Annotated in this window: 99 protein-coding genes, 1 other RNA gene and 3 pseudogenes (1 of these 103 running past the window's edge); 40 read left to right on the forward strand and 63 right to left on the reverse strand. The window is 71.6% G+C overall.

All coding sequences use genetic code 11. From position 1 onward, the window contains the following. Window positions 1-456: 456 nt before the first annotated feature. Window positions 457-1719 carry a tyrosine--tRNA ligase gene (tyrS, locus tag ABH931_RS02725; RefSeq protein ID WP_370109482.1) on the reverse strand — a complete coding sequence of 421 codons (1263 nt, stop codon included), beginning with the start codon at window positions 1717-1719 and terminating at the stop codon, window positions 457-459. 124 nt (window positions 1720-1843) lie between these two features. After that, window positions 1844-2524, reverse strand: a complete 681-nt coding sequence (locus tag ABH931_RS02730; protein WP_370109484.1) for a hypothetical protein — start codon at window positions 2522-2524, stop codon at window positions 1844-1846. Between the two features lie 214 nt (window positions 2525-2738). Here ABH931_RS02730 and ABH931_RS02735 point away from each other — a divergent pair, with 214 nt between their 5' ends. Beyond that, the gene (locus ABH931_RS02735; RefSeq protein WP_370109486.1) at window positions 2739-3629 is read left to right on the forward strand and encodes an SHOCT domain-containing protein; all 891 of its coding nucleotides are present in this window, start codon (window positions 2739-2741) and stop codon (window positions 3627-3629) included. A 30-nt stretch (window positions 3630-3659) separates the two neighbouring features. Here the strand turns inward: ABH931_RS02735 and ABH931_RS02740 are convergent, their stop codons facing one another. Further along, complete coding sequence (locus ABH931_RS02740; RefSeq protein WP_370109488.1) at window positions 3660-4280, reverse strand: DNA-3-methyladenine glycosylase; 621 nt, start codon at window positions 4278-4280, stop codon at window positions 3660-3662. A gap of 79 nt (window positions 4281-4359) precedes the next feature. On the opposite strand from ABH931_RS02740, the gene ABH931_RS02745 reads away from it, so the two are divergent. Continuing rightward, window positions 4360-4890 carry a YbhB/YbcL family Raf kinase inhibitor-like protein gene (locus ABH931_RS02745; RefSeq protein ID WP_370109490.1) on the forward strand — a complete coding sequence of 177 codons (531 nt, stop codon included), beginning with the start codon at window positions 4360-4362 and terminating at the stop codon, window positions 4888-4890. A 152-nt stretch (window positions 4891-5042) separates the two neighbouring features. Continuing rightward, complete coding sequence (locus ABH931_RS02750) at window positions 5043-5606, forward strand: HNH endonuclease (RefSeq protein ID WP_370109492.1); 564 nt, start codon at window positions 5043-5045, stop codon at window positions 5604-5606. 23 nt (window positions 5607-5629) lie between these two features. On the opposite strand, the gene ABH931_RS02755 is transcribed toward ABH931_RS02750, so the two are convergent. The 5 genes from ABH931_RS02755 to ABH931_RS02775 all read right to left on the reverse strand — a co-directional run bounded on the left by ABH931_RS02755 (window position 5630) and on the right by ABH931_RS02775 (window position 10507). Beyond that, complete coding sequence (locus tag ABH931_RS02755) at window positions 5630-7702, reverse strand: PQQ-binding-like beta-propeller repeat protein (protein WP_370109494.1); 2073 nt, start codon at window positions 7700-7702, stop codon at window positions 5630-5632. A gap of 44 nt (window positions 7703-7746) precedes the next feature. Further along, window positions 7747-8046 carry a 4a-hydroxytetrahydrobiopterin dehydratase gene (locus ABH931_RS02760; RefSeq protein WP_370109496.1) on the reverse strand — a complete coding sequence of 100 codons (300 nt, stop codon included), beginning with the start codon at window positions 8044-8046 and terminating at the stop codon, window positions 7747-7749. 46 nt (window positions 8047-8092) lie between these two features. Further along, window positions 8093-9070, reverse strand: a complete 978-nt coding sequence (locus ABH931_RS02765; protein WP_370109498.1) for an SPFH domain-containing protein — start codon at window positions 9068-9070, stop codon at window positions 8093-8095. Between the two features lie 85 nt (window positions 9071-9155). Then, window positions 9156-9587: an NfeD family protein gene (locus ABH931_RS02770; RefSeq protein WP_370109500.1), complete on the reverse strand. Its 432-nt coding sequence runs from the start codon at window positions 9585-9587 to the stop codon at window positions 9156-9158. A gap of 125 nt (window positions 9588-9712) precedes the next feature. After that, window positions 9713-10507 (reverse strand): ABC transporter ATP-binding protein, encoded by a 795-nt coding sequence (locus tag ABH931_RS02775; RefSeq protein ID WP_370109502.1) that lies wholly within the window; start codon window positions 10505-10507, stop codon window positions 9713-9715. Window positions 10508-10615: 108 nt separating this feature from the next. On the opposite strand from ABH931_RS02775, the gene ABH931_RS02780 reads away from it, so the two are divergent. Continuing rightward, on the forward strand, window positions 10616-11413 hold the full coding sequence (locus ABH931_RS02780) for a hypothetical protein (RefSeq protein WP_370109504.1): 798 nt from the start codon (window positions 10616-10618) through the stop codon (window positions 11411-11413). Between the two features lie 169 nt (window positions 11414-11582). Here ABH931_RS02780 and ABH931_RS02785 read toward each other — a convergent pair whose 3' ends face one another. After that, a complete protein-coding gene (locus ABH931_RS02785; RefSeq protein WP_370109506.1) occupies window positions 11583-12230 on the reverse strand; it encodes a response regulator in 648 nt (215 codons plus the stop codon). Next, complete coding sequence (locus ABH931_RS02790; protein WP_370109508.1) at window positions 12223-13428, reverse strand: GAF domain-containing sensor histidine kinase; 1206 nt, start codon at window positions 13426-13428, stop codon at window positions 12223-12225. The genes ABH931_RS02785 and ABH931_RS02790 overlap by 8 nt, the downstream gene beginning before the upstream one ends. A gap of 178 nt (window positions 13429-13606) precedes the next feature. On the opposite strand from ABH931_RS02790, the gene ABH931_RS02795 reads away from it, so the two are divergent. Both ABH931_RS02795 and ABH931_RS02800 read left to right on the forward strand, forming a co-directional pair. After that, window positions 13607-14302 carry an SDR family NAD(P)-dependent oxidoreductase gene (locus ABH931_RS02795; protein WP_370109510.1) on the forward strand — a complete coding sequence of 232 codons (696 nt, stop codon included), beginning with the start codon at window positions 13607-13609 and terminating at the stop codon, window positions 14300-14302. 236 nt (window positions 14303-14538) lie between these two features. Beyond that, window positions 14539-15618, forward strand: a complete 1080-nt coding sequence (locus tag ABH931_RS02800) for an S-adenosylmethionine:tRNA ribosyltransferase-isomerase (protein ID WP_370109512.1) — start codon at window positions 14539-14541, stop codon at window positions 15616-15618. 95 nt (window positions 15619-15713) lie between these two features. On the opposite strand, the gene ABH931_RS02805 is transcribed toward ABH931_RS02800, so the two are convergent. Together ABH931_RS02805 and ABH931_RS02810 are read right to left on the reverse strand one after the other, a co-directional pair. Continuing rightward, window positions 15714-16487 (reverse strand): MHYT domain-containing protein, encoded by a 774-nt coding sequence (locus ABH931_RS02805; RefSeq protein ID WP_370109514.1) that lies wholly within the window; start codon window positions 16485-16487, stop codon window positions 15714-15716. A 132-nt stretch (window positions 16488-16619) separates the two neighbouring features. Beyond that, on the reverse strand, window positions 16620-19241 hold the full coding sequence (locus ABH931_RS02810; protein ID WP_370110039.1) for an FHA domain-containing protein: 2622 nt from the start codon (window positions 19239-19241) through the stop codon (window positions 16620-16622). Window positions 19242-19456: 215 nt separating this feature from the next. Here ABH931_RS02810 and ABH931_RS02815 point away from each other — a divergent pair, with 215 nt between their 5' ends. Further along, window positions 19457-21226: a streptophobe family protein gene (locus ABH931_RS02815; protein WP_370109516.1), complete on the forward strand. Its 1770-nt coding sequence runs from the start codon at window positions 19457-19459 to the stop codon at window positions 21224-21226. Between the two features lie 41 nt (window positions 21227-21267). After that, on the forward strand, window positions 21268-22719 hold the full coding sequence (locus tag ABH931_RS02820) for an RNB domain-containing ribonuclease (RefSeq protein WP_370109518.1): 1452 nt from the start codon (window positions 21268-21270) through the stop codon (window positions 22717-22719). A 12-nt stretch (window positions 22720-22731) separates the two neighbouring features. Here the strand turns inward: ABH931_RS02820 and ABH931_RS02825 are convergent, their stop codons facing one another. Next, a complete protein-coding gene (locus ABH931_RS02825; protein WP_370109520.1) occupies window positions 22732-23295 on the reverse strand; it encodes a Uma2 family endonuclease in 564 nt (187 codons plus the stop codon). 142 nt (window positions 23296-23437) lie between these two features. On the opposite strand from ABH931_RS02825, the gene rnpB reads away from it, so the two are divergent. Beyond that, window positions 23438-23841, forward strand: an RNA gene (gene rnpB, locus ABH931_RS02830) — RNase P RNA component class A. Between the two features lie 295 nt (window positions 23842-24136). On the opposite strand, the gene ABH931_RS02835 is transcribed toward rnpB, so the two are convergent. Beyond that, window positions 24137-24649 carry a tyrosine-type recombinase/integrase gene (locus tag ABH931_RS02835; RefSeq protein WP_370109522.1) on the reverse strand — a complete coding sequence of 171 codons (513 nt, stop codon included), beginning with the start codon at window positions 24647-24649 and terminating at the stop codon, window positions 24137-24139. 45 nt (window positions 24650-24694) lie between these two features. Then, window positions 24695-25085 (reverse strand): annotated as a pseudogene (locus ABH931_RS02840) (transposase family protein). Window positions 25086-25239: 154 nt separating this feature from the next. On the opposite strand from ABH931_RS02840, the gene ABH931_RS02845 reads away from it, so the two are divergent. The 9 genes and pseudogenes from ABH931_RS02845 (at window position 25240) to ABH931_RS02885 (ending at window position 38708) form a co-directional block, all read left to right on the forward strand. Beyond that, window positions 25240-25494, forward strand: coding sequence for a hypothetical protein (locus ABH931_RS02845; protein WP_370109524.1), 255 nt, complete (start codon window positions 25240-25242; stop codon window positions 25492-25494). 15 nt (window positions 25495-25509) lie between these two features. Further along, window positions 25510-25782: a hypothetical protein gene (locus tag ABH931_RS02850; RefSeq protein ID WP_370109526.1), complete on the forward strand. Its 273-nt coding sequence runs from the start codon at window positions 25510-25512 to the stop codon at window positions 25780-25782. 70 nt (window positions 25783-25852) lie between these two features. Further along, window positions 25853-27302: pseudogene (locus ABH931_RS02855) on the forward strand (ISKra4 family transposase); the annotation flags it as partial. A gap of 869 nt (window positions 27303-28171) precedes the next feature. Continuing rightward, window positions 28172-28573 (forward strand): hypothetical protein, encoded by a 402-nt coding sequence (locus ABH931_RS02860; RefSeq protein WP_370109528.1) that lies wholly within the window; start codon window positions 28172-28174, stop codon window positions 28571-28573. Window positions 28574-28750: 177 nt separating this feature from the next. Beyond that, window positions 28751-30454 (forward strand): N-6 DNA methylase, encoded by a 1704-nt coding sequence (locus ABH931_RS02865; RefSeq protein ID WP_370109529.1) that lies wholly within the window; start codon window positions 28751-28753, stop codon window positions 30452-30454. Further along, window positions 30451-32523, forward strand: coding sequence for an N-6 DNA methylase (locus ABH931_RS02870; RefSeq protein ID WP_370109531.1), 2073 nt, complete (start codon window positions 30451-30453; stop codon window positions 32521-32523). The genes ABH931_RS02865 and ABH931_RS02870 overlap by 4 nt, the downstream gene beginning before the upstream one ends. Window positions 32524-32606: 83 nt before the next feature. Beyond that, window positions 32607-33803, forward strand: coding sequence for a restriction endonuclease subunit S (locus tag ABH931_RS02875; RefSeq protein WP_370109533.1), 1197 nt, complete (start codon window positions 32607-32609; stop codon window positions 33801-33803). 3 nt (window positions 33804-33806) lie between these two features. Beyond that, entirely contained in the window at window positions 33807-37022 is a 3216-nt protein-coding gene (locus ABH931_RS02880) for a type I restriction endonuclease subunit R (protein WP_370109535.1), read from the forward strand. Between the two features lie 45 nt (window positions 37023-37067). Further along, the gene (locus ABH931_RS02885; protein WP_370109536.1) at window positions 37068-38708 is read left to right on the forward strand and encodes a protein kinase; all 1641 of its coding nucleotides are present in this window, start codon (window positions 37068-37070) and stop codon (window positions 38706-38708) included. Between the two features lie 70 nt (window positions 38709-38778). Here the strand turns inward: ABH931_RS02885 and ABH931_RS02890 are convergent, their stop codons facing one another. The 16 genes from ABH931_RS02890 to ABH931_RS02965 form a co-directional block, all read right to left on the reverse strand. Then, window positions 38779-40734: an AIPR family protein gene (locus ABH931_RS02890; RefSeq protein WP_370109538.1), complete on the reverse strand. Its 1956-nt coding sequence runs from the start codon at window positions 40732-40734 to the stop codon at window positions 38779-38781. An 840-nt stretch (window positions 40735-41574) separates the two neighbouring features. Next, on the reverse strand, window positions 41575-41820 hold the full coding sequence (locus ABH931_RS02895) for a hypothetical protein (RefSeq protein ID WP_370109540.1): 246 nt from the start codon (window positions 41818-41820) through the stop codon (window positions 41575-41577). Next, complete coding sequence (locus tag ABH931_RS02900; RefSeq protein ID WP_370109542.1) at window positions 41817-42347, reverse strand: hypothetical protein; 531 nt, start codon at window positions 42345-42347, stop codon at window positions 41817-41819. The genes ABH931_RS02895 and ABH931_RS02900 overlap by 4 nt, the downstream gene beginning before the upstream one ends. Then, window positions 42344-42487, reverse strand: coding sequence for a hypothetical protein (locus tag ABH931_RS02905; RefSeq protein WP_370109544.1), 144 nt, complete (start codon window positions 42485-42487; stop codon window positions 42344-42346). Before ABH931_RS02905 ends, ABH931_RS02900 begins: the two co-directional genes overlap by 4 nt. 36 nt (window positions 42488-42523) lie before the next feature. Next, window positions 42524-42988: a plasmid partition protein gene (locus tag ABH931_RS02910; RefSeq protein WP_370109546.1), complete on the reverse strand. Its 465-nt coding sequence runs from the start codon at window positions 42986-42988 to the stop codon at window positions 42524-42526. 83 nt (window positions 42989-43071) lie between these two features. Next, complete coding sequence (locus ABH931_RS02915; RefSeq protein ID WP_370109548.1) at window positions 43072-43644, reverse strand: helix-turn-helix domain-containing protein; 573 nt, start codon at window positions 43642-43644, stop codon at window positions 43072-43074. Next, entirely contained in the window at window positions 43641-44273 is a 633-nt protein-coding gene (locus ABH931_RS02920) for a helix-turn-helix domain-containing protein (RefSeq protein ID WP_370109550.1), read from the reverse strand. The genes ABH931_RS02915 and ABH931_RS02920 overlap by 4 nt, the downstream gene beginning before the upstream one ends. 146 nt (window positions 44274-44419) lie before the next feature. Next, complete coding sequence (locus tag ABH931_RS02925) at window positions 44420-45058, reverse strand: hypothetical protein (protein ID WP_370109552.1); 639 nt, start codon at window positions 45056-45058, stop codon at window positions 44420-44422. A 704-nt stretch (window positions 45059-45762) separates the two neighbouring features. Beyond that, complete coding sequence (locus ABH931_RS02930; protein WP_370109554.1) at window positions 45763-47007, reverse strand: IS110 family transposase; 1245 nt, start codon at window positions 47005-47007, stop codon at window positions 45763-45765. 609 nt (window positions 47008-47616) lie between these two features. After that, window positions 47617-48909: an RNA polymerase sigma factor gene (locus ABH931_RS02935; protein WP_370109555.1), complete on the reverse strand. Its 1293-nt coding sequence runs from the start codon at window positions 48907-48909 to the stop codon at window positions 47617-47619. 4 nt (window positions 48910-48913) lie between these two features. Further along, window positions 48914-49300, reverse strand: coding sequence for a YciI family protein (locus ABH931_RS02940; protein ID WP_370109556.1), 387 nt, complete (start codon window positions 49298-49300; stop codon window positions 48914-48916). A 129-nt stretch (window positions 49301-49429) separates the two neighbouring features. After that, the gene (locus ABH931_RS02945; RefSeq protein WP_370110041.1) at window positions 49430-50308 is read right to left on the reverse strand and encodes an aminoglycoside phosphotransferase family protein; all 879 of its coding nucleotides are present in this window, start codon (window positions 50306-50308) and stop codon (window positions 49430-49432) included. A gap of 42 nt (window positions 50309-50350) precedes the next feature. After that, window positions 50351-51316 (reverse strand): hypothetical protein, encoded by a 966-nt coding sequence (locus ABH931_RS02950; RefSeq protein WP_370109558.1) that lies wholly within the window; start codon window positions 51314-51316, stop codon window positions 50351-50353. Beyond that, a complete protein-coding gene (locus ABH931_RS02955) occupies window positions 51313-51747 on the reverse strand; it encodes a hypothetical protein (protein WP_370109561.1) in 435 nt (144 codons plus the stop codon). The genes ABH931_RS02950 and ABH931_RS02955 overlap by 4 nt, the downstream gene beginning before the upstream one ends. Next, complete coding sequence (locus ABH931_RS02960; protein WP_370109563.1) at window positions 51744-52772, reverse strand: hypothetical protein; 1029 nt, start codon at window positions 52770-52772, stop codon at window positions 51744-51746. Before ABH931_RS02960 ends, ABH931_RS02955 begins: the two co-directional genes overlap by 4 nt. Further along, window positions 52772-53485 (reverse strand): hypothetical protein, encoded by a 714-nt coding sequence (locus ABH931_RS02965; RefSeq protein WP_370109565.1) that lies wholly within the window; start codon window positions 53483-53485, stop codon window positions 52772-52774. Before ABH931_RS02965 ends, ABH931_RS02960 begins: the two co-directional genes overlap by 1 nt. A gap of 214 nt (window positions 53486-53699) precedes the next feature. On the opposite strand from ABH931_RS02965, the gene ABH931_RS02970 reads away from it, so the two are divergent. Further along, window positions 53700-54131, forward strand: coding sequence for a hypothetical protein (locus ABH931_RS02970; protein ID WP_370109567.1), 432 nt, complete (start codon window positions 53700-53702; stop codon window positions 54129-54131). 39 nt (window positions 54132-54170) lie between these two features. Here the strand turns inward: ABH931_RS02970 and ABH931_RS02975 are convergent, their stop codons facing one another. After that, a complete protein-coding gene (locus tag ABH931_RS02975; RefSeq protein ID WP_370109569.1) occupies window positions 54171-54734 on the reverse strand; it encodes a GNAT family N-acetyltransferase in 564 nt (187 codons plus the stop codon). 218 nt (window positions 54735-54952) lie between these two features. Here ABH931_RS02975 and ABH931_RS02980 point away from each other — a divergent pair, with 218 nt between their 5' ends. Further along, window positions 54953-55858, forward strand: a complete 906-nt coding sequence (locus ABH931_RS02980; protein ID WP_370109571.1) for a hypothetical protein — start codon at window positions 54953-54955, stop codon at window positions 55856-55858. Window positions 55859-56012: 154 nt separating this feature from the next. Next, on the forward strand, window positions 56013-57659 hold the full coding sequence (locus tag ABH931_RS02985) for a GMC oxidoreductase (protein WP_370109572.1): 1647 nt from the start codon (window positions 56013-56015) through the stop codon (window positions 57657-57659). 38 nt (window positions 57660-57697) lie between these two features. On the opposite strand, the gene ABH931_RS02990 is transcribed toward ABH931_RS02985, so the two are convergent. Together ABH931_RS02990 and serB are read right to left on the reverse strand one after the other, a co-directional pair. Then, entirely contained in the window at window positions 57698-58393 is a 696-nt protein-coding gene (locus tag ABH931_RS02990; protein ID WP_370109573.1) for a hypothetical protein, read from the reverse strand. Window positions 58394-58429: 36 nt separating this feature from the next. Then, the gene (gene serB / locus ABH931_RS02995; RefSeq protein WP_370109574.1) at window positions 58430-59698 is read right to left on the reverse strand and encodes a phosphoserine phosphatase SerB; all 1269 of its coding nucleotides are present in this window, start codon (window positions 59696-59698) and stop codon (window positions 58430-58432) included. A gap of 376 nt (window positions 59699-60074) precedes the next feature. On the opposite strand from serB, the gene yaaA reads away from it, so the two are divergent. Beyond that, a complete protein-coding gene (gene yaaA / locus ABH931_RS03000) occupies window positions 60075-60869 on the forward strand; it encodes a peroxide stress protein YaaA (RefSeq protein ID WP_370109575.1) in 795 nt (264 codons plus the stop codon). 16 nt (window positions 60870-60885) lie between these two features. Here the strand turns inward: yaaA and ABH931_RS03005 are convergent, their stop codons facing one another. The 4 genes from ABH931_RS03005 to ABH931_RS03020 form a co-directional block, all read right to left on the reverse strand. Further along, complete coding sequence (locus ABH931_RS03005; protein ID WP_370109577.1) at window positions 60886-61866, reverse strand: phosphatidylserine/phosphatidylglycerophosphate/cardiolipin synthase family protein; 981 nt, start codon at window positions 61864-61866, stop codon at window positions 60886-60888. A gap of 159 nt (window positions 61867-62025) precedes the next feature. Then, the gene (locus ABH931_RS03010) at window positions 62026-63153 is read right to left on the reverse strand and encodes a bifunctional RNase H/acid phosphatase (RefSeq protein ID WP_370109579.1); all 1128 of its coding nucleotides are present in this window, start codon (window positions 63151-63153) and stop codon (window positions 62026-62028) included. 35 nt (window positions 63154-63188) lie between these two features. After that, window positions 63189-63932, reverse strand: coding sequence for a zinc ribbon domain-containing protein (locus ABH931_RS03015; RefSeq protein ID WP_370110042.1), 744 nt, complete (start codon window positions 63930-63932; stop codon window positions 63189-63191). A gap of 10 nt (window positions 63933-63942) precedes the next feature. After that, entirely contained in the window at window positions 63943-64788 is an 846-nt protein-coding gene (locus tag ABH931_RS03020; protein ID WP_370109582.1) for a Nif3-like dinuclear metal center hexameric protein, read from the reverse strand. Between the two features lie 327 nt (window positions 64789-65115). Between ABH931_RS03020 and ABH931_RS03025 the strand changes: the two genes are divergently transcribed. Both ABH931_RS03025 and ABH931_RS03030 read left to right on the forward strand, forming a co-directional pair. Beyond that, window positions 65116-67131 (forward strand): alpha/beta hydrolase family protein, encoded by a 2016-nt coding sequence (locus tag ABH931_RS03025; RefSeq protein WP_370109584.1) that lies wholly within the window; start codon window positions 65116-65118, stop codon window positions 67129-67131. A gap of 38 nt (window positions 67132-67169) precedes the next feature. Beyond that, complete coding sequence (locus tag ABH931_RS03030; RefSeq protein ID WP_370109586.1) at window positions 67170-67304, forward strand: hypothetical protein; 135 nt, start codon at window positions 67170-67172, stop codon at window positions 67302-67304. A 123-nt stretch (window positions 67305-67427) separates the two neighbouring features. Here ABH931_RS03030 and ABH931_RS03035 read toward each other — a convergent pair whose 3' ends face one another. The 5 genes from ABH931_RS03035 to ABH931_RS03055 all read right to left on the reverse strand — a co-directional run bounded on the left by ABH931_RS03035 (window position 67428) and on the right by ABH931_RS03055 (window position 74035). After that, complete coding sequence (locus tag ABH931_RS03035) at window positions 67428-68375, reverse strand: 3-oxoacyl-ACP reductase (RefSeq protein ID WP_370109588.1); 948 nt, start codon at window positions 68373-68375, stop codon at window positions 67428-67430. After that, the gene (locus tag ABH931_RS03040) at window positions 68372-69460 is read right to left on the reverse strand and encodes a Zn-dependent alcohol dehydrogenase (RefSeq protein ID WP_370109590.1); all 1089 of its coding nucleotides are present in this window, start codon (window positions 69458-69460) and stop codon (window positions 68372-68374) included. Before ABH931_RS03040 ends, ABH931_RS03035 begins: the two co-directional genes overlap by 4 nt. A gap of 85 nt (window positions 69461-69545) precedes the next feature. After that, window positions 69546-70412 (reverse strand): MaoC/PaaZ C-terminal domain-containing protein, encoded by an 867-nt coding sequence (locus ABH931_RS03045; protein ID WP_370109591.1) that lies wholly within the window; start codon window positions 70410-70412, stop codon window positions 69546-69548. 249 nt (window positions 70413-70661) lie between these two features. Further along, on the reverse strand, window positions 70662-71855 hold the full coding sequence (locus tag ABH931_RS03050; RefSeq protein WP_370109593.1) for a lipid-transfer protein: 1194 nt from the start codon (window positions 71853-71855) through the stop codon (window positions 70662-70664). A 20-nt stretch (window positions 71856-71875) separates the two neighbouring features. Then, a complete protein-coding gene (locus ABH931_RS03055) occupies window positions 71876-74035 on the reverse strand; it encodes an acyl-CoA dehydrogenase family protein (RefSeq protein WP_370109594.1) in 2160 nt (719 codons plus the stop codon). 403 nt (window positions 74036-74438) lie between these two features. On the opposite strand from ABH931_RS03055, the gene ABH931_RS03060 reads away from it, so the two are divergent. The 5 genes from ABH931_RS03060 (at window position 74439) to ABH931_RS03080 (ending at window position 79932) form a co-directional block, all read left to right on the forward strand. Continuing rightward, the gene (locus tag ABH931_RS03060) at window positions 74439-75125 is read left to right on the forward strand and encodes a class I SAM-dependent methyltransferase (protein ID WP_370109597.1); all 687 of its coding nucleotides are present in this window, start codon (window positions 74439-74441) and stop codon (window positions 75123-75125) included. Between the two features lie 100 nt (window positions 75126-75225). Continuing rightward, complete coding sequence (locus ABH931_RS03065) at window positions 75226-76722, forward strand: hypothetical protein (RefSeq protein ID WP_370109599.1); 1497 nt, start codon at window positions 75226-75228, stop codon at window positions 76720-76722. Next, window positions 76712-77683, forward strand: coding sequence for an N-acetylmuramoyl-L-alanine amidase (locus ABH931_RS03070; RefSeq protein WP_370109600.1), 972 nt, complete (start codon window positions 76712-76714; stop codon window positions 77681-77683). The genes ABH931_RS03065 and ABH931_RS03070 overlap by 11 nt, the downstream gene beginning before the upstream one ends. Before the next feature lie 50 nt (window positions 77684-77733). Next, window positions 77734-78825 carry a hypothetical protein gene (locus tag ABH931_RS03075; RefSeq protein ID WP_370109602.1) on the forward strand — a complete coding sequence of 364 codons (1092 nt, stop codon included), beginning with the start codon at window positions 77734-77736 and terminating at the stop codon, window positions 78823-78825. A gap of 93 nt (window positions 78826-78918) precedes the next feature. Beyond that, window positions 78919-79932 (forward strand): LLM class F420-dependent oxidoreductase, encoded by a 1014-nt coding sequence (locus ABH931_RS03080; protein WP_370109604.1) that lies wholly within the window; start codon window positions 78919-78921, stop codon window positions 79930-79932. Window positions 79933-80012: 80 nt separating this feature from the next. On the opposite strand, the gene ABH931_RS03085 is transcribed toward ABH931_RS03080, so the two are convergent. Genes ABH931_RS03085 through ABH931_RS03100 form a run of 4 tightly spaced genes read right to left on the reverse strand, consistent with a single transcriptional unit; the run spans window position 80013 to window position 83995 of the window. Further along, window positions 80013-80783, reverse strand: coding sequence for a maleylpyruvate isomerase family mycothiol-dependent enzyme (locus ABH931_RS03085; protein ID WP_370109606.1), 771 nt, complete (start codon window positions 80781-80783; stop codon window positions 80013-80015). A 43-nt stretch (window positions 80784-80826) separates the two neighbouring features. Next, window positions 80827-81855: a prenyltransferase gene (locus ABH931_RS03090; RefSeq protein ID WP_370110043.1), complete on the reverse strand. Its 1029-nt coding sequence runs from the start codon at window positions 81853-81855 to the stop codon at window positions 80827-80829. A gap of 20 nt (window positions 81856-81875) precedes the next feature. Beyond that, on the reverse strand, window positions 81876-82616 hold the full coding sequence (locus ABH931_RS03095) for a class I SAM-dependent methyltransferase (RefSeq protein WP_370109607.1): 741 nt from the start codon (window positions 82614-82616) through the stop codon (window positions 81876-81878). 53 nt (window positions 82617-82669) lie between these two features. Continuing rightward, on the reverse strand, window positions 82670-83995 hold the full coding sequence (locus tag ABH931_RS03100; protein ID WP_370109609.1) for a glycosyltransferase family 4 protein: 1326 nt from the start codon (window positions 83993-83995) through the stop codon (window positions 82670-82672). Between the two features lie 249 nt (window positions 83996-84244). Here ABH931_RS03100 and ABH931_RS03105 point away from each other — a divergent pair, with 249 nt between their 5' ends. Next, entirely contained in the window at window positions 84245-84841 is a 597-nt protein-coding gene (locus ABH931_RS03105; protein WP_370109611.1) for a TetR family transcriptional regulator, read from the forward strand. A gap of 133 nt (window positions 84842-84974) precedes the next feature. Here the strand turns inward: ABH931_RS03105 and ABH931_RS03110 are convergent, their stop codons facing one another. Both ABH931_RS03110 and ABH931_RS03115 read right to left on the reverse strand, forming a co-directional pair. After that, window positions 84975-85202, reverse strand: a complete 228-nt coding sequence (locus ABH931_RS03110) for a ferredoxin (protein ID WP_370109612.1) — start codon at window positions 85200-85202, stop codon at window positions 84975-84977. Window position 85203: 1 nt separating this feature from the next. Next, window positions 85204-86676, reverse strand: coding sequence for an aldehyde dehydrogenase (locus tag ABH931_RS03115; RefSeq protein WP_370109613.1), 1473 nt, complete (start codon window positions 86674-86676; stop codon window positions 85204-85206). Between the two features lie 151 nt (window positions 86677-86827). Between ABH931_RS03115 and ABH931_RS03120 the strand changes: the two genes are divergently transcribed. After that, the gene (locus tag ABH931_RS03120; protein WP_370110045.1) at window positions 86828-87904 is read left to right on the forward strand and encodes an MBL fold metallo-hydrolase; all 1077 of its coding nucleotides are present in this window, start codon (window positions 86828-86830) and stop codon (window positions 87902-87904) included. A 60-nt stretch (window positions 87905-87964) separates the two neighbouring features. After that, complete coding sequence (locus ABH931_RS03125) at window positions 87965-88300, forward strand: hypothetical protein (protein WP_370109615.1); 336 nt, start codon at window positions 87965-87967, stop codon at window positions 88298-88300. Between the two features lie 138 nt (window positions 88301-88438). Here ABH931_RS03125 and ABH931_RS03130 read toward each other — a convergent pair whose 3' ends face one another. From ABH931_RS03130 to ABH931_RS03150, 5 genes are all read right to left on the reverse strand, one after another. Further along, a complete protein-coding gene (locus tag ABH931_RS03130) occupies window positions 88439-89050 on the reverse strand; it encodes a TetR/AcrR family transcriptional regulator (RefSeq protein ID WP_370109617.1) in 612 nt (203 codons plus the stop codon). A gap of 72 nt (window positions 89051-89122) precedes the next feature. Then, entirely contained in the window at window positions 89123-90298 is a 1176-nt protein-coding gene (locus tag ABH931_RS03135; protein ID WP_370109618.1) for an acyl-CoA dehydrogenase family protein, read from the reverse strand. After that, the gene (locus ABH931_RS03140; RefSeq protein WP_370109619.1) at window positions 90295-92292 is read right to left on the reverse strand and encodes a biotin carboxylase N-terminal domain-containing protein; all 1998 of its coding nucleotides are present in this window, start codon (window positions 92290-92292) and stop codon (window positions 90295-90297) included. The genes ABH931_RS03135 and ABH931_RS03140 overlap by 4 nt, the downstream gene beginning before the upstream one ends. A gap of 5 nt (window positions 92293-92297) precedes the next feature. Next, window positions 92298-93899: an acyl-CoA carboxylase subunit beta gene (locus ABH931_RS03145; protein WP_370109620.1), complete on the reverse strand. Its 1602-nt coding sequence runs from the start codon at window positions 93897-93899 to the stop codon at window positions 92298-92300. Continuing rightward, on the reverse strand, window positions 93896-95641 hold the full coding sequence (locus ABH931_RS03150; RefSeq protein ID WP_370109622.1) for an acyclic terpene utilization AtuA family protein: 1746 nt from the start codon (window positions 95639-95641) through the stop codon (window positions 93896-93898). Before ABH931_RS03150 ends, ABH931_RS03145 begins: the two co-directional genes overlap by 4 nt. A 181-nt stretch (window positions 95642-95822) precedes the next feature. Here ABH931_RS03150 and ABH931_RS03155 point away from each other — a divergent pair, with 181 nt between their 5' ends. After that, entirely contained in the window at window positions 95823-96650 is an 828-nt protein-coding gene (locus ABH931_RS03155; RefSeq protein WP_370109623.1) for an isocitrate lyase/phosphoenolpyruvate mutase family protein, read from the forward strand. A gap of 39 nt (window positions 96651-96689) precedes the next feature. On the opposite strand, the gene ABH931_RS03160 is transcribed toward ABH931_RS03155, so the two are convergent. The 3 genes from ABH931_RS03160 to ABH931_RS03170 all read right to left on the reverse strand — a co-directional run bounded on the left by ABH931_RS03160 (window position 96690) and on the right by ABH931_RS03170 (window position 100926). Then, a complete protein-coding gene (locus tag ABH931_RS03160; RefSeq protein ID WP_370109625.1) occupies window positions 96690-99116 on the reverse strand; it encodes a hypothetical protein in 2427 nt (808 codons plus the stop codon). 34 nt (window positions 99117-99150) lie between these two features. After that, window positions 99151-99675, reverse strand: coding sequence for a hypothetical protein (locus tag ABH931_RS03165; RefSeq protein ID WP_370109627.1), 525 nt, complete (start codon window positions 99673-99675; stop codon window positions 99151-99153). An 81-nt stretch (window positions 99676-99756) separates the two neighbouring features. Next, window positions 99757-100926: a steroid 3-ketoacyl-CoA thiolase gene (locus ABH931_RS03170; protein WP_370109629.1), complete on the reverse strand. Its 1170-nt coding sequence runs from the start codon at window positions 100924-100926 to the stop codon at window positions 99757-99759. A gap of 194 nt (window positions 100927-101120) precedes the next feature. On the opposite strand from ABH931_RS03170, the gene ABH931_RS03175 reads away from it, so the two are divergent. From ABH931_RS03175 to ABH931_RS03185, 3 genes are all read left to right on the forward strand, one after another. Further along, window positions 101121-102353 (forward strand): cytochrome P450, encoded by a 1233-nt coding sequence (locus ABH931_RS03175; RefSeq protein WP_370109631.1) that lies wholly within the window; start codon window positions 101121-101123, stop codon window positions 102351-102353. Between the two features lie 286 nt (window positions 102354-102639). Beyond that, window positions 102640-104670: an MFS transporter gene (locus tag ABH931_RS03180; RefSeq protein ID WP_370109633.1), complete on the forward strand. Its 2031-nt coding sequence runs from the start codon at window positions 102640-102642 to the stop codon at window positions 104668-104670. A gap of 126 nt (window positions 104671-104796) precedes the next feature. Further along, the gene (locus tag ABH931_RS03185; protein WP_370109635.1) at window positions 104797-105777 is read left to right on the forward strand and encodes a peptidoglycan-binding protein; all 981 of its coding nucleotides are present in this window, start codon (window positions 104797-104799) and stop codon (window positions 105775-105777) included. 64 nt (window positions 105778-105841) lie between these two features. On the opposite strand, the gene ABH931_RS03190 is transcribed toward ABH931_RS03185, so the two are convergent. Next, on the reverse strand, window positions 105842-106429 hold the full coding sequence (locus tag ABH931_RS03190; RefSeq protein WP_370109637.1) for a TMEM165/GDT1 family protein: 588 nt from the start codon (window positions 106427-106429) through the stop codon (window positions 105842-105844). A 389-nt stretch (window positions 106430-106818) separates the two neighbouring features. On the opposite strand from ABH931_RS03190, the gene ABH931_RS03195 reads away from it, so the two are divergent. From ABH931_RS03195 to ABH931_RS03205, 3 genes are all read left to right on the forward strand, one after another. After that, window positions 106819-107223: a hypothetical protein gene (locus tag ABH931_RS03195; RefSeq protein ID WP_370109639.1), complete on the forward strand. Its 405-nt coding sequence runs from the start codon at window positions 106819-106821 to the stop codon at window positions 107221-107223. A 65-nt stretch (window positions 107224-107288) separates the two neighbouring features. Further along, the gene (locus ABH931_RS03200; RefSeq protein WP_370109641.1) at window positions 107289-108281 is read left to right on the forward strand and encodes an aldo/keto reductase; all 993 of its coding nucleotides are present in this window, start codon (window positions 107289-107291) and stop codon (window positions 108279-108281) included. A 44-nt stretch (window positions 108282-108325) separates the two neighbouring features. Further along, window positions 108326-108880, forward strand: coding sequence for a DUF1697 domain-containing protein (locus ABH931_RS03205; protein ID WP_370109643.1), 555 nt, complete (start codon window positions 108326-108328; stop codon window positions 108878-108880). Here the strand turns inward: ABH931_RS03205 and ABH931_RS03210 are convergent, their stop codons facing one another. Continuing rightward, a complete protein-coding gene (locus ABH931_RS03210) occupies window positions 108881-109357 on the reverse strand; it encodes a MarR family winged helix-turn-helix transcriptional regulator (protein WP_370109645.1) in 477 nt (158 codons plus the stop codon). It abuts the gene before it with no gap. Window positions 109358-109421: 64 nt separating this feature from the next. Between ABH931_RS03210 and ABH931_RS03215 the strand changes: the two genes are divergently transcribed. Then, window positions 109422-110972 (forward strand): DHA2 family efflux MFS transporter permease subunit, encoded by a 1551-nt coding sequence (locus tag ABH931_RS03215; RefSeq protein WP_370109646.1) that lies wholly within the window; start codon window positions 109422-109424, stop codon window positions 110970-110972. Here ABH931_RS03215 and ABH931_RS03220 read toward each other — a convergent pair. The 4 genes and pseudogenes from ABH931_RS03220 to ABH931_RS03235 form a co-directional block, all read right to left on the reverse strand. Next, window positions 110902-111363 (reverse strand): annotated as a pseudogene (locus tag ABH931_RS03220) (methylated-DNA--[protein]-cysteine S-methyltransferase); the annotation flags it as partial. The gene ABH931_RS03215 and the pseudogene ABH931_RS03220 sit on opposite strands and share 71 nt — an antisense overlap. A 206-nt stretch (window positions 111364-111569) precedes the next feature. Continuing rightward, window positions 111570-113240, reverse strand: coding sequence for an aspartate-alanine antiporter (aspT, locus tag ABH931_RS03225; protein ID WP_370109648.1), 1671 nt, complete (start codon window positions 113238-113240; stop codon window positions 111570-111572). A gap of 408 nt (window positions 113241-113648) precedes the next feature. Continuing rightward, complete coding sequence (locus tag ABH931_RS03230; RefSeq protein WP_370110047.1) at window positions 113649-114566, reverse strand: ROK family protein; 918 nt, start codon at window positions 114564-114566, stop codon at window positions 113649-113651. Window positions 114567-114958: 392 nt separating this feature from the next. Next, window positions 114959-115343 carry the 3' portion of a class I SAM-dependent methyltransferase gene (locus tag ABH931_RS03235; RefSeq protein WP_370109650.1) on the reverse strand. It continues 440 nt past the right edge of the window, so the window shows 385 of its 825 coding nt (coding positions 441-825); its start codon lies off the right edge, out of view — the gene reads right to left on this strand; its stop codon occupies window positions 114959-114961.

Genomic DNA, 115343 nt, shown 5'->3' on the forward strand with positions numbered 1-115343 from the left:
TGGCGTTGACTTTTGGCACGCTGTTGAGTTCTCAAGGAACGGTCGCTTCCTTTGCTTCCCTTTCGGGCCGCTCCGGGCGCTTCCTTCGTTTTCTAGCTTAGCAGATCCGCCGGCTGGCTTTTCCGCTTCCCCGCTAGAAGTGGGGGTGTCGCTCGTTCGCGACCTCCGTTACGTTAGCGCATTTTCCGGAGACCCGGAAATCGGCTTCCGTCCGTCAATTCCCACCCCAAATAGAGCCCGCCTGGCCCCGGAATACACCGACGCCTACGAGATCGATCAAATGAGTGAATCAACTACGGGTGGTCACGTGTGGACTGGTGCGGCGGAGCGACGCTCCGTACGACGCATCTGTCCGATTCAGGCGACTCGACCTACATTAGCCCCTGCTTCGGGGATCGTCAAACACGAACGGGGAAGATCCTTGCGGATCTCCCCCGTTCGGGTGAACTGACCAGTTCAGCCTTGCAGTTCGACCGCCGCGAGGTTGCGCTTGCCGCGACGCAGCACGAGCCAGCGGCCGTGGAGCAGGTCGGCCGGCGTGGCGAGGGCCGCCTCGTCGTCGATCTTCACGTTGTTCACGTAGGCACCGCCCTCGTTGACCGTACGGCGGGCGGCCGAACGACTGGCCGAGAGACCGGTGGCGACGAAGAGGTCGACGATCTCGCCGAGTTCACCCACTTGGGCGCTCGGGAGCTCGGCGACGGCAGCGGCGAGCGTGCGCTCGTCCAGCTCGCCGAGGTCGCCCTGGCCGAAGAGCGCCTTTGATGCGGCGACCGCGCGGTCCAGCTGGTCCTGGCCGTGCACCAGGACGGTCAGCTCCTCCGCGAGCGCGCGCTGGGCGGCGCGCTTGAACGGGGCCTCCTCGGTCAGGCGCTCCAGCTCCTCGATCTCCTCGTGGGACTTGAAGCTGAAGATGCGCAGGAACTTGGAGACGTCGCGGTCGTCGGCGTTCAGCCAGAACTGGTAGAACGCGTACGGCGTGGTCAGCTCGGCGTCGAGCCAGACGGTGCCGGACTCGGTCTTGCCGAACTTGGTGCCGTCGGCCTTGGTGATCAGCGGGGTGGCCAGCGCGTGGGCGGCGACGCCCTCGGCCTTGCGGATCAGGTCGGTGCCGGCGGTGAGGTTGCCCCACTGGTCACTGCCGCCGGTCTGCAGCATGCAGCCGTAGCGGCGGTGGAGCTCCAGGAAGTCCATGCCCTGGAGGACCTGGTAGCTGAACTCGGTGTAGCTGATGCCGGCGTCCGAGTTGAGGCGTCGGGCGACGGCCTCCTTGGCGATCATGTTGTTGACCCGGAAGTACTTGCCCACGTCGCGCAACAGGTTGATCGCGGACATGCCCGAGGTCCAGTCGAGATTGTTGACCATCCGGGCGGCGTTCGGGCCCTCGAAGTCGAGGAAGCGCTCGATCTGGCCGCGCAGCCGGCCGACCCAGTCGGCGACGGTCTCCGGGTCGTTGAGTACCCGCTCGGCGGTGGGCTTCGGGTCGCCGATGAGACCGGTGGCGCCACCGACGAGACCGAGGGGCTTGTGGCCGGCGTCCTGGATCCGCTTCATGGTCAGGATCTGCACGAGGTTGCCCAGGTGCAGGCTGATCGCGGTCGGGTCGAAGCCGCAATAGAAGGTGACCGGACCGTCCGCGAAAGCCTTGCGCAGTGCGTCCTCGTCGGTGGACAGGGCCAGCAGGCCGCGCCACTTCAGTTCGTCGACGATGTCGGTCACGGTCTCGTCTCTTCCTTCGGTTGTTTCCGTCGGTCACCCGAGGGGCCGGGTCGGCTACAGCCTCCCCGACCGGGCCCCCTCTTGGCCAATCCGTTTCAGATGGCAGATACCGGGCTCGCGGCTGTCAGAGCCCGCTCGGCCAGCTGTAGCTGCTCGGGATCTGGATGGCGGAGTTCTGCGCGGCGGTGCCGTAGACGACCGCGATCTCGTCGTGGGCGTGGAAGACCAGCTTGGACGGGTCGCCCGAGGCCTCCTTGCCGTTGACGTAGACCTTCAGGGTGTGGGTCGCGTCCGTCTTCTCGGTGCCGAGCTGGGTCGAGCTGATCGGGACGCCCCACTCGGTCAGGAACTGGCCGAGTTCGTAGTCCTTCACCACCGGGGACTCGATGTGCACGACACCGGTGGTGTCGTGGGTGTGCAGCGGGCTGATGGTCCCGGCGCCTTCGTTGATGCCGACGAGCTGGGGCACGGTCACCTTCTGGCCGTTGACCCACACGTCCAGGTGGATGTGGATGTGCTCGGCGGTGCCCTCGGCGCTGAGCATGCTGAGGCCGGCCGCCTTGACGGCGGCGTCGGTGTCGGTGGGGGCGGCCCAGTTCACCGAGGAGGCGGAGGCGGTCGGGCTCTTGGAGCCCGAGTTGTCGACGGCCGCGGCGATGCCGAAGATCGCGGCGCCCGCGACGACGAGGGCCCCGGCGCCGAGGAGGATCTTGTTGCGGCGGTCGCGGGCACGCTCGGCCGCCTGCATCTCGGCGATGCGCGCGCGGCGCTCGGCGGCAACCTGCTTCTTGGACTGTCCGGCCATGGTGCTGGGCTTCCGTCTTCGTCGGTTACGTCGGGACTGCTGCTTCCGACGGTAAGCGAGTCGACGGTTCAAATGCGAACTACTGTGACGGATGCCTCCATCCCGCACCGAAGCTGTCACAATGCCGAACCGCCGCTGGTGAGGCCCCCTGCCGCTCCGGTACACCAGTCTCGCCATGCAGGGCGAAGAGCGGTTTCGAGAGGGGTTTTCACAGGTGACTCTAGGCAAGCTGACCTTGGTGGTCTGGATCTGGTTCGGACTGATGAGTGCGGGATTCCTGCCTCTGTGCCTGCTGGCGAGCCAGGTGCCAGGGCCGTACGCGCTGCACGTCGCGCTCTATGTCTTCGTCATCGGCGTCATGTGGTGGGGCTCCTTCGGGTACGGCATGTACCTGGGCCAGGCGATGCAGAACGGCGACAAGCGGGTCTTCAAGCGGGGCATCCGCGGGACCGCCACCGTCCTGGAGACCAAGGGCACCCACACCTACATCGGCGGGAACGACATGGGCTACGGCGGTTCCCGCCTCTACCGCATCCGCATGCGGGTGGAGCTGCCCGGACGGCAGCCCTACGAGACACGGGTCAGCATGACGAGCCACGGCTGGCGGGAGGGTGACCGGGTCGAGGTCGGCGTCGCCAAGCACAACCGCCACCGGGTCGCCGTCGACCTCAGCCAGGGCGCGCTCCAGCGCCAGGCCGCCCAGCGCGCGGCGGCCGCGCGAGCGGCTGCCCCGGCTCAACGGAACCACTCCGCGGGCGATTCGGAGATCCGGCTCGAGCGCCTGGCCAGGCAGCAGCGAGCCAGGGAGCAGAAGGCCATGCGGCAGCAGCAGGCCAGGCCCCCGTACGTCCCGGAGGACGCCGGGCCGCCGGGGTACGCCGCCGCTCACCCGGGCGGGCAGGGCGACGCCCAGCCGCACGCGGGGGGCAACGCGGGGGGCCACGCGGGAAGCCACGCGGGAAGCCACGCGGGCGATCACGGGGGCAGTCCGGAGGGCGAGCGGATTCGGCAGTTGTCCGAGCTGGGCCGACTGCACAAGGAGGGCGTGCTCAGCGACGAGGAGTTCGCGGCCGAGAAGGCCAGGATCCTCGGCTTCGGCTCCTGACGGTCGGCGCCGTCGGGTCCCGGACGGCCCTCAGTCCTTTTCCTTGCGGCGGCGCGGGACGTGGCGCCGGTAGGGGCTGACGGTCGGCTCGTCGTCGAGCCAGAAGCGGTACGGGGTGTCCGCGCCCTGGGCGACACCCGTGCGCGGCCCCTGCCGGATCCGCTCGGCCACGGCCGGGGTTCCGGGCAGCAGGGCGAAGACCTCCCCGCCGAGCCGTTCGCCGTCCTGTTCGCGGGCGATGCCGAGGGCCTGGGTGAGCCGGGCCGGCCCCTGGGCGAGCTCGGTGTCGCGTCGGGCGGAGGCGCGGCGATGCCGGGCCAGGTCGACGCCCTCCACGATCTCGCCGGCCCGCAGCAGCACGGCTCCGGCGGTGGTGCCGGGGCCGGTCACCACGTTCATGCAGAAGTGCATGCCGTAGGTGAAGTAGACGTAGACGAAGCCCGGCGGCCCGAACATCACGGCGTTGCGCGCGGTGCGGCCGCGGTAGGCGTGCGAGGCGGGGTCGTCCGGGCCGGTGTAGGCCTCCACCTCGGTCAGCCGGACGGCGACGCGGCCCTCGGGCCGGGTGCTGACCAGGACCCGGCCGAGCAGGTCGGGCGCCACCAGGGGCGAAGGACGGTCCAGGAAGCGCGGGTCTGCGGGCTCCAACATCACAGCCCGAGATTAGGCTGATCGCCAGCGATTCCCTACACGGCCTTGAGTTGCCGTAGTGCCCAAGGAGGCTGACGACATGTCGGAGCCCACGCGGCGTCCGCTCCCCCACGACTTCCACCCGCCGGTCGCCGAGTTCACGGTGACCAGCGAGGACCTGACCGACGGAGGTGTGCTGCCGGACGCGCACGTGTACGCGGCCGGGAACACCTCGCCGCACCTGCGCTGGTCCGGCTTTCCCGCCGGCACCAAGAGCTTCGCGGTGACCTGCTACGACCCGGACGCGCCGACCGGCAGTGGTTTCTGGCACTGGTCGGTCTTCGACATCCCCGCCGACGTCACCGAGCTGCCCGCGGGCGCCGGGACGGGCACGTTCGAGGGTCTGCCCGCCGGGGCGGTGCACGTTCGCAACGACTACGGCAGCCGCGACTTCGGCGGGGCGGCCCCGCCGCCCGGGGACGGTCCGCACCGGTACGTGTTCACCGTCTACGCGGTGGACCAGGAGAAGCTCGGACCGGACGCGGACGTCTCGCCCGCGGTGGTCGGCTTCAACCTGCGCTTCCACGCGATCGGCCGCGGTCAGCTGATCGCGAGCTACGAACACCCGTAGCGGCGGCCCCCGCTCGTCCGGCCGGATCCTTCGCACCATGAGGCCTTAACCGCGAGGCCACCGAAATTACGTTGTCCCGGCATCCGGCCCGCCCGCACAGTGGACCCACCGTCCACCGGGGGCGGCCCGGGAGCCGGAGGCAGGTGGCTGGCATGCGCAAGACGCTGGTGCTCAACGCGACGTACGAACCGCTGGCGGCGGTGACGCTTCAGCGCGCGGTCGTGCTCGTACTCCAGGACAAGGCCGTGGTCGAGCGGGCCCATCCCGGGCGCAGGGTGCGCGGCAGCACAGTCGAGATCCCACTGCCACGGGTGGTACGGCTGAAACGGTACGTACGGGTGCCGTTCCGACAACAGGCGACGTGGTCCCGGCGCGGGGTGCTGGCCAGGGACAACTTCCGCTGCGCCTACTGCGGTCGGCGCGCGACCACCGTGGACCACGTGGTGCCGCGCTCGCACGGCGGGCAGGACACCTGGCTGAACACCGTCGCGGCCTGTGCGCCGGACAACCACCGCAAGGCGAACCGGACGCCGGAGCAGGCCGGGATGCGGCTGCTGCGCCGCCCGTTCGAGCCGACGCCGGACGCGGCGCTGGTGGCGGCGCTCGGCCTGACCGCCGCCGACCTGGACGCCGTCGACCTGACCGGGGATCTCAGCGGGAACCTGGCCGGGGACCCGAACGGGGACGGTCTCGTGGAGCTCGCCCCGGCGGTGTGAGCCGAGGGGCGGGCCCCGCGAGGTCAGCCGGACGCGGCGGCCTTCCAGGCAGTCGCCGAGGTGTTGTAGCTGCCGGTGTACTCCGGCAGCGCCACCACCAGGCTGCTGCGCAGCAGCACCCGTCCGGATCCGAGCAGCGAGCCGGTGCCCTGGGGGAAGGTCCCGCCGACGGTCTCGGCGCCGGAGGTCAGGTCGAAGTGGCTGAGCCGGGCCGGCTGGCCGACACGCTCGTCGGTGGCGACCACCGCCGCCGAGCCGTCGATGCCGACCGGCACGGCGACGCCCTTCTCCTGGGCGGTGGTGCGCCACAGCTCCTTGCCAGTGACCAGGCTGTAGGCGGCGATGACCGTCGGCCCGGAGGCCGCCGTGGCGGACTGCGGCGAGGGGGACACCGCGGCGACCATCGTGGTGCCGGAGAAGAAGAGTGCCGGGTCGGGGTCGAAGCTGCCGTGGGTGGCGTCGAGGGTGCCGCCGGTCTGGGTGACCGGGATGGTCCCCTGACTGTCGCCCTTGGCGCTGAAGGACATGATCGTGTCCTGCGTCGGATCGGTCATGTGGACGCTGACCACGGCGGGGTCGGCGGAGAGCACCGTGTAGGAGGCGGCGCTCTGCGGCAGACCGCGCCACCAGCGCAGCTTCCCCGAGTCCGGGTCCAGCGAGACGATCTGCTGCTTGGGGCTGGTGTCGGCGCAGGTGGTCTGCAACAGCAGTGAGGTTCCGTCGCCGTTGCCGGACAGGGCGCAGTACTTGCCGGGGCCGGAGTAGCTCCAGGCCTGCTTGCCCCCGGCCGCGTCGTAGCCGACGGCGGCGGAGTCGGAGACGGCTACGACGTGGCTGTCGTCGACCATGACCGAGGCGCCGTAGTTGGTTCCGCCGCTGGAGGGCAGCTGGGCCTTCCACTTGGTCTGGCCCGACCCGGTGTCGACGGCGACGAGCTGGCCGCAGGCCTGGCCGTTGCCGGGCTTGCTCTGGAACAGGACCGCGCCGATGCCGGAGGTGTCGACGGACGGGGACATGGCGCAGGGCACGCCGCCGGCGCTGGGCGCGGCGACGCTCCACAGCTTGTGGCCGTCGGTGGTGGAGTAGGCGGTGACGGCCTCGCCGTCGCCGCGCACCACGGCGTCGCTCGTCGCCCAGGCTCCGAGCAGTCCGTCGTTGGCCGCGCCGTTGGCGCTGCCGCCGGTGGTGGCTCCGGCCGCTGCGGGGGCAGCCCAGGACTTGGTGTGGTTGACGCCGATGTCCGCCTGGCTCTGGGCTGCCGGGCCGGTCTGCGGGCCGCCGCCTCCGGAGCCGCCGCCCGCGACGAACCAGCCGGCACCGGCAAGGACCACCAGCGCGGTGCCGCCGATGGCGAGGCGGGTGAGGTAGCTCTTGCGGTCGACGTTCGGGCCGCGGCCGAGGGCGGCGTCGCGCACGCGGTCCTTCAGCCCGGCGGCGGGCGGCTCCTCGCCCCGGCCGACGGCCGTGGCGCCGGACCGCCCCGAATCGGCGGCCAGGGACTCCTGCTCGGGCGCGGACGCCTGCGCGGGGACGAACGGCTCGTCGGTGGCTTCCTCGGCGGCCCAGTAGGGCGCGGCCTCGGCGTCAGGGGTCCCGTAGTACGCCGCGTGGTCCTGGTGCTGCTGCTCGGCCGGGTACGGCTGCTGCGCGTACGTGGCGGCGGGGTCGTAGTACTGCTGCTGCCCGGTCACGTACTGCCCGGTCGCCGGGTCGTAGACGTAGGCGGGCTGCTGCTCGTAACCCTGCTGTTCGTAGCCCGGCTGCTCGTAACTCTGCTGTTCGTAGCCCGGCTGCTCGTAACTCTGCTGTTCGTAGCCCGGCTGCTCGTAACTCTGCTGTTCGTAGCCCGGCTGCTCGTAACCCTGCTGCTGGTACGCGGCGGGGTCGTAGCCCTGGCCGTGGGCCTGCTGCTGGTAGGCGGCGGGGTCGTAGCCCTGCTGCTCGTAGCCCTGGTTCTGGTACTCGCCGTAGGCGGAGTAGTCGTACGACTGCTGACCGTGCTGACCGTAGGGCTCGTACTGCTGCTGCGGCTGCTGCGCCTGCTGCTGCCAGTACTGCTGGTCCTGCCCGTTACCGGTCTCGTCTGCTCGTTCCATGGCTGCCGTACCACTCCCGCCTGCCCGATGCGCGAGTCAGCATCTCATGCCTCCGCCGCCACGGCGGCATCGATGAGCGAGGCGAGCCTCAGATCGAGCGCGGTGATGCCGCCCGAGGAATGGGTGGACAGGGTGAAGTGGAGGGTGCGCCAGCGGATGTCGATGTCCGGGTGGTGGTCCATCGCCTCGGCCTGCACCGCGACGGCGTCGACGACGCGGATCGCCGCGGGGAAGTCCTTGGCCTGCACCGTCCGCCGGATCGAGCCCTCCTCGCGCCGCCACTCGGGCAGGGCGAGGAGGCCGGTCGTGATCTGCTCGTCGCTGAGGAGGTCGCGGTTGCCCATGGGCAGCACGCTACCTCCCGGTCGGGCGCGGGGCGCGGTTACGCCGTCACTCGGGGTCGAGTTCGGGGCGCTCGGTGCGGCGCTCCGCGCCGGGGCTGCCGTTGGCTGCCTTGACGGCGGTGTCGGCGGGCGTGGGCGCGCCGGGGATCCTCGGCGCCATGCTCTGGAACGCGCCGCCGACGCCCTTGAGCGCGTCGCTGACCTCGCTCGGGATGATCCAGAGCTTGTTGGCGTCGCCCTGGGCCATCTGCGGCAGGGTCTCCAGGTACTTGTAGGCGAGCACCTTCTGGTCGGCGTCGCCGGAGTGGATGGCCTCGAAGACGGTGCGGATCGCGGCGGCCTCACCGTCGGCGCGCAGCACCGCGGCCTGGGCCTCGCCCTCGGCCTTGAGCACGTCGGCCTGCTTCTGGCCCTCCGCCTTGAGGATCGCGGACTGCCGCTCACCCTCGGCCTGGAGGATCGCGGCGCGCTTGTCGCGGTCGGCGCGCATCTGCTTCTCCATCGAGTCCTGGATGGAGGTCGGCGGCTCGATCGCCTTGAGCTCGACGCGGTTGACGCGGATGCCCCACTTGCCGGTGGCCTCGTCCAGGACGCCGCGCAGGCCGGCGTTGATGGTCTCGCGGGAGGTGAGGGTGGACTCCAGGTCCATGGAGCCGATGATGTTGCGCAGCGTGGTGATGGTGAGCTGCTCGATGGCCTGGAGGTAGCTCTGCACCTCGTAGGTGGCCGCGCGCGGGTCGGTGACCTGGAAGTAGATGACGGTGTCGATGTTGACCACCAGGTTGTCCTGGGTGATCACCGGCTGCGGCGGGAAGGGCTGGACCTGCTCGCGCAGGTCCAGGCGGTTGCGGATGGTGTCGATGAACGGCACCACGATGTTCAGGCCCGCGTTGAGCGTGCGGGTGTAGCGGCCGAAGCGCTCCACGATCGCCGCCTGCGCCTGCGGGATCACCTGGATCGTCCGCAGGAGCATGACGAACACGAACACCGCCACCAGAACCAGGACGATGATCACGGTTTGCACAGGGACTCCCTCGACGGACCCGCACCTTGTAGCTGACCTAGCTGACGCTGTGTTGCCTTGCCTACCCCGGCACGGGGCCGGCGACTCAGAGAACGACCGCGGTCGCGCCGTCGATCTCGGCGACGCTGACCTTCTCCCCCGGTTCGAAGACCTGCCCGGCCGCGAGTGCGCGGGCCGACCAGACCTCTCCCCTGAGCTTGATCCGACCGTCGTGCTCGTCGACGCGTTCCAGGACCACGGCCTCCGCCCCCTTCAGCGCGTCGATCCCGTGCCGGACCGACGCGGCCTGGCGCCGTTGGCGCCTGGTGATCGGCCTGACCAGCAGCAGGAGTGCGAGCGTCGTGGCGAGGAACACGACGAACTGGAGGACGACTCCGCCGCCCAGCCCGGCCGTGAGCGCTGCCGCGCCCGCGCCGATGCCGAACATGACGAACTCGAGCAGTGCCGTGTGCACCACCGGGGCGCACAGCAGCACGGCCACCAGCAGCCACCATGCCCAACTCTCCACGGCCCTCATGGTAGTTGCGCAGGTGGCTCCCCGTCAGGCGACGGGGAGAAAGATCATTACGTATCGGTCACCGGATCGCCGGAGCACCGATCACGGTCGACCGGATCACAGCCGACCGGATCAGAGTCGACCGGTCACTTGGCCAGCGGCAGGCCACGGGCGGCCCAACGGCCGTCCTGGTGCTCGAGGGTGAGCGGCAGGCCGAAGCAGAGCGAGAGGTTGCGCGGGGTGAGCGTCTCGATGATCGGGCCGGCGGCCAGCACCTTGCCCTGACGGATCATCAGCACGTGGGTGAAGCCCGGCGCGATCTCCTCGACGTGGTGCGTCACCATGATCATGGCCGGGGCGACCGGGTCCTGGGCCAGCGCGCCCAGGCGGCGGACCAGGTCCTCGCGACCGCCAAGGTCGAGGCCGGCGGCCGGCTCGTCCAGGAGCAGCAGCTCCGGGTCGGTCATCAGGGCGCGGGCGATGAGGGTGCGCTTGCGCTCGCCCTCGGACAGGGTGCCGAACCGGCGCTCGGTGTACTCGGCCATGCCGAGCAGGTCGAGCAGCAGCCGGGCGCGGGCCTCGTCGGCCTGCTCGTAGGTCTCGCGCCAGTGCGCCGTCATGCCGTAGGCGGCGGTGAGCACGGTCTCCAGCACGGTCTGCCGCTTGGGCAGCTTGTCGGCCATCGCGGCGCCGGCGAGACCGATGCGCGGGCGCAGCTCGAACACGTCGACGCCGCCCAGCTTGTCACCGAGGATCGAGGCGGTTCCCGTGCTGGGGAACAGGTAGCTCGACGCCACCTGCAGCAGCGTGGTCTTGCCGGCGCCGTTCGGTCCGAGCACGATCCAGCGCTCGCCCTCGGCGACGGACCACGACACCTGCTCAACCAGCGGGCGGCCGTCCCGGATCACGGAAACGTCCACCAGCTCCAGCACGTCGCTCATTGCGTACGCCTTCCCCAATGAAAAGAAGAGTTTTCTCACGGCCGCAGCCTCGTGAGCCGGTCCAAACCTACGCCACCGAGGTGGCCGGACGCTCCGTAGGCTTGGCCCATGCCGCAGACGGAAGCCCATGAAGCGTACGAAGAGCCCCGGTCCGCCCGACTTGTCGCCTGGGGCAACGCCTGGTTCGCCGGTCAGGCCTCCCCCGACGACACGGCCGACGCGGTGCGGGGCGACGACGAGTCGCACGTGGTGCGGGGTCTGCCGGGCGCCGACGGGGTCGGTCTGACGCTCGCGCTGGGGCGCCTGCGCGCGCTGGGGGCGAGCGGGCTGCGGCTGGCCCTGCCGGCGCCCGGCCACCCGCTGGGCCTGACCGGTCCGGCGGAGTTCAACGCCCGCGCGCTGGAGACCGGCGAGGCGGTGCTGGCGGTGGGCGCGCCGTGGGGCTTCGTGCCGGAGGCCCTGTGGCACGGCGCGGACCACCAGGACGACGGCGTCCTGGCCGTCACCTGGCACGCGCTCCCGGTCAACCCGGGCTTCCCCGCGGACGTGCCCGCGCTGCGGGACGCGGAGCGCGAGCTGGTGGAGGGCATGCGCGACGCGACGGAGGCGCTGACGCGCCTGGACGTCGCGGGAGCCGGCCCGGAGGTGCAGCGGGCGCTCGGTCGCCTGCGCACGCGCGACGCCGAGGCGGAGGAACTGCTGGCGCCGGGGTATCCGGCGCGGGCGGTCCGGGTGCTGCAGAGTGCGCGCCGGGTGGCCGCGCTGGTCGCCCTGGCGGCGGCCACGGAGGGCGCGGCGGTCAGCGCCGGCGAGATGGCCCAACGCGCGGACGCGCTCCGCCCGCTGGAGCGGGCAGCGCGGCGGGCCCGGGTGGCGGCCTACAACGCGGCGGTCGACGAGGGCTGACGTTCAGTCGCAGCTGCCCCCAGGGGCGCGGGGCTCTGCCCGTGCGGCTCCTCCGCGTGGGTGCGAGGAACCCACCCCAGGCGGATGGCCCTGCTCGCTCGGGATCTCAAGGCCGTGGATGGCTTGTCGCACGGTTCCCCGCGCCCCTGAGGTAGTGCGACTGCACCTTTCAGCTCTTGATCCCGTTGCGGACGGCCCAGAGCGCGGCCTGGGTGCGGTCCTGCAGATCCAGCTTCATCAGGATGTTCGAGACGTGCGTCTTGACCGTCTTCTCCGAGAGGGTGAGCGCCCGAGCGATCTCGCGGTTGGAGCGGCCGTCCGCGATCAGGCCGAGCACCTCCTGCTCGCGCTCGGTCAGCGTGCCCCCACGCCCCTGCGGGGCGCGGGTGGAGCCGTCCTCGGACAGCAGCGCCTCGGCGAGCTCCGGCTGGAGCAGGACGTGGCCCGCGTGCACGCTGCGGATCGCGCCGGCCAGGGCCTCGGGGTCGACGTCCTTGTAGACGTAGCCCGCCGCGCCCGCCTTCAGCGCGGGGACGACCGTGCGGTGCTCGGTGAAGCTGGTGACCACCAGCACCTTGGCCGGGTTTCCACGCTCCTTGAGCATCCGCAGCGCCTCGATGCCGTCCGTGCCGGGCATCTTGACGTCCATCAGGACCACGTCCGGCCGCAGCGACTCGGCCAGCTCGACGCCCTCCGCACCGTCGCCCGCCTCGCCGACCACGGCGATGTCCGGCTGGATCTCCAGAAAGGTGCGCAGTCCGCGCCGGACGACCTGGTGGTCGTCGACGAGCAGCACCTTGATGGTCACGTCACCCACCGGGGACCTCCAGTTCCACCACGGTCCCCGCTCCCGGGGACGATTGGATGTGCAGGGCGCCGCCGACGCTGGTGGCGCGGTCGCGCATGGAGACCAGGCCGAGGTGGCGGCCGGCACGGCGGGTGCTGTCGGGGTCGAAGCCCTTGCCGTCGTCGGTGACGCGCAGCCGCGCGCCGCGGTCGGTGCCGCCGGGGCCGGGGGCGCTGCGCAGTTCGACGGAGACGGCCTGCGCGCCGGAGTGGCGGAGGGCGTTGTGCAGGGCCTCCTGCGCGACGCGCAGGACCGCCTCCTCCTGTGCCGCGGGCAGCGCGGCGACCCGGTCGTGGGCGAAGGCGACGCTCGCGGTGTGGGCGCGGTTGAGCACCTCGACCTGAGAGGCAAGGGTGGGCAGCAGGCCGTCCTCGTCGAGGGCGGCGGGCCGCAGTTCGACGACGACGCCGCGCAGTTCCTCCGCCGCCTCGGCGGCGAGGCGGGAGACCTCGGCGAGTTCGGCGCGGGCGCGGGCCGGGTCGCGGTCGACCAGCGCGGCCGCGGCCTGCGCGGTCAGCCGCAGTGAGAAGAGCTTCTGGGAGACGGCGTCGTGCAGCTCGTGCGCGATCCGGGCCCGTTCGCCGGCCAGGGTCAGCTCGCGGCTGCGCTCGTAGAGGCGGGCGTTGACCAGCGCGAGCGCGGCGTGCGCGGCCAGGATGCGCAGCAGGTCCTCGTCGTGAGCGGTGAACCGCTCGCGGCCGACGGGGTTGGCGAGGCTGTGCTTGTTTGCAAGAAACAGCGCCCCGAGGATCTCGTCGCCGTCCAGGATCGGCACGCCGAGGAAGGCGCGCATGTCCGGGTGGGCGCTGGGCCAGCCGCCGAAGCGCTCGTCGGCGCGGACGTCGTCCAGGCGGGTCGGGTCCTGCTCGTGCAGCATCGCGAAGAGGATGCCGTGCTGGCGGGGCAGCGGGCCGATGGCCCGCCACTGGGCCTCGCTGACGCCGTCGACGACGAACTGGGCGAAGCCGCCGTGGTCGTCGGGGACGCCGAGCGCCGCGTACTCGGCGCCGACGAGGGTGCGCGCGGAGGCGACGATGCGCTGCAGCACCTCGCGGACCTCCAGGTGGCGGCTCATCGCGAGGACGGCGGCGCTGATCGCCTCGATCCCGCCGAGGCAGGGATCGCCGGGCGGCTGCGCCTGTCCGCAGCGGCATGCGTTCGTCGACATGCCGTCACGGTACCGCCCTTGATCGCCAGGGGCATCGGACGCGAGGTGGTGGGGAGCAGGGCTGCGGTCCTAGGACCAACGGACCCGGCGGGCGGCGGCTTGTGGCCGAGGTGGGCGGGACCCGACCGGATCTAGCTTCGGCGGTGTCAACAGGATTCATCGCACGGGAGGCATGGCCATGGCTGTCGCCATTGTGACGGGGGCGTCGCGCGGACTGGGCCGGGTGCTGGCGCTGGCGCTGGCCGAGCGCGGCTGGGAGGTCGTCGTGGACGGGCGCGGCGCGGAGGCGCTCGCCGAGGCCATGGACGGGCGACCGCGGATCCACGCCGTGCCGGGGGACGTGACCGACCCCTGGCACCGCACCGCACTGGTCACCACCGCGTTCGACCTCGGTGGGCTGGACCTGCTGGTCAACAACGCCGGGGTGCTGGGCGGCCGGGGGCTCGCCCAGGTGGCGGAGCAGGGTCTGGACGAGCTGCGCCTCGCGTTCGAGGTCAATGTGCTGGCGCCGCTGGGGCTGGTCCAGGAGGCGCTGCCGCTGTTGCGGGCCTCCGGCGGGGCGGTCCTGAACATCACCTCGGACGCGGCCGTGGAGGCCTACCCGGAGTGGGGTGGGTACGGGGCGACGAAGGCGGCGCTGGAGGCGTGGTCGGGTTCGCTGGCCGCGGAGGAGCCGGGACTGCCGGTGTGGTGGGTGGACCCGGGCGAGATGAACACGGCGATGTACCGGGCGGCCGACCCGGGCGCGGCGGCCCAGTCGCCGCTGCCGGAGGAGAGTGCGGTACCGGGTCTGCTGGCCCTGCTGGACGACCGTCGGCCGAGCGGCCGCTACACGGCGGCCGGGCTGGCCGTCGAGGAGGAGGCGGCGCGGTGACGGGGAGGGCCGAGGTGACGGCGGAAGTGGCTTCCGGATCCCGGGACGGCGGGTTCGTGGACGGCCGGTTCGTGGACGGCGGGTTCGGGGACGGCCGATCCGGGGACAGCGGATCCCGGAACCGCGGGTCCGGGGACGGTGGGTTCGGGGACGGCGGATCCGGGGACCGCGGATCGCGGAACGGCGGCTCGGGGGACGGCAGGTTCGGGGACGGCGGCTCCGGGGACGGCGGGTTCGTGGACGGACTGGGCGACTGGGAGCTGCCGGCCGAACTGGAGGCGGCAGCGCCGCCGGAGGAGCGGGGCCGTGACGGCCGCGGTGACGTGCGGCTGCTGGTCGCCGAAGAGCGCGCGGGCGCCGGCCCGCTGATCACGCACCACGCCTTCGGCGAGCTGCCGGGGCTGCTGCGGCCGGGCGACGTGCTGGTGGTGAACAACTCCGCCACGTTGCCCGCGGCCCTGGACGGGCGGGTCGCCGAGACGGGCGAGCCGGTGGTGGTGCACTTCTCGACCCGCCGCGCCGAGAGCGAGTGGGTGGTGGAGCTGCGCTCCCCCGACGGGCACGGCAGCACGCGGCAGCGAGTGCACGACGGCACGCTGGTGACGGTCCGGTTGACGGGCGGCGCCCGGCTCACGCTGCTGTCCCGGGTGGGCGACCGGGCCGGAGGCAGCAGCCGGCTGTGGCGCGCGTGCTTCGCGGCGGCGGATCCGCTGGCGTACCTGGCCCGCTACGGCCGGCCGATCCGGTACGGGTACACCAGCGCGGACCGGCCCCTGTCCGCCTATCAGACGGTCTTCGCCGAGCCGGTGGCCTCCGCGGGTGCGGGGAGCGCGGAGATGCCGAGCGCCGCCCGGCCCTTCACGGCGGAGCTGGTGACCCGGCTGGTCAGCCGGGGCGTGCTGGTCGTGCCGATCACGCTGCACACCGGCGTGGCGTCGGTGGAGTCCCACGAGCCTCCGTACGCCGAGTGGTTCGAGGTGCCGGAGGTGACGGCGCGGGTCGTCAACGCCGCGCGGGGGGCGGGCTCGAGGGTGATCGCCGTTGGCACGACGGCGGTGCGGGCGCTGGAGTCGGCGACCGATCCGGAGGGAGTGGTGCGAGCCCGGTCCGGCTGGACCGAGCTGGTGATCACCCCGGAGCGCGGGGTGCGCGCCGTGGACGGCCTGCTGACCGGCTTTCACGAGCCTCGGGCCTCGCACCTGATGATGCTGGAGGCGGTCGCCGGACGGCCGCTGCTGGACCGCAGCTACGCGGAGGCGCTGCGCGAGCGCTACCTGTGGCACGAGTTCGGCGACCTGCACCTCATCCTGGCCTGACCGGATCCCGGGCCGGTCGCGGCCCGCGATCCCGGCCCGGCCCGACCCGACCCGACCCGACCCGACCCGACCCGACCCGACCCGACCCGACCCGACTAAGGCTGCATGAGCTCCGGCGCCGTCGCGCTCGGGCGGGTGGCCTCCGTCGGGGACATCATCACGATGATCGCGCCGGCGGTCAGGAACACCGCGACGCCGACGGCGAGCGGCAGGATGAACTGCGAGGCGGGCATGCCGCCCTGGGCTGCCCGCCCGTCCAGGTGGACGGTCACCGCGGCCATCGCCGTGTAGTGCATGGCCACCACCGCGACGCCCGCGACCAGCGCGGAGCCGAGCGCGGCCCCCAGGCCGCGGACGGTGAGCGTCATCCACAGGGCCGCCGTCGAGGCGAGCACCGCGATGACGACGGAGGCCACCACGTACAGGGGGCGGTAGGAGACCTGGCCCTGGACCTCCATCGCGGCCATGCCGAGGTAGTGCATGACCGCGACACCCACGCCCATCAGCGTCCCGCCGACGACCAGGGTCACCAGACCCCGGGGCCGATATCCGACATAGACGACGCCGATGCCGACGACAAGGATCGCGAGCAGAAGGCTGGCGACGGTCGTCGGTACGTCGTAGACGATCGTCGATCCGGTGACGGTGAAACCGAGCATCGCAATGAAATGCATGGTCCAGATTCCGCATCCGATGGCGGAGGCGGCGAACAGCAGCCAGCCCACCCGCTCCCTGGCCGGGAGGTCCAGAGAGCGGACGGTGCAGCGCAGGCCAAGAGTCGCGCCTATGCAGGCGATCACGTACGCGAGGACGGGATTCACCATGCCGTAGTGAAAACCGTCGAGGTGGGCCATGGAGGCGGGGGTCACAACCGGTCCTGACTCGAAAGCGGAATGAAAAGAGCGGGGAGCCGCCGAGACAATACATCCCGGGCGCTCCCCGCTCCATACACGTTCCACTCCGCGTCAGCGGCCATGGCAATGGCAGCGGCACAGCGTGCGTCAGCGGCTGCGCATGACCTCCGGCTCGTGGCGGCGCAGCAGGCGGGCCACCAGCACGCTGCAGACCACTCCGAGCAGCACCAGCACGCCCACGTCCATGCCCCACTGTGCGACGGTGTGCGTCCACAGCGGGTCGTTCGCCGGCTTGCCGTCCGAGCCGAGGCCCTGGATGTGCAGCAGGTTGATCGAGGCCGCCTGGGCGGCGACCGCCCAGCGGGAAGGCACCAGCCAGGCGAGCTGCTCCAGGCCGATCTGGCCGTGGACCGGGATCAGCGAGCCGCAGAAGACGACCTGGATGATGGCGATCAGCACCAGCAGCGGCATGGTCTTCTCGGCCGTCTTCACCAGCGCGGAGACCACCAGACCCAGCGTCATGGAGGTGATGCCGAGCAGCATCACGACCAGGACCAGCTCCGGCAGCGCCGTGCCGGAGACCAGCAGGCCGCCGCTCGGCAGCTTGCGCGGCAGCAGACCGATCATGGCGACCATGACCGACTGGAGCGCGGTGATCGCGCCCAGCACGATGATCTTCGAGGCCACGTAGGCGGAACGGGAGAGGCCCACGGCGCGCTCGCGCTCGTAGATCACCCGTTCCTTGATGAGCTCGCGGACCGCGTTGGCAGCGCCGGTGAGGGAGGCGCTGACGGCCAGCAGCAGCAGGACCGTGGCGGCGTCGTGGTTGCCGGCCTCCGGTGGATCGGAGGGGCCGAGGCCGAACTTGGCCGGGATCGCGGCGCTCATCGCGCCCATGATCAGCGGCAGGGCGAAGAGCAGCACCACGTAGCCGCGGTCGGCCGCGATGACGGAGACGTAGCGGCGGACCAGGGTGGACAGCTGCGAAGCCCAGCTCTGCTGCTTCGGCGGCTGCGTCTGGTGCTGCTGTATCCCCGCGGACTGGGCCTGCACGGCGTCCACGTCGGCCGCGTACATCTGGAAGTGCACCGAACCACGGAACCGGCCGCCCCAGTCGTGCTCGGCGTGGTTCTCGAAGGCCTGGAAGACGTCGGCCCAGGTCTCGCACTGGAAGAAGTGCAGCGCCTCCTTCGGCGGACCGAAGTAGGCGACGGAGCCGCCGGGGGCCATCACCAGCAGCCGGTCGCAGAGCGCGAGCTCGGCGACGGAGTGGGTGACGACCAGGACGGTGCGGCCCTCGTCGGCCAGATCCCGCAGCATCTTCATGACGTCGCGGTCCATGCCCGGGTCCAGGCCCGAGGTCGGCTCGTCCAGGAAGATCAGCGACGGCTTGGTCAGCAGCTCCAGCGCAACGGACACGCGCTTGCGCTGGCCGCCGGAGAGCGCGGTGATGCGGTTGTCGGCCCGCTTCTCCAGGTGCAGCTCGACCAGCACCTCGTCGACGCGGCGCTGGCGCTCGGCCTTCTCGGTGTCACCCGGGAAGCGCAGCTCTGCGGCGTACTCGAGGGCCGTGCGCACGGTCAGCTGCGAGTGCAGGATGTCGTCCTGGGGGACGAGGCCGATGCGCTGGCGCAGCTCGGCGAACTGCTTGTAGAGGTTGCGGCCGTCGTAGAGGACGTCGCCGCGGTCGGCCGGGCGGTAGCCGGTCAGCGCGCGCAGCAGCGTCGACTTGCCCGAGCCCGAGGGGCCGATCACCCCGATGAGCGACTTCTCCGGCACGGCGAAGCTGACGTCGTTGAGCAGGATCTTCTTCTGGCCCTTGTGCTCGACCTCGACGGTGAGGTGGCGGGCGGAGAAGGAGACCTCACCGGTGTCGACGAACTCCTCGAGCCGGTCGCCGACCAGCCGGAAGGTGGAGTGGCCCACGCCCACGATGTCCTGTGCGGACAGGATCTGACGGGAGATGGGCTGACCGTTGAGGTAGGTGCCGTTGTGGCTCTCCAGGTCGACGATCTCGTAGCGGCCGTCGGCCAGCTGACGCAGCTCCGCGTGGTGCCGGGAGACGGACAGGTCGGAGACGACCAGGTCGTTGTCGAGTCCGCGGCCGATGCGGAGGGTCTTCAGACCCGCCGCCAGGTTGCGGATCATGGTGGGGTTGCGCGCGCCGTAGACGGGCTCGGGGTAGGCCTGGGCCGGCTGCGCGGGCTGGGCGGGCTGCTGGTAGCCGCTCTGGACCGGCTGGGAGGGCTGGACCGGCTGCGCGTAGCCGCCGCCCTGCTGCTGCGGGAACGGCTGATGGGCGGGCTGCTGCTGGGCGGGCTGCTGGTAGCCGCCGCTCTGGCTCGGCTGGGCGTAGCCGCCGCCCTGCTGCTGCGGGAACGGCTGCGGCTCCTGGCCGGGCTGGACCCGGGCGGTCTGCTGGTCGTACCAGTCGGAGCCCGTGCCCTGCCCCGGCTGGGACGCCGGCACCGCGCTCGGCAGGCCGGAGAAGGCGAGGCGCGGACCGTTCTCGGCGTTGCCGAGGAGGATCACGCTGCCGTCCCCGAGGTAGGCCTGCGTGGTGCGGCGGCCGTCCTGGAAGGTGCCGTTCGTGCTGCCCAGGTCCTGGAAGAGCCAGGCGTTTCCCGCGAAGGCGATCGTCGCGTGCTGCCACGACACGCGCGCGTCACTGATCGTGAAATCGCACTGCGGGTTGCGACCCACGCTGTATGTGTGCCCCGGTTCCAGCGTCGACCGCTGTCCGTTGAGTTCAAGTACCAACTGCGGCACTGTTGCCTGCCCCACGATGTAGTCCCCCGAGGTTGCCCCGCTTGCCAGGGGGCAGTGTAGGGATGCCGAACGACTGGGGGAATCATTCCAGCTCGGTCACTGTCCACAGAACCGGAACCGTCCTGCTGACGCCGGACCGTGACCGTGTGGCAACCTGACGCCTGGGGGCGGACGTTGCGGTCGTTCGCGGTGGCGTACGGGAATGGTGGACGAATATGACGGTGTACCAGAGCGGCCGCCCGGTACCGGGCGGCCCACAACCGGGCGGCGGCAGGGCCGGCGGAACTCTGCTGCGTGGCCTCGTCTCCGCCGCCATGTCGGCCAGTTGGGCCTTCGTGGCCATGGCGGCCGTCGGTGCGCTGGGGGTGCACCTGCTCGGGCTGGACACCCACGCCAAGCTCGGACCGGTCACAGCAGCCCTGGTCGCGATGGCCGTCGGCGGAAGGATCAGCCCGACCGGTGACGTGTCGGTGTTCGGAATTGACGCCGCGGCGGCGCAGGGATCGATCGACATCATGCCGCTGGGCCTGACACTCGTCGGGGCGGTGGTGCTCGGCTGGCTTTTCACCCGTCCGCTGCGCCGGATCGCGGTGCTGACGGCCGGTGAGCTCCTGGTGCGGGCGGCGGGGGCCGTGATCTCGTTCCTGGTGCTGCTCGCCGTGGTGGCCTGGTCGGGCAACGGCACCGTCTCGGTGGACATCTCGTCGCTGACGGGCGGCTCGGGTGGGTCGGGCGGCTCCGGCTCCGGCGGTGGTGACGACCCGTTCGGCGGATTCGGCGGCCTGATCGGTGGCGTGGTCGGCGGCAACACCAAGCCGACCGTCGGCTTCAAGGTCGACCTGGCCCCGACGCTCGGGATCGGGCTGCTCTGGGTCGTGGTCGTGCTGGCCTTCTCCGTCGTCGCGGCGCGACGCTCGCCGCTGCCGGTCGGCTGGCAGGGCCTGGCCCGCACGGTGCGTCCCGTCGCCTCGGCGATCACGACGGTGTTCGTCGGCGCCTGTGTCGTGGGCGGGCTGGCGGGCCTGGTCGTCGGCCTGACCGGGAACGGCGGCGCGAAGACCGTGGGCGGGGTGCTGCTCGGCACGCCGAACGGCGTATTCCTCGCCGTCCCGCTCGGCATGGGCGTCAGCCTGGCGGGCAAGGCCTCCGGTCCGCTCGCCCACGTCCTGCCCGCGCCGATCAACACCTTCCTGGCGGGCGGACAGGGCAAGACGATCACCGTCTCCTCGCTGGCCGCCCAGGACGGCCGGGTCTGGCTGCTGCCGGTCGCGGTGCTGCTGATGCTGCTCGCCACGGGCGTCTTCGCGGCCGTCCGCACCCCCCGCAGGAGCGCCTCGGCCGACCCGCTCGGCGCGGAGGTGGGCGGCGCGGCGGTCCGGCTCGGGGTCGCCCTGCTCGTCGTCACACCGGTGCTGCTGGCACTCGCGGACGTGACGGTGAACGCGAACCTGTCGGTGTTCGGGTTCGACGCGGTGGGCGCGGGGCTGAGCGTCACCGGGAACGTCGCGCTGGCACTGGGCCTCGGCCTGGTAGAAGGCGCGGCGATGGGCGCGCTGGGAGCGCTGCTGGTGCGGCGCTTCGCGGAGGCGAAGCGGGTCGGCCCGGCGACCGCCCTCCCCGGCGGTGGGTTCGGTGCCGGTGGGCTCGGCGGCGGTGCGTTCGACGGCGGACCGGGAGACGGGTTCGGTGGCGGTGGGTTCGGCGCGGTGCCGCCCGGTCCCGCGCCCGCGCCGCAGCAGCCCGGGGCCTACCCGCCGGGTGGGCCCGGCCCGTACGGCCCGCCCGCGCCGCCGCCTGCGACTCCTGCTCCTCCGGCTCCGGGCGGCTATCCGCCTCCCCCGCAGAACCCCTACGGCGGCCCTTCCGCTCCCCCGCCACCACCCGCCCAGAACCCGTACGGCGGGCTCCCCCAGGCGCCACAGCCCCCGTACCCGCCGCAGACGCCTCCCCGCACGCGCCCGGAGGACGACAACCCGTACCGCTGATCCTTCGGGGTTCGCGGGGCGCGCTGGCTAGGCTGGGGCGCGTGCCACGTCGACTGGTGAGTGTGAAGACGACCGGGACCGCCCGGATCGACGCCGAGCTGGACGCGCTCCGCGCCCGGCTGGGGCTTCCGGACGGGTTCTCGCCTGCCGTCCTGGCCGAGGTCGAGGCGGTCTCGGCCGCCCCGCTCACGTTGCCCGGCGCACGCGTGGACGCCACCGACCTGCCGCTGTTCACCATCGACCCGCCCGACTCGCGCGACCTCGACCAGGCCATGCACCTGGAACGCCTGCCGGGCGGCGGCTACCGCGTCCACTACGCCATCGCCGACGTCGCCGCCTGGGTCCGCCCGGGCGGCGCGATCGACGCCGAGGCGCGGCGGCGCGTCGAGACGCTCTACTTCCCCGACATCCGCGTCCCGCTCCACCCGCAGCGGCTCTCCGAGGGCGCGGCCAGCCTGCTGCCGGGCCAGGACGTGCCGGTCCTGCTGTGGCAGCTGGACCTGGACGCGGACGGCGAGCTGCGCACGACCCGGCTGCGCCGCGCCACCGTCCGCAGCCGCGCCAAGCTCGACTACGCGGACGTGCAGAAGGCCCTGGACACCGGCACCGCCGACGAGGCCCTCGCGCTGCTCGCGGTCGTCGGCCCGCTGCGCGAGGAGCGCGAGCAGACGCGCGGCGGCATCAGCCTGCCGATCCCGGAGCAGGAGGTCGAGGAGGTCCCCGGCAACGGCTACACGCTCGCCTACCGGGCCCCGATGCCGGTGGATGGCTGGAACGCGCAGATCTCGCTGCTGACGGGCATGGCGGCGGCCCAGCTGATGCTGGCGGGCGAGGTGGGCGTGCTGCGCACCCTGCCGGGCGCTCCGCCGTCGGCCGTCGCCAAGCTCCACCGCGTCGCGAAGGCGCTGAGCGTCGACTGGCCCGACGACCTGCCCTACGCCCGCCTGATCCGCTCCCTCGACCCGCACCTGCCGGCGCACGCGGCGTTCCTGAACGAGTGCACCGGCCTGCTGCGCGGCGCGGGCTACACCGCCTTCGAGGGCGCCGTCCCGCCCGACCCCGGCCACGCGGCCGTCGCCGCCCCGTACACCCACTGCACCGCCCCGCTGCGCCGCCTGGTCGACCGCTTCTCCGGCGAGGTCTGCGTGGCCCTGGCGGCCGGGACGGAGGTCCCCTCCTGGGCTCGCGACGCGCTGCCCTCCCTGCCCGCGCTGATGTCGGGCGGGGACCACCGCGCCCACGAGGTCGAGCGCGCCTGCGTCGACCTGGTGGAGGCGGCGCTGCTGACCGGCCGGGAGGGCGAGCTGTTCGAGGGCATCGTCATCGACGTCGACGAACGCCGCCCGGCCCGCGGCACCGTCCAGCTCTGCGACCCGGCCGTCCGCGCCCCGCTCACCAACGGCGACGGCCCGCTCCCGCTGGGCGAGGAGATCCGCGTCCGCCTGACCGAGGTCGACCTCTCCCAGCCCACCGTCCGATTCACGACGGCGTGACAGGAGGGCCCGTCAGGAGAGCCGGGGCCAGTCGGAGGTGTCGAGCACGAACTCGGTGTCGTCGGCGGTGAACCGGACGGTGTCGCCGAAGGCGAAGTCCTCGCACGTCTCGTACGCACCGTCGAGCGGGCGAGTGTGGAGCTTGCAGGTGCCCTGCAACGGGTCGGCGATCAGGTAGGCGTCGATGCCCGCACGCGCGTACTCGGCGACCTTCACGCCGTAGTCGTTCGCGCCACGATCACCGGAGACCACCTCGACCACGGCGGCGATGTCGGCGGCGGGCCGGGGCTTCACGCCGCGCTGTGCGGAGCTGCGCAGCACGGACACGTCGGGGCAGAAGCCGTTGCGGTGTTCGGGGAACGGCGTCAGCACGTCGGACGTCGCCCGCCAGCGCGGCAGCCCGGCGGCAAGCGCCGCCACCTGGGCGGCCAGAATGATCTCGCTGTGCTCTTCGCCCTGCGGTGACAAGATGATCTCCCCGTGCAGCAGCTCCGACTTGAAGCCGGGGGGAGCCTCCAGCCGCTCCAGAACGCCGAGCAGCTCTTCGAAGGTGAACACGTCGTGCTGAAGCGTCATGCGAGTCTGCCCCTCCCCGGTCGAGCCGGATCGGCGTTCTGGGTGGCCATCCGCTCCGACTGTACTGCTCAACGACTCGCCCCGACCCGGGTCACCCGGACGGCCGACTGCGTGGAGCCGCTACCATGGTCACCACGGCGGACGAGCCGGCCGGGCGGTCGCGTCGGGTCCTCACGGGGATCCGCCGAGGAACGTCCGGGCTCCACAGGGCAGGGTGGTGGCTAACGGCCACCCGGGGTAACCCGCGGGACAGTGCCACAGAGAACAGACCGCCGGGCGCTTCGGCGCCCGGTAAGGGTGAAACGGTGGTGTAAGAGACCACCAGCGTCCAGGGTGACCTGGACGGCTAGGTAAACCCCACCTGGAGCAAGGTCAAGATGGGTGTCGGCAACGACACCCTGCGCTGACGCCTGAGGGCTGCTCGCCCGAGTCAGCGGGTAGACCGCTTGAGGCGGCCGGCAACGGCCGCCCTAGATGGATGACCGCCTCCTGCGGCCCGGCAACGGACCGCGGAGACAGAACCCGGCGTACAGGCCGACTCGTCCGCCGCCTGCATTTATGCAGGTCAGAGGCTATTTTCTGCATACGTCTCAACTGTCGGGTCGAATCCGGGGCGAATTCCGTACGGCAGAGGGTCAACGACGGTGGGGCCGGACGCGAAGGCTTCCGATGTCATTCACCGCGGTAGTCAGCAACCCATGGACGGCATACGTGCAGGCCAGCGAGGGTTCGCGGTGCGGCAGGGCCTGGCTTGGACCCGTCCCCCTTGTGTGACAGCTCCAAAGCGGCCCGGAACGGACGGCCTGCGGACCACAAGTTTTGTCTTTTCTGTCCCGGACTCTCAGGTCAGAGCCGGTTCACCGGCTAGGGGGTTTTGTCTCCCCCGTCCGGGGGGGTGGAGCGCGTCGGAGCCCTGAGGGGTGGCCGTGCCGAATGCGCGTGTGAATGTGGTGACCGTGACACCTTCCACTGCCAGGGGCGGGTGGGCGTAGGTCTCCCAGGTCTGGGCGAAGTCGCCGTGCCGAGAGAGTGCTTGGACGGTCTTGGGGTCGTGATCGCCACAGGCGCCGAGGCGGGTGGTGTAGAAGTGCTTCAGGTCGTGGAACCGCGTGCTCGCAGGAAGGCCGGCTCGTTCGGCCGCAAGGTGCCACTTCCTGTTGAGGTCGCTGCGTTGCACTGGGCGACCAAACCTGTTGGTAGTCAGCAACTCCTCGCCTCTGGCGCAGAGTCGGCCTTTCGACGGTTGGCCGGACGCGGCGCGGGAACAGTGCTCGCCTGGGTGCCCAAACCGGGCATGGTGCTCTGCGAGACGCTCGACGAGGAACCGGTCCAGGGACGGGTAACTGACGGCCATTGGGCGCGAGGTCTGCTCACTCCAGTGACGTTTTCTCAACGGTAGTCATTTCCATACCCGGTTGAGGACGAGGGCGGCGGCGGGCGATGGCGCCGATCCGACTGGGGCTGAGGGTGACGCGCTGCAGGGCGCGCCAGCGCTGCTTGAGCTCGGCGGCAACGCGTTCGCCGAGGGCGCGGATCAGGGCGTTGGTGGTGCAGGTATCGATGTCGAGGGCCTGCTCGGAGCGGCCCTTTGGACGCCGGACGGGGACAAAGATGGCGATGCCTGCGCCCACATAGCCTTTGTCCGCGAAGGTGGGCAGGCCGAGGGCGGCCGCCCTGTACAGCGCTGGGAGGACGTGGATACGGGCCGCAGTGATGTCGGGGGTAGGGCCGCCGGGCTCGACCTCGAAGACCCACAGCGGTGCGCCGTTCGGAGCCGACAGGAACTGCACGTTCCCGCCGAACGCCTTGTGCTTCTGGCTGAACCACCGGTCATTGATGTTGGGTGCGGTTCCTCTGAAGGGAACGGCTGAACTCCGAGGCCACTGACTGGGGCTGTGCTCGCGGCCTCTCCTCTCTACCGTGGTGGTGGAGGAGGGGTGTCGGATGGGCTCGCTGTTCGAGGAACTGGAAGCGCGCGAGGCGGCTGCCCGGGTGCGCGTGGAGGAGCTCGAAGCCGAGCTGGCCGAGCTCTCGGGAAGGCTGGATCTGGCGCGGGAGGGCTTGGAGCGGTTGCGGATCGCGCGGGAGACGGTCGCCGAGGTGCTCGCGGAGATGACCCCGGAGATGTCGGCGACGGCTGTCGATGACGACCTGCCGACCGCGGGCGAGTCGGTGGCGTCTGCGTATGCCGGGGTCTAGCGGCGGGTCATCGGGGTGCTGACCGTTCCGAACTGGCAACTCGGGATGGGGGTGGACGTCCTGCCGCAGGTATATCGGGATATTTTGGAGGTGGTGGCGGACGCGCCAGGGCCTGTCCGTGCGAAGCAGATCGTGCCCAGGATCGGCCTGCCGGCCGAGACCGGAAAGATCGAGGGAACCCGGTCGAAGCTCAAGCGGCTGGTGGAACGCGGCTGGCTGGACGAGGACACACCAGGGATGTTCACTCCTGCCCGGAGGCGGACGGCCAAATCGTCCAACTCTCGTTAACAGCAGGGCTCTTCCGCGTCTACATTCGAAGGTGCGACCCAATCGATGCTGGACGGGAAGAGCCCTGGAGATGACACCGTACGACACCCGATGCACCGCTGACCCCCTTGCGCGCTCCCTCAGCGCCTTCGAGACGCTGATGGATACGCTGTCAGGCAGTCCGGCGACCACCTGGACCCACGCCGAGCTGGAAGAACACCTCGACGCGGCCGGGCGAGAACTGCTTCGCCTGCTGCTGCAGGACCACCTGAACCTGCGGGCCAGACAGGAAGAGCACCAGGTCCGCGCCGGTGCCGGCCCGGCGGTGACGGGTCCGGAGGGGCGAGTGCGGCCCTGGCGGGAGACCGGGCACTCGCTGTGGCTGGCCACCGTGTTCGGGACGGTCCGAGTCACTCGGGTCGCCCACCGCGGCCCCGGTGTCTGCAACGTCCATCCCGCCGACACCGCGCTGTCGCTGCCTGCGGGCCGACACTCGACGGGACTACGGCGGCTCGCCGTCACCGAGGCCGTCCGCGGCTCCTTCGACCAGGCCCACGACGCGGTGACACGCCGCTGCGGGAACGTGCTCGGCAAGCGCAGGCTCGAAGAGCTCGTGGTCGCTGCCGCGGTCGATGTCGACGACTTCTATCGGAAGTTGATCCCGGTTCCGTGCAGCCGCGAGATGCCGCTGGTGGTCCAGGTGGACGGCAAGGGCGTGGTCATGCGGCCCGAAGCTCTGCGCGAGCCCACCCGCCGGGCCGCCCAGAAGGCCGCGACCAGCCATCGCGGGCCGGCTCGCGCCAGGCGAGAAGCCGAACCGCAAGCGGATGGCGACCGTGGCCTGCGTCTTCGACACCCGTCCCGCACCCAGGCGCCCGCATGATGTGATCCACCCACCCGGCGGCCGCAGCGGCGAGCTTCCGGCGCGTCCGGGGCCGAGGGCCGAGAACAAGTGGTGCACCGCCTCGCTGGTCCGGTCGCCCGAGCAGGTCATCGCCGACGCCTTCGACCAGGCCCAGGCGCGCGACCCGAAGCACCTGCGTCCGTGGGTCGTCCTGGTCGACGGCGCCCGCCACCAGCTCGACCTGATCGAAGCGGAGGTCCGCCGACGCGGCGTCAAGGTCCACGTGCTGCTGGACTTCGTTCACGTCGCCGAATACGTCTGGGCTGCCGCGCACGCCTTTCACAAACCGGGCACTATCGAGGCCGAGGCATGGGCGGCCGATCGTCTGACCGCGATCCTCTCGGGCGACGCGGCCCGCGCCGCCACCGAGATGACCGCCCAGGTCAAGCGCCAACGCCTGCCCGCCGCCCGGCGCGAGGCCGCCGACGCCTGCCACCGCTACCTGACCGGCCACCTCGACCAACTCCACTACGACACCGCGCTCCGCAACGGGTGGCCGATCGCCACCGGCGCAGTCGAGGGCGCCTGCCGCCACCTGATCGCCGACCGCCTCGACATCACCGGCGCCCGCTGGGGACTTCCCGGAGCAGAAGCCGTCCTGCGACTACGCGCCGTCGTCTCCAACGGCCATCTCGACCGTCACCCGCGATCGGACTTCCCTCGAAACGAACTGCACCCATTGATGTTCGCGCGGACGCCGGCAAGGCGGTCCGATTCGATCAGCGTCCCGTCCAGGATGACGTGCTGGAGCGGTGGGCGCCACGGGCTCATGAGGCACGGACGCGACACTCCGTCCTGAGGTGATTCCGGCATGGGGGCCATGCATGTCGCGATGCGCCACTCCGGCAGGCCTGGAAGCATGGGCACCGTGATCGACCTTAGTGGCGACCTGCAGCAGTCTCAGTGGGCGCCCCTGCCCCTGCCACAAGCCGCCAGGCTGTTCGAGGAGGCGGAGTTCCGCTGGTGGGAAGCAGGCGGCTTTGCCCAAGGCCGTGGCCGTCCACATCGCCGGCCCGCGGGTGACTCACGGCCGCGGTCCCTCAACCCCGCTCGCTGGCGGGCCTTCGGTTGGACCTACCGCGCGCTGGGCCGCCCGTAGCTTGGAAGCTCAGCCCGCGAACCGTCAGGGACTCACCCGTTCCTCCAGCTCCGCCCCGAATGCGAGCAGGAGCTGGGTGACCGGTGGGCTATCCGCTACTCGAGCCCGGACACGGTACAGACCGGGCTCCTGCAGGGTCACGCTGGCGCCCAAACAGTCCTCCATGGTGAACAAGCGCGGCGTTGCCACAACGACACCCGTCTCTGTATTCACGACCTCGCACCTGACCCGAACCGGCCGGTCGCGACCAGTCACTCGCAACTGCCACTCCCGACCGGCGATAACTCCTTCGTCCGGCACGTCCAGTCCGACTTCACCGGGCCCCATCGGCGGGCCCGCGTACACGCTCTCCTCGGTCAGCACACCGTGGACATAGCGGAGTGCAACGTGGTCCTTCGAAGGCCCTCGTGGCGTTCGACGGGCACGAAGGCCAAGTACGAGCCCTGGCCGCGTTCGACGAGCCCTCAGGTCGTCCTCTGCTTACCATCGGCGGGAGCGACGGGGTCGTGACCGTATGGGATCCGCTGACCGGGGAACCGGTGGGAGAGCCACTCCAGGGCCACAGGGGCGCAGTAACTTCCTTGATCGCCTTCGTGGGCCCGCAGGACCAAGTACTGCTGGCCACTGGAGGCAAGGACCGCAACCTGCGGGTTTGGGACGCCCATACCCGTCAGTGCGTGCTCCGCATCGTCACATCCAGTCCCCTTAACGCCCTCTTCGCGGTCAGGGGCGACCGCGCGGGAGCGTCAGGGCTTCTGGTAGGCGCTACGGCCGGATTCGCCTTGATTGATGTCGATGTGCCCGCGTGAGCACCGACAACGCCGCAACCGGCGCTCGGGCTCACGACATCCGGGCCTACGACGTCAGCCCTCTCCGCTGTGACGCCGGCCCACCACAGCAGCCACAGGGAGATTGACAATAGCTCGTTAGCACTGTCAACGCGCTCACGGATTCTGATGCGCGTGCTCTCGTGTACTGTTGCCGCCATGGAGGACGAAGGATCCACACAGCCAGTCGTCACCGCAGCCCAGATCGCCCGGCTCGCCGGTGTGACGCGAGCCGCAGTCGCCAATTGGCGACGTCGACACGACGACTTCCCGGCCCCCAGCGGCGGCACGGCGGCAAGCCCGCTCTTCTCCTTCGCCGAGGTCGAGGCATGGCTAGCGGGACAGCGCAAGGGCCGAGGAGTCTCGGCGGAGGTCGCTCTCTGGCAAGCCCTGCGCGCTGCGTACGGCGACGACATGACGGCGGCGCTCGTGGACACCGGCTCCCATCTGACGGGCGAGACCACCACGGCCCTCCCGGACCCGATCCGTGAAGCCGTGGACCGGCTGGCCTCCAAACGCGCTTCCTCGCAGCTCTTCGAGGACCTGCTCACCCGGCTCCTCACCTCGGCCAGCCGCAGTGGCGTGCAGGCGGTTACGTCTCCTCGCCTCATCCGGGCCTTCGTCTACTTCGCGGGGGCGACCGAGGGACTCGTCTACGACCCGGCCTGCGGGACGGGATCGCTCCTGCTGGCAGTTGGCGGGCGGACGTCTGCCGTTCACGCTGGCCAGGAGATCAGCCGTGGACTAGTGCGGCTGACTGAGCTAAGAGCACAGCTCGGCGGCTCTCGCACCGTCCGGATCGAAGCCGGAGACTCACTCCGGAACGACCAGCACCCCCACCTCCGGGCCCAGCTCGTCGTCTGTGAACCGCCGTTGGGCCAGACCGACTGGGGCCGTGAAGAGCTCCTACTCGACCCACGCTGGGAGCTTGGAGCACCCCCGCGCGCAGAGGGCGATTTGGCCTGGCTCCAGCACTGCTACTTTCACACCGCGCCCGGCGGCCGTGCTCTCATCGCCCTCGCCCCGTCCGCCGCATACCGCAGGAGCGGCCGCCGGATCCGAGCGGAGCTAGTACGCAGGGGGGCCCTCTCCTCGGTCATCTCGCTGCCGTCGGGATTCGCGACCAGTCACAACCTGCCGCTCCACCTGTGGGAACTGTGCCGGCCAGGGACACCGGGCAAAGAGGTCCGATCCGTCCGCATGATCGACCTCACGGCGAACAATCCGGACGGCCCCCTGGAACCGACCCCAGACCAGATCGCACACGTACCGTTGATTGACCTCATCCACGAGGAGGTGGACCTTAGCCCGTCCGCGTACGTGACTGCGACCCAACCCGACTACTCGGCCGAATACACGGCGCTCCGCGACTCAATCGAACAGCAGCTACGACAACTGGCCGAGTTGCTGCCCGCGCTACCACCGGGACCTGGAGCGGGATCCCTGGACGAGATCGCCTCGGTGGGGGTCGGCGACCTGGTTCAGGCGGGCCTGGTCCGCACGGAGGACGGCGAGGCGTCATCCGCCAGCGACCAACTCGACACGGACTACCTGCGAGGGTTCCTTCGCAGCGCAGGCAACACGCGCCGCAGCACGTCGGCCACCGGCACGCACAGGGCAGAACTCCGAAGCGCCCAGCTGCCCCAGATGGACATCCAGCAGCAGCGCCGGTACGGACTGGCCTTCCGCGACTTGGGCGAGTTCGAGCGAAGGCTCAAGGAAATTGCCAGGATGGGCGACCAAGCCGCGCGCCTGGCCCACGACGGACTGACCAACGGAGCCCTGGGGCCGCCCCGGACCGCCGCAACGGAGCAGCCCCACGCCATGCCACCACGTAGAGCGACACGAGAAGGTGCCGAGTGAGCAACACCAACCAGGAACTTGCCGACTTCATCTGGTCGGTGGCCGACTTGTTGCGGGGAGACTACAAACGCTCGGAATACGCCAAGGTCATCCTGCCGCTCACGGTACTTCGCCGCTTCGACTGCGTGATGGAGGCAAAGGGAACCCGCCAGGCGGTGCGGGACCGGGACGCCTCGTACGCCGGCGAGAAGAAGGACGGGCTGCTGCTTGGCATCTCGGGGCTCCCGTTCTACAACATCTCGAAGCAGAACTTCGAGACCATCGGCAGCGACGACAAGAACGTCTACGCCAACCTCAGGGACTACATCCGTGGCTTCTCCAGCGAAGTCACCGAGATCATCGACCGCTACGACTTCCACATTCAGATCGAGCGCCTCAAAGACGCCGATCTTCTGTACCTGGTGGTCCAGGAGTTCGCGGCAATCGACCTCAGTCCCGAGAAGGTCAGCAACCACGACATGGGCTACGTCTTCGAAGAGTTGATCCGCAAGTTCGCGGACGCCTCCAACGAGACGGCCGGTGAGCACTTCACCCCGCGCGAAGTGGTCAAGCTGATGGTCGAGCTGCTGCTCGGTCCCGACGAGGCACGCATCCGCAAGCCCGGGGCAGTCCTCGACATCCTGGACCCGGCCTGCGGCACCGGCGGCATGCTTGCCGCGGCCGAGGAACACATCAGGAAGATCAAGCCAGGCGCACGCATCAACCTGTTCGGCCAGGAAATCAATGCCGAGTCGTACGCGATCTGTCGCTCGGACATGCTGCTTAAGGGGCACAAGGCCGAGAACATCCGGTTCGGCAACACCTTCACCCGCGACTGGCACGAGGACCGCAGCTTCAGCTACATGTTGGCCAACCCGCCGTTCGGCGTCGAATGGAGGAAGTCGGAGAAAGCTGTCCGCGAGGAGCATGAAGACCTCGGCTTTGCCGGCCGCTTCGGGGCGGGCCTCCCGCGCATCAACGACGGTTCGTTCCTCTTCCTCCAGCACATGCTCCACAAGATGCAACCCTTGAAGAAGGACGAGAACGGGGACGAGATCGGCGGCTCCCGCATCGCCATCGTCTTCAACGGCTCGCCGCTCTTCACCGGCAGTGCCGGTTCCGGCGAGTCGGAGATCCGCCGCTGGATCCTGGAGAACGACTACCTAGAGACCATCGTCGGCCTCCCCGACCAGCTCTTCTACAACACCGGCATCTCGACGTACTTCTGGATCCTCAGCAACCGCAAGCCCGCGCACCGCAAGGGCAAGGTCATCATGATCGACGCCCGCGGGGAGTGGGTGAAGCGGCGCAAGTCCCTCGGCGAGAAGCGCAAGGAGATCGCCGACGAGCAGATCGCCGACATCTGCGCGATCTACCGCGACGCGGAACAGATCGGGCAGGACGAGTCACATCCGCAGTACGCGAAAGTCAAGATCCTCCGCAATGAGGCGTACGGCTACCAGCGCATCACGGTCGACCGTCCGCTGAAGCTCCGCTTCGAGGTCACAGAGGACACCCTCACAGCACTGTCCGCGTCGGCGGCACTCCAGAAGGTCCTCGGCGACAAGACGATGGACGAGGCAGAGGTGGCCAAGCGGCAGGCCGAGTTCGTAGCGGCCCTGCAACTGCTGACCGGACAGACCTGGCCGACCAAGGCCGAAGCCTGGGACGCTTTGCACAAGGCCGTCACCTCAGCTGGCCTGATCTGGCCCTCGAGCGCGCTGTTCCAAAAGGCACTCAGGGAGGCAGTTGGCGTACGCGACCCGAAGGGCGAGGTCCAGTTCGCGAACCCGAAGACAAAGCAGATCGAGCACGACCCTGACCTCCGCGACTCGGAGAACGTCCCGATGGACCAGGACATCGACTCGTATCTGGCGGAAGAAGTCACTCCGCACGTCGATGACGCGTGGATCGCAGAGACAAAGAACCAAAAGACCAAACTCTCCGAACGCTCCAAAATCGGATACGAAATCCCGTTCACGCGCCACTTTTACATGTATGAGCCTCCGCGACCGCTGTCGGAGATTGATGCGGATCTCAAATCCCTTGCGGCGGAAATCCAGAAGCTTCTGGGAGAGGTGACGGAATGAACGGGATGAGTGAAATCAGGTTCGCGCAAACTCCCCTCCGGCGATTCATTAGGAATATCACCGACGGGCCATTCGGGAGCTCCTTGACGAGTAGCCACTACTCAGATGAAGGTGCGCGGGTAATTCGGCTTGGCAACATCGGGGCTGCACGATTCAAGGATGCGGATGTCGCCTACATTCCGATGGAGTACTTCAGGGAGCTTCGGCAGCATGAAGTGAATCCTGGAGACTTGATCATTGCTGGTCTCGGTGATGCAAACAATCCTGTCGGTCGTGCATGCGTGGCACCCAATGACCTTGGCCCCGCAATTGTGAAAGCGGACTGCTTTCGCGCCCGACTCGACGAAGACCGCCTCTCGCATCGATTTGCCGCCTGGGCCTTGAGCTCATCCTTCGTGTCAAGTCAGGTGAAGACACTCACTCGTGGGTCAACTCGCGCTCGCATCAATCTTGATGTGGCGCGCGAGATCGAGGTACCCCTCCCTTCACTGTTGGAACAGCGCCGCATCGCCGACTTTCTCGACGCCGAGACTTCTCACATCGATCGGCTTTTGGCACTGCAAACCACAGTTCTGGAACGACTTGACGAACGCGAATCAGCAATCGTGGATCTCGCCATCGATGAGTTGATCGATCGCGTGGGCACCACGCCGTTCCGACGCTTCGTCACTGCAATGGATCAGGGATCAAGTCCGCAATGTGACGCGGTCCCCGCAAGTGATGACGAGTGGGGTATCCTGAAGGTAAGTTGCCTCAGGCCAGGTTCATTCTTCCCCGACCAGAACAAGCGACTTCCTGAGGGCGTCGTACCAGACGTGCGTAACGAGGTTCATGAGGGTGACGTACTCATCACGCGCGCCAACACACCCCAGTTGGTGGGCTCAACAGCAGTTGTACCTGCGGTTCGCCGTAAGCTACTACTCTCTGACAAGATTTTCCGAGTCGGCCTCTCGCCCCTGCTGGACGCTCATTACGTCGCTTGGATCGCACGCGGAACCCGCGTGCGATCCTTTTCCTCTGCCTCATCGAATGGCGCATCTCAGTCGATGGCGAATATCCGCTTCGAAGAAGTGAAGGAGTGGCCGATTCCGCATATTGGCCTGCCCGAGCAGAAGAGGGTCGTAGCCGAGTTGGATCGAAGCCGCATGCAGACGGAGGCTCTGCGCAGCCGTATCACCCGCCAGCTCATCCTCCTCACCGAACGCCGCCAATCCCTCATCACCGCCGCCGTAACCGGCCAGTTCGACGTGCCCAGTGCATCTGGTCAAGGAGAGGACTGACCCATGACTCACGTGATCCGCGTCGATGACGAAAAGGCCTTCGAGGACGCCGTAGAGGCAGGGCTCCGCAAACACGACTGGGAGCGGGGCCTGGCCAACACCTACAACCACGAACTCGGCATCGACACTGCCGAGTTGGCCGCTTTCCTCAGCGCATCGCAGAAAAATGCCTGGCTCCGCCTCCAGGCCGAGTACGGAGAGGATGAGAAAGCCTCCATTCAGCGCTTCGCCAAGCGCGTCGCCCAACAGATCGACGCGCGCGGAGTGCTCGACGTGCTACGGCGCGGGGTGAACGACCGCAATGTGAAGATCCAGCTCGCGTACTTCCGGCCAGCGCACACGCTCGCCGCCGACGCCCTACGTGAGTACGACGCCAATCGACTCACTTACGTACGACAGTTCCACTATTCGGCGAGAACGCCAGCCAAGTCCGTGGACGTGGCCTTGTTCCTCAACGGGCTCCCCCTTGCCTCGGTCGAGCTGAAGAACCACTTCACCGAGCAGAGCGTCGAGGAGGCTCTCCACCAGTACCGCACCGACCGGGATCCGAAGGAACTCTTCTTCGCCAAGCGCACCCTGGTGCACTTCGCCGTCGACCCGACCCTTGCCTTCCTCACCACCCGGCTGGCCGGGAAGAAGACCCGGTTCCTGCCGTTCAACACCGGCTCCCGCGGGCCCGGCGTCGACGGCACCGCGGGCAACCCGCCGCGCGCCACCGAGGGTGAGAACGACAGCACGTACCCGGTGTCCTACCTCTGGGAGCACGTCTGGGCGCGGGATAACTGGCTCGAACTGCTGGAACGGTTTCTGCACGTCGAGGACGAGCAGGCCAAGGCTGGCAAGTCCCCCTCGTACCGCCCCGGCCTCGCGCATACCCAGCCGCTTATCTTCCCCCGCTACCACCAGTGGCACGCCGTCCGGCAGCTCACCGCCCACGCTGGCCGCGTCGGCGCCGGGGAGAACTACCTCATCCAGCACTCGGCGGGATCTGGCAAGTCCAATACCATCGCCTGGCTCGCCCATCGGCTGTCGTCCCTTCACGCTCCGGAAGACGTCGCGCAGCTCAGTGAGGCCATCCGCGAGAAGGGAATGGAGCCCAACCAGCCGGTCTTCGACAAGGTGATTGTCATCACCGACCGGAGAGTCCTAGACAAGCAGCTCCAGGACACCATCTACCAGTTCACCCACACCCCGGGTCTAGTGGTACGGGTCGACGAGGACTCCAACCAACTGGCCGATGCGCTCACCGGTTCCACCGCGCGAATCATCATCACCACCCTGCAGAAGTTTCCGTTCATACTGAAGAAGGTCGGCGGGCTCGGCAGGCTCCGCTACGCGGTGATCATCGACGAGGCGCATTCGTCACAGGGCGGCGACGGCTCGGCCGCGCTGAAGAAAGCCCTGGGCGCCAAGGCCGTCGACGCGGACGGTGACCCGTTGACCGCTGAGGCGCTGGCCCGCGGACAGCAGCCGAACATGTCGTTCTTTGCTTTCACCGCGACCCCGAAAGCGAAGACCCTCGAGCTCTTCGGTACCAAGGCCCCAGACACTGGACGGCCAAGCCCGTTCCACGTGTACTCGATGCGCCAGGCCATCGATGAGGGCTTCATCCTCAACGTGCTCGACACGTTCATCACCCACGCCACCTACTTCAAGCTGCACAATGACGCGGTCGAAGAGGTCGAACGCCAGGTGGACCCGCGCAAGGCCCGCTCCCAGCTCGTGCGTGCGGCGCTGTTGTCCGAGGCATCGATGGACCAGCGGGCGAAGATCATGGTCGATCACTTCCGCGCCCACAGTGCGGGCCGGCTCGGCGGCCGGGCCAAGGCCATGGTGGTCACACCCAGCCGCGAGCACGCGGTCCGGCTCTACCAGGCCATCCGCAAGTACGTGGACGAGCGGGGTGCCACCGACTGTGCCGCGCTCGTCGCGTTCTCCGGCGCGCTGACCGTGAACGACGTCGAGTACACCGAGTCCAAGCTCAACGGCTTTCCGGAGAAGGAGCTCCCGGCCCGCTTCGCCTACGTGCGCGCTGACGACCCGAACCCGCTGTCTGTGCCCAAGCCTGAGTACCGGATCCTCGTCGTCGCCGAGAAGTACCAGACGGGCTTCGACCAGCCGTTGCTGACGACAATGTACGTGGACAAGCCGCTCGCCAACGTCGCCGCCGTACAGACCCTCTCGCGCCTCAACCGAACCCACCCGCTGAAGTCCCAGGAAGACCTGTTCGTTCTGGACTTCGCCAACAAGTGGGAGGTAATCCGGGACGCCTTCCAGGACTACTACGAGACTACGCGCACTGAGCCGACCGACCCCAACCTGCTCTTCGACCGGCAGGACGAGGTCATGGGCTACCGGCTGCTCGTGGAATCCGAAATGGATGCCCTCGTCAAGGCGTACTTTGATGCCCTTGACGAAGGCCGCGCCTCCGAGGATGAGGTCAAGAAGGCACACGCGCGGCTCTACCACTACACAGCGCCCGCAGTGGACCGTTTCACTAGCCTCCTCGCTCAAGAACCGGACAAGGCACAGGAGTTCCGCCGGGCCCTAGAGTCGTACGTCAAGGCGTACGGCTGGCTCTCCCACGTTATCGGGTTCGAGAACTCGGACCTGGAACGACTCTTCCAGTATGGGCGGTTCCTGCTCCGACGACTCCCCCGCCCCGACGGCACCGCCGCCGCCGACATCGGCGAAACGGTGCCCAGCCACATGCTGGTCAAGCGGACTGGGACTCCCGAACTGCAGTTGGAGCCAGTGGGTGGTCAGGTCCTGCCGAGCCTTGTCGCCCAGGCGGCCGGTGCGTCGATCGAGGTCGAGGAGAAGACGCTCGCCGAGGTCATCCAGTCCATCAACGACGAACTCGGTGCCGAGCTCTCCACGGCAGACCAGATCCTCCTCGGCCAGCTCGTCGCAGTCATCTCCGAGGACATCGACATGCAGGAGGTGGCCCTCGCCCAGGACGAGGAGACGTACGGGCGAGAACTCGCCAAGGACATGGATGCGTTCGTCATAAAGCAGGCACAGTCCAACGATGCCCTGATGGTGCGGTACTTCGACGACGAGAAGGTGAACCGCCTGTTCCGGCAGGTCGCCACGGCCCAGTCGTACCAGCTGATCCGCCGCCCCGCGCGCAGGGCAGCGGAGATCCAGGCAACCGCGGAACGCGCGGCCGAGCTGAAGGTCCGCGAATCCCAGCGCCGAAGTCCTGGCGCACCGTAGCCTGCACGGACGATCACGACGATCATCACGAGGGAGAGGGCCGGCATGGGGGACGACATGGCGCCGACCAAGGACGCAGGGCAGCCGGCGAGAGTGCTCGCGGGCCGGTACCGGCTGCACTCGCCCATCGGCCGGGGCGGCATGGGTGAGGTGTGGCGCGCCTACGACGAGCGCCTCGACCGGCGCGTTGCCGTCAAGATGATGCTCGACGAGCAGCCGAACTCCTATGCGATGCAGGACAGCGCCCGCCAGAGCACTCTCGATGTCCGCCGTCAGCGCTTCCTGCGCGAGGTGCGGACGACCGCCTCTCTCCACGAACACCCTGGAATCCCCGCGGTCTACGACACGGGGTTCGATGAGAAGGGTGGGCGGTTGTACGTGGTGATGCAGCTGCTCAAGGGGCGTGAAGTCCAGACTCTCATCGACGAGACGGATTACGATTACGAGCCGCTGCCTGTCGCCTGGGCAGCAGCCATCGGTGCCCAGATCGCCTCCACCCTGGACGAGGTCCACCGCCACGATGTCATCCACCGCGACATCAAGCCGGCCAACCTTATGTTGACCCCCGGCGGAATCGTGAAGGTCCTAGACTTCGGTATCGCGGCCCTCCGCGGATCCGGCTCGAACCCCCATCTGACCCAGCCGGGAATGACCGTCGGCACGCCCGCCTACATGTCTCCGGAACAGAGCCTGGCCAACGCGGTCGGACCGGCCGCCGATATCTACGCCCTCGCCTGCGTGATCTACCAACTCCTCACAGGGACCACCCCCTTCACCGACTCCGGCGACAAGTCCCTCCCCTGGCACCATGTACACACCCCACCCCCCGCGGTCGGCACGCTCCGGTCCGACGCACCCAAAGAGATCGAACAGTTGCTGCTCGGCATGCTTCACAAGGACTCCGAGCACCGGATGTCCGCGGCAAAGGTCTACGAAACACTGCTGCCTCTGGCGGCCCAGGGAGCCCCGCCCGGCACGCCGCCGCTGCTCACCGCCGACGGCCTCGACCTCGACCCGTGTACGCCCTTCACCCTGCCGTTCAGCGGATCGGTGCGGAGAGGAGGCGGGCGGGCAAGCGCGTACACACCGACCGAGGTGAACACCCCGGCCGCGGTGGAACCGGACAAGCCGCCGATCGGCCCCGCCGAGGCCGACAGAATCACCGACCGCGCATCCGACCTCGCCGCCCTCGGCCGGTTCACGCAGGCTATCGACGTCCTGGCAGAGGCGCTTGACAGGGTCGTCGACGACACTCTGGCAGACGAGTTGACACTGTCCCTGGCCCACGTCCAGTTCCTCGCTGGCGCACACAGCGAAGCGCTGGATCTCTTCCAGCGGGCCGCCGATGGATTCGGCAGACGGTTCGGCCCGGATGACGACGATGTACGGCTCTGCCTCTACTACATCGCCGTCTGTCGCATGGAGCTTGGAGAGACCACCGCCGCGGTCGCCGCGTACCAGGCCTACGTCCAGTACGCGCCTGACGAGGAGGATGAAGCCGCCGTGGCCCGCCAACTGGATGCACTCGCGCAGATTATGCGCCTGGAAGCGGCCTCGGAGCGGCACATGCAGGCACAGGCCGCCGCCCTCACCCTCCGCGAGGCGACGCACCGCTACCGCGGGCCGCAAGCCCCAGAACTGGCCGACCTCGAGGGATTCATCCAGCGGCTCCGGCGCTTCGAATAGACACAGTTCGAATAGACACAGGGAGAGGTCCGGTCCTCCCGAAGACCGGGCCCCTTCACCGTGTGCCCTTTCAGTCGTCGTCGTTCTGGTCGTCGAGCCATTCGGTGGCCAGCTCGTACAGATTCCGCTTGCCATCGGCGGTCCAGCGCGCCGGCCCTTGGACCGAGACCGGCGTCTCCTCCCAACCTGCGAGTTCCCACATCTTCAGAACCAGCTTGTTGGCGCTGTACGCTTGCCGGTCGTAGGCCCAGAGCAGCGGCTTGCCGCGATCGTTCTGCCATGTGGCCTGCGCCCTGAGGGAGTCGGCCGCAAGCCAGGCCTGCAGCGCACGCTTCTCCGGGTCGCTGCCCGGCACGTACGTCAGCGGAGTGTTGTCGGCCAGGATCCCGGCGTTGACCAACGTCGGCACTGTGTTGGGGCGCCGCCCCTTCCGGGCTCGCTGAGCAGGTACCTGATAGTTCTCCGGCATATCGGGTACGTCTCCGCCGCTTCGAACATCGGGCAGCACCAGTCGGGCAAGCTCCCGGCAGCGTGTCTCATTGGTGAACGTGCTGGTGAGGAAGGACGTAGAGCCGTACGTCCCGTCGACATGATGGATCAGCCAGGCGAGAACGGATTCGGTGTGGGCTGGCACAGACACCAACACGCGAGAGATGTCGAATGCGGGGTCGTCGATCTCCTCGATGTCGACGAGCTGGAACACCAGATGGGAAATAAGCAGGTCTCCGCGACGTGTGGCCTCTTCTGCTCGGCCGTTCACACGTTTGCGCTGGGCGTCGAGGGCCTCCCCCACCGCACGGTGGATCAGCACGCTGCGCCAGATTCGGAATGCGCTGGGGGCCTCGCCGAAAAGGCGCGGGTAGGCTCCGCTGCGGCCACGCTCCCATAGCAGATCTGTGTCCCGCTTAGCCCGCACGGTGAGTTCGGGCGTCCGGTGAGCGCAGGCCAGCGCGATTGCCGCGTGGACGACGGAGCAGCCGGACTCCGGTGCGGGATCCGCCTCTCCGCGCTTGAACACATACGTTTTCTGCAGGGAGAGGTCGAAGTCCTCACGGATGGCCGCTTGTGTGTCGTCGAGTGCCACAAAGTCGCGCTGGGAAACGTCGTTCTGGGTGTTCGTCGTCTCCGTGATCCGGGCTGCGTACCGCTGCCGCTCGCTGCCCAGCGAGAAGACCCTGACCGTCACGTCCGCGCTTTCGACGGTTCGGGGGGTCAGCATCATCGCTTTGTGAATCTCACTCACGGTCTGCGCACCGTTGACCACGCTGGCGTTCTTGATGCCGAGTTCGACCGGCTCGTCGGGGCGCCGCCGTCCCGGCCAGGTGGGTTCGATCTCGTCACAGAGTATGGTGATGCCGTTGTTGAAGTACCAAAAGTTGTCCGGCTCCTCGGCGAGAGTGGTCTGGATACCGGAGTTGATACGTGTGAGGCCGAGCGACTGGCGAATGTTGTCCTCGAATAGCCTGGCCCCGTGCTCCTCGTACCAGTTCGCGACATCGGAGGCGGCGACCGATCCCTGATAGGCAGGAAACGGCAGATCACGCTTGATCCATTGCGGCATGCGGACCTTGATGCCGACCGGCTCTGGCTCAAGGTCGTTCTTCAGCTGCTGAAGCAGTTCACCCGCGCCCATGAGCCGGTGGTCCAGCATCGGGCCAAGACCGTAGTGATCCTCGGCCGCGCGGTCCAGGATAGCGATGGTGTCCGCGTGCAGAGGGTCGTTTCCGACGACCGCAATTACCAGTGTGATCTTCAATCGGGTGTCGGCGAATGCCGAGTCGAGCTTGGCCGTGAAGGGTTGCAGCTTGCTGTTGAACTGATCGAACTGACGTTGTTCCAGAAGGCGCAGCCCGTCGATGAACGCACGCGCCGCATCGGTTTGGAATCCAGCGGTGCCCGAATCCTTCCACTTCGCCTGAACTAGCCAAATCTGAGCGCCGTCGGTCACGGCGACTGCGTCGATGCCGTTGTCCCGGCTGCCGTCGATCACTGCCTCCGCGCAGACCTTGGCGTCCCAGCCCGTCACCCTGCGGATGGCAGTCGCGGCTACGGCACGCGATAGAAAAGACCGATCACGCTCCGTCTCGGAGTTCCGCTGCAAATCGCTTTCATCGATCAACCCTCGGTACCCGCGTACGAGACCCTCACGAATCTGATGCAGCTCCAACACCGTCGGCCGGACCGGCCCTCGCCCCGCGTTCCCCGCAGCCACGCTCGCCCCACCTCGTCTTCAATTGAGCGATCATCTGAGCGTTGCCAGGCTATCCGCGCAGGTGGCGTGTCATCTACGGTTTCAGTCACCATGGCCGCTCCACCACCCTCGCCATTGACGGCGAGCCGCTGCGAGAGATGAACGCCCTCGGCCAGCTCCGCCTCGCGGTGCGTGAGCCTGGTGGCTCATGTACAGCCACCAGGCCCCGGCAACCTCACGAGCCGTTGCGGCGGTCGGGGTGTTCAGCCGAGGGGCACGGCGGGGCGCCATCGGCTGTGTCGCGGAGCTGCTGCACGATCTCGTCCACGAGTCGGCAGTATCGGTCGGCTTCCGCCGCTGTCGACGGCGCGGCCACCACGGACTCGGAGCTGAGGATCTGTCGGATGTCCTGCACGCGCTGCAGGGCATCCCGCAGGACGTCGACGGCTCGGGGAGGTCCCATTGCGAGGGCTGGCTGTTCCACGGCCGAGACGTCGGGGGCCGCGCCAACCGAAGCCGTTGCCACTCCGTGACTTTCTGCGAAATTTCGCAGGTCCGGCACCGGGGTACCCACGGTTCCGGCCCGCGGCGGGGCGGTCGCCACGGGATGCTCCTCCCCCACGTCTCGGGTGAGCGAGTTTTCCGGCAGGACGGGCTGGGGTGCCGCTGCGGCTGTCACCGCTTCCCCGTTTCCTGCGAATTGCGCAGGTTCGAATCTGGCTGGCCCGGGAGCGGAGCCGTCTCCGCGCCGGAGCGAACGGCGGTCGCCAGGGTCGAGGCCGGTCCCCGCCCGATGGCCGGCGGCAGGGAGTCCGCTGCCATCAGCTGTCGCGCGGCGGCCCGGAACTCGGTGGCCTGGGTATCCCTCGCGGCAACCTTGAGGACGGCCTTGACGATCTGTCCGGTCAGGGCAGCGGTCACGCGCACCCCTCAACCTGCGCACGGTCACGCAGTTCCTCGTACAGGCCAGCGGCCGCGTTCAAGCCGTCCGTGCCGAATCGAGCGACCACCGGCAGCAGGGCGCGGGCGTGGGAGGCGGTCGCCGGCTTGCCCAGCGCGTGGTTCAGGCGCTCGGCAAGCGGCCACTCCTCGATCATCTGGTAGGCGGTGCGCTCGCCGATCTCCCAGCGTTCGGTGACATAGTCCTCGAACGTGCCGTGGGTCTCGCGGTAGAGCTTGCCGTCGCGGATGGCCTGCAGAGCCTTGCCTGCCAGCCAGGTCGCGGTGGCCAGATTCTCCACGGCCCGCTCGCACGTGCCCAGGGAATCAACCTCGTCCGGGGAGAGCTGTCCCGTGGCCTGAACCTCGACGGGTGCGGGGATCATGTCGGAGGTGACCACAAGATCGGCCGGTCGTCCGGTCGGACGCACCATCGGCTGGCGGCCCACCGGCGGGTTCTGCTGCTCCTGGCCGCGGGCACGCAGGGCAGCGGTACGGTCCCCGCTCACCGGGTCACCCCGATCTGGGGCAGCAGGCCGCGGGTGAACATCTCGGTCGTGAGCTCGTCGTAGGCCGATCCGTGCGCGGTGACCGGCAGCAGCATCGACTGGGCATAGAGCTGGGCGTTGGGGATAGTGGTGGTGAACACGTTCCAGCCACGCTCGCGCAGATAGTCCTTGTACTGCTAAGTGGCCTTCGCGCCGTTGGCAGTGCGGTTGAGCAAGACCCAGGTTGGCGGCGGGGCATCGTCGGCGCGCAAGGTGGCGATGTCGTCGATCAGAGCGCGCATTGGCAGGCGCTCGATGCGGTCGATGTCCGCGCTGGTCGGGGCCGCATTGAGGATCGCAAGGTCCGCAACACGCAGGACGGACTGGACGATGCCGCGGTGGTCCTCGGCGTGGCCGCAGTCAACGACGCCGATCTGTCCGGGGGCCATGGTCGACGGGACGTTCATGTGGAACATCGGGCTGGCCTGCTGCTGAACAGGGAAGGGGAACCCGCCGGAGCAGGCGTCCCATTCGGTGAGCTGCCTGCTGTAATCCGCCTCGAACGCCTGGACGTCGTAGCCGCGCTCATGGAGCGCGTGAGCCTGCCATCCGGCGGAGGTGGTCTTGCCTCCGGTACGGGGGCTGATGCGGGCGATGATCACGATTGGGTCCGTTCGCTTCGTTGGGGTGAGACGTGCTGTGGCGCGGTTGACTTGGGGCAGCTGCCAGGCCTCGAAGGGTGGGTTCACGGGGACCGATCCCGTTCGGCTCCTGGTGCCGGTTGGCTTCGGGGGCGGAGCGCGGTTCCTGCCTGGTGCAGCAGCCGGTAGACCGTGCTGGTCGAGTAGCCGCAGCCGGCGGCAAGCAGGGGCACGGACGCTCCCGCCTCGTAGCGGGTCCGCAGCGAGCGCATCAGCTCCCGGCGGCTCTTCTCGTCGGTGCTCAGCGCACGGGTCTGTCCGGGTGAGCGCAGGGTGGTTCCGGCCTGACCAAGGCGACGCCGAACCGTGCGTGAGGAGCACCCGAAGACCGCCGCCAGCGCGGGGACGGAGGCCCCCGCCTCGTACCAGCGCCGCATCTCGGCGGCGAGCTGGACGCGGGCAGCGGTCTGCTCGGGGTCCGCACACAGGAGCCGGGTCTGCTGGGGAGTCCGCATCGGGGTGTCCACCAAGCGCAGCCGGTTGAGGACCGTGCCCTTGGACAGGCCGCTGATGCGGGCGAGCTCGCTAATGCTGGCGCCGTGCAGGTAACGGGCGGACAGGTCCAGCGCCTGCCGCTGGCGGGCTGCGGACCAGGTCGCAGAACGAGTCTTGGTCATGCCGCGGTCTCCCAGGATTCGAGGGCGAGAGTGTTGGCAGCGACCAGTTCGTCGTAGGTGAGCTGGTCGCCGGGGCTGTGCAGGATCAGTCGGCCGTCGGTCGCGACCCGCCAGCCAGGGACGGGCAGGCGGGTGACCGGGTCCAGGACGCTGCCGTCCTCGGCCCACCAGCGGACAGGCACCTCGTCCGCCCGCTGAGCGGGGATCAGGACGGTTTTGCCGTCGCGGACGATCGTCAGCGCGGGGGTGCGATGTTCGGCCAGGGCCGCGAGGGCGGCCCGGTATGCGGCGCGCTCGGCCGCGTGGAAGGCCTTGCGCGCGGCGGCGGTCCCGGTGGTGCCGTAGGCGACGGCGAGGCCAGCCCAGCCCGGACCCGGCTCGGTAACAGCCTCCGGAGCAGCCGTACCGATGCCCTCCAGGGCGCGGGGCGTCAGCGTCCACACGAAGTCGTTCTGCTGGACCAGGCCATGGCCCTCCAGCCGCTGCAGCGTCCGATACACCGTGGCGCGGGACACCGAGGAGGAGACGACGAGCTCCGCGGCGCCCTGTCCGGGGTTGGCGTGCAGGGCACCGATGACCATCAGGGCGGAGCTGCCAAGAGCGGCATGGGCGAAGGCGTCATTGGCCATGAGGCGTCCGATGACCCTGGAGTCGACGTCCGGGGAAATCGGTGTCTCAGGGTTGGACCACAGCCCCTGCACAGCCGAGACGGGCCCTGGGCCGGTGGCTTCTTCAGGGGTGCCCTCGACCCCCGACTCACTTTCGGTCTCGCGAGTCACTGCCGTCTCAGGGGTGGACCACTCCCCAAGGGCCTCGTCGGGGGGCACTGACTGGTACGGACACGAGACGACAAAGCGACGGAGGGGCCGTTGCCCAGGTACCAGGTGGAGCCCTCGGCGCCGTGGCCGACTCGCAGTCGGCGCAGCCATCCGCCGGGCTTGAGGACGGCCTCGTACGCGTTGCGCAGGGTCTGCCGGGAGATCCCGGCTTCCTCGGCGGTCTGCCGCTCGCTGGCGGCGTGCAGGCGGCCGCCGGCGGTCTCGGCGAAGTTCAGGTGGGCCCGCAGCACCCGCAGGGCGGTACGTCCGCGCTCCCCGTGCCACGGGGTCGTCTCGATCCGCTCGCGCAGGGCCACCAGGTCCTCGTGCGCGCCATGCCGCGACCCGATCGTGACGGTGGCGGCGACCTCCGCGCTCGCGTTGGACCAGACGCGCTCGATGTAGGCGCGGGCGCGGGCTTGGCCGGAGCGCAGCTCGATGATCTGGGCGTGTCTGCCGCCCTCGTGGTCCGGGTGTAGGAGCAGTCGGGTCAGCTGCTCGGCGGTGCCGCCGGCGCGGGCCACGTGGCAGGCGATGGCCGCGGTGATCCGGTGGCCGTGGTCCGCCACGCCCTGGCGGTCCACACGCCGGACCACGGCCCCGCCCGAGCTGCGTCGGGTGTAGCTTCCGGTCGCGTAGCGGCCGGTCAGGACACCCAGCAGAATCAGGTCGACCGCAGCCGGGGGAAGCCGGTCGAAACCGAGAAGTGCGTGGTGACTGCCTCTGATTGCCTCTGACTGCCTCGAAGTTGGCAGAGCCATCTCGGGCGAGTCGAGGGACTGGGCGGTGCGGTCTGGCATTCTGGTGACGTCTCGCAAGGACGTGAACACCACCGCAGACCGCCAAGATCACGGGTGGTGTTCGGTACCGACCTCCGATCGGTGCCAGCGAAGCCTCCAGGACGGTCATCCTGGGGGCGTTCGTATTGCCCTGGCACTACTCGAAGGCAGACGTCACTCTCGCGGCGGGGCAGGAGGCCGCCAGCGGCGAGCCAGAGTGACTGCCTCTGACTGGCTCCGACTGCCTCCAAATCGACCGGGTCGAATCGGGGTCGAATCAGAGTGATTGGCTCTGACTGCCTCTGGTTGCCTTCGACTGCCTCTGACTGCCTCCTGCAGCAGGTCAGAGCGGGTCCGATCCACGTAAGCCCAGGTCAGAGCGGTGGGGCAGAAAAACCCGGCGTACAGGCCGACTCGTCCGCCGCTCAGGCCGCTGACGCGTAAATAGCCCCAGGTCGGGGTGGCGTGGACAGGCTTGTGGTCCCGGCGGCGCGGTGCGCTGTCGGGGCGGGGGTGACTGTTCAGGCTGCGGGGTCGAGCGGGTTGAGGGTGACGCTGTAGCCGAGCTGGTTGAGCTGGGTGATGGCGCGTTGGGCGGTGCGTTCGGGGTTGAGCTGGGCGAAGTACTGGCCGCCGAGGTCGTGGTAGGGCGTGCGGGTGGTGAGCATGTGCCAGATCGCGGTGATGATCGAGTGCTCGACGGCGACGAGGGCCTTCATCATGCCGCGGCGGCCGACCAGGCGTCGGTAGCGGGCCTGCAGGAAGGTGTCCTTGGTATGGCTGGCCCCGAGGGCGGCGAGGCCGAGAGCGCCTTTGAGGTAGGGGTTGCCGGGGCGGACCTTGGTGCTCTTGGCGCGGCCGGCGGATTCGTGGTGGCCGGGGCAGACCCCGGCCCAGGAAGCGAGGTGCTTCGCGGTCGGGAACCGGCTCATGTCCCCTCCGGTCTCGGCGACGACAACCTCGGCGACCGCCCGGTTGATGCCGGGGATGGTGTCGAGGAGTTCCAGGACGGGACGAAAGGGGGCCATCGCCTCCTCGATCCGGGCGGTGAGTTGGTCGATCGCCGTGGTGATCTGGTCGTAGTGGTCCAGGTGCAGCCGGGCCAGGAAGGCATGGTGTTCGCGGAAGCGCCCGTCCAGTGCCTGGGCCAGTTCCGGGATCTTGTGCCGCATCCTGCGCTTGGCCAGGTCGGCGAGGGTCTGCGGGTCGCGCTCGCCTGCGATCAGGGATTCCAGCATCGCGCGCCCGGATACTCCGGTGATGTCGGAGGCGACTGAGGAGAGCTTGATCCCGGAGTCTTCCAGCAGCTTCTCCAGGCGCTGGACGATCTGGCCGCGCTGGCGGGTCAGGTGGGTGCGGGTGCGGGTCAGGTCGCGCAGTTCCCGTACCGGCTCGTCGGGGACGAACGATGCCCGGAGCAGGCCGTGCGCGCCGAGTTGGGCCAACCAGGCAGCATCGGAGACGTCTGTCTTGCGGCCCGGGAGGTTCTTGGCCTGGCGGGCGTTGACCAAAATGACGTTCAGGCCCTCGGACAGCAGGTAGTAGAAGCCCTTCCAGTAGTCGGAGGTGGCTTCGATGGCAACCAGGGTCACGCCGGCGGCGAGTAGGTGTTCGCGCAGATCCAGGACCGCACCGGTGGTCGCGCCCCAGGTGGTGGTCGTTGCGGTGAAGCTGCCCTTGCGGCGCGGGTTCGGCACGCGGACGCACACTTTGGCGTCACGCTTGCTGATGTCCATGCCCGCGCAGCGCTCGTGGAGGATCTCCATGGCCCGCTCCCCTCGGGTCGGCGGTGGTCGTGACGGGTGCCGCCCCGGGAGGGCACTGGTGGATCAGGAATCTGACGCTCGTGCTCAGGCAACAGTCCACGGTTCCCGTGGCGGCCCTCACCACCATGCTGACCTACGAACTGCGAGGTATCACAGGGGCACCGGTGTTGGCCGGGACGGCACCACCATGCTCCCGGCCACCGTGCCCACCCGCCCACGGCGCACAGACGCGCCCACGGCACGCGCCCGGGATTTACCCGCCCCCGGCGCACGCCGAAGGCGCGCTGCATTGCTGACCTGCGCGTTTGCTGCGCGTGCCCATCGGACTTTGCCCACTGATTCTCTCCGACTGGCTTGTTCAGGCGGCTGACCTGCGGTTTTCCCCGAGCGAGTTCCCTGGACTCCCCTCGCGATCGGTCCGACTTCCTCGCCCGGAGTGGCGGTGGCGGTCGGCGGTGGGACTGCCTCTTCTCGAGAGCGCCACGGCTTCACCCAGGTTGAGGTGGCGACCTTCCCCGGCCGGGAACCCGGCTGGCTCGGGACCTCGATGGGCCCGGCCCACGCACCGCAGTGACGGTCGGGCGGCAGCGCCCCTCCGGGAGCGCCGGGTCAGCCCTCCCCGCCGAGGCTGGCCAAGCGCCGTTCCAGAAAGGCCCGTTCCGTCGCGTTCGCGGTCAACTCCAGGGCGGTGCGGTACTCGGCGGCCGCCTCCGAGGCGCGGGATGCGCGGCGCAGGAGGTCGGCGCGGGCGGCGTGGAGGGGCTGGTAGCCGGACAGGGGTGTGCGGAGGGGCTCGACGGCCGCGAGGCCGGAGGCCGGGCCGGAGACCTCGGCGAGGGCCACCGCGCGGTTGAGGGCGACCACGGGTGTCGGGGCCAGGCGCAGTTGCAGGTCGTAGAGGGCCAGGACCTGGACCCAGCGGTCCTGGCGGGAGAGCGACTCGTCGCCGTGCGCGGCGTTGACCGCGGCCTGGATCTGGAACGCGCCCGGCGCCCCGCGCCGCAGGCAGGCGCGGACCAGGGTGCGACCCTCGGTGATCTCGTCGTGGTCCCAGCGTGCGTGGTCCTGGTCCTCCAGCGGGACGAACGAGCCGTCCGGGCCGGTCCGCGCGGCACGGCGGGCGTGGGTGAGCAGGAGCAGGGCGAGCAGGCCGACTGCCTCCGGCTCGTCCGGCATCAGCTCGACCAGCACGCGGGCGAGCCGAAGCGCCTCGGCGCACAGGTCCTCGCGGACCAGCTCCTGGCCCGTCGACGCGGTCCAACCCTCGTTGAAGACCAGGTAGATGGTGTCCAGCATGCCGCGCACGCGGTCCGGCAGCTCAGCCTCGCGCGGGACGCGGTACGGGATGCCCGCGTCCCTGATCTTGCGCTTGGCGCGGACCAGGCGCTGCGCCATGGTCGCCTCCGGCACCAGGAAGGCGCGGGCGATCTCGGCGGTCTGGAGGCCGCCGAGCAGGCGCAGCGTGAGCGCGACCTGGGCGGCCGGTGCGAGGGCGGGGTGGCAGCAGGTGAACAGCAGTCGCAGTCGGTCGTCGGACACGGGTCCCTCCTGCGCCGCGCGTTCCTCCGGGGTGGTCGCCGTCGCGTCGAGCAGGCGCTGCGCCTGACGGTGGCGGTCGGGCCGGGACACCTCGCGGCGCAGCCGGTCGACCGCGCGGTTGCGGGCGGTGGTGGTGATCCAGGCGCCGGGGTTCGGCGGCAGGCCGCGTCGCGGCCACTGTTCGAGGGCGACGGCGAAGGCGTCCTGCACCGCCTCCTCGGCGAGGTCGATGTCGCCGAGGAAGCGGATCAGGGCGGCCACACACCGGCCGTACTCCGCGCGGAAGACCTGCTCGGTCTCGCCGCGGGCGGCGCTGTGGTCGCACGGAGCGGCGCGGCGGTCGCGCGGGGCGTCGTCGGACACCGGCTCAGCCCTGCAGTTCCGCCGTGTCGTCCTGGAACGGGCGCACCTCGACGGGGGCCTGGCAGGCCCTGCTGCCCTCCGCGGCGAGCGCGAGCGCGGCGTCCAGGTCGGCCGCCGTGACCACCCAGAAGCCGCCCAGGTGCTCCTTGGTCTCGGCGAACGGACCGTCGGTGGTGAGCACCGTTCCGTCGGGCCGCGCGCTGACGACGGTGGCGATGTCCGCCGGCAGCAGGCCGCCCGCGAACACCCAGGCACCGGCCGCCTGGAGCTTCTCGTTGAAGATGTCCACGTCCGCGTACATGGTCTGCAGGGCCTCCTCGGACGGGGGCTCCTGGCCGTCGACCATGTGGACCGAGAGCAGGTACATCTTCGTCGTGGTCGTGGTGCTCATGACGCGCTCCTCGTGGCGTTGCGGGTCGATCCGGCGTGCTGCCGGGCTGATACCACCACTACGAACGGGCTCGGCCCGGATCGACACTCCGCGCGGTCCTCCTCGGGGAATCCTCACGGCCGTGCCGTCTCAGCCGGCCAGGACCTCGCGGATGACGTGGCGGGCGTTGGCGGAGATGACCGTATTGGTCGTGCGGTAGTACGGCAGCTGGATGACGGCCATGGACAGCGCCCAGCCGCGGCTCCGGGCCCAGGTCGCCTCGTCCACGTCCACCCCGTCGCGGAAGACGCCGCGCGCCGAGGCCGGCAGCAGGTTCCAGGCGGGGATGAGGTCGGTGGCCGGTTCGCCCATGCCGACGGTGCCGAAGTCGATGACCGCGGAGAGGCGGTCGCCGGTGAGCAGCAGGTTGGTGGGCATCAGGTCGGAGTGGGTCCAGCACGGCGGGCCGGGCCAGGTGGGCGCGGCGAGGGCCTCGTCCCAGGCGGCGGTGATCGCGTCGCAGTCGAAGGGTTCGTCGGTGCGGCGGAGCGCCTCGATGGCCGCCCGCATCTCCCGGTCCTCGGCGATCAGCGGCGCGCCTCGGTGGGCGGGCGGGCCGTCGGGGAGGTCGATGGCCCGGATCGCGACGGCGAACCGGGCGAGGTCGCGCGCCACGCCCTCGGGGTCGTCCAGCCGGCCCTCGACCGGGTTGCGGCCCTCGATCCAGCGGTGCACCGCCCACGCGTGCGGGTAGCCCTCGCCGGGAACGCCGGTGGCGACCACCTCCGGGACGGGCAGCGGCAGCAGCGGTGCCAGCTGGGGCAGCACGCGCTCCTCCATCAGGACCGTCTCGGCGCCGCCTGGACGGAGCGGCAGACGGACCGAGAGGTCCGCGCCGAGACGGTAGATCGCGTTGACCGTGCCGCCGGAGGCGATGCGGGTGACGGGCAGGTCCGCCCACCGGGGGAACTGGGCGCCCAGCAGCCGCCGGACGAGGCCGGCGTCGGTCTCCGCTTCGTCCGCGTGCATCCTGGCCATGGCTCCTCCTGCTCCTCCCCCGGCACAACCCGCTCAGGCGGACAGGTCCTGGACGTCGATCCGGCGGGTCTTCTCGGTGAGTTCACCCAGCTCCGCCCGCGGCACCTGCGCACGCCAGGCGTGGCGTCCGGCCGGGGTGAGGGCGAGGGCGGCGGCGTGCTCGGTGTTGGCGGTGGCCAGCGCGAGGGTCGCCGTGTCCGGGCCGGCGGCGAGGACCTCGAAGTCGACGCCGCGCCAGGTGGTCAGCAGGCGGCGGAGGAAGACGTCGTCGCACTGCGCCCCGTCCAGCTGACGGGACATCATGGTGCCGTCCGGCGCGGCACGGTAGGCAGTCAGCTCGCCGTCGTTCGGTCCGAAGTCGGCCGGGTACGCGTCGCCCTGGACCACCGCGCCGAGGCCGCGCGCGATCGCGCCGTCCGGCGCGGGAGCTGGGCCGGGAGCGGGGGTGAGGCCGCGCTGCGCGGCGGTGGGGAAGGCGTGCCAGCCGGTGTGACGGCCCGCGTAGCGGGCGAGGCCCTGCTCGTAGCCGTCGCCGCCCTGCTCGGTCATGTGCCAGATCTCGGCGCCGATCGGGACCTCCGCGAGCTCCATCCAGTACTCGGGGACGGCGGCCGGGGCGTACTTGGTGTAGCCGGTGCCGAGGAACGGGTCGGGCAGGACGAGCTCCGAACCGAGGCGCGCGGCGCCGACGGTGGTCGCGCCACCGAAGGAGGCGCGGAACAGTCCCGGCCAGCTCGCGAGGAAACGGATGACGAAGAGGCCGTCCCCCTCGGGGAATTCAGTGCCTGCCTCGGCGAGGCCGTGGACTGCGCGCGCCTGGGCCCCGGAGTCGACGCGGGCGACGTCCACCATGCGCGAGCACAGGCCCCACATCCGGTACGGCTCGAAGAGGCCCGGGACGACGGCGTTGGCGACGTACTGCTGCGCGAGGGCGCGCGTGATCGGCAGCTGGATCACGGTGCGCGGGGAGAGGCCCGCCGTGGAGGTGGTGTCGGTCATCGGTGGTGCTCATCCTTCCAGGCCGCCATCAGGTCCTCCCGGTGCTCGGTGAGGTCGGTGACCTCCGCGAGCGGAAACGTGCCGGTCCAGGCACTCGCCTCCATCCGCTCCAGATGGTCCTCGATCAACCACCGTTCGCGTCCGGCGTACCAGCCGGTGATCCGCCCTTCCCCTGAGCCGATCGCCTCGAAGGGCTGGTCGCGCCACCGGAAGGTCCACCGGGTGCGGTACCAGTCGTCGAGCTGCGACGGATCGGCCCAGAAGACCCGGTGCGGGGCGCTCGGATCGGGATCGAGACCAGCGGGGATCGGATCGTCCGGCTCCTCCAGCGCGAGCGAGACCACGGACGAGCTGCTGTCGCCGAAGACGAGGTAGACGTTGCCCTGGTACACCGCGTACTCCCCGGCGCGGTGGAGCATTCTCTCGGTCATGAGCCCACCTCGGTCCAGGCGCCACGGTCGTAGTAACCGATCATGGTCTCGCGACCGTCGGCGGTCATCTTCCACATCTCCGCTCGGCCGGGGAACCGCGTCCCCAGTGGAGCCAGCCACTCGGGTACACCACCGGCGGTGTAGCCGGTGCCCGTGAACGGATCGGCCATCACTGATCCTCCGGCGTCGTGCCCCGAAGCGATCGTGGCAACGGAGTCGGCCTGCCCCTGGAGCGAGGGGTCGACCTTCGTGTCACCGACCGCCCCGTAGCTCGGCACCGCGCGGTCCCCCAAACCCTTCGGGGCCTCGAACCGCAACTGGTAGGCCTCCGATGCCCCGTCGGCGATCGGTGTCCAGCCCTGGCCCTTGTCGTCCAGCGCGAGACCGTCGCGAAGTTGCGCCGGTGTCCTCAGGTCTGCGGTGTCCGTACCACGGGCGATGGAGTTGCTGAACGCGCCGGGGTCGAACTTGCCACCGTAGAACCCCTTGTCGTTCCTCAGGAAGGCGTCCTTCACGTCCGCCCTGACGACCTTGGTCATGATCTGCCCGTCGCTGATCCGGATCTTGTTGCGGACCGCGGCGACCTGGCGGATCTCCTCGGGGGTCAGGTCGTTGGTGGGGCTGAGGCGGAGGCGGTCGTACTCGGCGCGGCTCATGCCGGTGCCCTCGAGGGCCTTGTCGATCTCCTGGTCGGCGTTCGGGCCGTCGCGCAGGGCGTCGTTGCCGAAGCGTGGGGTGGCGACGTCCGCCGGGGCGTGGACGTCGCCGCCGGTGAGGGCGTGGTCGATCTTGGAGGCGTCGCCGGCGCGTGGGGCCGGGACGGGCTTGTCCTTGGGGAGCTTGGCGCGGAGGTCGGCCGCCGTGCGGGCCTCGTTCTCGGCGTGGGCGGCGAGGTTGCGGGTGCCCTTGTCCACCGCGTCGTCGACGACGTGCGCGGTGCGGTGGGCGATGTTCGGCACGATCTGCTCGACGTCGCCCTTGAGGCCCTGGAACAGGGCCCGCTCCTCGCCCCCGGCGGCCCCCATCAGAAGGCCAGCCCTTCGAGGCCGCTGTTCAGGGTCTGGGCGTGGCCCCGGAAGGTCTCCGCGTGGCCGCGGAGGATCTCCAGGTGGGCACCGGCCGTCGCGTGGTCGAGGGAGAAGCCCTCGACCGTGCCGGTGCCGCCGGAGCCGGAGGTCTGGGACCAGTCGAGACCGGACATCGCCGCCTCGATCTTCGCGAACAGCGGCTTGGCCGCCGCCTCGATGATCTGGCCGGTGATGTACTGGATGATCTGCTGCTTGAGCGTCTCCAGCAGCGCCTTGCCCGTCTCGATGATCACCGGGACCGCCGCCTCCGCGAGGCCCGCCGTCGCGATCGCCGCCGCCTGGTCGGCGACGAAGGTGGCGGCCATGGCGACGAGTTCCGCGAGGGCCTCGACCTTCTGGGCGACGATGACGTCCGCGCCCATGTCGAGGGCGTCAGCGAGGATCCGGCAGCCCTCGACCAGTTCCTGGACGTGCCGCGCGGACAGCTCCGCCCAGCCTGCCTGCATCCGCTGGGTCGCCGCGCCCTGGTAGGCCTGGGCGAAGCCGGCGAGGGCCGCCGTCGTGTCCTGGTGGGTCTGCTCCACGGCCTGGCCGAACGCGCGGACCATGGTCGCGAAATGGCGGACGTCGTCCTCGTTGAGATAGGGCCAGGGAACGCCGATCACGTTGAGGAAGGTCACCACCGGGCCCGGCAGGTCGTCCACCGCCATGGTCGTTCCCCCCTCCGTGATCGCGTCTCCGCGGCTGTCCGTGAGCAGACGGCATCCTAGCGAGCTGCCTCCACAGCCACGGCACCCCCGTCGGACGGCGGGTGTTGGACCGCCGGTCGGGGGGCTCGTGATCGTTGATGTTTCGTGCGCGGTGCGAGTGGTCTGTACTGGCCGCGCAAGATCCGGAGCTTCACTCGAACGAGGGGGAAACAGGATGCGCTTCAAGCGCACGCTCACCGCGGTCGCACTGGCCGCCGGGCTCGTCGGCGCCGCGGCGATGCCCGCGTCGGCGGCCACGCACCAGGGCGGGTACGGCGGTGCGCTCGGATTCGGCTACGCCGGGTCGATCCACGCCGGCAAGGCCTTCACCTTCCAGCTGGACGGGGAGGTCGACGGCTACAAGGGCCTGATCGTGGCCTGCCTGACGGCCACCGACAACCTGAACAAGTCGTTCAAGCGTCTGGTGTGCACCAAGCCGGGCCACCACAAGGTCCAACTGCTCAAGGGCCACGCCGTGCTGAACCACGCCGGCAACTGGCTGCTCGCGCCCGAGGTCGACAAGGTCCTCACCGTGCACGGCAAGCAGGTGCTGGTGCCGGTCTTCAGCATGCAGAACAACCCGCAGTTGGTGCACGTCTTCAAGTAGCGGCCCGCCCGGTCTCCGGGGCGCGGCGCCGACGCGGCGTCAGCGCGCCGGGGGCCGGAAGGCCGGGTAGCCGAGGATGACGAGGCGCTCGGCCGGGTTGAGCGCGTACGGGACGCGCAGGCCGGTCGGTTCGAAACCGAGACGGGCGTAGAAGGAGCGGGCGCGGACATTCGACTCGTGAACGCCCAGGGTCAGGTGCCCGACCTCGATGTGGGACTCGGCGAAGGCGACGGCCGCCCTCACCAACGCGGCGGCCGGTCCGTTCGGGCCGCGGCGGGCCGGGGTCACGTACACGGAGTAGACGTGGGCGTGGTCGGGGACGTCGGGGATCGGGGCCGCACCGGCCATGCCGATCCAGGAACCAGCCGGGCCGACGGCCACGAAGAGCGCGGTCGACGCCGAGGTGGCAGCCTCGGTGGCCTGGGCCTGCCAGGCCGTGTCCGCGAGGAGCTCCGTCTCGCCGTAGCTCCTGCTGAAGGCGGTCGGCGCGTCCTTGAGGGCCTCCAGGCGCAGCGCGCGGAACTCACGCCACTCTCCGGCGGTGATCCGGCGAACGGTGAACGCCTCGGGCATGGCGGATACGGCGGATACGGCATCGGTCATGGGTCGATCTTCTCTCAGGCGCGCCTGCGGCCGCAGGCTGCGGCTGCGGGCTGCGGCTGCGAGCCGCGGGCTGCGAGCCGCGGGCTGCGAGCCGCGGGCTGCGGGCTGCGGCTGCGGCTGCGGCTGCGGCTGCGACAGACCGCTGCGAGCCGCGGGCGGGCCCGCGCGAGCCGCGGTCCGGACGGCGGCGTCCGCGGCGGTCCCGGTAGCGTCGGGGTATGACGCCTGCCGCACCCTCCTCCCCCGCCGAGGCCGCCCGCACGCTGTGGCTGCGGACCGAACCCCTGCACGCCGTCGTCTACTTCGACCCCGAGTGCCGGTCGCTGGGCCGGTCCCTGGGCCTCAAGGGCTTCTGGCACAGCTACTTCCCGCTGCGGGTGGGCCCGTTGGGTGCCGTGGGGGCCGCACTGGCCGGGTCCGTGCTGGGTGCCTTCGCGCCGGGCACGGTGGCGAGGGCGCTGCCGGCGGCGTGGGAGGTGGTCCCGCCCGAGCGGGCCGTCGCGGAACGGGGACGCGCGAGCGCGGCGGCGTTGCGGCGCGCCGTGCCGGGGATCGAGGAGCTGGCGGAGGAGTTGGCGACACCCTCGGCGGCGCTGACCGCGATGGTCGAGGACGCGCCCACCCTCGCCCGGCCGTTGTTCGCCGCGAACCAGCCGCTGCACGCGTCGATCGGTGATCCGGTCGAGCGCCTGTGGCAACTGGCCACCAGTCTGCGGGAGTTCCGTGGCGACGCACATCTCGCGGTGCTCGCCGACCACGGCCTGGACGGCATCGAGTCGCTGGTGCTGGCTGCGGCGACGGGCCGGGTGCCCGCCGAGACGATGCGTGTGGACCGCGGCTGGACCGAGGACGAGTGGGCGGTGGCGAGCGAACGGCTGGCCGTTCGTGGCCTCGTGGACGCGGGTGGTCGGGCGACGCCGCAGGGCGCGGCTCAGCGGCAGGAGATCGAGGACGCGACGGACCGCCTGGCGGCCAGGCTGCTGCGACCGGTCAGCGGCGCCGGCGCCGACCCGGTCGCGCTCGCGCGGCTGCTGGAGCGGCTGGCTGAGCCGGCCCGGCTGCTGCACACGGCCGGTATCCCGCCCCGGGGGAACCCGATCGGCCTGCCGGGAGCGCAGACCTGACCTCCGTTCTCTCTTGACTTCTTCACCCCGCCGGGCGAAATTCCAGGTCGCCGCGCCGCGATCGTGAACTCGCCAACCAGGCTGATCCGGGCGGCATTTCCGCGCCGTTGGTCAGATCAGCCGGGTTCTGTCGATGATCGGTGGTGGTTGGGTTATGCCCGAAAGGGTTCGAAACAGCGCAGGGAAACCGGGCCTGTCGCGGCGTCAGTTCATCTCCCGGGCCGCGGTGACCGCCGGGACGCTGGCCGCGCCGACGCTGCTGACGGCCGCCGCCGCCACGCCCGCGCGGGCGTTGAGCAGCGGGGACCACGTGCCGGTGCTGGTGGTGGGCACCGGCTACGGCGGTGCCGTCACCGCGCTGCGGCTCACCCAGGCCGGAATCCCGGTGGCCATGGTCGAGATGGGCCAGAGCTGGACCACGCCCGGCAGTGACGGCAAGATCTTCTGCAACATGCTCAACCCGGACGGCCGCGCCTACTGGCTGCGCACCCAGACGGACCAGCCGGTGAGCTACTTCCTCGGGGCGCCGTACAACAAGAGCATCTCCTCCTACACCGGCGTGCTGGACTCCGAGCACTTCGCCAACACCCGGGTGTACCAGGGACGCGGCGTGGGTGGCGGGTCTCTCGTCAACGGCGGCATGGCGGTGGTGCCCAAGCGCTGGTACTTCGAGGAGATCCTGCCGCGGGTCGACGCGGACGCGATGTACGACGTCTACTACCCGCGTGCCAACGCGGGACTGGGCGCCAACAGCGTCGACCCGAGCTGGTACAACTCGGCGAGCTGCTACCAGTACGCGCGGGTCGGCTCCAGTCAGGCGGGCGACGCAGGATTCAGCACCGTCTTCGTGCCCAACGTCTACAGCTTCCCGTACATGCAACGGGAGCTGGCCGGGAGCGCGCCGCGCTCGGCGCTGGCCAGCGAGGTCATCTACGGCAACAACCACGGCAAGCAGTCGCTCGACAAGACCTACCTCGCCGCGGCCGCCGCGACCGGACGGCTGTCGATCAGCCCGCTGCACAAGGTCACCTCCGTCGCGCCCGCCGCGGTCGGCTCCGGATACAGCGTGCAGATGGAGCAGTTGGACACGGGCGGCAACGTGGTGGCGGTCAAGACGGTCACCGCGGACAAGGTGTTCTTCGGCGCGGGCAGCGTGGGCACCAGCAAGCTGCTGGTCACCATGCGCGACACCGGACGGCTGCCGGACCTGCCCGCGGCCGTCGGCCAGGGGTGGGGCAACAACGGCAACGTCATGGTCGCGCGCGCCAACTACCTGTGGGCGCCGACCGGTTCGCTGCAAGCCTGCATGCCGGTGCGCGGCATCGACAACTGGAACGACCCGACCTACCCGTGCTTCGCGGAGATCTCCCCCTTTCCGGCCGGGACCGAGCTGTGGATCAGCCTCTACCTGGCGATCACCAAGAACCCGAACCGGGCCACCTTCACCTACAACCCCGGCAGCGGTGGCGTGGACCTGAGCTGGCAGGCCTCGTGGACGCAGCCCTCGATCACGGCGGCGGCCAACGTCTTCGACCGGATCAACAAGGCGGAGGGGACGATCTACCGCACCGACCTCTTCGGGGTCTACAAGACCTGGGGCGACGACTTCGTCTACCACCCCCTCGGCGGCTGCGTGCTGGGCCAGGCCACCGACCTGTACGGGCGGCTGCCGGGCTACCCCGGCCTCTACGTCACCGACGGCTCACTGATCCCCGGCAGCACCGGGGTCAATCCGTTCGTGACGATCACCGCGCTGGCGGAGCGGAACATCGAGAACGTGATCGCGAACGACTTCGGGTGAGCACCCCTTGAAGCACCACCTGAAGCACCCCCGAAGGCTCAGCGGCGCTCGGGGAGGCCGCTGACCGCCGCCTTCAGCCGGTCCGAGAGCCGCCGCCTGGAGCCGCGGCGCTCGGCCCTGGCCCGCTTGGAGCTGCCCTCGGCGTAGAAGCGGCGGAACCACGGCGAGCCGGGGTAGCCGAGCCGCAGCGCGCCCCACAGCGCCAGGAAGGGCAGCAGGACACCAGCCACGCCCAGGAAGTACCGGCCCTTGAGGGCGGAGACGATCGACAGGGCGCAGTTGAGCAGGATGAAGGAGAAGAAGAACCAGGCGCCCTCGCCCGGCTGGCGGGCGAACGGGTTGGAGACCAGCAGCCCGATCGCGCCGAGCGCCGCGACGCCCACGACCGTGTCGACGGAGGTGCGGCCCTCCTCCGCCCAGTAGACGTCGGACAGGTGCAGCCACAGCGCGAACTCGTCCAGGGTGAGCGCGGCACCGACCCCGAAGGCGGCGGCGACGCAGTCGCGGAAGAGCCCGTGCGGGGCGGCCACGAACTCCACCACGCCGGAGATCAGCAGCAGGAAGATGCCCGGCACCAGGTGGTGGACGTGCAGCTCGCCGACCGCGACGTTGCCGAACGGCCCCCGCCCCGACCGGATCATGCGGACGATCAGCCTCGTGATCGTGAAGGTGAGCACGAAGGCCACCAGCATGAAGAGCAGGGCGGTGCGTCCGGGAACGAGATGCAGGTGCATCCCACGATGGTGACCGGACGCGTCCCGCCCGCGGCGCTACGGCGCGCCGAGCTCCCCTGCCGCGTCCGCCTCCTGTTCCGCCTCCTCGGCCTCCTCGCGGGAGATGCCGAGCAGGTAGAGCACCGTGTCAAGGAACGGCACGTTGACGGCGGTGTGCGCGGCCTCGCGGACGACCGGCTTGGCGTTGAACGCGACGCCGAGCCCGGCGGTGTTCAGCATGTCGAGGTCGTTGGCGCCGTCGCCGATGGCCACCGTCTGCTCCAGCGGCACACCCGCCTCGGCGGCGAAGCGGCGCAGCATGGTGGCCTTGCCGGCCCGGTCCACGATGTCGCCGACGACCCGCCCGGTGAAGCGGCCGTCGGCCACCTCCAGGGTGTTGGCGGCGGCGAAGTCCAGGCCGAGCCGCTCGGCGAGATCGTCGGTGACCTGGGTGAACCCGCCGGAGACGATCCCGACCTGGTAACCCAGGCGCTTCAGCGTGCGGATCAGCGTGCGGGCGCCCGGGGTCAGCCGGACCTCCGCGCGGACCTTGTCGACCACGCCCGCGTCCAGGCCCTCCAGCAGGGCGACGCGGGCGCGCAGCGACTCCGCGAAGTCCAGCTCGCCGCGCATCGCGGCGGCGGTGACCTCGGCCACCCTCTCCTCGCAGCCCGCGTGCGCGGCGAAGAGCTCGATCACCTCGTCCTGGATCAGCGTCGAGTCGACGTCCATGACCACCAGGCGCTTGGCCTTGCGCTGCAACCCCGCGGCGACGACGGCCACGTCCACCTGCTGTGCGGCCGCCTCGGGCGCGAGCGCGGCCCGCAGCTCCGCGGTCTCCGCGCCGGAGACCGCGAGCTCCACGGCGGTGACCGGGTACTTCGCCAGCCGGAAGACGCGGTCGATGTTGGCGCCGGTCTCGGTGATCCGCCCGGTCAGCGCGGCGAGGGCACCGGCGGGGAGGGGGTTTCCGAGGATCGTCACATGGGACCGGCCCTCACCACGGGGACGGTTGTCGCCGAGGCCGGAGATGACCTCCGCCTGCAGCTTGCGGCTGTCGGCCCACTGGTGGACGTTCGCCCGCAGCTCCCCGTCCCGGGCGGGGGCGGTCACCAGGGCGCACAGGACGATCCGTCCGCGGATCACGACCTGCTCGAAGTCGACGACGTCCACGCCGTAGTCGGCGAGGGCGGTGAACAGCTCGGTGGTCAGACCGGGACGGTCCTTGCCGAAGACCTTGACCAGAAGGGTCGGCGTCTCGGGCTCGAGGGTCGCGGCGACGGGCGGGACGGCGGTGGCTGCGGTGGCGGCAGTCTTTGCGTTCATGGTGATCCCCACGCTACCCGGTGCCCGAACCGAACCGTGATCGCGTCCCGCCACACGGACACCCTGTGCACTCTCCGCTGGTCGCACCTCCAGGGGCGCGAGGCTCTGCCGATGTACGGCTCCTCCCCCAGCTTTCGGCCGGGTTGTGCGCCCTGCGTGGACGCGAGCCACCCACCTGAGGCGAACGGCCCTGCTCGCTCGGGATCTCAGGGCGGTGGGAGGGTCCCCCGGCCGGAGGCTGGGGGATTGTCGCGCCCACGCGGCGAAGCCGTACATCGGCAGAGCCTCCCGCCCCTCAGCTGGTGCAGCTACCTGAGCGACCTCGGCAACCGCATAAGGTTGTGCGCGGGAAGACCGTGTTCGGAGGAGTCGCTCAGTGCTGGTGCTGTTGCCGCCGTCGGAGGGGAAGGCTGCGAGTGGGGAGGGGCCCGGGCTCGACCTCGGGTCGCTGGTGCTGCCCGGGTTGACCGAGACGCGGGAGGCCGTGCTGGACGCGCTGGTCGCGCTCTCCCGGGGGGACGAGACCGTCGCGCTCGACGTGCTGGGGCTGAGCGAGGGCCTGCGGGGCGAGCTCGCGCGGAACGCGGAGCTGCGGACCGCTCCCGCGCTCCCCGCCGCCGAGCTGTACACCGGGGTGCTCTACGACAACCTCGGCCTGGCCGACCTCGCGCCGGACGCGCGGGCCCGCGCGGAGGAGAGCCTCGTCGTCTTCTCCGGCCTGTGGGGCGTCGTGCGGATCACCGACCGCATCCCCCCGTACCGCTGCTCCGGCGGAGTCAAGCTGCCGCCGCTCGGCGGGCTCGGCGCGCACTGGCGGGGGCCCATGGCCGCCGCGATGCCGGAGCTGGCCGGGGACGGGCTGGTGCTGGACCTGCGCTCCTCCGCGTACGGCGCGCTGTGGAAGCCGACGGGGGAGATCGCCTCGCGCACGGCCACCGTACGCGTGCTGCACGAGCGGGTGGTGAACGGCGTGGCCAAGCGGTCCGTGGTGAGCCACTTCAACAAGGCCACCAAGGGCCGCCTGCTGCGGGGGCTGCTGGAGTCCGGGGCGCAGCCGGGCTCGCCGGCCGAGCTGGTGGAGGCGCTGCGCGACGCCAAGTTCACCGTGGAGGCGGCTGCGCCCACGGCCGGGAAGCCGTGGGCGCTGGACGTGGTCGTCGCCGAGCTGTGAGGCCGGGCCTGCACGACTACGCGGGCGTGCCGCCCGCGTAGTCGCTCGCGAAGGCGGTCTCGACGGTGGACGCCACCCCGCTGTCGGTCAGGATGATGCCGAGCTCGCGGTTGTTGTCGAGCGAGTTGGTGGTGATGTTCATCGACCCGGCCTCGACCTTCGCGGTGGCCAGGCCGTAGTCGGCGACGATCGCCTTGGCGTGGATGTAGAAGCCGGTGCTGGAGGAGTAACCGACCACCGTGCCACCGGCGTTGTCGATCTGGGCGACCTCGCTGGAGTAGCTGCCGGGCGTCTCCAGCACGACCCGCACGCGGACTCCGGCCGAGGCGCGGGCGGCGATGGCGTTGACGATCGTCGGGTCGCTGAACTCCTCCTCCTCGACGTCGAGCGTCTTGGTCGCGCCGTTGATGACGCTGAGCAGGCGGCTGCGCGAGTCGGTGGGCGACCAGAGCAGGTTGTCGCCGTCGCCCGGGGTGACCGAGGTGTGGGCGTAGTCGGCGTTGAAGACCTTCTCGATCGCGGCGACGTCGTTGGCGTCGTGGTCGAAGACGCCGTAGTCGCGGCTGGTCGGGTAGTACTTCGCGGTGAGGTTTCCGGTGAGGACCAGCGAGGTGGCGCCGTCGACCGTGATCGTCTTCTGGTGGGTGTAGACGTAGGACGTCGAGGAGTACACCACGCCCACGCCAGCGTTCTTGAGCGCGGTGTAGGCGGAGCTGTTGGTGGAGGTCTCCTTGTGGTCCAGGATGACCCGGACCGTGACGCCGGCCTTCTTGCGGGCGATCAGGTCGTTGACGGCGGTGGTGTCGCTGAGCTCGTACATCGTCATGTCGAGCGTCTTGGTCGCCGAGTTGATGAAGCTGTAGATGGTCGGCTCGGTGGTGCCGAGGTTGAACGCGAAGGCCGAGTAGCTCGCGGCGTGGGCGGGGAGTGCCCCGGCGAACACCGCGGCGCCCGCGGCGAGAGCGACGGTCGTCCGGCGAATGCCCTTGCGAGACATGCGTTTCTCCTAGGGGAGTTGACGGAGAGCCAGCTCCCACGAGGACACCACGCGCGTAGACTGCGCCAGAAGATGACGTCGGTTAAATGTGCATGACCAGTCAGCCACACCTTTGCGGAGCCTGTGCAGGGCAGGTGTGGGCCTCCCCACCATCCTCGCTCAGCGCAGATGTGACGTGTCGTTGAACAGCCGCAGCGAGGCGTTCCCGTCCGCGTAGAACTGGACGGAACAGACGGCCGCCGCGCTCAGCTCCATCCGGTAGAGGGACTCCGTCGGCGCGCCCAGGGCAAGGCGGACGAGCGTCTTGATCGGCGTCACGTGCGAGACGACCAGCACCGTGCGGCCGGCGTAGCGGGCCAGCAGGCGGTCGCGGGCCGCGGCGACCCTGCGGCTCACCGCGACGAAGCTCTCGCCGTCCGGCGGGGCGGTCTTCGGTGAGGCCAACCAGGCGTCCAGCGCCTCCGGCTGACGCTCCTTCACCTCGGCGAAGGTGAGGCCCTCGAAGGAACCGAAGTCGGTCTCCCGCAGCGCCTCCTCGATCCTGACCTCCAGGCCCAGCGCCTCGGCGGACGCCTGCGCGGTCTCCCGGCAGCGGCGCAGCGGCGAGCTGACGATCGCCTCGATCGTGCCGCGCGCGGCGAAGGCCGCGGCGGCGCGCTCCGCCTGCCAGCGGCCGTGCTCGGACAGGGCCGGGTCGTCCCCGCCACTGCCGGAGAAGCGCTTCTGCGGCGTCAGCGCCGTCTCACCGTGGCGCAGCAGCACGAAGGTCGTGGGCTTGCCCATGTCCGCGGGCGCGGCCCAGCCCACGGGGACGGCGGGCTTCGGCTCGGCGAGGGGCTCCTCCACCGCTGCCGGGCGCATCGGGGCGGCCTTCGGCTCCCAGGCGCGGCCCGCCTGACCCGCGTCCATCGCCTCGTTGGCAAGGCGGTCCGCGTGCTTGTTCTCCTTGCGCGGTATCCAGCGGTACTGCACCCGCCCGGCCGGGAAGGCCGTCCGGGCCTCGGCCGCGAGCGGCTTCATGTCCGGGTGCTTGACCTGCCAGCGGCCGGACATCTGCTCGACGACCAGCTTGGAGTCCATCCGGACCTCGACCGTGCCGGTCGGGTCGATCGCGGCGGCGGCCCGCAGCCCGGCGATCAGGCCGCGGTACTCCGCCACGTTGTTGGTGACGCGGCCGAGGAACTCGGCCGCCTCCGCCAGTAGCTCACCGGTGTCGCCGTCGCGGACGACGGCGCCGTAACCGGCGGGCCCGGGGTTGCCCCGCGACCCGCCGTCGGCCTCGACCACGAACCGGCGACCCCCCGAAGCGTTCCCGCCGGTCGTCACAGACCGGACTCCGAGGTGCGGATCAGGATGCGCCCGCAGTTCTCGCAGCGGACGACCTCGTCCGGGGCCGCGGCACGCACGGCGCCGAGGTCGGTGATGGAGAGCTCGACCCGGCAGCCCTCGCAGCGGCGCTGGAACAGGCGGGCCGCGCCGATGCCGCCCTGCTGGGTGCGCAGGCGGGTGTAGACCTTCATCAGGTCGGCCGGGATGGCGGCGGCCAGGATCTCGCGGTCGCGGGTGACCTTCTCCACCTCGGCGTCGATCGAGCCGTAGGAGACGTCGCGCTTGTCCTCGGCCTCCTTGACGGAGCTCTCGGCGTGGTCGCGGCGGCCGGTCATCTCGCTGACGCGGGTCTGCGCGGACTCCAGGCGCTCCATGATCTCCAGGACGATGTCCTCGAGGTCGCTCTGGCGGCGGGCCAGTGAACCGACCTCGTGCTGGAGGTTGGTGAGGTCCTTGGCGGAGCCGACCGAGCCGGAGTCGAGCAGCTTCTGGTTGCGGGCGGCGCGCTGACGCACCTGGTCGACGTCCTGCTCGGCCTTGGTGAGCTCGCGCTGGGTGTCGCTGAGCTGGGTCTCGGCGGCCACGGTCAGCGAGCGCAGCTGGGCGAGGTCGGTGGAACGCTGCTCGATCTCGGCGTGCTCGGGCAGCGTCCGCCGGCGGTGGGCGAGCTGGTCGAGACGGGAGTCGAGTGCCTGCAGGTCCAGCAGGCGGATCTGGTCGGCGGGCGCGGCGTTCAGGGGGAGCTCCTCAGGCGGTGGTCGGTGCGAAAGACATGGGGGCGTGCGCGGTCCAGGGGTCGGTGACGTGGGTGGACACCCGCGTCACAAGGCCCCAGCCGTGCTTGTCGGAGACGGCCAGCAGCGCGCTCTCGGCGCTGCGCAGCCAGGGCCACTCGGTGGCCCAGTGGGCGGCGTCGACCAGGGCGACGTCCGCGTGCTCGCGGGCCTCGGAGGCCGGGTGGTGCCGCAGGTCGGCGGTGACGTAGGCGTCGACCCCGGCCGCGCGGACCTCGGCGAAGAAGCTGTCGCCGGAGCCGCCGCAGACGGCGACGCGGCGGATCGGCTTGTCCAGGTCTCCGGCCGCGCGCACGCCCTGGGCGGTCGCCGGGAGGCCGGCCGCGACGCGGGCCGCGAAGGCGGACAGCGGCTCGGCCTCCGGCAGCTCGCCGATCCGGCCGGTGCCGCGGCGCCCCGCCGGGTCGCTCGGGTCCGGGATGAGCGGGCCGGTGATCCGCAGGCCGACGGCCTCGGCGAGGGCGTCGGAGACGCCCGGGTCGGCGTGGTCGGCGTTGGTGTGCGCGACGAGCAGGCCGATCCCCTGGCGGATCAGCGTGTGCACGACCTTGCCCTTGAAGGTGTCGGCCGCGACGGTGGTGGTGCCGCGCAGGTAGAGCGGGTGGTGCGTGACCACGAGCTGCGCGCCGAAGGCGATCGCCTCGTCGACGACGTCCTGCACCGGGTCCACGGCGAGGAGCACCCGGCTGACCTCGTCCTCCGGGTCGCCGCAGACCAGACCGACGGCGTCCCAGGACTCCGCCCAGGCGGGCGGGTAGAGCTCGTCCAGGGCGCGGCGGACGTCGGAGAGTGTGGGCACGTGTCCGAGGGTATCGCGGCGCGGTGGCCCCGTCGGACATCGCGCGAGGTTACGGGACGAACCGGAGCTCCACCCGTACGAGTGATGTAACCGCGATCCCGTGCGAGCGACGCACGCCCGTCAGTAGCTTCGGTGGTGCGGCCGGGCCCCACCGCGGAGGGCCCGACCAGGTTTCGATCTCGAACGTCGTGACTCGAACGACGCGAGCGGCTCTCGTGAGCTCTACCGAACGCTGCGCACGCACTCCCCGTACGTCCTCCTTGTACGGCCTCCTTACTTCCGTTCCGGCGACGCGTGCCGTCCCGGCCGAGCTGCGGTGGTGCATCCATGACCGCGATCCCCCTGACCGTCCCCCGACTCACCGCCGCCGCCACCGGCCCGGCGGCTCCCTCCGCCGCACTGCGCCGGGTCAGCTTCACCTTCGCGGCCGACGGCTCACACGCCGCCTGCCTGGCGGCGGAGGCCGACGGCCGGTGGTTCGTGGAGAGCTGGCGGCTGGGTGGGCAGCCCGGCGAGGTCTGCGCGCCACAGCCGCTGCGCCCCGGCGCGGGCGGACGCCGCTCGGAGGACGTGCACTCGCAGCTGGTCTCGCTGACCGACGGGCGGGTGCTGATCTGCCGTCACGACAGCTCGGGGCCGTACGCGCAGCAGCAGCTGATCGTGCGCGGCCTCGACGGCCAGGCGGATCTCTCGGCGGGCCGGATCCAGCGGGCCGGGCTGCGCCTGCTGCCGCTGCCCGCTCCGGCGCCCGGCGCGCCAGTGGCGGTGGCGCTGGGCACCGACGGCGAGGCGTCCACCTCGGTCTGGCTGATCAGCGCGAACGGCGTCTCCGCACCACAGCAGGTGGCCGAGCTGCCGGGCCTGTACGGCGGTGGCGTCTGGCTGGACCAGGGCGGGCGGCTGCTGGGCCTGGACCAGTTGCAGCGGCACGGCGACGGCTCGGGCCGGGTCAAGACGGTCGTGCTGGACCTCGCCACCGGGGGGCTCTCCCCGCTGCTGGAACTGACCGCCGACAGCAACGACCGGCTCGCGGCCTGCGATCCGGCCACCGGCCTGGTGCTGGTCCGCAGCGACGCGCCGGGCGAGGACCGGCTCGGCTGGGGCCGGCTCGGCACCCAGGAGCCACCGCACTTCCCGGAGTGCCTGCGCGGCGGACTGCACTTCCTGCGCCCCGTCGCCATCGAGCCCGGCCGCAACCGGGTCGCCGTCCAGGCCGACTGGGGCGCTGGGTCCACGCTGGCCCTCTGGGAGCCCGGCACGATGCGGCTGGAGCCGCTGCCGGTGCCGCCCGGGCGCTTCGGCGGGGTCGCCCACTGGTCGGCGGCGGGCCTGCGCATGCCCTACTCGGCCCCCGACCAGCCCGCCGCGATGGCCTCGATCGACGTCGACCTGCTGCTGAGCGGCGAGACCCGGCCGGTGCCACAGCCCGAGTCCCCGCGCCTGGCGCCCGTCCAGGGCGGCCGGGCGGGGCTGGCGAGCGTGGTGCAGGTGATACCGCAGCCCGTCGAGACCGGCTGGCGGGTGGACGGCAGCACCCGGCGCGGCGACGGCCGCCCGTGGGAGGCCGCGGAGGCGGTCACCCTGCCGGGCGCGGCCGGCCCGCTGGAGGGCGTCGTCTACGGCGGCAAGGAGTGGCTCACCGCCGAGCACCTGGTGATGGCCCTGCACGGCGGCCCGGCCGACGCCTGGCGGCTGGAGTTCGAGCCCACGTTGCAGCGGCTCGCCGCCGAGGGCATGGCGGTCGTCGCCCCCAACCAGCGTGGCAGCACGGGCTACGGCGTCGACCACGCCCAGGCCGTCCAACACGCCTGGGGCGGGCCCGATCTGGAGGACGTGCTGACGATGCTGCAGAGCATCGGCGGGCAGCGGGAGTCCCTGGGCCTGGAGCGGGTGGCCCTGTTCGGCGTCAGCTACGGCGCGTTCCTCGCGCTGCTGGCAGCGGGCACGGCGCCGGATCTGGTGGCACGGGTCGCGGCCGTCTCCCCCTTCCTCTCCGGCGCGCGCCTCGCCGCGGAGGCGGGCCCCGCGGTGCGCGGCCTCACCGAGCGCATGGGCGCGACCACGGATCTGCCGGACGGCCCACGGGACGTGCTGCTGCTGTGCCACCGCCTGATGGCGGAGCTGCTGGTCGTGCACGGCACACAGGACGAGGTGGTCCCCGTCACCCAGTCCCGGGCGCTGCGGCAGGAGTTGCTGCGCATCGGCCGGATCGAGGGCGTCGACTTCCAGTACGTGGAGGCGGCGGGTGCGGGCCACGAGGTCCTGGCGGAGGAGGGCGCGCCACTGCTGCAGGAGCTGCTGGCGAGCTTCCTGCGGGCCACTAGGGTGGGCCCTCGGCAGTAACGACAGAACACATGACAAACACGGAGAAGACGACTCTCATGTCTGATGCCCTCACCGACATCACCCCTGAGACCGCCCTGGAGGAGGACCCGCACGGTCGCCACCGCGGGCACCTCACCGAGGACGAGACCCCGGACCTCGACCCGCACGGCCGTCACCGTCGGGCGGAGTAGTAGCCGCACCCGCCAGGGGCGCGGGGAACTGCGCGACAAGCCACCCCGTGAGGTGAGTCCCCGAACTGACAGGGCCGTCCGCACGCCGTTGGTTGCTCGCGCAGTTCCCCGCGCGCCTGATGGTTACCGCCCGTGCTTCAGCCCCAGCACCGCCGTGTTGGCGAAGCCGTCGCCCGGCTTCCGCTCCGCGTAGAACGGCGACATCAGCTCGTCCAGCTCGCCCGGTGTGAAGACCTCCTTCGCCGTGTCGAACTTGGCCAGCACCGGCGGAGCCCCCAGCACCGCAACCATGCCGCCGTGGACGACGAAGCACTGTCCGTTCACCGCCGCAGCCGCCGGGGACGACAGATAGGCGACCAGCGGAGCGACGTGCTCGGGGGCCAGCGGGTCGATCCCGCTCTCGGGCGCGCCCATCGAGCCGACGAAGACATCCTCCGTCATCCGCGTCCGTGCGCGCGGGCAGATGACGTTGGAGGTGACGCCGTACCGGGCCAGCGCACTCGCACAGCTCGTGGTGAGGCCGACGATGCCGCCCTTCGCGGCGGCGTAGTTCGGCTGGCCCGCCGAGCCCGCCACGAACGCCTCGGACGAGGTGTTGACGATCCGCCCGTAGACCGGCGCCCCGGCCGCCTTGCTGCGGTCGCGCCAGTGCGCGGACGCCGCGCGCGTCGTGGCGAAGTGGCCGCGCAGGTGGACGCGGATGACGGAGTCCCACTCCTCCTCGGTCATGGAGAAGACCATGCGGTCGCGCAGGATGCCGGCGTTGTTGACCACGATGTCGAGCTGCCCGTAGGTGGAGACCGCCAGCTCGACCAGCTCTGCCGCGACGCCGATCTCGGCCACGTCGCCGTAGTGGGCGACGGCCTGGCCGCCGAGGGCCAGGATCTCCGCGACGGTCTCGTCCGCGGGCGCGGCGGACGCGCCGCCACTGCCGTCGCGGCCGGGCGCGCCGAAGTCGTTGACGACGACGTTCGCGCCCGCGCGGGCGAGTTCGAGGGCCTCGGCGCGGCCGAGGCCGCGCCCCGCGCCGGTGACGATCGCGGTCAGGCCGGACAGCGAGGTGGTGGTCACGCGTCCGCCCCCATGGTGATGACGGTGCGCAGCGCCTCACCCGTCCGCATCTGCTCGATCGCGTCGTTGACGTGCTCCAGCTCGACGTGGTGGGTGACCATGCCCTCCAGGTCGAGGCGGCCGGCCCGCCACAGCTCGATGACCTTGCGGTAGGTGGCGGGCACGTCCGCGCCCCCGTACAGGGACGGCAGGATGCGCTTCTCGTTGAAGAACATCTCGAACATGTTGAACTGCGCGTGGTCGTCCATGGCGCCCGCGCCGACGACGACGAGCGCGCCGCCGCGCCGGACGGCGTCGTAGGCGGTGCGGACGGTGGCGGAGCGGCCGACGACCTCGAAGGCGTAGTCGAAGCCCTCGCCGGCGGTGATCCGGGCCTTGGCGTCGTTCAGGTCGTCGGGGTGGACGGCCTCGGTCGCGCCGAAGCGAAGCGCCCACTCACGGCGGGAGGCGACGGGGTCGACGGCGAGGATCTGGGCGGCGCCGCAGATCTTGGCGCCCTGGATCGCGGCTATGCCGACGCCGCCGCAGCCGATCACGACGACGCTCGAACCGGGCTTGACCCTGGCGGTGTTGATCGCGGCGCCGACGCCGGTGGTGACGCCGCAGCCGATGAGGGCGGCGACCTCGTAGGGGACGTCGTCGGGGATCTTCACCGCGCAGCCCGCGGCGACGACGCTCTCCTCGGCGAAGGTGCCGGTGGCGGAGAAGCCGAAGATGTCCTTGCCGTCGTGCTTGTAGTTCGGCGTGCCCATGTTGGCGAAGGCGGCCAGGCACAGGTTGCCCTCGCCGCGCAGGCAGGAGGGGCAGGCGCCGCAGGGCGGCATCCAGCAGACGATGACGCGGTCGCCGACGGCGAGGCCCGTCACGCCCGCGCCGACCTCGGTGATCTCGCCGGCGCCCTCGTGGCCGGGCACGAACGGCGCGGGCTGCGGCAGCACGCCGCTCATCGCGGACAGGTCGGAGTGGCACAGGCTGGCGGCCTTCAGGGCGACCCGGACCTGGCCGGGACCGGTGGCGGGGGTCTCGACGCCGTCGTGGACCTCCAGCTTCTCCTGGCCGGTCTCGTGCAGAACCGCTGCGCGCATGGTCTTCGCTCCTCGGTCAATTCGGTGCGGAAACTGGGTCGGTGCGGAGGGAGAGAGAGAAAGGCAGAAAGGGAGAACGGAAGCGTCAGGGCTGGTAGGTGACGACGGTGTCGGCGAGGACGGGCGCGTCGTCGCGCTCCACGCTGGTCGCGCTGACGAGCAGCTTGTCGGCGCCGTCGCGCCAGATCCGCACGCGGAGCGTCTCGCCGGGGAAGAAGATCCCGGCGAAGCGGGTGCGGTACTCGCGCACGCGGGAGGCGTCGCCGCCGAGCACGGCGTCCACGACGGCCTTGAGGGTGACGCCGTAGGAGCACAGCCCGTGCAGGATCGGGCGGTCGAACCCGGCGAGCTTGGCGAAGTCGGGGTCGGCGTGGAGGGGGTTCCAGTCGCCGGAGAGGCGGTAGAGCAGCGCCTGGTCGTGGCGGACGGGGATCTCGCGGACCGCGTCGGGCTCGCGCGCGGGCAGCTCCAGGCGGACGCTCTCGCCGCGCTCGCCGCCGAAGCCGCCCTCGCCGCGGACGAAGATCTCGGTGTCGCAGGTGTAGAGAGGACCGTCGGCGTCGGCGGCCTCGCTGCGCATGACCAGGACCGCCGCCTTGCCCTTGTCGTAGATCGCGGCGAGCGAACTGGTCAGCGTGCCCTGGCCGGTGGCCGGGATCGGCCGGTGCAGCTCGATGCGCTGGCCGCCATGGAGCACCTGGGCGAGGTTGATCTGGAGCCCCGGCAGGTTGAACGCGCCCGCCTTGGCCAGCCCGCCGCCGGCGACGGTGACGAAGCTGGGCAGGACCTGGAGGTCCTTCTCGTAGGTCCAGCGCAGTTCGTCGGGGTCGGTGGCCGGCCGCTGCGCGCCCGCACCGATGCCCAGGTGGTAGAGGATCACGTCCTTGTGGTCCCAGGCGAGTTCGGTGTGGCGGGCCGGGGCGGCGAGGGCTTCGGCGGGGTTGATGGGCATGGAGAGCCTCTTTCGAGAACCTTAAGGGCATTGGTGGACCCCGACGCGGCCGTCCGCACCGTCGGCCGCGCCGGGGTCGCTTCGACGCGGGTTCCGGCTGCTTCGGTGGTCCGGCCGGTCCCGCGGGCTGTGGGGTGGAGCGGGTGGAACGAGGAGGAGCGAGCTAGAACAAGTTCTAGCGCAAAGCTCGTGACTTGAGAACGCATCGACACGGGTCAGTCACATCCCGCAGCCGAGTGGCCGATCGCCTCACCGCCGCAGCATCGTGACCACGGCCGCGCCGCCGAGGCCGATGTTGTGGGCCAGGCCCACGCGCGCGCCCGCGACCTGACGGCCGTCCGCCTCACCACGCAACTGCCAGACCAGCTCGGCGCACTGGGCCAGCCCGGTGGCACCGAGCGGGTGTCCCTTGGAGATCAGTCCGCCGGACGGGTTGACCACCCACCGGCCGCCGTAGGTCGTGGCGCCCTCGGCGACGAGTTTGCCGCCCGCGCCGTCCGGGCACATGCCGAGCGCCTCGTAGGTGAGGATCTCGTTGACGGAGAAGCAGTCGTGCAGTTCGACGACGTCCACGTCCTCGATGCCGAGCCCGGACTGCCCGAAGACGGCCCGCCCGGCCTCGCGCGACATCGGCTTGCCGACGACGTCGACGCAGGAGCCGGAGGCGAAGCTCTCCTCGGTGTCCGTGGTCATCGCCTGGCCGACGATCTCCACGGCGCGGTCCTGCAGGCCGTGCGCACGCACGAAGCGCTCGCTCGCCACCACGGCGGCCGCGCCGCCGTCGGAGGTGGGCGAGCACTGGAGCTTGGTGAGCGGCGCGTGGATCGTCCGCGCGCCCAGCACCTCCTCCAGGCTGTACTCGTCGCGGAACTGGGCGCGCGGGTTGGCCGTGGAGTGCCGGTGGTTCTTCACGCCGACCAGCGCGAGCTGCTCGGCGGTGGTGCCGTACCGCTCCATGTGCTCACGGGCGGCGTTGCCGAAGATCTGCGCGGTGGGCGGGCTCGCCTCGAAGCCGTGCCGGGCGGCCATGACGCCGTAGTGGCGGGCGACGGGACTGGCCGCGAAGCCGCCCGCACCGGCGCCGCCGCCGAGCGCGCCCTTGCTCATCTGCTCGAAGCCGAGCGCCAGGACGCAGTCGTTCAGCCCGCCCGCCACGAACTGCCGGGCCGTCATCAGCGCGGTGGCGCCGGTGGCGCAGTTGTTGTTGACGTTGTAGACGGGCACGCCGGAAAGGCCGATCGTGTAGACCGCGCGCTGACCAGCCGTGGAGGCCTGGTGGCAGTAGCCGACGGCGGCCTGCTCCACGAGGTCGTAGCCGATGCCCGCGTCGGCCAGGGCGGCCTCGCCGGCCTCCTTGGCCATGTCCCAGTAGTGCCACTCCCTGGTCTCCGGCTTCTCGAACTTCGTCATGCCGACGCCGACGAGGAACACCTTCTCGGTCATCTCTTCTCCGGTCCTTCTCGTTACGCCTGCGGGTCGCGCGGGAGGCCGAGGATGCGCTCGGCGACGACGTTCAGCTGGACCTGGGTGGTGCCGCCGGCGATGGTCAGGCAGCGCGACATCAGCAGCGCGTGCCCCACCTCGCGGCCCAGGCCCTCGTAGACCGCGCCCGCCTCCCCGCACAGCTCCAGCGCGTAGGAGGCGACGCGCTGCGCGTGGGGCGCGGAGACGAGCTTGCGCACACTGCCGCCCGCGCCGGGATCGAGTCCGTCGAGCGCGCTGAGCGTGGTGCGCAGGTCGATGCAGGTCAGCACCTGTTCGTCGGCGACGAGCCGGCCGAGGACGACCGGGTCGGCGCCGGGCGCGCGCAGCAGCCGCTGGACGGCCGGGCCGGTGGGGCTGGAGTCGGCCATGTGGACCCGCTCGTTGCCGAGCGTGTGCCGGGCCACGCGCCAGCCGTCGTCGACGGCGCCGACGACCGCGTCCGCGGGCAGCCGCACGTCGTCGAGGAAGACCTCGTTGAAGACGGCGTCGCCGGTGAGCTCACGCAGCGGGCGGATCTCGACGCCGGGCGTGGCGCGCATGTCGACGACGAAGTAGGTGAGGCCCTTGTGCTTGGGCTTCTCGGGGGAGGTGCGGGCCAGCAGGATGCCGTAGTCGGCGGTGCGGGCGCTGGAGGTCCACACCTTCTGCCCGTCGACGCGCCAGCTGCCGTCCTCCTGACGGACGGCGCGGGTGCGCAGCGCGGCCAGGTCGGAGCCGGCCTCGGGTTCGGAGAACAGCTGGCACCAGGTCAGTTCGCCGCGCAGCGTGGGCATCAGCAGGCGCTCGCGCTGCGCGTCGGTGCCGTGGGCGGCCAGGGAGGGAACCACCCAGTTGCCGATGGTCAGGTCCGGCAGCCGGACGCCACCGGCGCGCAGCTCCTGTTCGACCACCAGTTGGCGCAGCGGCCCGGCCCCCAGCCCGTAGGGCGGCGGGAGGTGCGGCGCGGCCCAGCCCCCGGGGGCGAGGCGGCGGCGCTGTTCGGCCGGGTCGAGTCCACAGACGGAGTCGGCGGCCGCGCGTGCCTCGGCGCGGAACTCCTCGGCCTCGGGCGGCAGTTCCAGTTGCGGACGCCACTGGTCGCTCCGGGCGGCGGCGGTGGCCACGGTGCGCCACAGCGCGCCGTCACCACCGAGGAGTTGGCGCAGTGCGAGGGCGCGGCGCAGGCGCAGGTGGGCGTCGTGCTCCCAGGTGAAGCCGATGCCGCCGAGGATCTGGATGCAGTCCTCGGCATTGGCGCAGGCCGCGTCGGCGGCGAGGGCCGCGGCGACGGCGGCGGTCAGCGGCGTGGTCTCGCGCGCGGCCGCCCAGGTCGCGGCGGCGGCCTTCTCCGCGCGCACCAGCAGCGTGGCGCACAGGTGTTTGACGGCCTGGAACTGGCCGATGGGCCGCCCGAACTGTTCGCGGACGCGCGCGTGGGCGACGGCCGTCTCCAGGGCCCAGCGGGCGATCCCGCAGGCCTCGGCGGCCAGCACGGTCCGTGCCAGGGCCTGCGCCAGGGCGTCGGCGTCCGGACCAGCGAGGCCGGGCAGACGTTCGGCGGGCTCGCCGGCGGCCTCGTCGCCGAACTCGACGCGGGCCAGGCCGCGGGAGAGGTCCAGTCCGGCGAGGGGCACGATCCGCGCGGCGGAGGCAGGCACGGCGTACCAGGCCGGCCCCTGCTCGGCGACGGCCCGGACCAGCAGGAGCTCGGCCTCGGCCGCGCCGAGGACGACCTCGGCCCGCCCGGCCAGCCGCCCGCCCGGGGTGGCGCTCACCGTTCCCTTCCAGGCCACGGCGGCGGTGAGCCCGCCCTCGGCGAGCGCGGCGAGCCGGCTGTCCGCCGGATCGGCGTGGGCCAGCAGCGTGGCGGCGAGGACCGTCGGCAGATAGCCACCGGGCAGCAGCCCGCGGCCGGTCTCCTCGACGACGACGGCCAGGTCCAGCAGCCCGCCGCCGCCCCCGCCCGACTCCTCGGGAAGGTGCGGGCCGAGCAGCCCCTGCTCGGCCAGCCCCTTCCACCACAGGGGCCGGGCGGTCCCCACCGCACCCGGCCCCTCCGCCAGCGCCGCCCTGACCACCGGCCCGGACACCTCCCGCTCCAGCAGGCGGCGCACCGAGCCCCGCAGCTCCCGGTGCTCCTCGCTGATGCCGACAGCCATGACGCCCCCTTCTGCTGCTGACGTGGCGTCAGATTAGAACGTGTTGCAGTAATTGGGAAGTCCGGCGATGGACCCGACTTTCGTCACAGCCGCCGCATCCGGCCTGATCTCCGGCCAGCCATGACCCCGCCCAGGACGAGCGAAAACACCGTTTGCCCAGAATGCTCGGGTTCGCGCGTGCTGGTCTCCGAGCCGACCCACGACGACTTCGACGGCACGTTTCCGCCCACCCACCTGCGGCTCGCCTTCGCTCGCAGCCGCGAGACGGCGGAGCCCGCGATCATGCGGGCACGGCGGACTCCACCGCGATCGACGCCGAGGCTCTGCTCGTCCGTTGACACAGGTCCCCGAGGTGCCTACCGGCCGGGTGCACAGAAGTGACCGGCCGGTAGGGTGGCGCGCTATGGACGCGACGCGACAGACGCCACAGGCACGGGAGACCACGCCGGAGACCGGCCCCGCCGCCCTCCCGCAGGCGCGGGTGCTGGCCGCCTTCGAGGCGGCGACGGGCTTCATGCCCGTGGACGAGGGCCTGGCCCTGTACGCGGCGGCCGTCGAGGCGGCCACCCGCACGGGCCTGCCGCTGCTGGAGATCGGCACGTACTGCGGCCGCTCCACGATCCTGCTCGCCGAGGCCGCGCGCCTGGCCGGGACCGTCACGGTCACCGTGGACCACCACCGGGGCTCGGAGGAGCAGCAGCCCGGCTGGGAGTACCACGACACCAGCCTGGTCGATCCCGAGGTCGGCGTGATGGACACCCTCCCCCGCTTCCGCCGCACCCTGCACGCGGCCGGCCTGGAGCCGTACGTCGTCGCGCTGGTCGGCCGCTCGCCGCAGCTGGCGCGCCTGTGGGGCACGCAGGTCGGCCTGGTCTTCGTCGACGGCGGCCACACCGACGAGCACGCCACCGGCGACTACGAGGGCTGGGTCCCGCACCTCGCCCCCGAGGGCCTGCTCGTCGTCCACGACGTCTTCCCCGACCCGGCGGACGGGGGCCAGGCCCCCTACCGGGTCTACCTGCGGGCGCTCGCGGAGGGCTTCCGCGAGGTCTCCGTCACCGGCTCACTGCGGGTGCTGAGCCGCGGGTAGGAGGATCTTGCTCGCGCAAAGCCGCCTACGGGCGACAGGCTTTCGATACGGTGGCGCCGATCGGTTTCGGGGAACCTGCGGTACGCGGCGAGGTGCGGACATGAGCGATCGGGACGGCACGACCCCTGCGGTCTGGGATCCGACCGCCAACGGCGGTGCGGGCGGCTGGGTCCGCCGCGCCGAACCACGCACGACCCCGCTGCGCCGTGCGGAGGCCTCCGGGGGTGCCCCGGCACCGAGCGACGCCGAGGAGACGGCGGTCCTCCCGCCGGTCCCGTCGGCCCCGCCGACGGGGGTCCCGGACGCACCGCCGATCCCGTCGGCCCCGCCGACGGGGGCGCCGGACGCACCGCCGCCGACTCAGCTGAACCAGCCGATCGCCCGCCCGTACTTCCCGGGCAACGCCCCGCACCAGCCCCCGGCTCCGCAAACCACGGGACCGGGCGTGCCCCAGGCTCCGACCGGCACCCCCGGCCCCGGCCCGGCACCCCAGGACGCGGGCCCCGCAGGCCCCGCGCGGCCCGCCCAGCCGCCGGCCCCGACGGGCTACGTGCCCACCGTCACCGCACCGCAGGCCGGCGGCTTCGGCCCGGCCGCGCCCACCCAGGGCGCCGGTCAGGCGCCGCCCCCACCCACCTCCGGCTTCGCGCCCCGCACCCCGGGCGCAGCCCCCACCGCACCGGGCTACCTGCCCACCGGCCCGGCAGCCGCGCCGCCCGGCTCCACCCCCGCCCCGGGTACAGCCCCGGACGCCCACACCGCCTACATCCCCACCGTCACCGCGCCCCAGGCCGGCGGCTTCGGCGCGGCCGCGCCGTACGTGCCGCCAGGGGTGCAGGGCGGCGGTGGGCAGGTGCCGCCGCAGGGTGGACCGCGGCCGTACCAGCGGCCGGACTTCGGCGGGGCGCAGCAGGACGGAGGAGCCGCCGGGGGGCGGACGGGCCTGTCGACGGGCGTACTCGTCGTGATCGTCGTCGTGATCGCCGCCCTGCTGGGCGTCGGCGCGGTGTGGGGGCTGCACCTCGGGCAGGGGTCGAAGCCGTCCCCCGGACCGAGCACCTCGCCCGCGCCGAGCACCTCGCCCGCCCCGAGCGACTCCGGTAGCCCCAGCGACTCGGCGTCCCCCTCCGCCTCCCCCTCCGCCTCCGCGAGCGGAAGCGCCCAGACGCAGGCGCAGGCCGTGGACTCCCTGCTGTCGCAGAGCAAGACCGTGCGGCTCTCCGTCGCGACCGCCGCGACGGACATCAGCAGCTGCACGAACCTCGCCGCCGCGCAGGGCGCGTTCCAGAGCGCGGGGGCCAGCCGCCAGACGCTCGCGACCCAGGCCGGCGCGCTGGACCTCTCCCAGCTGCCGAACGGCGCCGCGCTGGCGCAGAAGCTCGCCCAGGCGGAGCGGGACTCGGCCGCCGCCGACGACGCGTACGCGTCCTACGCGGGCTCGCTGGCCTCCGGCAACTGCTCCCCGGGAGCCCAGCTGCCGGGCTCCATCACCAGCGCGAACACCACGGCCACGGCGGACAAGAACGGGTTCGTGGTGCAATGGACGCCGATCGCCACACAGTACGGACTGCCTTCGTGGACGGGAAATGACTTCTGACGACCTCGGGCCGCACCACTCGCCGCGCACCAGGGCCACCACGTTCGTGCTGGTCCTGGCGGCCCTGGTGCCGCTCTGTTTCGCGGGCTGGCTCGGCTGGAACGCGATAGCGGGCGAACCCGGCAAGAGCGCGGACGCCCACCCCGCCGCCAGCGGGACGAGCCAGGACGCGGGCGGCTGGGGCTCCCCGAGCGCGGGCGCGAAGGCGAACTCCGCCGGGCACCCCTCCGGCACCCCGACGACCGGGGTCTCGCCCTCCCCCTCCGCGTCGAAGGGCAAGCCGCTCGCGGGCAAGGTCGTGCTGCTGGACCCGGGGCACAACCCGGGCAACGTCGACCACCCGAGCGAGATCAACAAGCTGGTCTTCGTCGGCAACAGCAGCAAGGCGTGCGACACCACCGGCGCCTCCACCAACGCGGGCTACCCGGAGGCGCAGTTCACGCTCGACGTGGCGCGCCGGGTGCGGACGCTGCTCCAGGCCGAGGGGGCGACGGTCGTCATGACGCAGGACGGCAACACCCCCTGGGGGCCCTGCGTCACCGAGCGCGCGGCCATCGGCAACCGGGCCCACGCGGACGCGGCGATCTCCATCCACGCCGACGGCGCGGGGTCGAGCGACCACGGCTTCCATGTGATCATGCCGCAGGCGGTGGACGCGGGCGGGGTGGACAACACCGCGATCGTCGGGCCGTCGCACACTCTCGGCATGGACGTGCGCGCCGCGTTCAACGCCGCCACCGGCGAGCCGTTCGCCAACTACATCAACGGCGGGGTCGGCTACGACATCCGCAGCGACCTGGGCGGCCTGAACATGTCCACGGTGCCGAAGGTGTTCATCGAGTGCGCCAACATGCGCAACTCGGGCGACGCGGACCGGCTGACGTCGGCCTCGTGGCGCCAGGAGGCGGCGCAGGGCATCGCGAACGGGCTCAGCCAGTTCATCCTCCAAGAGGCGCACTGATCGGACTGATACGGTCGCAAGCGGACCACGACTCACGAGAGGCTCACGCGGTGAATCTGCGATCCGTCACCCGAGGGGACGCCGCGCTGGCGGCGTCGGCGCTGCTGCTGCTCGTCTCCTCCTTCTTCACCTTCTTCCAGGCGAGCGCAGGGTCCTGCAACGGAGATCCGTCCGCTTCCTGCTCGACGAACGCGTGGAGCACGGCGCTGTTCCCGCTGCTGCCCGCCGTGGTGCTGCTGGGCGTGATCGGGCCGGTGCTGGTGCTGCTCGGGCGGCTGCTGCCGAACGAGCCGTCCGCGCTCGGCATCGGACTGCGGCCCTGGGGCGTGGTGCTGACGGTGGCTTCGGCCTGGTCCGCGCTGTGGACGCTGTTCGGCGGCCCGACCGGTGCGGTCTTCGGGCACGCCGAGGTCTCCGCCGGTCCGCAGCTGGGCGCCTTCCTCGCCTTCCTGTTCTGCGCGGCGAGCGTGGTGCTCGCCGTGGCCGGTCCGGTGCTTCCGGTGCTCGCCGCGCCGCTGCTGCCGGCGGCGGCTCCGCTCGCACCGCCGACGCCCTACGCGCCGCAGGGCGCACCGGGCCAGCCGGGCTTCCAGGGCTTCGGCGCGCCCGCCGCCCCGGGTGAGGCCGTGCCGGGCGCCCAGCAGTCGCACGTGGGCCACTTCAACCCGCAGCCGGTGCAGCAGGCGCACCCGGGCCAGGCGTTCCACGGTCCGGAGCAGGCCGCGGCGACCCTGCCGCTGCCCAACCCCGGCGAGCAGTCGGCCGCGGTGCCGGCCCCGGCGCCGAGGGCCGAGACCGCGACCGCGCGCCTGTCGCGGCCCGAGCCGCAGGACACCCCGCCGCCCGGCGCGGCCTCCACGGTCCGGCTCGGCCCCGGCGGTCAGCCGCTCGCAGCGGCTCCAGCCCCGGCTCCGGTCGGCGAGCCCGCTGCCCCCGCAGCCGCCTTCGCGCCGTTCTGGTTCGCGGTTCCGGCCGCCCGTCCACTGGCTCCGGAGAGCGACCCGAACGGCGCCCCGGTCGGCGAGCTCGTCCCCGGCACCTGGTACCTGGCCATCGCCCAGCGCGGCGAGGCACTGCTCGCGCGGACCCAGGAGGGCAAGAGCGGCCTGCTGGTGGACACCTCGGGGATCCAGCGCGGCTGACCGCCCTGCTGGTCCTGCCTGGCGTTCCGTCTTGTTCCTTGCGGACCCCCTCGCTAACCTGACACACCGTCAGATAAGCGAGGGGGTCCTGTCATGCGGCTCGGTCTGGTGCTCGGCTACTGGGGCGCGGCACCGACCCCGGGCTTCGTCGAGCTCGCCCAGGAGGTGGAGCGTCTCGGCTTCGACTCGGTGTGGACGGCCGAGTCCTGGGGTTCGGACGTGTTCACCCCACTGACCTGGATCGCCGCCCACACCAGCCGGATCCGCCTCGGCACCGGCATCGCCCAGATGGCCGCCCGCACCCCGACCGCCACCGCCATGCACGCGCTGACGCTCGACCACCTCAGCGGCGGCAGGCTCCTGCTGGGCCTCGGGCTCTCCGGCCCGCAGGTGGTGGAGGGCTGGTACGGGCGCCCGTTCCCGCGCTCGCCGCTCACCGCCGTGCGCGAGTACGTCGACGTCATCCGGCAGACCCTGCGCCGCGAGAAGCCGGTCTCCCTGGACGGCCGCTACCACCCGCTCCCCTATCCCGGCCCGGACGGCACCGGCCTCGGCAAACCGCTCAAGCCGATCACGCACCCGCTCCGCGCCGACCTGCCGATCCTGCTCGGCGCGGAGGGGCCGAAGAACATCGCCCAGACCGTCCGCATCGCCGACGGCTGGCTCCCGCTCTACTTCTCCCCCGAGCGCTGGCACGAGGTCTACGCCGAACCGCTGGCGGGCGCCCGCCCCGGCTTCGTGGTCGCGCCCCTCGTCCACGCCCGCGTCTGCGCGAACGTGGACGAGGGACTGGCACCGATCCGCGCCATGCTCGGCTTCTACATCGGCGGCATGGGCGCGCAGCACCGCAACTTCCACGCCGATCTGATGGCCAGGATGGGCTACGAGGCCGAGGCGCGCCGCATCCAGGAGCTGTTCCTGGCCGGGCGCCGCGAGGAGGCCGTGGCGACGGTCCCGGCCGCCTTCGCCGACGAGATCAGCCTGGTGGGGCCGCGCGAGCGGATCGCGGAGCGGCTGGCGGCGTGGCGGGGCACCCCCGTCACGGACCTGCTGGTCACCTCGCGCGATCCGGAGACGCTGCGGACGCTGGCGGAACTGGTGCTCTGAGGCCGCGCGACCGGCGGGGGTCGGCGGCCGGCGGTGGCCGGCGGTGGCCCGCGGCCGGTGGCCGATGGCCGGCGATGGCTTCAGCCGAGGCTGAGGCTGCCGCGCCACAGCTCCAGCACGCGCTCCTCGCCGAACCGCTCGGGGCCCGCGTCCCCCTGCGGCAGGCGGCCGTTGAGCCAGAGCATCACCTCGCGGGCGGTGCCGCGCACCGCGGCGTCCGCCTTGGCATGGCCGTAGTCGAGGCTGAAGCCCTCTTCGGCGCGCAGGAGTTGCCACTCGCCCGGGGTGTCGGTGGCGTGCAGGTGCAGGCTGTCTCCGGCGCCGGAGAGCGCGGCGCGCTTGTCGAAGGCACGGGCGGTGAAGTCCAGCGCGTTGGTCAGCAGCTCGTCGACGTTGTCGGCGGCCAGCGCGGGCTCGGCCTCCGGCCGCGCGCCGAGCGTCAGTTCGGCGTCGATCCGGTGCACCAGCGTCTCGTGCGCGATCCGGCGGCCCCACCAGCGGGTGCCACCGCCCTGGGCCCAGCCCCAGACCGCGACGTCCGGCCCGGCCTCCCTGAGCGTGGCCACGGTGCGGTCCGCGCCGGTGAGCAGCCAGGCGACCTCCCCTCCGGCCGGCATCGCCGCGTCCGGCACCTCCCGGAACGGCAGCCGCTCGGTCGCCTTGCGGGCGACGATCTCGCCGATCCAGCGGAACACCATGCCCTGGTGGAAGAGGAGGTCGCGCAGCGCCCACTCGGGACAACTGGGGACGGGGGCGCCGAGGTCCGCGCCCTCGGCAAGCTCCGCGATGCGCCGCGCGTCCGCGGCGGCGGAGTCGAGGTAACGGTCGTGTGTGAGCCAGTCCATAGCCATGACGCGGACGCTAGCAGCCCGTTGCCCTACCCAGCGGTCCCGTTCAGCGAACCGCGGCGCAGCACTCCTCCGTGAGCCCCGCCGGGAGCTTCTCGCCGCCGAAGACCGAGACCGTCGCCTCGTCCCCGCCCAGCGCCGCGACCGCGAGCAGCAGGGCACCGGCCGTCCAGGTCGTGCGCTCCTCGGGCCAGATCGCGTCGTCCTCGAAGACGTAGCCCGTCCAGTAGCCGCCGTCCTCGTGGCGCAGGTGCTGGATGGACTTCAGGATCTCCACGGCGCGCTCGGACTCGCCGATCGCCCACAGGGCCAGCGCCAGCTCCGCGCTCTCGCCGCCGGTGACCCACGGGCGGTCCGAGACGCAGCGCACGCCCAGGCCCGGGACGACGAAGCGGTCCCACTCACGCTCGATGCGCTCGCGCGCGGCCGCGCCGCGCAGCGCGGTGCCGAGGACCGGGTAGTACCAGTCCATCGAGTAGCGGTCCTTGTCCAGGAAGCGCTCGGGGTGGTGGGCCACCGCGTGGCCGAGTCGACCGGCCGCCAACTCCCAGTCGGGCTGCGGCTCTTCGAGGTAGTCGGCGATGGCGAGGGCACAGCGCAGCGCGTGGTGGACGCTGGAGCAGCCGGTCAGCAGCGCCTCGTCGGGGGTGGTGCCGTTCTCCTCGCGGCGCCAGGAGACGGTGCCGTCCGCGCGGCCGAGCTCCAGCACGAAGGCCATGGCCCGGCTGACGGTCGGCCAGATCTCCTCCAGGAAGGCGTCGTCGCCCGTGGAGAGGTGGTGGTGCCAGACCCCGACGGCCACGTAGGCGCAGAAGTTGGACTCGCGGTTGAGGTCGCTCGCGGCGCCCTCACGGTAGGCGGCATACCAGGAGCCGTCCGCGTTCTGACTGCCCATCAACCAACGGTAGGCGGCCTCGGCCGCGGCGTGCTCGCCGGCCACGTCCAGGGCCATGGCGGCCTCGACGTGGTCCCAGGGGTCGAGGTGGCCGCCGGCGAACCACGGGATGGCGCCGTCGGCGCGCTGCTCGGCCAGGATGCTGCGTACCGTCGCCGCGGCCTGCTCGGCGGTCAGCACGCCGTCCAGGGTCAGCGTCCTCACGCCTCGTCCTGACCGGTGCGGGGCTTGGTCGCGTAGGCGACGAAGCTCTTGCCGATGACGGGGTTGAGCGCCTTCTCCGTCAGCCGGGTGAGCTTGCCGACGACCGGGGCGCCGACGATGTCCCAGACCAGCAGCTGGTGGTAGGCGCGGACGGGCAGCGCCTTGTCGTTGTCGACGCCGACGGCGCACTTGATCCACCAGTACGGCGAGTGCAGCGCGTGGGCGTGGTGGGTGCCGTGCGGGAGCAGGCCCGCGCCGCGCATCTTCTCCAGCAGCTCGTCGCCGCGGTAGATGCGGATGTGGCCGCCCTCGACCTCGTGGTAGGCGTCGGAGAGCGCCCAGCAGATCTGCTCGGGCAGCCAGCGCGGCACGGTGATGGCGATGGAACCGCCCGGCTTGAGGACGCGGACCATCTCCGCGAGCACGCCCTTGTCGTCCGGGATGTGCTCCATCACCTCGGAGATGATGATCTTGTCAAAGCTGTCGTCCGGGAACGGCAGGTTCAGCGCGTCGCCCTCGACGGCGATCGCGGAGGCACCGGCCGGGGCCTCGCCCTCCAGCTCCATCGCGGCGAACCACTTGCGCACCTCGCGGATCTCGTCCGCGTTCTGGTCCAGGGCGACGACGCGCCCACCGCGCCGGTACACCTCGAAGGCGTGGCGTCCGCCGCCGCAGCCGAGGTCGAGCACCTGGTCGCCCGGGGCGATCGGAAAGCGGGAGAAGTCGACGGTCAGCACGGCCGGGGCTCCTAACGGTGACGGGCAGTAGAGAAAAGGAGAGCGAGGGAAGGTCAGACGTAGCGCCAGCCGCGGCCGGCGCGGGCGGACTGCCCGGTGCCGGTGGCGATCGCCTCGCGGTAGCGCTCGACGGTCAGCTCGGCCGCGCGGCGCCAGGTGAAGCGCTCCAGCACGCGGGCACGGCCCGCGGCACCGATCCGGGCGCGCAGCTCCGGCTCGTCCAGGAGCCTGCCGAGAGCGGCGGCCAGCGCGCCGGGGTCGCCCGGCGGGACGGCCAGGCAGGTCTCGCCGTCGGGGCCGGCGACCTCGGGGATCGCGCCGCCGGTCGTGGCGACCAGCGGCGTGCCGGTGGCCATCGCCTCGGCGGCGGGCAGCGAGAAGCCCTCGTAGAGGGAGGGCACGCAGGCCACCTGGGCACCGCGGACCAGGTCGACGAAGGCCGCGTCGTCGATGCCGCCGCGGAACTCGACGGCGTCCTCCAGGCCGAGCCGCTTGATCGCGTCGGCGACCGGCCCGTCCTCGGGCCGCTTGCCGACGACGACCAGGTGCGCCTCGCGCTCGGTGCGGACCTTGGCGAGCGCCTCGACCAGGTGCACCAGACCCTTGAGCGGCACGTTGGCGCTGGCGGTGGTGACGATCCGGCCCGGCACCTCGGCGACGGACGCGTCCGGCGACCACAGCTCCACGTCCGCGCCGATCGGCACGACGTGCACACGGCCGGGCGCGACGTCGAGGTGGTCGACGATCTCGCGGGCGGAGCTCTCGGAGACCGTCAGGACCGAGTCCAGACGGGCGGCGACGCGGCGCTGCATCCGCGTGAACCCGTACCAGCGGCGCACGGAGAGCTTCTTGAGGGTGCCCTCGGCGGCGTCGAGGTCGAGCTGCCGGTCGACGGTGATGGGGTGGTGGATCGTGGTGACCAGCGGGAAGCCGATCCGGTCCAGACCGAGCAGGCCGTAGCCGAGGGTCTGGTTGTCGTGCACGACGTCGTAGCGGCCGCGGTGCAGGGAGAGGTGGCGCCGGGCCCGCAGGCTGAAGGTCAGCGGCTCGGGGAAGCCGCCGGTACGCATGATCGCCGTCTCCAGCACGTCGACCGGCCCGCGGTACTCCGCGAGCCCGGGCGTCCGGAACGGGTCCGGGTCGCGATAGAGGTCCAGACTGGCGATCTCGGTGAAGCCGAGCTGGCCCGGCCCGGCCGGGTCGACGGCGTGGTGGTCCAGGACGGGGTACGGCTGGCCGCCGAGCACGCGCACGTCGTGCCCGAGCCGGGCGAGCTCGCGCGACAGGTGTCTGACGTAGACGCCCTGGCCGCCGCAGAACGGGTTGCCCTTGTACGAGAGCAGCGCGATACGCAGCGGCGCGTCGTGGCTCGCGGTCAACTGGACCCCTCTCCTGGGTCTCTTGCTGGTCTCTCGTCGCGCTCCCAGTCGTCCCGGGCGCGTCCCGGGCCTCCCGGGGCGATCCCGGCCAGGGTAATCTAGAACACGTTCCAGCGTGGCGGCAGCGAGAGAGCTTGAAGATTACCGGTCCGTAGCTTTACGAAATCGGGCGGGGCGGGTGATTCGCGCCACGCCCGCGCGGTAGGCCATGATGCGTGGGGTCCAGCGGTAGGCACGTAGGAGCGCCCGATGACGACCAGCCCGCGGCCGGCGGCGCCGCCACTCACCGAGCGGCAGGAGGCGCGTCGCCGCCGCATCCTGCACACCGCCGCGCAACTGGCGTCGCGCGGCGGCTTCGAGGCGGTCCAGATGCGCGAGGTCGCGGAGCTGGCGGGCGTCGCCCTGGGCACGCTGTACCGGTACTTCCCGTCCAAGGTGCATCTGCTGGTCGCGACGATGCAGGACCAGTTGCAGATCTTCCAGGAGCAGACCCGCAAGCACCCCGTCGAGGGCGAGGACCCCGGGGCACGCGTGGCCGACACCCTGATGCGCACCTTCCGCGGCCTGCAGCGCGAGCCAAAGCTCGCGGAGGCGATGGTCCGCGCCCTGACCTTCGCCGACCGCTCGGTGAGTGCGGAGGTGGACCAGGTCAGCCGGATCACCGGACAGCTCATCCTCGACGCCATGGGCCTGACGGAACCCCCCACGCGGGAGCAGTTGGCCGCGGTGCGGGTCATCGAGCACACCTGGCACTCGGCGCTGGTGACGTGGCTGAGCGGCCGCGCCTCGATCGCCCAGGTCCGCATCGACCTCGAGACGGCCTGCAAGCTTCTGACGATGAGCTAGTTGCACTCCCCCGGGGGCGCGAGGAACTGCGCGACAAGCCACCCTGGGCCTTGAGATCCCGCGCGAACAGGGCCGTCCGCCTGGAGTGGGTTGCTCGCGCAGTTCCCCGCGCCCCTGAGGAAGTGCAACGTCCCTAGTCCGGGAAAACCGGATCCCCGGTCTCCGCCATCTGGATCAGGATCGCCTCCACCGGGCAGGTCTCCGCCGCGGCGAGGACGACCTCGGACGCGTCGATCTCGTCGTCGACGGGGTGCGACTGCCGGGCGGCGTCCAGCCTGAACGCGTCCGGCGCGCTGTTCGCGCAGAACCCACTGCTGATGCAGACGCGCCGGTCGACCTCCAGCCGCCAGCGGTCACCCATCTCAGTTGCCCTCCGGGACGGGGTACCCCTGCGGGAGGTTGATGGTCTTGTCCTCCAGGAAGCCCGACATGCCCTCCGGGCCGAACTCCCGGCCCAGGCCGGAGTTCTTGAAGCCGCCGAACGGCCCGTTGAAGTCGAGACTGAAGCTGTTGACCGAGAAGGTGCCCGTCCGCACCTGCCGGGCGACGTCCACGCCGTGGACAGGATCGCCCGCCCAGACGCTGCCGGAAAGGCCGTACTCGGAGTCGTTGGCGATGCGGATCGCGTCCGCCTCGTCGTCGTAGGGCAGCAGGCAGACGACGGGGCCGAAGATCTCCTCGCGCGCCACCCGCATCCGGTTGTCCACGGACCCCAGCAGCGTCGGCTCGACGTACCAGCCGCGCGGCTGCGCCGCGGGGACGCCACCGCCGGTGAGGACCTTGGCGCCCTCGTCCTGGCCGATGCGGATGTAGTCGAGGTTGCGCTGTTGCTGGCGCTTGGCGACCAGCGGGCCGACCTGCGTGGCGCCGTCCAGCGGATCGCCGACGACCAGGCCGCTGACGGCGGCGGCCATCTTGTCCGCGATCTCGTCGTAGCGGGAGCGCGGCGCGAGCACGCGCGTGAGGGCGACGCAGGCCTGGCCGTTGTTCATGTAGGAGGCGCCCATCAGGTTCGCCACGGCGGCGTCGATGTCGGCGTCGGCGAGCAGGATCGCCGCGGACTTGCCGCCGAGCTCCAGGGTGACCCGGGTGAGGTTGCGCGAGGCGACCTCCATGATCCGCTTGCCCGCCCCGACCGAGCCGGTGAAGGAGATCTTGTCGATGCCGGGGTGGCCGACGAGGTACTCGCTGACCTCGCGGTCGGCCGGGAGGATGCTCAGTACGCCCTCGGGCAGGCCGGCCTCGGTGGCGATCTCGGCGAGGATGTAGGAGTCGAGCGGCGTCTCCGGCGAGGGCTTGAGCACCACGGTGCAGCCGGCCAGCAGCGCGGGCGCGAGCTTGGCCGCCGCGACGAACTGCGGGACGTTCCACGGGACCACGGCCGCGACGACGCCGGCCGGCTCGCGGCGGACCAGGATCGGGCTGAGCACGCCGCTGCGGTACTGCTCGAAGCGGAAGTCACGGGCGATCGCGATCGCCGAGTCCCAGATCATCACCGGCCCGAAGGCCTGGGCCAGGATGCTCCAGGAGTACGGCGAGCCGTTCTCCGAGCTGATCACCCGGGCGATCTCGTCCGCGCGGGCGGCGATGCCGTCCTTGATCCGGGTGCAGACCTCGATCCGCTCCTCGATGCTCATCCGCGGCCACGGGCCCTCGTCGAAGGCCCTGCGCGCGGCGGCGACGGCGCGGTCCACGTCCGCGCGGGCCGCGTGCGGCACGCGCCCGATGACCTCCTCGGTGTGCGGGGAGATCACCTCGATCACCTCGGCGCCGGAGGGCGCCACCAGCGTTCCGCCGATGTAGAGCTCGCCGTACTCGGTCACGCCGTCGACCATCGGTCTCTCCTCCCGAACCAGGCTCCCCGTCCCACTCCATGAGAACTGATACCAGTTCTAGTTATAGGCGGCAATGGTCATGCAGTACGCTGCCGCGACAGGTGCATTGCCCACAGAACGCGTTTCACTTTCGAGGAGGCTGCCGGTGTCGGTGCCACAGGCGCTGGAGGACGACCAGCCCGATCGGGCGGCGTGGCGGGCGCGGGTGCTGCCGTCGGTGCAGGACCTCGGCGGCGGGGTGTGGAGCATCCCCGTGCCGATCCCCGACAACCCCCTGCGGTACACGCTCGTGTACCTGCTGGAGAGCGCGCGCGGCCCCGTCCTGGTGGACACCGGCTGGGACGATCCGTCCGGCCGCGAGATCCTGCGGGCGGGCGTCGCCGAGGCCGGCTTCGCGCTGGAGGACGTGCACGGCGTCCTGATCACCCATCACCACCCGGACCACCACGGCCTCTCCGCGCACGTCCAGGCGGCCTCGGGCGCCTGGGTGGCCATGCACGCGGCGGAGGCCGACGTGGTACGGGCGGTCCGGGAGATCCCGGCCGACCAGTGGATCGAGCGCATGGCCCGCTCCATGCGGGCGGCGGGACTGCCGGAGGAGCATCTGGCCGCGCTGCGGGAGTGGGGCGGCGACGCCGAGTCCGGCCCGGCCACACTCGGCGCGGTTGTCCCGGACCGCGAGCTCGTCCACGGCGAGAGCGCGGGCGTGCCGGGGCGCGACCTGCGGGTGATGTGGACGCCCGGCCACACGCCGGGCCACGTCTGCCTCTTCCTCGACGAGAAGCCGCGCACGCGCCTGCTGAGCGGTGACCACCTGCTGCCGACGATCAGCCCGGTGGTCTCGCTCTACCCGGAGAACCCGCAGGACGAGCCGACGGACCCCCTGGGCGACTTCATCGACTCCCTGGAGCGGATCGCCGCGCTCGGCCCGCAGGAGATCCTGCCCGCGCACCAGTACCGCTTCACCGACGCGCCGGGCCGGGTCCGCGAGCTGCTGGACCACCACGCGGCCCGCCTCGCCGACCTGCACGCGCAGCTGCTCGGCGCGCCGATGACGCTGTGGGAGGCGGCGCAGGGCATGCACTGGAACCGGCCCTGGTCGGAGCTGAACTTCCTGGCCCGGCACCTGGCCGTCTCGGAGGCCGCGGCACATCTGCGCAGGCTGGTGAAGACGGGCCTGGCAGAGGCCGTCACGGACGAGGACCCGGTCCGGTACCACGCACGGTGAGGTGCGACGGCGGGGCGCGTTAGGGTGAGGTCCGCCGCTGAACGAAAGGCCCGCCGCACCATGCTCTCCGCCGTCCGCCGCCCCGCCGCGCTGGCCGCCGCTGCCGCCGCCCTGTCCGTCTCCGCGCTGCTGGGCGCCACCGCGCCCGCGTCCGCCGCGCCGCACCCGGCCTACGCCACCGTCCAGCTCGCGGCGGCCCCCAGCCAGAGCGACGCCAGCCCGAGCGACGCCAGCCCGAGCGACGCCAGCCCGAGCAGCACCGCCTCGGCGCCCGCCTCCCACGCGCCCAAGCCGAACAAGACCGCCAAGGTGGTCGTCTTCGTCGCGCTCGTCGTCGCCGGCATGGGCGGCGGCCTCTTCATCAGCTGGGCCCGCGGCCGGCGCCGCCACGACTGATCGGAGCGAGTCGGCGCTCTCCAGGGTGAAGCCGAACGGCCCGGGGAGCACGAGCGGCTCCCCGAGGGCGACCGACCCGGCGCGGGCGTGGCAGTGGCGTTCGACCTCGCGGTCGATCGAGGGACGCAGACGAGTCCGCTAGAGCTGCGCGTCGAGGATGCGGGCCCACTGCCGGACGATGCGTTCGCGGCGGTCGCTGTCGTCGCTGAGGACATCGGCGAGGCCGAGGCCGCGGGCCATGTCCAGGGTGGCCTGGACGGTCTCGCGGACGCCCGGGCGGGTCTCGTCGGCGCCGAGGAGAGCCACGGCCGTCTTGTGGGTCTCCCGGCCGATGCGGGACTCCAGTTCGAGGACCCGTGGGCGCAGCTGGTCGTCGGTGCTGACCGCCACCCACAGTTGCAGCGCCGCCCGGAACAGCGGGGTGGTGTAGAGGCCGACGAGCATCCGCACGACGGCCTCGTGGCGGCGCGGGCCGGAGGCCGGGAGCGCGGCCGCGCGGGCGTCGAGTTCGGCGCGGCGCTGGACGGCGACGTGCTCCACGGCCGCCGTGAAGAGGTCCTCGCGGGTGGGGAAGTGGTGCTGGGCGGCGCCCCGGGAGACGCCGGCCCGCTCCGCGACGACCGCGACGGTGCTGCCGGACCAGCCCACCTCGGCCAGGCAGTCCACTGCGGCCTCCAGCAGCCGCCGGCGGGTGGCTCGGCTCCGGTCCTGCTTGGGGGCGCGCGCGGAGGCGGTGGTTGCTGTCGGCACGGGTGTTTCCTTTCCGTGGGGAACTCTACGGCGCCCCCGCGCCGACCTGCCGGTTCGTCCGGCCGGTGGAGATCAGTACGACTTCGGCAGGCCCAGGGTGTGCTGCGCGACGAAGTTCAGGATCATCTCCCGGCTGACCGGCGCGATGCGGCCGACCCGGACGCCCGCGATCAGCGAGGCGAGGCCGTACTCGGACGCCAGGCCGTTGCCGCCGAGCGTCTGCACGGCCTGGTCGACGGCCCGGACGGCCGCCTCGGCCGCCGCGTACTTGGCCATGTTCGCGGCCTCGCCCGCGCCGAAGTCGTCGCCCGCGTCGTAGAGGAACGCCGCCTTCTGTGTCATCAGCCGCGCCAGCTCCACCTCGATGCGGACCTGGGCGAGCGGGTGCGCGATGCCCTGGTGCGCGCCGATCGGGTCCTTCCAGACCGTGCGTTGCTTCGCGTAGTCGACGGCCCGGTCCAGCGCGAGGCGGGCCATGCCGGTCGAGTAGGAGGCGGCCATGATGCGCTCGGGGTTGAGGCCGGCGAAGAGCTGGAGCAGACCCGCGTCCTCGTCGCCGACCAACGCGTCGGCGGGCAGCCGCACGTCGTCGAAGAAGAGCTGGAACTGCCGCTCGGGCAGGTGCAGTTCCATCTCGATCGGCGTGTAGGTGAAGCCCGGCGTCTCCCGCGGGACGATGAACAGGGCCGGCTTGAGCTTGCCCGTCCTCGCGTCCTCGGTGCGTCCCACGACGAGCGTGGCGTCGGCGGCGTCGACACCGGAGATGAAGACCTTCTGGCCGCTGAGGATCCAGTCGGAGCCGTCCCGGCGCGCGGTGGTGGTGATCTTGTGGGAATTGGAGCCCGCGTCGGGTTCGGTGATGCCGAAGGCCATCCGGCGGGTGCCGTCGGCGAAGCCCGGCAGCCACTCCTGCTTCTGGGCGCCGGTCCCGAAGCGCGCCAGGATGCTGCCGCAGATGGCCGGGGTGACCACGAGCATGAGCATCGGGCAGCCGGCCGTGCCGAGCTCCTCCAGGACGATGGACAGCTCCTGGATGCCTGCCCCGCCACCCCCGTACTCGGTGGGCAGATTGACGCCGAGGAAGCCCAGCTTGCCTGCCTCGCGCCACAGTTCGTCGGGGTGGCGGCGCTCCTTACCGCAGGCGGTCAGGTACTCCAGGCCGTAGCGGCTACCCAACGCCCGCACGGCGGCGCGCAGGTCGCGGCGTTCCTCGGATTCGACGAAGGTGCTCTCGTACGTCGCGGTCATGGCTGCGAGGTCCCCTCCAGATCAGTGTGCGTGGTCTCGCCGATGACGGCGAGGAGCGCGCCGGTGTCGACCTGGTGGCCGACGGCTGCGCGAAGCTCGGTGACCACGCCGTCGGCCGGCGCGGTGATGCGGTGCTGCATCTTCATCGCCTCCAGCCACAGCAGCGGCTGACCGGCCGTCACCGCCTCGCCGACGGCCGTCTCGACGCGGACGACCGTGCCGGGCATCGGCGCGAGCAGCGATCCGGCCGCGGTCTCGCGTTCGGGCTCGGGGAAGCGCGGCAGCACGGCCAGCGCGACGGCGCCGAGCGGCGAGTCGACGTGGACCAGCTCCGCGCCGTAGCGGGCGAGGTCGAACGCACGCCGCACGCCGCCCACGGCCAGGACGACCCGCTCGGGCGAGGCGGTGACGAGGGCGACGTCGGGGTGCGCCTCGGCGCGCAGGCCGTCGCGGGTCAGCCGGTAGCGGACCTCGTGCTCCACGCCCTCGTGGGCGTAACGCTTGACCTGCGGATGGGCCGGAACGTTGCGCCAACCACCGGCAATCGGGCTCCGGTTGGCGGCGGCGTCGCCGAGGGCGGCGGCCAGGGCCGCGAGAGCCACGGCGTCCTTGTCGGCCGCACCCTGGTCGGGGTGACGGGTCAGGAACGCGGTGTCGACGTGCCCGGCCAGGAACTCCGGGTGGCGCAGCACCCGCACCAGCAGGTCGCGGTTGGTCGTCAGGCCGTGAACCCGGGCCCTGGCCAGCGCGCCCGCGAGGCGGCGGGCCGCCTCGGCGCGCGTCGGCGCCCAGGCGATCACCTTGGCCAGCATCGCGTCGTAGTGGACGCCCACCTCGCTGCCGCCCGCGACGCCCGCGTCCAGGCGCACCCCGGACGCCTCCCCAGCCCCCGGCGGGGCGAACTCGACGGTGACTCCGGGGATGTCGAGCCGCTCGACGGTTCCGGTCTGCGGCTGCCAGTCCTTGGCCGGGTCCTCGGCGTAGAGGCGGACCTCGATCGCGTGGCCGCGTGGCGCCGGCGGCTCCGCGCCGGGCAGCGATCCGCCCTCGGCGACGGCGAGTTGCAGCGCCACCAGATCCAGCCCGGTCACGCACTCGGTGACGGGGTGCTCGACCTGGAGTCGGGTGTTCATCTCCAGGAAGAAGAAGCGTCCGTCCGGCGCGAGCAGGAACTCGGCCGTCCCGGCGCCGACGTAGCCGATGGCACGGGCGGCGGCCCGGGCGGCCTCGTGCAGGCGGGCCCGGGTGTCCTCGGCGAGCAACGGCGCCGGGGCCTCCTCGACGACCTTCTGGTGCCGCCGCTGGATCGAGCAGTCGCGCTCCCCCACGGCCCAGACGGTGCCGTGGGCGTCGGCGAGCAGCTGCACCTCGACGTGCCGGCCGGTCTCGACGTAGGGCTCGACGAAGACCTCGTCGCTGCCGAACGCCGCCAGCGCCTCGCGCCGGGCGGCAGCCAACTCCGCTTCGAGCTGCGCGAGTTCACGGACCACGCGCATGCCGCGTCCGCCCCCGCCCGCCGCGGCCTTGACCAGCAGCGGCAGGTCCTCACCGGTGGGGGCGCCCGCGACGGTCAGCACCGGCACACCGGCGGCGGCCATCAGCTCCTTGGCCCGGGTCTTGACGCCCATCGCGGCGATCGCGGACGGCGGCGGGCCGATCCAGGCCAGGCCCGCGTCCAGGACCGCCTGCGCGAACTCCGCGTTCTCGGAGAGGAATCCGTAGCCGGGGTGCACGGCGTCGGCGCCCGCCGCGCGAGCGGCGGCGATGACGAGGTCGGCGCGCAGGTAGGTGTCGGCGGGCGCGGCACCGGGCAGGCGGACGGCGGCGTCGGCCTCGCGCACGAAGGGCGCGTCCGCGTCCGGGTCCGCGAACACGGCGACGGTGGCGACGCCGAGTTCGCGGCAGGTGCGGAAGATCCGCCGGGCGATCTCGCCGCGGTTGGCCACGAGGACGGAGGTGATCACAGCGCATCCCTGGGTGAGGTCGTCGGTCATCGCCGTCACATCCTGAAGATTCCGTAGCCGCGCGCGCCCTCGACCGGCGCGCTGTGGATCGCCGAGAGACACAGGCCCAGCACGGTGCGGGTGTCACGCGGGTCGATCACGCCGTCGTCGTAGAGGCGGCCGGAGAGGAACATCGGCAGCGACTCCGCCTCGATCTGCTGCTCGACCATCGCGCGCAGACCGGCGTCGGCCTCCTCGTCGTAGGCCTGGCCGCGCGCCTGCGCGGAGGCGCGGGCGACGATGGAGAGCACGCCCGCGAGCTGCTGCGGGCCCATGACGGCCGACTTGGCGCTGGGCCAGGCGAAGAGGAAGCGCGGGTCGTAGGCGCGCCCGCACATCCCGTAGTGCCCGGCGCCGTACGAGGCGCCGACGAGCAACGACAGGTGCGGCACCTTGGAGTTGGCGACCGCGTTGATCATCATCGCGCCGTGCTTGATGATGCCGCCCTGCTCGTACTCCTTGCCGACCATGTAGCCGGTGGTGTTGTGCAGGAACAGCAGCGGGATGTCGCGCTGGTTGGCCCACTGGATGAACTGGGCCGCCTTCTGGGCCTCCTGGCTGAACAGCACGCCCTGCGCGTTGGCCAGGACGCCGACCGGGTAGCCGTGGATCCGGGCCCAGCCGGTCACCAGGCTCGGCCCGTAGAGCGGCTTGACCTCGTCGAACTCCGAGCCGTCGACGACGCGGGCGATCACCTCGCGCGGGTCGAAGGGCTGCCGCAGGTCGCCGGGGACGATGCCGAGCAGTTCCTCCTCGTCGTACTTCGGCGCTGCGACCAGACCGGCGGCCGGGCCCGGGCCCTGCTTGCGCCACTCCAGACGCGCGACGATCCGGCGGGCACGGTGGATCGCGTCGACCTCGTCGGCGGCGAAGTGGTCGGCCAGCCCGGAAATCCGGGCGTGCATCCGGGCACCGCCGAGCGACTCGTCGTCGCTCTCCTCGCCGGTCGCCATCTTCACCAGCGGCGGACCGCCGAGGAAGACCTTGGAGCGCTCGTCGATCATCACGACGTGGTCGGACATGCCGGGCACGTACGCGCCGCCGGCGGTGGAGTTGCCGAAGACGACAGCGACGGTCGGAATGCCGGCGGCGGAGAGCCGGGTCAGGTCGCGGAAGATCGCGCCGCCCGGGATGAAGATCTCCTTCTGGCTGGGCAGGTCCGCCCCGCCCGACTCGACGAGGCTGACCAGCGGCAGCCGGTTCTCCAGCGCGATCTGGTGGCAGCGCAGAGCCTTCTTCAACGTCCACGGGTTGCTGGCGCCGCCGCGCACGGTCGGGTCGTTCGCGGTGATCAGGCACTCGGTGCCGGAGATCCGCCCGATGCCGGTCACCATGCCCGCGCCGACGGGGTACTCGCTGCCGTAGGCGGCGAGCGTGGAGAGCTCCAGGAAGGGGGAGTCCGGGTCGACCAGCAGCTCGATCCGCTCGCGGGCCAGCAGCTTGCCGCGCTTGCGGTGGCGGTCCACGTACTTGGGGCCGCCACCGGCGACGGCCTTGGCGTGCTCGGCGTCCAGCTCGGCGAGCTTGGCCAGCATCGCCTCGCGCCGCTCGGCGAACTCGGCGCCGCGCGGATCGACGTCGGTGGTCAGGACGGTCACTGGCCCTCCTCCTCGCTGGTCCACTCGCTTGTCAACAGAGCCTCCGGGATGTCGAGACGGCGCGAGCGCAGCCACTCCCCGAGCGCCTTGGCCTGGGGGTCGAACCGGGCCCGGGAGGCGACACCGTCGCCGAGAATGCCCTCGACGGTGAAGTTCAGTGCGCGCAGGTGCGGCAGCACCGTGCGGCTGACGGCCAACCCGGCCGTCTCGGGCAGGAGTTCCCCCAGGCGGGCGGTGGTCAGGGTGTGCGCGAGCCAGCGCCAGCCCTCGTCGGTGCGGGCCCAGACGCCGATGTTGGCGCTGCCTCCCTTGTCCCCGCTGCGGGCCCCGGCGACGGCGCCGAGCGGCGCGCGACGGGTGGGCCCGGCGGCGGCGGTCAGCGGCGCCGGCAGGTCCGGCTCCGCCACCGGCGCCAACGCCCGTGCCTCGGGGGCGGGTTCGATCTCGACGCAGCGCCCGTCCGGCAGCAGGGCGGTGTGCCGCACCTCGGCCGGGTCGGCGGTCAGCGCCTCGAACACGCCGTAGGGGCCCGGCTTCTGCGGCAGACCGGCGACGTGGAAGCCGGGGTACCCGGCCAGCGCCAGCTCGACGGGGACGGTCGCCGTGGCGCGGCGGACCAGCTTCGGGTCCTGGTCGCGGACGACGAGGCGCAGCAGCGCGCTGGCCTCCTCCTCGGTGGCGGCGTCGGGGTGGTCAGTGCGGGCCAGAGTCCAGTGCAGCTCGGCGGGCTGCTGCTTGCCGAGTTCGGCGCCGAGCTGGTCCCGCATCAACTCGGCCTTGGCCTCGATGTCGAGGCCGGTCAGCACGAAGACGGTCTCGGCGAGCCAGCCGCCGAGGCGGTTCACGCCCACCTTCAGTGTCGGCGGGGGCGCTTCGCCGCGCACCCCGCTGATCCGGACCCGGTCCGGGCCCTCGGACGTCAGGCGGACGGTGTCGAGGCGGGTGGTCACGTCCGGGCCGGGGTAGCGGGCGGGGCCGGTCTCGTAGAGGAGCTGGGCGGTGACGGTCTCCACGGTGACCGCACCTCCGGTGCCCTCGTGCTTGGTGACAACGGCGCTGCCGTCCGCGTGGATCTCGGCGAGCGGGAAGCCGGGGCGCAGCCGTCCGGCGGGCGGAAGCTCGCGGAAGAAGGAGAAGTTGCCACCGGTCGCCTGCGTCCCGCACTCCAGCACGTGTCCTGCGGCCACGGCCCCGGCCAGCCGGTCCCAGTCGTCCCGCGCCCACCCGAAGTGGGCCGCGGCGGCACCGCTGACCAGCGCGGCGTCGGTCACCCTGCCGGTCACGACGACGTCCGCGCCGGCCTCCAGGCAGGCGGTGATCCCCCACCCGCCGAGGTACGCGTTCGCCGCGAGAACGCCCGCGCGCTTCGCCCGCACGGCGGCGAGCACGTCATCCCCCTCGACGTGCGCGATCTGGGCCTGCGCGAGGCCGAGCGCCCCGGCGAGCTCCCGCAGCCTCTCGGCGAGCCCGCCGGGGTTGAGCCCGCCCGCGTTGACGACGATCCGCACCCCGCGGTCGAGCGCGAGGCCCAGGCACTCCTCCATCTGCCGCAGGAAGGTCTTGGCGTACCCGAGGGCGGGGTCCGCCATCCGCTCCCGGCCGAGGATCAGCATGGTGAGCTCGGCGAGGTAGTCCCCGGTCAGCACGTCCAGCGGCCCGCCGGTCAGCATCTCCCGCACGGCGTCGAACCGGTCCCCGTAGAACCCGGACGCGTTCCCGACCCGCAGGATCGTTTCGGACACCTCTGCCCCTTCCGGCAACCCAGCCCACCCGACGCGATGCGACGCGCTGTGACGAGCCCAGCGTGGCAGCAGCAACAGAAACAATCAAGCGTGCTTGCTTTGTTTTATCGGCCCGGCCAGGCCGACGGTGATGTCCGTATTCCGCGAGCACCCCGGCGGCTGTGCGGCTGTACTGGATGGCATGACTTCACAGCAGGACCACGCACAGCTGTTCCGCTCCCTGCACACCCCCGGCTCACCGCTGCTGCTGGCCAACGCCTGGGATCTGGGCAGCGCCCGGATCATCGCCGACGCCGGAGCCCGTGCCGTCGCCACGACGAGCGCCGGGGTCGCCTGGGGGCAGGGGACGGCCGACGGGAACAACCTGAGCGCCGACGACATGGTGGCCCTGGTCGCCCGGATCGCCGCCGTGGTGGACATGCCCCTCAGCGCCGACCTCGAAAGCGGCTACGGCAAGGACCCCGCCGGGGTCGCCGAGACCGTGACGCGGATCGTCGCGGCGGGGGCCGTCGGGGTCAACATCGAGGACACCCACAGCGAGACCGTCTCGCCACTGCGCCCCACGGACGAACAGGCCGAGCGGATCGCCGCCGCCCGGGTGGCCGCGGACGCGGCGGGCGTGGCGCTCTTCGTCAACGCGCGGGTCGACACCTACTTCCACGGCGTCGGCGGCGAGGCCGACCTCCTCGGTGAGACCCTCGCACGGGCGCGCGCCTACGTCGACGCGGGCGCCGACGGCGTCTTCGTCCCCTGGGTCACCGACCTCGCGGTCGTCGCGGCGCTGGCCGAGGGGATCGACGTCCCGCTCAACATCCTGGCCGGGCCGGGCGCACCGTCCGTGGCGGAGTTCGCGAAGGCGGGCGCGGCCAGGATCAGCCTCGGCTCGTCGATGGCCTCCGCCGCGTACGGCGTGGCCCACCGGGCCTCCCGGGAGCTGTTCACCTCGGGCACCTACGCCGCGCTCGCCGGCGGCGTCGGCTACGCGGAGCTCAACGCGCTCATGAGGTAGGCGGGCGGTGGGCCGGGCACAGCGGACACGCGAGCACCGTCAGCGGTGCCTGGCCAGGTCCGCGACGTAGGCGCGGGAGATCGAGGGGCCGGCGCCGGTCACCCGGCGCAGCTCCGCGACCGCCCGCGCCCGTGCGTCCTCGGTGCCCTCGGCGAGGATGTCCAGCAGTGTCCGCTCCAGCTCGGGAGCGACCGGAGGCAGCGCGAAGTCGTTGATCGGCGGTGTCCTGGGGCTCAGGTCCAAGGCCCAGTGGCCGTCCGCCTCCACGAGCAGGAGCCCCGAACCGTAGACCCACTTCTCCTCCCGGTGCTCCGAGTTCGTCGTGGTGAAGAGAAGGTCCCCCACCAGCAGGTCCAGCCCCCAGCCCGTCCGCCGCAGGATCCGATCCTCGACGAACTGCACCGAACCGTGGCCGCTGCGCAGCAGTTGGACGGTGAGCAGGCCATGGCCGGTCTGCTCGCAGCGCAGCACCTCGGGGCCCCGGCCACGAGCCGTGGTGGTCAACGGCCGCGCCTGCGTGAGCGGCAGGACCCGCACCGACCACTCGTCCTCCCCTGCGCAGTCGACGGCGAGGTGCGTCACGTCGGGACCGACCAACTGGGTGCCCTGGTAGGCGCCGCGCCAGATGTCCACGCGGGCCCGGCGGGCGCTCCCCGCCGCCGTCCGCCTGACGTGTTCCAGCTTGAACGGCCCCTCTCCCCGGAAGGTGACGTCGAGGAGCGCCGGCGCGCCCGCCTCCGGGGGGTCGAGCAGGAACTCACCACGGCCGCGGCCTCGGTAGAGGAAGCGCTCGTCGGTGATGTTCCGGAAGCGCTCCGTGCGCGTTCCGCGCAGCTCGTCGCGGGAGACCAGTTCCAAGGGCACCGGACGCCCGGACCGCACGGCCTCGAATCGGATGAGGGCGGCCCGGCCGCGCCCCACCGCCTCCCGCACCAGGCCCGCCCGCTGCTCCGTCGCACCGGCCAGCTCCGTGGCCGCGACCGCGAGAGCGTCCTGTGCCTCGCGGTACTCACCGACCGCCGGACCGGCGGGCTCCGCCCGCTCCGTCTGCTCCGTCTGCTCCGGCGCCGACGCGACACCCTCCAGTTGCTCCCGGAACTGCCGGACGAGCCGGTGCAGTCCCGGTCCCTCCTCCTGCCGGCGGCTCAGGAGCCGCAGCTGGGCGCGCCCCTGGGCGAGCGCCTCCCCCACCCGGTCGGCGCGGTCCCCGCCGGAGCTCGCGGCGGCACCGGTCGCCCGCTCCAGCGCGGACAGCACGGCGGCGTGGTGGTCCCGCTCGGCGTCGTCCGCGTCGGCGGCGGGGGCGGCGGCACGCGCCGTCTCGGCCGTGTACGCGGCGATCAGCGCCGCGAGCGCGGCGGTCTCGGTGCGCCGCCGCTCGACGTCCGCCAGCGCGGTGCGGATCACCTGGACGGAGTCGTCCACCTTCTGCCGACGCTCCGGCTGCGCGCTGCCCAGCAGTTCGACGCAGCGACCCAGCGCGGCCCGGCCGGTGGCGAGGTGCGCCGCCTCCGTCGCGTCGGCGCCCGCAGCCGCCGACAGGGCCTCCAGCTCCGCCCGCAGAGCCGCGACGCGGGCGGCGAGTCGTTCGGTCTCCGCCCGTCGCCGGCTCCACGCGTCCAGCGCCTCCCCACCACGCCGCAGAGCCGCCCCGACCCGGCTGCCACGGTCCGAGGCGGTGCTCCGCACGATCGCACGCGCCTGCTCCGCGACCCCGGTGACCACGGCACGGTGGGCCGACTCCACGGCGTCGAGGTCGGCACCCTCGGACACCTCGGCCAGCTCCGTCTCGAACCCCTCCACAGCCGCGAGGAGTTCGACCGTCTCCCGCCGACGCCCCGCGAGCGCCGCCAACGCCGCACGCCCCCGCGCCAGCGCGGCCTCGACCTGCCCGCCCCGGTCCGAAGCCGAACTCCGCACGACCTCACGGACCTGCTCCGCGACCTGGGCGGCGACCGCACGATGCGCCAACTCGACCGCATCGGCGTCGACGTCGGCGCCCTCGGACACCTCGGCCAGCTCCGTCTCGAACCGCTCCACAGCCGCGAGGAGTTCGACCGCCTCCCGCCGACGCCCCGCGAGCGCCGCCAACGCCGCACGTCCCCGCGCCAGCTCGGCGAGGGCGAACTCCCGCCCGGCCGACGTGGTCAGGTCGACCACCGCCGAGGCCTCCGAAGCCCGGGAGTAGCAGTCGAGTGCCCGGCGGAAGTGGCCGATGGCCACCTCGTCGGTCTCCGGCGAGGAGGGGGCGAGGTCGATCGTGCCCAGCTGCTCGCCGTAGGCGGTGATCGCGTCGCGCACCGACGCGTCGGCCGAGCGCCGGTCGGCCGTCACCGGCGGCGCCACCCCGTCGGGCTCCGTCGCCGTCTCCACCGGCCGCTTGCGGCGGCCGAACGCGCCCCCGGCGAGAGTGCCCCCGCCGAACGCCACGACGGCCAGCGCGCCCGCTATCGAGTCCGCAATCACGACGCCCCCCGCGTCCGTTCCCCATCGAGCAAGATCACTCTAGGGGAACGGGCGCCGTCGGCGGGGTCGGCTCCAGGAACCGGCGGGCCTCCCGCACGATGTCCGCTTCGATCAGTTCCCTCGGTCGCGGTTCGCCGTTCGCCCCGTACCACTCGAGGAGTGACCGGACGAACCCCCGCAGCTCCGCCGGGTAGTCGAACCGCATCGCCGCCTCGCGCCAGATGAGGTCGGCGCCCTCGACAGGCGTCACCTCTCCCTGGACGATCTCCCGTGCCCGCCACCGGACCAGCGCCCCCAGGGCCTCGTCCGGGTCGGCCGGCCACGGGAAGACCAGGTCGAGCTCCTCCAGGACCTGGCCGAAGAGCTCGTCGGCCTGTGCCAGTTCGTTGTGTCCCAGGCCGGCGAGCAGGGCGAGCGACGGGGAGTCGACGCCGGCCAGCAGCGCCGCCAGCGCCACCTCGACGAACTCCGCCGGATCGACCCAACGGTCGCACCAGGCGCGGTCTTTCGCCGACTGCCGAAACCGCGCCGCCCACTCCTCCGGCACCTCGTCCGTCATGGGACTCCCCCTCCGCCAGGCCGACGTAGGCAGAGTCCCACCCGGGCAAAGGACCCGCGAACGGTTCCCGGGCCCGGGACGTCAGATCCGCTGGATGATCGTCCCGGTCGCCAGCGCGCCGCCCGCGCACATCGTGATGAGGGCGAACTCCTTGCCGCTGCGCTCCAGTTCGTGCAGGGCCGTGGTGATCAGGCGGGCACCGGTCGAGCCGACCGGGTGGCCCAGCGCGATCGCACCGCCGTTGACGTTGACCTTCTCCATGTCGGCCTTCATCACCTGCGCCCAGGACAGCACCACCGAGGCGAAGGCCTCGTTGATCTCGACGATGTCGATGTCCTTCAGCGACACCCCCGCCTTGCCCAGCACCGCGCGCGTCGCGTCGATCGGGCCGTCGAGGTGGTAGTGCGGGTCGGAGCCGACCAGCGCCTGGGCGACGATACGGGCGCGCGGAGTCAGCCCCAACGCCCGTGCCGCGCGCTTGGACGCCCACATCACCGCGGCCGCGCCGTCGGAGATCTGCGAGGAGTTGCCCGCGGTGTGGATCGCCGTCGGCATCACCGGCTTGAGCCCGGCCAGCGCCTCGGCGGAGGTGTCGCGCAGGCCCTCGTCGCGGTCGAAGAGCCGCCACATGCCCTGCCCCGCCTGCTGCTCGGCCTCGGTCGTGGGCACCTGCACGGCGTACGTCTCGCGCTTGAACCGCTCCTCCGCCCACGCCTGCTGGGCGCGCTGCTGGGAGGCGAGGCCCAGCTGGTCGACGTCCGCGCGGGTCAACCCGCGGTGGCGGGCGATGCGTTCGGCCGCCTCGAACTGGTTGGGCAGGTCGACGTTCCACTCCTCGGGGAACGGCCGTCCGACCCCTCCCGCGGAGCCGGACCCCAGTGGGACGCGGGACATGGACTCGACGCCGCAGGCGACGCCCACGTCGATCGCGCCCGCCGCGACCATGTTGTGCACCATGTGGTTGGCCTGCTGCGACGAACCGCACTGACAGTCCACGGTGGTGGCCGGGACCTCGTACGGCAGGCCCATCGCGAGCCAGGCGTTGCGTGCCGGGTTCATCGACTGCTCGCCGGCGTGCGTCACGGTCCCGCTGACGATCTGCTCGACCACGTCCGGCTGGACGCCGGTGCGGGCCAGCAGCTCGCGGAAGGTCTCGCCGAGCAGATAGGCGGGGTGCAGATTGGCGAGGGCGCCGCCCCGTCGTCCGATGGGGGTGCGCACTGCCTCGACGATCACGGGCTCAGCGGCCATGAGCGGTCCCTCCCGAGTGGGCCCAGAACTGATACTCGTTCTAGTTCTGCGGACCTTTGTATGCGTCCGCAGACCCCCCGCGCAAGGCCCTTGCATCCACTAGAACGTGTTACTACCGTCGAGTGGATATCTGACACTCCGTCAGAGTTACTCAGCGTCCACCAACGTCCCAGGAGCCCCTCAGGAGGCCCGAGATGTCCTGCCCGGTGCTGCCCGACGGATTCGACCCGACCGACCCGGAACTGAACGTACGCGGGGTGCCGCTGCCCGAGTACGCCGTGCTGCGCCGTACCGCTCCGGTCTGCTGGATCCCGCAGGCCGACGGGACGAGCGGCTTCGACGACGGCGGCTACTGGGCGGTGACCCGCCACGCCGACGTCCGCGAGGTCTCGACCCACCCCGAGACCTTCTCCTCCCAGGAGAAGACCGCGATCATCCGATTCCACCCGTCGATCGAACCGTCCGCGATCGACGGCCAGAAGCTGATCATGCTGAACATGGACCCACCGGAGCACACCAGACTCCGCTCCATCGTCCAGCGCGGGTTCACCCCGCGTGCCATCAACGCGCTCCAGGACGCCCTGCGCGACCGCGCCGAACGGATCGTCCACACGGCGGTCAAGGAGGGCACCGGCGACTTCGTCACCGACGTCGCCTGCGAACTGCCGCTCCAGGCGATCGCCGAACTGATCGGCATCCCGCAGAGCGACCGCAGCAAGATCTTCCACTGGACCAACACCATGGTCGGCTACGACGACCCCGAGCTCGCCGTCACCCAGGAGATGGGGATGCAGTCGGCGATCGAGCTGATGAGCTACGCCATGGGCATGGCCGAGGAGCGCAAGGCCTGCCCGGCGGAGGACATCGTCACCAAGCTCGTCAACGCCTCCGGCCAGGGCAACCTCAGCAGCGACGAGTTCGGCTTCTTCGTGCTGGTGCTGGCCGTGGCCGGCAACGAGACGACCCGCAACGCGACCAGCCACGGCATGCACGCGATGCTGACGCATCCCGAGCAGTGGGAGCTCTACAAGGAGCGGCGCCCGCAGACGGCGGCGGACGAGATCGTGCGGTGGGCGACGCCGGTCATCTCCTTCCAGCGCACGGCCACGCAGGACGTGGAGCTGGGCGGAGCGGAGATCAGAGCCGGGCAGCGAGTGGGCATCTTCTACGCCTCCGCCAACAACGACGAGGAGGTCTTCGACCACCCCGAGCGCTTCGACGTCCTGCGCGACCCCAACCCCCACCTCGGGTTCGGCGGCGGCGGTCCGCACTTCTGTCTCGGCGCGAACCTCGCCAGGCTCGAGATCGACCTGATCTTCAACGCGATAGCCGACGCGATGCCCGGCATCCGCCTCAGCGGCGAGCCCTCGCGACTGCGCTCGCCGTGGCTGAACGGGATCAAGAAGATGAGCGTCCAGTACGCATAGCCAGTTGCACCAGCCAGGGGCGCGAGGCTCTGCCGACATGCGGCCGTGCCGCGTGGGCGCGACAAGCCACCCACGACGGTCGGATCCCCGAGCGGACAGGGCCATCCGCCTCGGGAGGGTTGCTCGCGCCCACGCAGGGCGCACCTCGGGGGCACCTCCCGGCCGAAGGCTGGGGGAGGAGCCGCATATCGGCGGGGCCTCGCGCCCCTGAGGCAGGTGCGACCGGGCCTCACCCTTTCAGCCTCACCAGAGCGCCGGGTCGGCCCCCGCGGGGTTTGCTGTGGGCATGGCCCAGCAGCAGGCGGTTGACGTGCGTCCGGAGGACCAGCCACCCGTGCCGGAGAGTGCCCGGAGGGTACGGCTGGTGTTCCTCGGGGTCATGCTCGGCATGTTCCTGGCCGCGCTGGACCAGACGATCGTCTCCACCGCGCTGCCGACCATCGTCGGCGACCTCGGCGGGGCCAACCACCTCTCCTGGGTGGTCACCGCCTACATGCTGGCCGCCACCGCGACCACCCCGCTGTGGGGCAAGCTCGGCGACCTCTTCGGGCGCAAGCACGTCTTCATCATCTGCATCGTCATCTTCCTGATCGGCTCCGCGCTGTGCGGCCAGTCCCGCAACATGACCGAACTGATCGCCTTCCGCGCGCTCCAGGGGCTCGGCGGCGGCGGGCTGATGGTGTTGGCGATGGCCGTCATCGCCGACGTCGTGCCGCCACGGGAGCGTGGGCGGTACCAGGGCGTGATCGGCGCCGTCTTCGGGGTCTCCTCGGTGGTCGGCCCGCTGCTGGGCGGCTTCCTGGTCGACAACCTCAACTGGCGCTGGGTCTTCTACGTCAACCTGCCGGTCGGCGCGGTCGCGCTGTTCGTCATCGCCACCGCCCTGCACGCCAAGCGGCCGAACACCCGGCCGAAGATCGACTACCTCGGCACCCTGCTGCTGGCCGCGGCCTCCACCTGCCTGGTGCTGATCACCAGCCTCGGCGGGACCACGTGGAAGTGGAACTCGGTCGAGGTGTGGGGCTGCGCGATCGGCGCCGTGGTGCTGATCGTCGCGTTCGTCTTCTGGGAGCAGCGCGCGCCCGAGCCGGTGCTGCCGCTGCGGCTGTTCCGGAACCGGATCTTCACGGTCTGCTCGGGCATCGGCTTCGTCATCGGGCTGTGCATGTTCGGCGCGCTCTCCTACATCCCGCTCTACATGCAGGTGGTCAACGGCAACTCGCCCACCGAGTCCGGGCTGCGGCTGCTGCCGATGATGGCGGGTGTGCTGATCACCTCGATCGGGACCGGCCAGCTGATCTCCCGCACCGGCCGCTACAAGATCTACCCGATCGTGGGCACCGCGCTGACCTGCGTCGCCCTCGTGCTGCTGGCGCAGGTGGACGAGAAGACCAGCGCAACGGTGATGGGCGCCTACATGCTGATCCTCGGCCTGGGGCTGGGTCTGGTGATGCAGGTGCTGATCATCGCGGTGCAGAACTCCACCGACTTCGCCGACCTCGGCACGGCCACCTCCGGCGTCACCTACTTCCGCTCCATCGGCGGTTCCTTCGGCGCGTCGATCTTCGGCACGGTGCTGAACAACCAGCTGTCCTCGAAGATCACCACCGCGCAGCAGAACGGGACCCTGTCGCCTCAGTTCCCGGTGAAGCAGGTGCTGGCCAACCCGACCAGCGTGCAGAAGGCGCCGCCCTCGCTGAAGCCGCTGCTGGACCCGTTCCTGCACATCTTCGCGGTCTCGCTGCAGACGGTGTACCTGGTGGCGGCCGGCATCACCGTCCTGGCCTTCGTGCTGTCGCTGTTCCTGCGGGAGGTGCCGCTGCGCACCGCGACCCGGACCGGCGGGCAGGGCGAGGCCGCCGGTCCGCCCACCTTCCGCAGTTCGGCGGAGGAGATCGAGGGCATGATCACGCGGCTGTCCAGCCGCGAGAACATCTGGGAGCGCTACGGCCGGGCCATCGACCAGTCCGGCATCGACATCTCCGTGCCGCAGGCCTACGGCTTGTTCCGGCTCCACCACGCCGGGCCGATCACGGAGGAGGAGATCTGCCGCCGCCTGAAGGTCAGCTCCGTCGAGATCCGCCCAAAGCTCGACGCGATGGTCACCAGCGGGCGCGTCCAACGCGACCCGGCGGGCGTGCTGACGCTCACTCCCGCCGGACAGGACGTCATCCAGCGGCTCTCCTCGGCCCGTCTGGAACTGCTGCGCGCCAAGCTCGACGGCTACTCCCCCGAGCAGCACGCCGAACTCCTGGACATGCTGCGCGCATTGGCCGACGACTCGCTGGAGGCCCCGGGCCGGGTGCTGTCGGACTGACGCAGCCCACCCGTACCCGGCTCGGTCAGTAGGCGATCGACTGTTCGCCCGTTCGCATGGATGCTGCATAATCGCCCCCGATCGGCGTACCGCAAAGTGCGCGCTGACCTGCCCGGATCTGGGGGAATGATGGCTTTTGGGCCGGTGGACGGGGACGGCGACGGCAGAACCGTCGGACACCGCGCGGGCAGCGACGACGAGACGACGGTGCTGCCGCCGGTCGACGGTGACCCCGCCCTGGTCCGCCCGTACGTGCGCGGCCCCGAGCCCGAGGCCCCGGACTCGACCCCGCGGACCCCGGCCGCGGAGCTCGGGCAGGCGGCCTGGGCGCAGGGGCTGCCTGAGGTGACGGAGACTCCGGACCCCACCGCCACGACGGTGCTGCCCCCCGTGCCGGCCGGCCCGCCCGCTCACGTGTCCGCGCAGGCTCCCCTGGTCCCGCCGCTGCCCCTGCCGGTGTCCGCGCCGCTGCCCGCGGCGGGCGGGCGCGCCCAGGCGCGCCGGGCGGCGTCACCGCACCCGGCCAAGCGCGGCCGGGTGCTCGCGCTGACCGGCGGAGCGGTCGCGCTCGTCCTCATCGGGACGGGCGCCGCCTACCTGACCCGCCCGTCGTCCACCGCGCCGTCCGCGCAGGCGGTGGCGCCGTCCACGGAGGTGGCGAGCTCCACCCCGAGCGGGCCGGCGAGCCCGAGCGCGCCCGCCTCGCACAGCGCGAAGCCGAGCCACAGCGCGAAGGCGAGCCCGAAGCCGAGCCCGAAGCCGTCGTCGAGCCACAAGGTGACCGCCAGCGCGAGCGCGAGCCCCAGCGCCACTCCCTCCAGCGCCACCACGACGCCGAGCGGCAACGGGGGTAACGGGGGCGACAACGGCGGCGGCAGCCTCGGCCCGGGGTCGACGGGCGCCGCGGTGGTCCAGCTCCAGCAGGACCTGCGGGAGGTGCACATCGACCGGCACCTGTATCCGTCGGGCGTCTACGACCAGCAGACGGCCGAGGACGTGGTCATGTTCCAGGCGTGCGAGAACGTCACCGACGACCCGGCCGGGGTCTACGGCCCGGCGACCCAGGCGGCGATGCAGGACGCCTTGCAGAACGGCCTGAACTGCTGAGTCACCCGTAGGGCCGGGGCGCGGCGCGATCAGCGGCCCGATCAGCCGCGGGTCAGCGGCGGGATCAGCCGGTGATCGCTCCGGTGATGCTGATCCCGGCCAGCACCAGCATGATCACCGCCGCGACGCGCTGGATGACGCGCAGCGGCACGTACTCCATCAGCTTCTGTCCGCCGAGGATCGCCAGCCCACCGACGGCGCACAGGGCCAGCCAGGAGCCGAGGCCGACGGCGAGCCAGTCGCCGTACTTCGCGGCGAGGTTCGCCGTCGCGATCTGGGTCAGGTCGCCGAACTCCGCGATCGCGATCACCGCGAAACTCGCGCCCGCCACGCGCCAGAAGCTGCCGGACTTCGGGTCGCGGCCCTCCGCCTCCTCCTCGCCCTCGTCCTTGTGGAGCAGCAGCATCGCCGCGCCAAGGACGAAGAGGCCGCCGACCACCGCCTCCAGGGCGCGGTGCGGAAGCAGGGCCAGCAGCCGGCCGGCCGCCAGGGCGAGGCCGACCTGGAGCGCCATGGCGGCGGCGACGCCCGCGAAGACGTAGGAGGACCGGTAGCGGGTGCCGAGCACCAGGCTGGCCAGCGCGGTCTTGTCGGGGAGTTCGGCCAGGAAGATGACGCCGAACGTGATGCCGAAGATGGCGAAGCTGCTCACGGAAGGGTGGTCCTCAGGATCGGGGTGGTGCCGGCCTCGGAGCCCACGACCTCGGGGACGCTTCGGCGCGGCAGCATACGGAAAGCTGCGGCCGAAGGTCTCGCCGACGCGGTCCGCTGCTGCGGCTCGCGCCCCGGGCGCCGGGCGGGCCGCGAAGCCCGCCAGTATGTCGACGGTCCGGTGGGGGCTACTCCCCTTCGATCACCGCGAGTCTACCCGAGGACACCCCCGCATCGGACCGACGATCCGATCAGCCGACCACCGTCCCGCTCGTTCTCACCCGTTCGATGGACACCTTTGCGTCCATGGGAACGGGTGTGCGCCCCGCTGCGTCCACCCATGCGTAAGCTCTGCATAAATTCCAGCAGTCCACGGGGGAAATGGCCGCCATGCCGAACAGAACCGCTCACCGGGCGCGCACCGTCGTGCTCACCGCGCTCACCGCCGCCGTGCTCGGGGCCACGGTGCTCACCGGCACCGCCTACGCGAAGTCCAGCGCCTACGTCGTGGTCGGGGCGCGCGCGCTGCGGATAGGGCAGAACGTGCAGGTGACCGCCTACGGCGGGGACGACTCGGCGCGCTACACCTACACGTGCCTGGACGAGCGGGTCGGCAACGGCGGCTGGTTCGCGCTGGGCTGCTCGGTGCGACCGTGGGCACCGTACGGCCGCACCGTGCGGGCGAGCTCGTTCGGCCGGATCCAGTTCCGGGCGCGGCTGCTGGCCAAGAGCAGCCCGAACGGCTCCGCCCGGCTGGACCGGGTCTCCGACCCGGTCGGCGTCTTCGTCCACTGAGGCGTCGCCCCACCCACCCGCGAGGCACTCTCGACAACACCACGCGGCCGGGTGAGGGTAGCCGCATGGACTACACCTCACTCGGCCGCACCGGCCTGTCCGTCTCCCGGCTGTGCCTGGGCACCATGAACTTCGGCCCGCACACCGAAGAGGCCCCGGCGCACGCGATCATGGATGCCGCCCTCGACCGCGGCGTCAACTTCTTCGACACGGCGAACGTCTACGGGTGGGGCGAGAACCGGGGCCGCACCGAGGAGATCGTCGGCAGCTGGTTCGCCCAGGGCGGCGGCCGCCGGGAGCGAACCGTACTGGCCACCAAGCTCTACGGCGACATGCCGACCCCGGGTGCGCCGGGCCCCTGGCCCAACAGCGGCAAGCTGTCCGCCCTCAACATCCGCCGGGCCTGCGACGCGAGCCTGAAGCGCCTCGGCACCGACTACATCGACCTCTACCAGATGCACCACGTCGACCGGGCCACGCCCTGGGACGAGATCTGGCAGGCGATGGAGGTCCTGGTCCAGCAGGGCAAGATCCTCTACGTCGGCAGCAGCAACTTCGCGGGCTGGCACATCGCCACCGCGCAGGGCGCGGCGGCGCGGCGCGACAACGTCGGGCTGGTGGCCGAGCAGTCGCTCTACAACCTGATGGCGCGGACCGTCGAGCTGGAGGTGCTGCCGGCGGCGCAGTACCACGGCCTCGGCGTGATCCCGTGGTCCCCGCTCCAGGGCGGACTGCTGGGCGGCGCGCTGCGCAAGGCGGCGAACGAGGGTGGCGTGCGCGGCGCGGAGCGGCTGAAGAACCTGGACGAGACGAAGCTCGCGCAGCTGCGCGAGTGGGAGGACCTGTGCGACAAGCTCGGCACCGAGCCGGGCACCGTCGCTCTGGCCTGGCTGCTGCACCAGCCCGCCGTGACAGCACCGATCGTCGGTCCGCGGACGGCGGGGCAGCTGGACACCGCCCTCGCCGCACTGGAGCTGAAGCTGGACGAGGACACGCTGGCCGAGCTCGACCGGATCTTCCCCGGACACCGGCCGGCCCCCGAGGACTACGCCTGGTGATCCTCTTGGCTGCCCAGAACCCCACCGACGCCTAGGATCGGCACATGAGTGCCGTTCAGATCCCCTACGTCGCCTTCCTGCGGGCCGTGAACGTCGGCAAGCGGAAGGTCGAGATGGCCCGGCTCCGGACCGAGCTCGACGAGCTCGGCCTGGGGCCGGTGCGCACGTACATCGCCAGCGGCAACGTCTTCTTCACCACGGCCCGCCAGGACCGGGCCACGCTGCGCACGGAGATCGAGCAGCGGCTGGAACAGGCCTTCGGCTTCGAGGTCCCGACCGCGCTCTACACGCTGGCCGAGGTCGAGGAGGCCCACGCCGCCGCGCCGTTCGGCGGGATGGAGCGCGCCGAGCACGAGCGGTTCAGCCTGCTGTTCACCACCGGCGAGCTGGACCAGGCGGTGCTGCCGCAGGTCTCGCCGAAGGGCGAGTGGGAGGTGGTGGGGCTGCACGGCGCCACCGCGTACGTGCTCTACCGGCTGCTCGGCGACCGCGGCCCGGCCAACCCCGTCCCGCTGCTGGAGAAGGCCTTCGGGGTGCGGGCCACGGGCCGGTTCCACCACACCGTCGAGAAGATCGTCGCGGCGGCACGGAAGGGCTGATCAGCCCTCCGCCGCGGGATCGACCTCCGCGCCCGAGGGGCTGACCGCCTCGCGGATACGGGCGAGCAGGGCGCGCAGTTGCTCGCGTTCGGCCGGGCTCAGCGAGCCCGTCGCGGCGGCGAGCGCACGGGCGTCCTCGGCCTCCGCCGCGGCGTGGTGGCTGCGCCCGGTGTCGGTCAGGCTCAGCAGGAAGGCCCGCCGGTCGTCGGGATGGCGGACCCGCTCCACCAGGCCGTCGCGTTCCAGGCCGTCCACGAGCGTGGTCGTGGTCCGCGCCGCCACGCCGAGCATGTCGCTCAGGTCGCGCATGCGCAGCGGCACGCCCTCGCGCGCGAGCATCCGCAGCGCGCGCAGCCGTGCCACCGAGGCGCCGAGCGGCCGCAGCCGGCCCTCCACGTAGGAGCGCAGGTCCGTTGTGGTGTCGAAGAGTTCGTCCACCAGGACGTCACTGCTGCCGTGCCGTCGCTGCTTGCCCATCACGCGCCCGTCCTCGTTCGGAAATTATTGGTGAGTACTCACATAGTGAGTATGCTCAGTATCTGTGACCGCCGCACTTCGCAGCCAACACGTGGCCGTTCCCGTCATGTACCTCGCGTCGGTGTTCCTCGTCATTGTCGACGGTGTGATCACGACCGTGGCCCTCCCCTCCCTCGGCCGGCACTTCCACATCTCCCCCGCCGCCCTCGACAGCGTCGTCGTGGTCTATCCCGTCTGCCTGGCCCTCATGGTGCCCGCCTCCGCCTGGCTGCTGGAACGGTTCGGGGGCCGACGGATGCTGCTGCTCGGGCTGGCCCTGTTCACCCTCGCCTCCGCGCTCTGCGGCCTGGCGGGCGACCTGCCGCAGCTCGTCCTGTTCCGCGCCGTGCAGGGCGCGGCCGCGGGCCTGCTCACGCCCGTCAGCCAGGGCCTGCTCTTCCGCACCTTCAGCGCGCGGGAACAGGTGCGGCTCAGCCGCATCCTGATCATCCCTCAGCAGCTCGCCCCCGCGCTGGCGCCGGTGCTCGGCGGCGTGCTGGTGGACACCCTCGGCTGGCGCTGGGTCTTCCTGGTCAACCTGCCGCTCGGGCTCGCCGCGCTCGCCTTCGGCGTCGCCTTCCTGCGGGAGCCGACGGCGGACGACGCCCGCTCGCGGCGCCTGGACGTACCCGGCCTGCTGCTCAGCGCGGTCGGGCTGGCCGCGCTGATGTACGGCGTCTGCACCGGACCCGACCTCGGCTGGAACGCGCCGCCCGTGCTCGCCACGCTGCTCGCCGGTACGGCGCTGCTGGGCGCGGCGGGCCGGCACCAGTGGCGGACGGCGCAGCCGGCCCTGCGGGTCCGGCTCTTCCAGGACAGGCTGTTCCGCCGCGCCGGCGTGCTGAACGCACTCGGGCTGGTGCCGTTCCTCGGGGCGATGTTCCTCGTGCCCCTGGTCGTCCAGCAGTTGCAGGGCCGCAGCGCGCTCGACTCCGGCACCGCGACCTGCACCGAGGCGGTCGGCATCCTGCTGACCGTGCAGGTGGTCGGGCGGGTCTACCACCGCGTCGGCCCCGGCCCGCTGGTCGGCGCGGGCCTGCTCGGCGTCGCCTGCGTCGAACTGTGGGCGGCGGGCACGACCGGCGTGGGCACCGGCCTGTGGACCTTCCGTCTCGTCATGTTCCTGCTGGGCCTGGCCATGGGCGCGGTCTACCTGCCGCTCACCGCGGCCTCCCTCACCAGCCTCGGCCGCGCGGACGCGGCGCAGGCCGCGACGCTGAGCACCGTCATGCGGCAGACCGCGTCCGCACTGGCCCCCGCCACCGTCACCGCGGTGCTCGTGCTCGACTCGTCCTCCACCTCGTCCTCCGCCGCCCACGCGAGCGCGCCGCCGGCCGGCGCGTACCGGCTGGCCTTCGTCGCCCTCGGCGTCCTCGCCCTGGCCTGCGCGGCCTACGGCGTCAGGCTGGGACGTCCGGACCGTCCCAGTCCAGCGTCGGCGGCAGAACGCCCTCCAGCGTCAGCAGCCATCGCTTCACCGCCATCCCGGCCTCCCCGCCACCGAAGCCGCCCAGCCCGTCCGCGGCGACCACGCGGTGACAGGGAACCAGCAGGAAGAGCGGGTTCGACCCCATGATCTGGCCGACCGCACGGGCGGCGAGATGCTGCTCCACCTCCTGCTCGAACGCCCCGCTGCGGGCGGCCAACTGCCCGTAGGTGACCGTGTGGCCGTAGGCCACGTTCCGCTCCAGCGTCTGCAGGACCTGACGCTGCACCCCGTCCGTCCACCGCCAGTCGAGCGGCAGCTCGAAGGCGCGCCGCCGCCCGGCGAAGTACTCGCCCACCCGGGCGGCGACCCGCGCCGCCCGCTCGTCCCCCTCGGGTGCGGCGTCCCCGCCACGCGACTGCTGCAGCATGTCGCCGTCGGCGAAGGAGGCCCCGAGGACGCCCTGGTCCGTGAGGGCGAGCCGCACCGGGCCGGTGGGCAGCGGAGTGGGTATCTCGACCCAGTGGACCTTGATCTCCATGCCGTGAACTCTAACGGCCACCACTGACGACCTCAGGGGCGCGAGGCTCCGCCGATATGCGGCTCCTCCCCCAGCCTTCGGCCGGGAGGTGCCCCCTGCGTGGGCGCGACAAGCCACCGGCGTGCGGTCGGTCCCCGTCGAACAGGGCCATCCGCACGCCGGTGGTTGCTCGCGCACGCAGTTGATCGAGCAGGGCCTCGCGCCCCTTACGTCCGTAGACCCAGAACTCCGACCAGAAGGGGCCCCGTCAGGGGCAGGAGGAAGTTCGAGAGCGTGTAGGTGATCGTGTAGCCGAGCATCGGCACGCTGCTCTGGGCCACGTTCGTGACCGCCGTGATCGCCGGCGTACTGCACTGCTGGCCCGCGATCGCGCCGATCAGGATCGGCTTCTCGATCTTCAGGAACCTGCGGCCGATGAAGAGCCCGAGGAACGCCGGGACCACCACCATGACGATGCCCGCCGCGGGCAGCAGCACGGGGTACTGCTTCAGCAGCGGACCGGCGTCCGGGCCCGCGGCCATGCCGGTGACCGCGATGAAGACCGACAGGCCCAGGTCCTTCGCGGTCTGCGCCGCGACCGGCGGGTACGCGCCGAACGTCGGGCGCTGGGCGCGCAGCCAGCCGAAGAGGAGCCCGGAGATGAGGCAGCCGCCGCCCGTGCCGAGGGTGAGGTTCGCCGAGCCCAGCCTGACGTTGACCATGCCCAGCAGCACGCCCAGGCAGATGCCGAGCGAGATGTAGATGTAGTCCGCCGCGTCCTGGCGGACGATCGCGCCGACCTTCCCGGCGAACCGCTCGACACGGGAATGCGAGCCGACGACGGTGACGCTGTCACCGATGTGCAGCTCGGTCTCGCCGACGGCCGGCACGTGGTGGTCCACGCGCTCGATGTCGGTGAAGAAGACGCCGTCGGCGATGTCCTGCTTGAGCGCGCTCAGCGTCTTGCCGGCGATCTCCTTCTTGGTGATGACGATCTGCCTGACCGCGAGCGGCGCGTCCAGGCCGGGGACACCGGGAGTCTCCGGGCCCAGCTCGTGGCCCGTGTCCATGACCTCGGCCCGGCGACCGACCACCAGCACCCGGTCTCCGCGCCGCAGACGCAGGTCGGGGGCGAGGTCGATGAGCTTGCCGCCGCGCATGACGCCCTCGATGGTCACCAGGCCGTCGCCACCGCGCTCCAGCTGGGTGATCGTGGAACCCTCCCCCTGGGAGGCGAGGTAGGTGCGGCCGACCAGGGCCGGCAGCGCCGCCGTCTCGTCCGCCCCCAGGGAGGGGTCGTCGCCGCGCATCTTCTCCCAGACCTCGCGGCTGGCCTCCGGCAGCTTGATCCGCAGGATGAGCGGGAAGATCTGGCTGGTCAGCATGACGATGCTGATCAGACCGAAGAGGTAGCAGACCGAGTACGCAGTGGCCACGTGACCCTGGAGCGTCGTCACCTGGTCGTGGGTGATGCCCGGGAGCTTGGCGATCGCGTCCTGCGCGGTGCCGACGACGGCCGACTCGGTCGCGGAGCCGGCCAGGATGCCGGCGGCGGTGCCGGTGTCCAGGTTGAAGCCGGTCGCGAACATGATCGCCAGGGCGATGACCAGGACCGCCTCCATGATGCAGAGCACCCCGAAGCGCAGGCCCTTGGCGTTGAGGTTGGCGAAGAACTGAGGCCCGGCCATGTACCCGAGGGAGAAAATGAAGAGCGCGAACGCGACGTTCTTGACGTCGGAGTTGACGCTGACGTGCTGGGCGCCGATCAGCATCGACACGATGAGCGTGCCGCAGATGCCGCCCAGGGTGATCGGCCCGACGCGGAGCTTGCCCACGAGATAGCCGAGGGCCAGACACGCGAACAGGGCGAGGACCGCATTCTCTCGCAGCAGACTCATGCGCCCATTACAAGGCATTTGCCCGAATTAAGCGTGATATGACATGCCGAAGGTTGATCTTCGGACGGTCTGACCACGCCCGCCAGGGCGGTACGCGGCAACGGCCCTGGCGGGGCCTTGGGCCAGCGGTTGCCAGAGGGGCGGGCCTCAGGGGTGACCGGGGTTCTCGGGCAAGCGGGGCGCCGGGGTGGGCGGCGCTCTGAGGGTGAGCGGAGCGCCAGAGCGGGCGGGGCTCTGGAGGTAAGCGGAGCGCCAGAGCGGGCGGGGCCCTGGAGGTAAGCGGAGCGCCAGAGCGGGCGGGGCCCTGGAGGTAAGCGGAGCGCCAGAGCGGGCGGGGCCCTGGAGGTAAGCGGAGCCCCAGAGCGAGCCGGGCCCTGAGGGTGAGCGGAGCCCCAGAGCAGGTGGGGCTCAGTGCAGGGCGAGGGCGGCCGCGCCGATGAGGCCGGCGTCGGTGCCCAGCTCGGCTGCCCGCACCGCGAGGTGGCGGGTGAACGGCAGCGTCGCGTAGGAGCGCAGGTGCCGGCGCAGGGGCTCCAGCAGGAGCTCGCCGGCGCGCAGTACGCCGCCGCCGAGGACCGCGACGTCCAGCTCGACCAGCGTCGCCGTCGCGGCGATCCCCGCCGCGAGCGCGCGGGCGGCGCGGTCGAACGCGGCGAGGGCGACAGCGTCCCCGGCCCGCGCCGAGTCGGCCACGGCGGCAGCCGTCGCACCGTCGGCGGGCGGACGCCAGCCCTGGGCGACCGCCCACCCGGCGATCGCGGTGCCACTGGCCATCCGCTCCAGGCAGCCGCGCGACCCGCACGGGCAGGGCTCGCCGTCCAGGTCGACGGTGATGTGGCCGAGGTGCCCGGCGTTCCCGGTCGGTCCGGCGTAGACCCGGCCGTCCAGGACCAGCCCCGCGCCGACGCCCGTGGAGACCACCAGGCACAGCGCGTTGGCGAAGCCGCGCGCCGCGCCGCGCCAGTGCTCGGCTGCGGTCATCGCGACCGCGTCGCCGCCCAGCGCCACCGGCGCGCCCGCCACCTGCGGCAGCGCCCTCACCTCGGCGACGAGCGGGAAGTCGCGCCAGGCGGCGATGTTGACGGGGCTGACGGTGCCCTTGCCGATGTCGACCGGCCCGGCGCTGCCGACGCCGACCCGCTCGACCCGCGTCCAGCGCGGGTCCGCGGCGAGGTCGGCGACCACCTCGGCGACGGTGGCGAAGACCTCCCCCGCCCCGGCGGCCTGCCTGCGGGTGGGACGCTCGACGCGGTGGTGCAGCGTCCCGTCGGCGTCGACCAGCCCACCTGCGATCTTGGTGCCGCCGATGTCGATCGCCGCGATCATCGCGGACTCCGCGGACTCCGCGGACCGCGAGGCGGATGCGGCGGACACGGACGCGGACGCGGTGACGGGTGCGCTCATGACCAGCGAGTCTGCTGCCCGCCCCACACCCCTGTCCAACCGGCACGCCCTGCCCCGGGCGCGGGCCCGCGCCGACGCATCACGGCGGGGACGCGAGCTCGAGGCGAGCCCCGAGGCCCGGCCCCGCGCCCGGACTGACACACGCCCGGACTGACACACGGCCGGGGCACCCGCACGGCGCGAGCCGACGCGAGGACGGGACGCGGACCCACGCACGACCGGGGCGTCGCACCGGGGCGGGGCTGCCGCGCCGTCCCGGCCCGCCGCCGAGGCGGGCGGGCGGGCGGGCGGAGCCGGCGGGCGGGGCGTGGGCCTCAGGGCTTTCGCCGGCCCACGTAGCGCAGGCCGTTGGCGCGGATGGTGCCCGCGGCGATCGCCGCGCGTTCCTCGGCCTCGGGGACGTCCGCCAGGGCGGTGTGGAAGTAGGGGTCGCGCTCCAGCCGCACCGTCTCGAAGGGGGAGGCCTCCAGCGCGCGCAGCATCGTCGCTCCCGGGATCAGGCCGTGCTCCCCCGCCCAGCCCTGGAAGTACGCCTCCCAGCCGCCGCCCGCCTCGCGCCAGCCCTCCCGGTGGCCGGCCAGCCACCAGCCGGGGCTCTCCTCCGGCGCCTGCTCCGGCAGGCGGTCGAAGCACCAGCGCGCCGTCGCCTCGTCGAACTCCTCCCGCGCCCACTCGCGCAGGATCAGCCGCCCACCCGGC

The sequence above is a fragment of the Streptacidiphilus sp. MAP12-33 genome (genome assembly GCF_041261265.1).
In the GTDB taxonomy this organism is placed as follows: Bacteria; Actinomycetota; Actinomycetes; order Streptomycetales; family Streptomycetaceae; genus Streptacidiphilus.

Excerpts from the sequence above, each read along its gene's own strand:
- ABH931_RS03115 (WP_370109613.1), bottom strand. The coding sequence starts at position 86,676 with ATGGTCGACGGCGTGACCGAGTACGGCGAGCTCTACATCGGCGGAACG.
- ABH931_RS03080 (WP_370109604.1), top strand. The coding sequence starts at position 78,919 with ATGCGGCTCGGTCTGGTGCTCGGCTACTGGGGCGCGGCACCGACCCCG.
- ABH931_RS02885 (WP_370109536.1), top strand. The coding sequence starts at position 37,068 with ATGGGGGACGACATGGCGCCGACCAAGGACGCAGGGCAGCCGGCGAGA.
- ABH931_RS02760 (WP_370109496.1), bottom strand. The coding sequence starts at position 8,046 with ATGGGCAACCGCGACCTCCTCAGCGACGAGCAGATCACGACCGGCCTC.
- ABH931_RS02985 (WP_370109572.1), top strand. The coding sequence starts at position 56,013 with ATGCCCGAAAGGGTTCGAAACAGCGCAGGGAAACCGGGCCTGTCGCGG.
- ABH931_RS03195 (WP_370109639.1), top strand. The coding sequence starts at position 106,819 with ATGCCGAACAGAACCGCTCACCGGGCGCGCACCGTCGTGCTCACCGCG.
- ABH931_RS03085 (WP_370109606.1), bottom strand. The coding sequence starts at position 80,783 with ATGGCTATGGACTGGCTCACACACGACCGTTACCTCGACTCCGCCGCC.
- ABH931_RS02945 (WP_370110041.1), bottom strand. The coding sequence starts at position 50,308 with ATGCACGCGGACGAAGCGGAGACCGACGCCGGCCTCGTCCGGCGGCTG.
- aspT (WP_370109648.1), bottom strand. The coding sequence starts at position 113,240 with ATGAGTCTGCTGCGAGAGAATGCGGTCCTCGCCCTGTTCGCGTGTCTG.
- ABH931_RS02775 (WP_370109502.1), bottom strand. The coding sequence starts at position 10,507 with ATGAGCGACGTGCTGGAGCTGGTGGACGTTTCCGTGATCCGGGACGGC.
- ABH931_RS03200 (WP_370109641.1), top strand. The coding sequence starts at position 107,289 with ATGGACTACACCTCACTCGGCCGCACCGGCCTGTCCGTCTCCCGGCTG.
- ABH931_RS03110 (WP_370109612.1), bottom strand. The coding sequence starts at position 85,202 with ATGGGTGACCGCTGGCGGCTGGAGGTCGACCGGCGCGTCTGCATCAGC.
- ABH931_RS03140 (WP_370109619.1), bottom strand. The coding sequence starts at position 92,292 with ATGACCGACGACCTCACCCAGGGATGCGCTGTGATCACCTCCGTCCTC.
- ABH931_RS03045 (WP_370109591.1), bottom strand. The coding sequence starts at position 70,412 with ATGCCCATCAACCCCGCCGAAGCCCTCGCCGCCCCGGCCCGCCACACC.
- ABH931_RS02790 (WP_370109508.1), bottom strand. The coding sequence starts at position 13,428 with ATGTCGACGAACGCATGCCGCTGCGGACAGGCGCAGCCGCCCGGCGAT.
- ABH931_RS03105 (WP_370109611.1), top strand. The coding sequence starts at position 84,245 with ATGACGACCAGCCCGCGGCCGGCGGCGCCGCCACTCACCGAGCGGCAG.
- ABH931_RS02795 (WP_370109510.1), top strand. The coding sequence starts at position 13,607 with ATGGCTGTCGCCATTGTGACGGGGGCGTCGCGCGGACTGGGCCGGGTG.
- ABH931_RS03165 (WP_370109627.1), bottom strand. The coding sequence starts at position 99,675 with ATGACGGACGAGGTGCCGGAGGAGTGGGCGGCGCGGTTTCGGCAGTCG.
- ABH931_RS03050 (WP_370109593.1), bottom strand. The coding sequence starts at position 71,855 with ATGACCGAGAAGGTGTTCCTCGTCGGCGTCGGCATGACGAAGTTCGAG.
- ABH931_RS03135 (WP_370109618.1), bottom strand. The coding sequence starts at position 90,298 with ATGACCGCGACGTACGAGAGCACCTTCGTCGAATCCGAGGAACGCCGC.
- ABH931_RS03180 (WP_370109633.1), top strand. The coding sequence starts at position 102,640 with ATGGCCCAGCAGCAGGCGGTTGACGTGCGTCCGGAGGACCAGCCACCC.
- ABH931_RS02915 (WP_370109548.1), bottom strand. The coding sequence starts at position 43,644 with ATGACCAAGACTCGTTCTGCGACCTGGTCCGCAGCCCGCCAGCGGCAG.
- ABH931_RS03025 (WP_370109584.1), top strand. The coding sequence starts at position 65,116 with ATGACCGCGATCCCCCTGACCGTCCCCCGACTCACCGCCGCCGCCACC.
- ABH931_RS02965 (WP_370109565.1), bottom strand. The coding sequence starts at position 53,485 with ATGGCGGTGGACGACCTGCCGGGCCCGGTGGTGACCTTCCTCAACGTG.
- ABH931_RS03170 (WP_370109629.1), bottom strand. The coding sequence starts at position 100,926 with ATGGCCGCTGAGCCCGTGATCGTCGAGGCAGTGCGCACCCCCATCGGA.
- ABH931_RS02880 (WP_370109535.1), top strand. The coding sequence starts at position 33,807 with ATGACTCACGTGATCCGCGTCGATGACGAAAAGGCCTTCGAGGACGCC.
- ABH931_RS03055 (WP_370109594.1), bottom strand. The coding sequence starts at position 74,035 with ATGGCTGTCGGCATCAGCGAGGAGCACCGGGAGCTGCGGGGCTCGGTG.
- ABH931_RS02975 (WP_370109569.1), bottom strand. The coding sequence starts at position 54,734 with ATGACCGATGCCGTATCCGCCGTATCCGCCATGCCCGAGGCGTTCACC.
- ABH931_RS02930 (WP_370109554.1), bottom strand. The coding sequence starts at position 47,007 with ATGGAGATCCTCCACGAGCGCTGCGCGGGCATGGACATCAGCAAGCGT.
- ABH931_RS03155 (WP_370109623.1), top strand. The coding sequence starts at position 95,823 with ATGACTTCACAGCAGGACCACGCACAGCTGTTCCGCTCCCTGCACACC.
- ABH931_RS02780 (WP_370109504.1), top strand. The coding sequence starts at position 10,616 with ATGCCGCAGACGGAAGCCCATGAAGCGTACGAAGAGCCCCGGTCCGCC.
- ABH931_RS02950 (WP_370109558.1), bottom strand. The coding sequence starts at position 51,316 with ATGACCGACACCACCTCCACGGCGGGCCTCTCCCCGCGCACCGTGATC.
- ABH931_RS03060 (WP_370109597.1), top strand. The coding sequence starts at position 74,439 with ATGGACGCGACGCGACAGACGCCACAGGCACGGGAGACCACGCCGGAG.
- ABH931_RS02970 (WP_370109567.1), top strand. The coding sequence starts at position 53,700 with ATGCGCTTCAAGCGCACGCTCACCGCGGTCGCACTGGCCGCCGGGCTC.
- ABH931_RS03230 (WP_370110047.1), bottom strand. The coding sequence starts at position 114,566 with ATGATCGCGGCGATCGACATCGGCGGCACCAAGATCGCAGGTGGGCTG.
- serB (WP_370109574.1), bottom strand. The coding sequence starts at position 59,698 with ATGAACGCAAAGACTGCCGCCACCGCAGCCACCGCCGTCCCGCCCGTC.
- ABH931_RS03040 (WP_370109590.1), bottom strand. The coding sequence starts at position 69,460 with ATGCGCGCAGCGGTTCTGCACGAGACCGGCCAGGAGAAGCTGGAGGTC.
- ABH931_RS02835 (WP_370109522.1), bottom strand. The coding sequence starts at position 24,649 with ATGGCCGTCAGTTACCCGTCCCTGGACCGGTTCCTCGTCGAGCGTCTC.
- ABH931_RS03065 (WP_370109599.1), top strand. The coding sequence starts at position 75,226 with ATGAGCGATCGGGACGGCACGACCCCTGCGGTCTGGGATCCGACCGCC.
- ABH931_RS02865 (WP_370109529.1), top strand. The coding sequence starts at position 28,751 with ATGGAGGACGAAGGATCCACACAGCCAGTCGTCACCGCAGCCCAGATC.
- ABH931_RS03070 (WP_370109600.1), top strand. The coding sequence starts at position 76,712 with ATGACTTCTGACGACCTCGGGCCGCACCACTCGCCGCGCACCAGGGCC.
- ABH931_RS02745 (WP_370109490.1), top strand. The coding sequence starts at position 4,360 with ATGTCGGAGCCCACGCGGCGTCCGCTCCCCCACGACTTCCACCCGCCG.
- ABH931_RS03005 (WP_370109577.1), bottom strand. The coding sequence starts at position 61,866 with ATGTCTCGCAAGGGCATTCGCCGGACGACCGTCGCTCTCGCCGCGGGC.
- ABH931_RS02940 (WP_370109556.1), bottom strand. The coding sequence starts at position 49,300 with ATGAGCACCACGACCACGACGAAGATGTACCTGCTCTCGGTCCACATG.
- ABH931_RS03210 (WP_370109645.1), bottom strand. The coding sequence starts at position 109,357 with ATGGGCAAGCAGCGACGGCACGGCAGCAGTGACGTCCTGGTGGACGAA.
- ABH931_RS03205 (WP_370109643.1), top strand. The coding sequence starts at position 108,326 with ATGAGTGCCGTTCAGATCCCCTACGTCGCCTTCCTGCGGGCCGTGAAC.
- ABH931_RS02815 (WP_370109516.1), top strand. The coding sequence starts at position 19,457 with ATGACGGTGTACCAGAGCGGCCGCCCGGTACCGGGCGGCCCACAACCG.
- ABH931_RS02740 (WP_370109488.1), bottom strand. The coding sequence starts at position 4,280 with ATGTTGGAGCCCGCAGACCCGCGCTTCCTGGACCGTCCTTCGCCCCTG.
- ABH931_RS02845 (WP_370109524.1), top strand. The coding sequence starts at position 25,240 with ATGGGCTCGCTGTTCGAGGAACTGGAAGCGCGCGAGGCGGCTGCCCGG.
- ABH931_RS03185 (WP_370109635.1), top strand. The coding sequence starts at position 104,797 with ATGATGGCTTTTGGGCCGGTGGACGGGGACGGCGACGGCAGAACCGTC.
- ABH931_RS02825 (WP_370109520.1), bottom strand. The coding sequence starts at position 23,295 with ATGACGCTTCAGCACGACGTGTTCACCTTCGAAGAGCTGCTCGGCGTT.
- ABH931_RS03125 (WP_370109615.1), top strand. The coding sequence starts at position 87,965 with ATGCTCTCCGCCGTCCGCCGCCCCGCCGCGCTGGCCGCCGCTGCCGCC.
- ABH931_RS02770 (WP_370109500.1), bottom strand. The coding sequence starts at position 9,587 with ATGAGGGCCGTGGAGAGTTGGGCATGGTGGCTGCTGGTGGCCGTGCTG.
- ABH931_RS02730 (WP_370109484.1), bottom strand. The coding sequence starts at position 2,524 with ATGGCCGGACAGTCCAAGAAGCAGGTTGCCGCCGAGCGCCGCGCGCGC.
- ABH931_RS03175 (WP_370109631.1), top strand. The coding sequence starts at position 101,121 with ATGTCCTGCCCGGTGCTGCCCGACGGATTCGACCCGACCGACCCGGAA.
- ABH931_RS02960 (WP_370109563.1), bottom strand. The coding sequence starts at position 52,772 with ATGGGGGCCGCCGGGGGCGAGGAGCGGGCCCTGTTCCAGGGCCTCAAG.
- ABH931_RS02990 (WP_370109573.1), bottom strand. The coding sequence starts at position 58,393 with ATGCACCTGCATCTCGTTCCCGGACGCACCGCCCTGCTCTTCATGCTG.
- ABH931_RS02920 (WP_370109550.1), bottom strand. The coding sequence starts at position 44,273 with ATGGCCAATGACGCCTTCGCCCATGCCGCTCTTGGCAGCTCCGCCCTG.
- ABH931_RS02955 (WP_370109561.1), bottom strand. The coding sequence starts at position 51,747 with ATGACCGAGAGAATGCTCCACCGCGCCGGGGAGTACGCGGTGTACCAG.
- ABH931_RS02980 (WP_370109571.1), top strand. The coding sequence starts at position 54,953 with ATGACGCCTGCCGCACCCTCCTCCCCCGCCGAGGCCGCCCGCACGCTG.
- ABH931_RS02750 (WP_370109492.1), top strand. The coding sequence starts at position 5,043 with ATGCGCAAGACGCTGGTGCTCAACGCGACGTACGAACCGCTGGCGGCG.
- ABH931_RS02755 (WP_370109494.1), bottom strand. The coding sequence starts at position 7,702 with ATGGAACGAGCAGACGAGACCGGTAACGGGCAGGACCAGCAGTACTGG.
- ABH931_RS03030 (WP_370109586.1), top strand. The coding sequence starts at position 67,170 with ATGTCTGATGCCCTCACCGACATCACCCCTGAGACCGCCCTGGAGGAG.